The 98,711-nt window shown below is 53.0% G+C and carries 79 protein-coding genes and 3 pseudogenes (1 of these 82 only partly in view); 41 read left to right on the top strand and 41 right to left on the bottom strand.

Annotated elements, in window-relative coordinates; translation table 11 throughout:
* The 19 genes from traF to HEQ34_RS06085 all read right to left on the bottom strand — a co-directional run.
* Window positions 1–482: the 5' portion of a conjugal transfer protein TraF gene (gene traF, locus HEQ34_RS05995; RefSeq protein ID WP_296198725.1), read on the bottom strand. Its footprint begins 352 nt before the window's first position; 482 of the gene's 834 nt are visible here — the first part of the coding sequence; the start codon lies at window positions 480–482; the stop codon falls past the left edge of the window.
* 2 nt (window positions 483–484) lie between these two features.
* Window positions 485–964: a hypothetical protein gene (locus HEQ34_RS06000; protein ID WP_296198727.1), complete on the bottom strand. Its 480-nt coding sequence runs from the start codon at window positions 962–964 to the stop codon at window positions 485–487.
* 2 nt (window positions 965–966) lie between these two features.
* Window positions 967–1,428 carry a hypothetical protein gene (locus HEQ34_RS06005; RefSeq protein ID WP_296198729.1) on the bottom strand — a complete coding sequence of 154 codons (462 nt, stop codon included), beginning with the start codon at window positions 1,426–1,428 and terminating at the stop codon, window positions 967–969.
* Window positions 1,425–4,517 carry a conjugal transfer protein TraN gene (traN, locus tag HEQ34_RS06010; protein WP_296198731.1) on the bottom strand — a complete coding sequence of 1,031 codons (3,093 nt, stop codon included), beginning with the start codon at window positions 4,515–4,517 and terminating at the stop codon, window positions 1,425–1,427. Before traN ends, HEQ34_RS06005 begins: the two co-directional genes overlap by 4 nt.
* A complete protein-coding gene (gene trbC, locus HEQ34_RS06015; RefSeq protein WP_296198733.1) occupies window positions 4,514–5,260 on the bottom strand; it encodes a type-F conjugative transfer system pilin assembly protein TrbC in 747 nt (248 codons plus the stop codon). Before trbC ends, traN begins: the two co-directional genes overlap by 4 nt.
* Window positions 5,261–5,273: 13 nt before the next feature.
* A complete protein-coding gene (gene traU, locus HEQ34_RS06020; protein WP_296198875.1) occupies window positions 5,274–6,251 on the bottom strand; it encodes a conjugal transfer pilus assembly protein TraU in 978 nt (325 codons plus the stop codon).
* Between the two features lie 89 nt (window positions 6,252–6,340).
* The gene (gene traW / locus HEQ34_RS06025; RefSeq protein WP_296198735.1) at window positions 6,341–6,970 is read right to left on the bottom strand and encodes a type-F conjugative transfer system protein TraW; all 630 of its coding nucleotides are present in this window, start codon (window positions 6,968–6,970) and stop codon (window positions 6,341–6,343) included.
* Entirely contained in the window at window positions 6,970–7,482 is a 513-nt protein-coding gene (locus tag HEQ34_RS06030) for a S26 family signal peptidase (RefSeq protein ID WP_296198738.1), read from the bottom strand. Before HEQ34_RS06030 ends, traW begins: the two co-directional genes overlap by 1 nt.
* Before the next feature lie 55 nt (window positions 7,483–7,537).
* Entirely contained in the window at window positions 7,538–8,140 is a 603-nt protein-coding gene (locus HEQ34_RS06035; RefSeq protein ID WP_296198740.1) for a TrbI F-type domain-containing protein, read from the bottom strand.
* Window positions 8,137–8,490, bottom strand: coding sequence for a hypothetical protein (locus HEQ34_RS06040; RefSeq protein WP_296198742.1), 354 nt, complete (start codon window positions 8,488–8,490; stop codon window positions 8,137–8,139). Before HEQ34_RS06040 ends, HEQ34_RS06035 begins: the two co-directional genes overlap by 4 nt.
* Window positions 8,487–11,063, bottom strand: a complete 2,577-nt coding sequence (gene traC / locus HEQ34_RS06045; protein WP_296198745.1) for a type IV secretion system protein TraC — start codon at window positions 11,061–11,063, stop codon at window positions 8,487–8,489. The genes HEQ34_RS06040 and traC overlap by 4 nt, the downstream gene beginning before the upstream one ends.
* Window positions 11,060–11,575: a hypothetical protein gene (locus HEQ34_RS06050; RefSeq protein ID WP_296198747.1), complete on the bottom strand. Its 516-nt coding sequence runs from the start codon at window positions 11,573–11,575 to the stop codon at window positions 11,060–11,062. The genes traC and HEQ34_RS06050 overlap by 4 nt, the downstream gene beginning before the upstream one ends.
* 149 nt (window positions 11,576–11,724) lie before the next feature.
* Window positions 11,725–12,546, bottom strand: coding sequence for a DsbC family protein (locus HEQ34_RS06055; RefSeq protein ID WP_296198751.1), 822 nt, complete (start codon window positions 12,544–12,546; stop codon window positions 11,725–11,727).
* Between the two features lie 11 nt (window positions 12,547–12,557).
* Window positions 12,558–13,907: a TrbI/VirB10 family protein gene (locus tag HEQ34_RS06060; RefSeq protein ID WP_296198753.1), complete on the bottom strand. Its 1,350-nt coding sequence runs from the start codon at window positions 13,905–13,907 to the stop codon at window positions 12,558–12,560.
* The gene (locus HEQ34_RS06065; RefSeq protein WP_296198755.1) at window positions 13,907–14,140 is read right to left on the bottom strand and encodes a hypothetical protein; all 234 of its coding nucleotides are present in this window, start codon (window positions 14,138–14,140) and stop codon (window positions 13,907–13,909) included. The genes HEQ34_RS06060 and HEQ34_RS06065 overlap by 1 nt, the downstream gene beginning before the upstream one ends.
* Window positions 14,137–14,991, bottom strand: coding sequence for a type-F conjugative transfer system secretin TraK (locus HEQ34_RS06070; protein ID WP_296198757.1), 855 nt, complete (start codon window positions 14,989–14,991; stop codon window positions 14,137–14,139). Before HEQ34_RS06070 ends, HEQ34_RS06065 begins: the two co-directional genes overlap by 4 nt.
* Window positions 14,957–15,547, bottom strand: coding sequence for a type IV conjugative transfer system protein TraE (locus HEQ34_RS06075; RefSeq protein WP_296198759.1), 591 nt, complete (start codon window positions 15,545–15,547; stop codon window positions 14,957–14,959). The genes HEQ34_RS06070 and HEQ34_RS06075 overlap by 35 nt, the downstream gene beginning before the upstream one ends.
* 4 nt (window positions 15,548–15,551) lie before the next feature.
* Complete coding sequence (gene traL, locus HEQ34_RS06080) at window positions 15,552–15,854, bottom strand: type IV conjugative transfer system protein TraL (RefSeq protein ID WP_296198877.1); 303 nt, start codon at window positions 15,852–15,854, stop codon at window positions 15,552–15,554.
* 31 nt (window positions 15,855–15,885) lie between these two features.
* Entirely contained in the window at window positions 15,886–16,206 is a 321-nt protein-coding gene (locus tag HEQ34_RS06085; RefSeq protein ID WP_296198761.1) for a TrbC/VirB2 family protein, read from the bottom strand.
* An 824-nt stretch (window positions 16,207–17,030) separates the two neighbouring features.
* Between HEQ34_RS06085 and HEQ34_RS06090 the strand changes: the two genes are divergently transcribed.
* The 4 genes from HEQ34_RS06090 to HEQ34_RS06105 all read left to right on the top strand — a co-directional run bounded on the left by HEQ34_RS06090 (window position 17,031) and on the right by HEQ34_RS06105 (window position 20,936).
* Window positions 17,031–17,483 carry a helix-turn-helix transcriptional regulator gene (locus tag HEQ34_RS06090; protein ID WP_296198763.1) on the top strand — a complete coding sequence of 151 codons (453 nt, stop codon included), beginning with the start codon at window positions 17,031–17,033 and terminating at the stop codon, window positions 17,481–17,483.
* Window positions 17,484–17,632: 149 nt separating this feature from the next.
* Entirely contained in the window at window positions 17,633–18,280 is a 648-nt protein-coding gene (locus HEQ34_RS06095) for a lytic transglycosylase domain-containing protein (protein WP_296198766.1), read from the top strand.
* A gap of 215 nt (window positions 18,281–18,495) precedes the next feature.
* Window positions 18,496–19,863 carry a M24 family metallopeptidase gene (locus HEQ34_RS06100; protein WP_296198768.1) on the top strand — a complete coding sequence of 456 codons (1,368 nt, stop codon included), beginning with the start codon at window positions 18,496–18,498 and terminating at the stop codon, window positions 19,861–19,863.
* 251 nt (window positions 19,864–20,114) lie between these two features.
* The gene (locus HEQ34_RS06105; protein WP_296196494.1) at window positions 20,115–20,936 is read left to right on the top strand and encodes an IS5 family transposase; all 822 of its coding nucleotides are present in this window, start codon (window positions 20,115–20,117) and stop codon (window positions 20,934–20,936) included.
* A gap of 376 nt (window positions 20,937–21,312) precedes the next feature.
* On the opposite strand, the gene HEQ34_RS06110 is transcribed toward HEQ34_RS06105, so the two are convergent.
* Both HEQ34_RS06110 and HEQ34_RS06115 read right to left on the bottom strand, forming a co-directional pair.
* Window positions 21,313–21,618 (bottom strand): hypothetical protein, encoded by a 306-nt coding sequence (locus tag HEQ34_RS06110; RefSeq protein ID WP_296198770.1) that lies wholly within the window; start codon window positions 21,616–21,618, stop codon window positions 21,313–21,315.
* Entirely contained in the window at window positions 21,615–22,802 is a 1,188-nt protein-coding gene (locus HEQ34_RS06115) for an ATP-binding protein (RefSeq protein WP_296198772.1), read from the bottom strand. The genes HEQ34_RS06110 and HEQ34_RS06115 overlap by 4 nt, the downstream gene beginning before the upstream one ends.
* A gap of 550 nt (window positions 22,803–23,352) precedes the next feature.
* On the opposite strand from HEQ34_RS06115, the gene HEQ34_RS06120 reads away from it, so the two are divergent.
* Both HEQ34_RS06120 and HEQ34_RS06125 read left to right on the top strand, forming a co-directional pair.
* On the top strand, window positions 23,353–25,974 hold the full coding sequence (locus HEQ34_RS06120; RefSeq protein ID WP_296198774.1) for a TonB-dependent receptor: 2,622 nt from the start codon (window positions 23,353–23,355) through the stop codon (window positions 25,972–25,974).
* 70 nt (window positions 25,975–26,044) lie between these two features.
* Window positions 26,045–27,568 carry an alkaline phosphatase D family protein gene (locus HEQ34_RS06125; protein WP_296198776.1) on the top strand — a complete coding sequence of 508 codons (1,524 nt, stop codon included), beginning with the start codon at window positions 26,045–26,047 and terminating at the stop codon, window positions 27,566–27,568.
* A 656-nt stretch (window positions 27,569–28,224) separates the two neighbouring features.
* On the opposite strand, the gene HEQ34_RS06130 is transcribed toward HEQ34_RS06125, so the two are convergent.
* Window positions 28,225–28,779: a hypothetical protein gene (locus HEQ34_RS06130; RefSeq protein WP_296196491.1), complete on the bottom strand. Its 555-nt coding sequence runs from the start codon at window positions 28,777–28,779 to the stop codon at window positions 28,225–28,227.
* Window positions 28,780–29,077: 298 nt separating this feature from the next.
* Here HEQ34_RS06130 and HEQ34_RS06135 point away from each other — a divergent pair, with 298 nt between their 5' ends.
* The 3 genes from HEQ34_RS06135 to HEQ34_RS06145 all read left to right on the top strand — a co-directional run bounded on the left by HEQ34_RS06135 (window position 29,078) and on the right by HEQ34_RS06145 (window position 32,719).
* Window positions 29,078–30,271, top strand: a complete 1,194-nt coding sequence (locus HEQ34_RS06135; protein ID WP_296198778.1) for an AAA family ATPase — start codon at window positions 29,078–29,080, stop codon at window positions 30,269–30,271.
* Window positions 30,272–30,348: 77 nt separating this feature from the next.
* The gene (locus HEQ34_RS06140; RefSeq protein ID WP_296198780.1) at window positions 30,349–31,428 is read left to right on the top strand and encodes a ParB/RepB/Spo0J family partition protein; all 1,080 of its coding nucleotides are present in this window, start codon (window positions 30,349–30,351) and stop codon (window positions 31,426–31,428) included.
* Window positions 31,429–31,495: 67 nt separating this feature from the next.
* Window positions 31,496–32,719, top strand: coding sequence for a replication initiator protein A (locus HEQ34_RS06145; RefSeq protein ID WP_296198782.1), 1,224 nt, complete (start codon window positions 31,496–31,498; stop codon window positions 32,717–32,719).
* Window positions 32,720–33,188: 469 nt separating this feature from the next.
* On the opposite strand, the gene HEQ34_RS06150 is transcribed toward HEQ34_RS06145, so the two are convergent.
* Window positions 33,189–33,455: a WGR domain-containing protein gene (locus HEQ34_RS06150; RefSeq protein ID WP_296198784.1), complete on the bottom strand. Its 267-nt coding sequence runs from the start codon at window positions 33,453–33,455 to the stop codon at window positions 33,189–33,191.
* 517 nt (window positions 33,456–33,972) lie between these two features.
* On the opposite strand from HEQ34_RS06150, the gene HEQ34_RS06155 reads away from it, so the two are divergent.
* The 8 genes from HEQ34_RS06155 to HEQ34_RS06190 all read left to right on the top strand — a co-directional run bounded on the left by HEQ34_RS06155 (window position 33,973) and on the right by HEQ34_RS06190 (window position 45,091).
* On the top strand, window positions 33,973–38,145 hold the full coding sequence (locus HEQ34_RS06155) for a strawberry notch family protein (protein ID WP_296198785.1): 4,173 nt from the start codon (window positions 33,973–33,975) through the stop codon (window positions 38,143–38,145).
* A 116-nt stretch (window positions 38,146–38,261) separates the two neighbouring features.
* Window positions 38,262–40,265 carry a ParB/RepB/Spo0J family partition protein gene (locus HEQ34_RS06160; RefSeq protein WP_296198787.1) on the top strand — a complete coding sequence of 668 codons (2,004 nt, stop codon included), beginning with the start codon at window positions 38,262–38,264 and terminating at the stop codon, window positions 40,263–40,265.
* A gap of 81 nt (window positions 40,266–40,346) precedes the next feature.
* Complete coding sequence (locus HEQ34_RS06165) at window positions 40,347–40,592, top strand: hypothetical protein (protein WP_296198788.1); 246 nt, start codon at window positions 40,347–40,349, stop codon at window positions 40,590–40,592.
* Window positions 40,593–40,752: 160 nt separating this feature from the next.
* Window positions 40,753–41,667: a zincin-like metallopeptidase domain-containing protein gene (locus HEQ34_RS06170; protein WP_296198789.1), complete on the top strand. Its 915-nt coding sequence runs from the start codon at window positions 40,753–40,755 to the stop codon at window positions 41,665–41,667.
* 402 nt (window positions 41,668–42,069) lie between these two features.
* Complete coding sequence (locus HEQ34_RS06175; protein WP_296198791.1) at window positions 42,070–42,327, top strand: hypothetical protein; 258 nt, start codon at window positions 42,070–42,072, stop codon at window positions 42,325–42,327.
* Window positions 42,324–42,527, top strand: a complete 204-nt coding sequence (locus HEQ34_RS06180) for a hypothetical protein (RefSeq protein ID WP_296198793.1) — start codon at window positions 42,324–42,326, stop codon at window positions 42,525–42,527. Before HEQ34_RS06175 ends, HEQ34_RS06180 begins: the two co-directional genes overlap by 4 nt.
* A gap of 681 nt (window positions 42,528–43,208) precedes the next feature.
* Window positions 43,209–44,861, top strand: coding sequence for a hypothetical protein (locus HEQ34_RS06185; RefSeq protein WP_296198794.1), 1,653 nt, complete (start codon window positions 43,209–43,211; stop codon window positions 44,859–44,861).
* A gap of 41 nt (window positions 44,862–44,902) precedes the next feature.
* On the top strand, window positions 44,903–45,091 hold the full coding sequence (locus HEQ34_RS06190) for a hypothetical protein (protein WP_296198797.1): 189 nt from the start codon (window positions 44,903–44,905) through the stop codon (window positions 45,089–45,091).
* Here HEQ34_RS06190 and HEQ34_RS06195 read toward each other — a convergent pair.
* On the bottom strand, window positions 45,080–45,541 hold the full coding sequence (locus HEQ34_RS06195; protein ID WP_296198799.1) for a hypothetical protein: 462 nt from the start codon (window positions 45,539–45,541) through the stop codon (window positions 45,080–45,082). The genes HEQ34_RS06190 and HEQ34_RS06195 overlap by 12 nt on opposite strands.
* Before the next feature lie 213 nt (window positions 45,542–45,754).
* On the opposite strand from HEQ34_RS06195, the gene HEQ34_RS06200 reads away from it, so the two are divergent.
* The 5 genes from HEQ34_RS06200 (at window position 45,755) to HEQ34_RS06220 (ending at window position 48,854) form a co-directional block, all read left to right on the top strand.
* Complete coding sequence (locus tag HEQ34_RS06200) at window positions 45,755–46,147, top strand: DUF3768 domain-containing protein (RefSeq protein ID WP_296198801.1); 393 nt, start codon at window positions 45,755–45,757, stop codon at window positions 46,145–46,147.
* A gap of 242 nt (window positions 46,148–46,389) precedes the next feature.
* Window positions 46,390–47,445 (top strand): hypothetical protein, encoded by a 1,056-nt coding sequence (locus HEQ34_RS06205; RefSeq protein ID WP_296198803.1) that lies wholly within the window; start codon window positions 46,390–46,392, stop codon window positions 47,443–47,445.
* Window positions 47,446–47,522: 77 nt separating this feature from the next.
* Window positions 47,523–47,780 (top strand): type II toxin-antitoxin system Phd/YefM family antitoxin, encoded by a 258-nt coding sequence (locus HEQ34_RS06210; RefSeq protein WP_296198805.1) that lies wholly within the window; start codon window positions 47,523–47,525, stop codon window positions 47,778–47,780.
* Window positions 47,781–47,784: 4 nt separating this feature from the next.
* On the top strand, window positions 47,785–48,210 hold the full coding sequence (locus HEQ34_RS06215; protein WP_296198808.1) for a type II toxin-antitoxin system PemK/MazF family toxin: 426 nt from the start codon (window positions 47,785–47,787) through the stop codon (window positions 48,208–48,210).
* 392 nt (window positions 48,211–48,602) lie between these two features.
* Entirely contained in the window at window positions 48,603–48,854 is a 252-nt protein-coding gene (locus HEQ34_RS06220) for a hypothetical protein (RefSeq protein ID WP_296198810.1), read from the top strand.
* Between the two features lie 115 nt (window positions 48,855–48,969).
* Here the strand turns inward: HEQ34_RS06220 and HEQ34_RS06225 are convergent, their stop codons facing one another.
* Together HEQ34_RS06225 and HEQ34_RS06230 are read right to left on the bottom strand one after the other, a co-directional pair.
* Window positions 48,970–50,226, bottom strand: a complete 1,257-nt coding sequence (locus HEQ34_RS06225) for an IS701 family transposase (protein ID WP_296195891.1) — start codon at window positions 50,224–50,226, stop codon at window positions 48,970–48,972.
* Window positions 50,187–50,573, bottom strand: coding sequence for a hypothetical protein (locus tag HEQ34_RS06230; RefSeq protein WP_296198812.1), 387 nt, complete (start codon window positions 50,571–50,573; stop codon window positions 50,187–50,189). Before HEQ34_RS06230 ends, HEQ34_RS06225 begins: the two co-directional genes overlap by 40 nt.
* A 204-nt stretch (window positions 50,574–50,777) precedes the next feature.
* Here HEQ34_RS06230 and HEQ34_RS06235 point away from each other — a divergent pair, with 204 nt between their 5' ends.
* The 7 genes from HEQ34_RS06235 (at window position 50,778) to HEQ34_RS06265 (ending at window position 54,220) form a co-directional block, all read left to right on the top strand.
* Window positions 50,778–50,951 carry a hypothetical protein gene (locus HEQ34_RS06235; protein ID WP_296198814.1) on the top strand — a complete coding sequence of 58 codons (174 nt, stop codon included), beginning with the start codon at window positions 50,778–50,780 and terminating at the stop codon, window positions 50,949–50,951.
* A gap of 58 nt (window positions 50,952–51,009) precedes the next feature.
* Window positions 51,010–51,534 carry a helix-turn-helix transcriptional regulator gene (locus tag HEQ34_RS06240; RefSeq protein WP_296198816.1) on the top strand — a complete coding sequence of 175 codons (525 nt, stop codon included), beginning with the start codon at window positions 51,010–51,012 and terminating at the stop codon, window positions 51,532–51,534.
* Window positions 51,535–51,597: 63 nt separating this feature from the next.
* Window positions 51,598–51,933, top strand: a complete 336-nt coding sequence (locus HEQ34_RS06245; protein WP_296198818.1) for a hypothetical protein — start codon at window positions 51,598–51,600, stop codon at window positions 51,931–51,933.
* Between the two features lie 44 nt (window positions 51,934–51,977).
* Window positions 51,978–52,415, top strand: a complete 438-nt coding sequence (locus HEQ34_RS06250) for a hypothetical protein (protein ID WP_296198820.1) — start codon at window positions 51,978–51,980, stop codon at window positions 52,413–52,415.
* Window positions 52,403–52,987, top strand: a complete 585-nt coding sequence (locus HEQ34_RS06255; protein ID WP_296198822.1) for a JAB domain-containing protein — start codon at window positions 52,403–52,405, stop codon at window positions 52,985–52,987. The genes HEQ34_RS06250 and HEQ34_RS06255 overlap by 13 nt, the downstream gene beginning before the upstream one ends.
* Window positions 52,987–53,442, top strand: coding sequence for a hypothetical protein (locus HEQ34_RS06260; RefSeq protein WP_296198825.1), 456 nt, complete (start codon window positions 52,987–52,989; stop codon window positions 53,440–53,442). Before HEQ34_RS06255 ends, HEQ34_RS06260 begins: the two co-directional genes overlap by 1 nt.
* A gap of 187 nt (window positions 53,443–53,629) precedes the next feature.
* Window positions 53,630–54,220: a hypothetical protein gene (locus HEQ34_RS06265; RefSeq protein ID WP_296198827.1), complete on the top strand. Its 591-nt coding sequence runs from the start codon at window positions 53,630–53,632 to the stop codon at window positions 54,218–54,220.
* Window positions 54,221–54,340: 120 nt separating this feature from the next.
* Here the strand turns inward: HEQ34_RS06265 and HEQ34_RS06270 are convergent, their stop codons facing one another.
* From HEQ34_RS06270 to HEQ34_RS06285, 4 genes are read right to left on the bottom strand one after another with little or no spacing between them, the layout of a single operon-like run.
* On the bottom strand, window positions 54,341–54,871 hold the full coding sequence (locus HEQ34_RS06270) for a DUF4269 domain-containing protein (protein WP_296198829.1): 531 nt from the start codon (window positions 54,869–54,871) through the stop codon (window positions 54,341–54,343).
* Window positions 54,872–54,900: 29 nt separating this feature from the next.
* Complete coding sequence (locus HEQ34_RS06275; RefSeq protein ID WP_296198831.1) at window positions 54,901–56,193, bottom strand: DegT/DnrJ/EryC1/StrS aminotransferase family protein; 1,293 nt, start codon at window positions 56,191–56,193, stop codon at window positions 54,901–54,903.
* Window positions 56,190–57,113 carry an NAD(P)-dependent oxidoreductase gene (locus tag HEQ34_RS06280; protein WP_296198833.1) on the bottom strand — a complete coding sequence of 308 codons (924 nt, stop codon included), beginning with the start codon at window positions 57,111–57,113 and terminating at the stop codon, window positions 56,190–56,192. The genes HEQ34_RS06275 and HEQ34_RS06280 overlap by 4 nt, the downstream gene beginning before the upstream one ends.
* Entirely contained in the window at window positions 57,110–58,075 is a 966-nt protein-coding gene (locus tag HEQ34_RS06285; RefSeq protein WP_366934844.1) for an endonuclease/exonuclease/phosphatase family protein, read from the bottom strand. Before HEQ34_RS06285 ends, HEQ34_RS06280 begins: the two co-directional genes overlap by 4 nt.
* A gap of 460 nt (window positions 58,076–58,535) precedes the next feature.
* On the opposite strand from HEQ34_RS06285, the pseudogene HEQ34_RS06290 reads away from it, so the two are divergent.
* From HEQ34_RS06290 to HEQ34_RS06305, 4 genes and pseudogenes are all read left to right on the top strand, one after another.
* Window positions 58,536–58,634, top strand: a pseudogene (locus HEQ34_RS06290) (transposase); the annotation flags it as partial.
* A 903-nt stretch (window positions 58,635–59,537) separates the two neighbouring features.
* Entirely contained in the window at window positions 59,538–60,011 is a 474-nt protein-coding gene (locus tag HEQ34_RS06295) for a DUF736 family protein (protein ID WP_296198835.1), read from the top strand.
* Between the two features lie 106 nt (window positions 60,012–60,117).
* Window positions 60,118–61,113, top strand: a complete 996-nt coding sequence (locus HEQ34_RS06300) for an SLOG family protein (RefSeq protein WP_296198837.1) — start codon at window positions 60,118–60,120, stop codon at window positions 61,111–61,113.
* 303 nt (window positions 61,114–61,416) lie between these two features.
* Window positions 61,417–61,707: an addiction module antidote protein gene (locus HEQ34_RS06305; protein WP_296198839.1), complete on the top strand. Its 291-nt coding sequence runs from the start codon at window positions 61,417–61,419 to the stop codon at window positions 61,705–61,707.
* 61 nt (window positions 61,708–61,768) lie between these two features.
* Here HEQ34_RS06305 and HEQ34_RS06310 read toward each other — a convergent pair whose 3' ends face one another.
* Window positions 61,769–63,007, bottom strand: coding sequence for a DUF1173 family protein (locus HEQ34_RS06310; protein WP_296198841.1), 1,239 nt, complete (start codon window positions 63,005–63,007; stop codon window positions 61,769–61,771).
* Between the two features lie 130 nt (window positions 63,008–63,137).
* Window positions 63,138–63,392: a hypothetical protein gene (locus tag HEQ34_RS06315; RefSeq protein WP_296198843.1), complete on the bottom strand. Its 255-nt coding sequence runs from the start codon at window positions 63,390–63,392 to the stop codon at window positions 63,138–63,140.
* Between the two features lie 625 nt (window positions 63,393–64,017).
* Here HEQ34_RS06315 and HEQ34_RS06320 point away from each other — a divergent pair.
* Genes HEQ34_RS06320 through mobF form a run of 4 tightly spaced genes read left to right on the top strand, consistent with a single transcriptional unit; the run spans window position 64,018 to window position 70,121 of the window.
* A complete protein-coding gene (locus HEQ34_RS06320; RefSeq protein ID WP_296198845.1) occupies window positions 64,018–64,275 on the top strand; it encodes a hypothetical protein in 258 nt (85 codons plus the stop codon).
* The gene (locus HEQ34_RS06325; RefSeq protein ID WP_296198847.1) at window positions 64,265–66,628 is read left to right on the top strand and encodes a type IV secretion system DNA-binding domain-containing protein; all 2,364 of its coding nucleotides are present in this window, start codon (window positions 64,265–64,267) and stop codon (window positions 66,626–66,628) included. The genes HEQ34_RS06320 and HEQ34_RS06325 overlap by 11 nt, the downstream gene beginning before the upstream one ends.
* Window positions 66,625–66,840 carry a hypothetical protein gene (locus HEQ34_RS06330; RefSeq protein ID WP_296198850.1) on the top strand — a complete coding sequence of 72 codons (216 nt, stop codon included), beginning with the start codon at window positions 66,625–66,627 and terminating at the stop codon, window positions 66,838–66,840. Before HEQ34_RS06325 ends, HEQ34_RS06330 begins: the two co-directional genes overlap by 4 nt.
* Window positions 66,837–70,121, top strand: a complete 3,285-nt coding sequence (gene mobF / locus HEQ34_RS06335; protein ID WP_296198852.1) for a MobF family relaxase — start codon at window positions 66,837–66,839, stop codon at window positions 70,119–70,121. The genes HEQ34_RS06330 and mobF overlap by 4 nt, the downstream gene beginning before the upstream one ends.
* Window positions 70,122–70,221: 100 nt before the next feature.
* Here the strand turns inward: mobF and HEQ34_RS06340 are convergent, their stop codons facing one another.
* A complete protein-coding gene (locus HEQ34_RS06340) occupies window positions 70,222–70,986 on the bottom strand; it encodes a hypothetical protein (protein WP_296198854.1) in 765 nt (254 codons plus the stop codon).
* A 585-nt stretch (window positions 70,987–71,571) separates the two neighbouring features.
* On the opposite strand from HEQ34_RS06340, the gene HEQ34_RS06345 reads away from it, so the two are divergent.
* Window positions 71,572–72,249, top strand: coding sequence for a TonB-dependent receptor (locus HEQ34_RS06345; protein ID WP_296198856.1), 678 nt, complete (start codon window positions 71,572–71,574; stop codon window positions 72,247–72,249).
* A gap of 336 nt (window positions 72,250–72,585) precedes the next feature.
* Here HEQ34_RS06345 and HEQ34_RS06350 read toward each other — a convergent pair whose 3' ends face one another.
* The 6 genes from HEQ34_RS06350 to HEQ34_RS06375 all read right to left on the bottom strand — a co-directional run bounded on the left by HEQ34_RS06350 (window position 72,586) and on the right by HEQ34_RS06375 (window position 90,052).
* A complete protein-coding gene (locus HEQ34_RS06350; protein WP_296198858.1) occupies window positions 72,586–73,620 on the bottom strand; it encodes an IS110 family transposase in 1,035 nt (344 codons plus the stop codon).
* A 160-nt stretch (window positions 73,621–73,780) separates the two neighbouring features.
* Complete coding sequence (locus HEQ34_RS06355) at window positions 73,781–74,272, bottom strand: Imm26 family immunity protein (RefSeq protein ID WP_296198860.1); 492 nt, start codon at window positions 74,270–74,272, stop codon at window positions 73,781–73,783.
* Window positions 74,273–74,286: 14 nt separating this feature from the next.
* On the bottom strand, window positions 74,287–77,205 hold the full coding sequence (locus tag HEQ34_RS06360) for a LysM peptidoglycan-binding domain-containing protein (protein WP_296198862.1): 2,919 nt from the start codon (window positions 77,203–77,205) through the stop codon (window positions 74,287–74,289).
* Window positions 77,206–77,295: 90 nt separating this feature from the next.
* Complete coding sequence (locus tag HEQ34_RS06365; RefSeq protein ID WP_296198864.1) at window positions 77,296–77,481, bottom strand: hypothetical protein; 186 nt, start codon at window positions 77,479–77,481, stop codon at window positions 77,296–77,298.
* Window positions 77,482–77,660: 179 nt separating this feature from the next.
* A complete protein-coding gene (locus HEQ34_RS06370) occupies window positions 77,661–78,203 on the bottom strand; it encodes a hypothetical protein (RefSeq protein WP_296198867.1) in 543 nt (180 codons plus the stop codon).
* The gene (locus HEQ34_RS06375; RefSeq protein ID WP_296198869.1) at window positions 78,200–90,052 is read right to left on the bottom strand and encodes a putative toxin; all 11,853 of its coding nucleotides are present in this window, start codon (window positions 90,050–90,052) and stop codon (window positions 78,200–78,202) included. The genes HEQ34_RS06370 and HEQ34_RS06375 overlap by 4 nt, the downstream gene beginning before the upstream one ends.
* Before the next feature lie 227 nt (window positions 90,053–90,279).
* Between HEQ34_RS06375 and HEQ34_RS06380 the strand changes: the two genes are divergently transcribed.
* Together HEQ34_RS06380 and HEQ34_RS06385 are read left to right on the top strand one after the other, a co-directional pair.
* Window positions 90,280–91,245 (top strand): IS481 family transposase, encoded by a 966-nt coding sequence (locus HEQ34_RS06380; RefSeq protein WP_296198873.1) that lies wholly within the window; start codon window positions 90,280–90,282, stop codon window positions 91,243–91,245.
* 123 nt (window positions 91,246–91,368) lie between these two features.
* Window positions 91,369–91,560, top strand: a pseudogene (locus HEQ34_RS06385) (transposase); the annotation flags it as partial.
* A gap of 31 nt (window positions 91,561–91,591) precedes the next feature.
* Here the strand turns inward: HEQ34_RS06385 and HEQ34_RS06390 are convergent.
* Both HEQ34_RS06390 and HEQ34_RS06395 read right to left on the bottom strand, forming a co-directional pair.
* Window positions 91,592–91,891: pseudogene (locus tag HEQ34_RS06390) on the bottom strand (transposase); the annotation flags it as partial.
* A gap of 166 nt (window positions 91,892–92,057) precedes the next feature.
* Window positions 92,058–93,314 (bottom strand): IS701 family transposase, encoded by a 1,257-nt coding sequence (locus HEQ34_RS06395; protein WP_296195891.1) that lies wholly within the window; start codon window positions 93,312–93,314, stop codon window positions 92,058–92,060.
* A gap of 322 nt (window positions 93,315–93,636) precedes the next feature.
* On the opposite strand from HEQ34_RS06395, the gene HEQ34_RS06400 reads away from it, so the two are divergent.
* On the top strand, window positions 93,637–98,711 hold a 5,075-nt coding region (locus tag HEQ34_RS06400; RefSeq protein ID WP_296198871.1), incomplete at its 3' end, for a hypothetical protein.

Genomic DNA, 98,711 nt, shown 5'->3' on the forward strand with positions numbered 1-98,711 from the left:
TCATGCTCAATCTTGCGATTATCGGTCCAAGCCCGCTTTGCCAGTGTCGTGACCGGACGCTGCAAAGTATAATCGAGATCAGGGTTTTGCCAAACGGAGCGCTGCCAAACATCGGAAAACATCGATGCGCGATCGAGTTGCTCACGCTGAAACCTGATATATGCAGTTACATTCTGCTCGGAAGGCTCCAATATGGCCTTTGCTTTCAATTCATCCAGCTGTTTAGAAATTGCAGCCATCCGCGTTGCTGCAGACATTGCCAGAGGCTGAGTTTGCGATTTTTCTTGTGACTGCTTCTTTGGGCGTTCACAATAAAACCAAGTTCCAAGCTTGCGTTGCTTGCAATAAAACTCGTCCCCTTGAACGTCCTGACTGCCGACAGTTTCAGCGGCTTGTTCTTGTGCGCGACCCTGCGCAACTGCGGACTGGTTGCATATTGCCGCCAACAACAAAGCAATTTTCAAGACTAAACGTTGCCCCATATTCAGTTCCTTATGCTTGGTAAAATGGGAACGATGATTTCGGGAGCGTCGACAGGCGGCAACACCAACGAGCCTGCTTGCGGAGCTAGCGCTGCCCCAACCCCCATATCCGTCCCTGTAAATCTATAAATTCCGGCCATCATCAGCGGGCGCTCAACGGTTGCTAAAACTTCGCTTCCAAGCAGCGTTGTCCAACTATACTTCATGCCGTCATCGTCTTCGCTCAGCTGTATCCAGCTTTTGCTTTCTGTTGCAAAAATCAAATTAAGAAGTTCGTCCGTTGAAATCCCCGGCGTGAACCATGCGTAAAACGAGGGCAGAAGCTCTTCAAAAGCGACGGGTTGGTCAGCTTGGCTCCGAACGAGCAAGGCCCATTCAAATATCGTGACTTGCGGCCGACCAGAATGAACACAAAGCACCGCGTCGATCCGTGCATCGAGCTGCGCCGCTGTTTCCGGGCCAACAGGTTTGTCCTTTGGCATGCTTATTTTGGTCCAACTGGTAGAAAGCCAGCTGAGCCAGAAGACCCGGCTTCGTCGGCGCGCCAAGCGCCATAGGCATTCCAACCGTCGGCGCGGCTTACTGGCCGTTCCAGACTGGCAATCACGCCACGTCCTTGTGCTGTTGCCAATGCAGCCTGCGATGTCGGATCAAATTCAAGCCAGTTGCGCGCGATCAAACAATCCATCGTCCTCATCACTTCTGCTAGTGACAATGGCGGCGCAAACCAGTCCGATGCCGCTTGCATTACGGCTTGAACCGACACCGGATTACAAGACTTACAGCGCAGCAATATAGCCCACTGCTTAACTGTGATTTCAGGTGTTCCCGATTGTTCGTTCATCGGCGAATTTACCCTCAGATCATGGCCGCCCATATCGTTAATCTGACTGCCGCCGATGTCATGACTGCCAAGTGCACTACTGCAAACATCGTCCTTCATCATGAACCTCCCGGCGCATTTGTCTGATAATATTGTTGGATTTTAGTCTGAATATCCGAAGCCATTTGCGCTTCATTCGGCAATTTTGCGGCTTCGAGGAATTCCGAATAAATTTCGGAAAAATCCATCGTGCTAAGGTCAAGTCTCGAAAACTCGTCCACCGTAAAACCTTTGCACTGCTCTGTCTTTGGCTTGTCCCACGGCTTGTTGATTTGAGGCCGTCCTTGCTCCTGCAAAATTCGAGTGAGCTTCGATTCAAAGCAGCAATAGGCTTTGCGCTTTGTCTTGCACACGCCAAGTAAGCTCGACGAGCAGTAGCTCCCGATATTGACACACAGACCAAGCCTGTCCTTCACATCAAGTTGCTTTTCTGCGCTAGAGCACGCAAAAATCGTCAGAAACTGGGTTGCTATTCCCGCAAGAGCCGCCCCTCCAGTGCCAAGAAATGCGCCTGCGGCGATTGCAGAACTACCCGAAAAAAGCCCTGAAACCCTGCCAGCGCAGCAATTGATCACACCAAACAGGGGCTTATGGCATGTCTCTCGCGTCCCCTTGAACAAGCCCATAGCGTCGGGATCGAATTCCTTCTGCACCTGATCAATTGCACCCATTGCGACAAGCGCATCTTTGAACTCATTCGATGCTTCGCGTTCAATCGTTTCACAGCTTCCATTTGTGCAATACAAATCACCCGAACACACATATTCCTTATTTTGCTGTGCAGCCTCACCGGGTATCGGACAATTAAAGGTCTTTTCGGTGACCTTACATGCACCGCTCGGCTGTTCATCTAGGCACGTGTCCTTCACCCATTGGCATTGTGCATTCTGTTCCAAATCAGCGCATTCTGAAGAGCCTAAGGTTTCGCCGTAACATTTACCATCCTGTAAGGTCGTTCCGTCAGGACATACCATCGTCACGGTTGCAGCTTGCACCAAAACCTTGCGGCAGGTGGTGCCATCTAATTCGAAGCCTTGCGGGCAACTGTACACAGCAGATGCTTGGACCGACATTGAGCAAACTGTGCCAGATAATGAAAAACCCAAAGGACATGCGTAGCTTGGCGTTGCGGGCTGCGCCTCAATGGCCGAGCAACTATTGCCGGAAAGAGAAAAACCGGCAGGGCATGAATACACAGGCACTGCGGCCGACGACTGCGTTTGCGAACACGTCGAACCGCTCAGCGTGTAATTTGCAGGGCAGCTATACGCTAAATTGGCCGAAATCACATTTTCGCGCGAACAGCTAGATCCTGACAGCACAAATCCAGTTGGGCATGAAAAACTAACAGCGGCATTTTGCGTCTGTTGCTGGGTGCAGGTTGTTCCAGACAAGGCAAAACCTGAAGGACAATTATAACTTACCGATGCTGGATTGCTGTTTGAAACTTCGCAAGTGGTGCCAGACAATGTGCCCCCACTTGGACACGAGTAAGAAACATCCGCATCTTGCTTTTTTACAACGGAGCAAAGCTCCCCGTTCAATAAATACCCGTTAGGACAGCTATAATTGACGTCAGCATCCGTCACACTTGTTACATTACAAATTAGACCTGCCAGAACCTCACCCGCATTGCAGGAATATGTAACGATTGCCGTTTGCGTTGCCGTGCTTTGACACGTGACACCCGTCAGAGCATATCCGGTTGCACAAGAATATGTTCTTGCGGGTACATAAAAACATTGCAATCTGCCTCGCGCATTAGCCGATCTATCAAAGACCATTCCATTAACATTTGCTGGGCAAAACGCTGTTGACGAAATCATTGAACAATAGCCTGAGATCAGGGTCAAACCATTGCAGGATTGAGTTGAATTTGCCGCTTGAGTTTCAGTTGAACCACATTCCACGCCGTTAAAGATATAGCCTAGATTGCAGGAATAATTTGCCGTGGCAGTTCGCGAAATGACCTCTTGGCATCTAGAACCCACATTGGTCTTATTCGGAGGACAACTATAATTAACACTGGCCAATTGCGACATGGAAACCTCGCAGCTGCTACCTGATTGCGTCCAGCCAGAAGGGCAGGAATAGCTTGGCGTCGCTGCATAGCCGGTATTTTGAACGCAATTCGTTCCCGAAAGTACGAAGCCTGAAGCACAGGAATAACTGGGTGTAGCAGCTTGGCTCACAGTATTTATGCAAGTGGTTCCGCTTAGCGACGTACCGGAAGGGCAGGAGTAAATAGGTGTCGCAGACGTTGTTGTTGTTTGTGAGCAACTGCTGCCGGACAAGGTATATCCCGAAGAGCAGCTATAATTTGGCGTGGCCGATTGGGTAATGGTCTGCTGACAATTCGTGCCAACCAGAATGAATCCTGTAGCGCAGCTGTAGCTCGCAACGGTAGCCGATTCTGTAATCGCCCGGCTGCAAGTCGTCTGCGCCAAAGTAAAACCTGAAGGGCAACTATAACTCGAAATCGAAGCTGCCTGCGACGACCGGCAATTGGTGCCATCAAGCATCGAACCTGACGGACAAGAATAACTCACATCGGCCGATTGGGTCCCGACCCTTCGGCAAGACGTACCATCCAGATCCCAACCCGCAGGACAAGAATATGATTCAACCTGTGCCTCTTCCGAAACGGTCACACCCACATCACAGGTAGCTTCATAGCGCGCCTGCGTTTGTGAAACGGTTACCTCTTCGCACGTTCCAGAAGTGCTCGTTACGCCACTACCCAACTGGTCTACAACGGCATTTTCGTTAATAAGATCGGCTCTTGCCCGAATGTCATCCAAACTCGCTGGATCAATACGTGCCCGGTTGGCATCACCAGCCATCATTGTCTGCCACGTATCGTTGCCTACCGCACTGCCGGCGGCCGCATTCAGATCGCTATCATTCTTGTCAAACAAATCGGACAATTCTGACGGGGCATTTTGATACCCTGGTATAGTTTCAGCCGTCACCTGCTGTTCTGCAATGTTACTCGCTTGCTCTTTAGCTTGCGTCGCAAAATTTTTGCCATCTTGCTTTGCTGCTTGAGCATCAGCAGTCGCAGTTTGCGCCATACTTGGAGGCGCTACAAAACACAGGAGAATGAATGTCAGCGGCGCAAGCGCTGACATCCAAGAGGAGCGCGCCGTCATAGCCGACGTCTCTTTGCTTTTAACGAAGAAAGCGCCTGCCCTGCTATCGCAGCGCCTGGGCCATTGCCTTGCGCAATCGTCTCCAAGGCGAAGCCCAGCGTAACATTGCCGGTCATGACATCAAAAGGAGGCACTTCGGTCGTGCAATTAAAGCCGTCGCAAAGATCGAAACTCGATGTCACTACGACAATCGCGGGAACCGATTTTATGTCAAAAGCTCTGAACAATCGGGGGTCAATTCCGATGTTCCCATAGTCATCTTTATTATCGACGACCTTCATAATTCCTTGTTGGAACGCCTTCATCGAATTACCGGGAAAGCCTCTGAATACCACGGTGCCGCCCGCCGCAGCAGTATCTCGAATTAAAGCCTTCAAACTTTGTTCTGGCATCGACAGCGAGGCAAAAACAACCAATTGCGGCGCTTCTTGTAGATATGCACTTCCAGAGGTCGCGGTTTTGACAATCTCGTCAAAGTTGATCGCCCCGCCCGACTGTCCTTGCATCAGTTCGGCAGCATTTTCCAAATTGGATTGTCCACCAAGAACGGTAGCTTGCGCCTCTTTGCGCATCATCTCACCGCGCTTTGCTACTTCGTTTGCCAGCGCCTGGGCATCGGCGGCCTGTTCATCTCCAAGCTTCAAGACAGCCTGGATATCAAGGCCGTCAACAGTTTGTGCGTAAGCTATGCCTGCCCCTGCGAGCAGGAGCGCAATCGAGCCAAGAACAAGTTGCTTCTTCATCCCCCTGCCCTTCCTACAACACACAGCAATTGCGTTTGCGCCAAACCAAATAGCCCATGTCCTCTCCGATAATCGGATAAGTTCGACCTGAACCCGGCTTCATGTCGGAAGATCCAATAGGCGGACACGCCCATCGGCCTTTGACCATCGGCGATGGAACAGTCGCCTGAAAGCGATATTGCTGCTTACGCAATATCGGCATTAGATATTTGCCACAGAGCCCCTTGCTCCCCATCGTTCCCCACGCAATTCCTTGTCTGTGGAGCTTGTAGGTGAAACGCGACAGTGCAAGCCGCGACGACTGGACCGGACCCACATGTTCAGCAATATTGCCGTTCATCGGGTACATTGAACCAAGACAACCAGCGCACCAAAATAATGGATCAAGCGGCAATTTAGTGGTCGCAGCACCGCAATCAGCAGCACAAGCAACCTGTGCAATCGGATTAGCAAAAAGAGCCACCTCGGGATTGATAAGCGCAGTAAGAACATCATCCTGCCAAAGGGGATCAATCTCGGTGACATACGCGATATCGAATGATGACTGCTCAAGGCAGGCCATGTCAGTGAGAAGCTCCATCCAATATAAAAGAGGATAGACATACCAATGGACGTGCCATTTAGCTCCCTGCCCCGTCCCATCGACACTTCGGGCGGCCTTTCCGTAACCAATATTGAACCCGGGAGAAATTTTCTTGCCGCCAAGGCTTGAAAAGCACCAAGGCTTGGTGGTCACATCTGCCAAGCGAACCGGCTCCCAAAAGCCCATCGCGACACCGATACGAGGGACCGGCGACCCGCATGCACAAATTGGTGAATCAGGGTTTTTCGGATCTGGCCGATCACTAGGAATGATTTTGAGCCCACCGACCGACAATGGGAAAAGGCAAGACCAGCAGACATCGGTAATCGGATTAACAAACCGGCCAGTGCATTTGCCGGGCACATTGCCCGCACCGCTTGTTTGCGCAGAAGCACTTGGCGTAACCATAAAAGCAAACAGCAACAGGAATAGACAGCCTATCAAAAACCTTGTGCGCTGTTGAGCTAATTGCGATCTTGAAAAAATATAGGCCATGTTCACTGCCTCCCGATTGCAACGGGAAATTCAGAAACGCGCATCACCTCACCAGCTTGCTCGACAACGGCAGGAACAGCCCTAATGCCGAATCGATCAGTCAAATAACCGCCCTGATCAAAATACACGCGTCGTTGATATTTGGTCATCGCATCAAGCGGAGCGCCCTTCACAAAAATCAATTTTGAATTGCTGTCTTTGTATTTTGCAATTGCCCAATCAATTTGGTCACGGTCATCGCCGTCGATGAATACAAGGGCTTGACGAACGCGCACAAAGCTAAGCGGATTAACCCTCTGGCCTTTGCGGGCTATGACATTGCCCTTGGTGTCCAAAATATCATGTTGGACAGCAACAGTCGGATCATATACCCAACTTCTGCGCTTCACGGCCAGACCAACGCCCCATACCGGCTCAGGACGGCGCACCTTAGCTTCGGTCCGGCGCGCCAATTCAGCGTTCATCTTTTCGATGCCACCATTCGATTCTAGCGTCTTAAGTTTTTGCTCGATCGAACGAAGCAAATCGGTTTCTGCGATCGGAAATACCGCGCCCCGTTGCCCATAGTCCTTTGCCATCGAAGGCACCGCACACAAGATGAGTGAGACGATCATGACACGCAGGATATTCATCACAGTATCAACTTATCGGCGACACCAACGAGCTGGCGCTTACACACAAAACCGATGTCGCCATAGCGACTGTCAAATCCATCAGGATGACGCGAGCCCATGTAAAAACAATCATTGGGAATGACGCCTGTAGGCCCGGGCCGCAAAACCTCGCCGACGGATGAACGCGGTTTGATGAATGCTACTTGCACTTCACCTCGCGCTACCGAACGAGGGTTCGTCCTCTTGTTATCGCTCGGCCCAAAGCGCACAAACACGCGCGCGCCGCGATGAACAATTTCGTCGCCGGGCACACCGTAGACAATCTTGCCAAATGCGCTTGGAACCTTACCAAAATGCTTTTCAACAATCGGACCTCGAGGCGGTACAAAAAAAGCTACATCACCACGTTTGGGAATTTTGCCTGTTTCAACAATGTATGCCCAATTAGGTAGTGAAGGTGACCTGTTGATCAAAAACAGATGCGAGCGCGCATAAATGTCTAATGCAAACCACGCACCAATGGCTGCCAAGCCACCCAGCATCCAAATGCCGCGTCGCGCTAGAGTACCAGGCTTGGATTTTGCATTATCGAGCGTATACGCCACCTCTGGCCTCCAAATATGCTGGCTCTCGTGTGCCAACACCCGTTTCCAAAGGCGGCACAACAGCGCGCGGCTGCATTTGAGCTGAACCAGGAGAGATTTGGCCAACATTTACACTTGCGCTGAGACGCGGAGGAGGATTGTCCAATATATACTGGCCAACCTCTGCACGCACTTGCGGCGTGATATCGGGCGCAGAACCCGAAACCACAGCTTCGCCAACAATAAGTGTTTCGCCCAAGGCGGCTCGCTTACGAAGCACCATTTCAAGCCCCGCAAGATAATGGCGCGTATCGGCTTCAACCTGTTCTGGGCTTCCGCCGCTTCTTGCCTGCGCAGAGACAAAATCATTTGCCATAGCTGCAAGATTGACCGCAACAACACGGCGGCCTTCCAACGCCATGACCTGCTTGCTTATCCAAACACTCCACAAAACAGCGATAATCAAAACTGCGCCCGCGATTATTTGACGCCAACTAAAACCGGCAAAGCCGTCACTTTTCTTCGCACGATATGCGACCGGCTCGGCCTTGTTAACTGAAGTAATTTGGGCAGCGGCCTGATTGATAGGAGCATCAATATTCATAGCGTATCTCCCGGGCGCACACAGAAACAACCCCTCAACGTCTGTATGAAATATGGACCCCGGATAAGGCAAACCAACATAAAGACCGTGATAAAAGAGCGCATGAAGTCCAATTGAAAGGCGACGCGAGCGGCGCTCCCCGCCGCCAGATAATGATCAGCCAAATTGTCGATTTCGGTAAAGAAGCCTAAAAAGCTGGCATTGGCGAGCATCGCAAAAAGTATGAAGAAGATGCCCAATGCTATCGACAAATTGACAAGACACCACACCACTGCCGCGACGGTGAAATACATCAGGCTCGCAACCGCGGCCCTGAAACCGGCATGCTCTTGGACGGCCATTTTGCTCATTCGGCTGCCTCCTGATACTGCTCTTGGGTCACGCTCCATTTTGAAGTGTCATTTGGATAGGCTACCCGCTCAATGGCCTGAGCCATCGGCAAACCCTGGGCAACCAAGGCATCGACATCCGCAAAAACCTGAGGGCTCGATGAATAAACAGTTGCAGAATATGGATCGAGTACAAGCCGACCCCGAGCCAACATGTCCGGCCCCTTGATAAGCAGATCTGAATACTCAACGCCGTTACGCTTAAGCGACCGCATCATCGTTTCGACACCTTCATTCATGTCGAACCGGTCAAGTTTCTTAAAATCCGAAATGGTTTCTGACTTTTGCTGCAAGATAATGAACCAGTCGCTGTTTTCGAGCGCTGCAATTGACCCTTCTGACTTATAATAATCGTTTAAGGACTGCGTTGCGGTAATAAGCGAAGCGCCGTATTTCCGGCAGGTACGCGCATAGGTTTCCACAAAATCGGCCATTGAGCCTCCTTTGAGCAACTGCCAAGCTTCGTCGAGCAGCAGCGCTTTACGCGTCGAACGATCTTTACGCATCGCCTGGCTCGACAAGAACATGATAGCTGTCAACACAACCGACCGGAGCTCTTCGCGTGCGGATAAATCCGATAACTCAAAGACCGTCAGCGCAGCCCCAATCTTTAGTGTCGACTGTCCGACAAAAAACTGGCCATACGTGCCAGTGGCGGAAAATGGACGCATTGCAATCGATAGTGCTTCAGCCTGAGGATGCGCGACATCACCCAATCGCTGGATGACACCATCAATGGACCCATTGGTGCCATTCTCTTCCCATTCGTCATTGACCGCACCATCAATCAGCCCACGTTCAGTATCATCGAGACGGTCAAGATGGCGGCCCATTTGGCCAATGATTGATTTAAGCATCGCAATACAATCTAACTTATAGTCAGCATCACGCGCAGCTTCATTGGCATCAATCATTGAAAACGGATTCAGACAAAATCCCGAACTCATGGTAAACTCGACAAAATCGCCGCCCTGCAATTTGCAACTATGCTCAAAGCTGCGGCCATCATCGATCACGATCACCTTGGCACCGGCACCAACAAACGCAGTCGTGATTTCCTGAAGCGCAACCGACTTGCCCGAGCCAGATTTACCAAACACAGCAACATTATGGTTGCCGGCTGTGTTTTCGAACGGTGACCAGAAAAAAGGCTGTCCGCGAACGCCAAGCAACAATAAATGCGGAATACTGCCGCCATTATACTCACCTTGAAGCGGAGCAATATTGGCAACGGTCGTCGTGAGCATGGTCCGCATGCGCTTAAGACGATCAAAGTCACGCGCGAGACCATTAGCCATCGTCAACGGTATAACCGATAATAGCCCAGGCATCTGCAGAAAGCGTTCGTCTTGCAATTCCCACCCGCAAGCTTTGTAAACCGCCTTCAAACTTCGCTCATTGGCATCGGCCGTGCCCATTTGGGAATAACTGACAACACCGTAAAAAACACGGACCAGCTTTTGGCCCTGCCTCAGTTGCTCCTGCACAAATTCCCACTCACGTGACTGATCTCGCACTTGGGGCATAAGCCGCGCTGATTTTGAATCTGCTAAGCTCGTCGTCCGCATAAACTTGAATGCAGCTCTTGAAGTAGCGGCTTGTTCATCGGGATATTCAATTGCAAGGACGGTTGCCACAGGACAAGGCATACGCAGCTTATCAACATAAGGATCGCCGATCAGACGCGCCGTGTCCCAAGGAGCCCAGCGCGGCGGTAGGTTGCGAATTGCATAGCACCGCACGTCAAAGCGGTCAGGCACAACATCACCAATGTCAGGCGTACCATCTTCCAACGACCCAATTGCCCGGAAGCGTTCCGTACGCAATAATATCCGCTCCGGTGCGACCACAATTTCCATATCACGCCGCACAGCTTGATCAGCAATTGGATCGAAGCGGTTATAGTCAACCACATCTTCACCCGAGAACGTTGTCGGTGATGTAAGATCATCAATGAGCTTTAGAAGTCCAACAGGCTCAAGCGACGCTGATTGCACCTCAATAGAGCGCAGCATTGACATCATCGATTCCCGCAAAGCAACGAGCTCCTCGTCTGCAACATTTTTGCCTTCAGGAACGCCAAGCGAGACAAAAACACGGTGATGTCTTAAATGAAATGGTGCGTCTTTTGATAAACTGCCCCACACACCTGCTTCAAGGTGAGCGTCCCTATGCCTCGCGATCGCTTCATAGATTCCGCCGGCACGACGACGCGGCAAAAACCACTTGCCCATTGCTTCTGTGATCCGCGGACTCATCCACTGCAAAATCTGGATGGCAGTCCCATCAGGAATGCCTTCAGACAAAAATTGCGCGATAATTTCACTTGTTCGCGTATCACCGCCAACCAAGGGAGATATTTCCAAGATCCATCCGCGAGATGCGCTATTGTAATAAATACCCGATTTTGGATCAAAACTTCGATAAGGTAACCATGCGGCCAGCATCGGAATAGCTGTTGAGGGAGGTGTTACATCAACCTTCTTGGGGCCGCCAAGCAGGTCAGCGATCAGCTTATTAAGAAAGCCGGTCATCGCTGATCATCCAGCGGCGCTTCCGGGAAAGACGGTGCTGCCACATTGGGCGATGCAACCGAGATACCAGAATTAGCGGCTTGACCAGTTGACGTATTTGTCGCTGCACGCGCCACACTCTGATTGTCATCTTGAGAAACGAATGTCGAAGCATCAGAAGACGTTTTTAGTCTCCGCTCAACGTCAGCGCGTATGCGCTCAACAGGCCCATCTCCAAGCTTTGTCTCACTCCCATCGGCGACCGATGTTTTGACATTGGGCATTGCATCAAGCGCCGGCGCGCCCGATGCAAGTTCGACGATCGAAAGACGTGACTTGACGGCTTGTTCATTTGCCGATGCCGACACTGACATCTGCGGCACCACGTCCAATTCAGCATACACAACAGCCTGATCGCGCCACCTGCCGAACCTATCTTGCCTTGCCGGCAATATAATCTTCAGGGCCGAAGCAGAATGCATGCCCGCTGCGGGCGCGGCAAAAGCAGCATTTGATTCAGACTGAATATCCATGCTGGCAACAGCTTGATCATCGATTGCACTTGTTGGTGAACATATTCCATCAGGAGCGTTACACACAAAATTGCCTTTAACATTCCCACCGATTGCCGCGCAGCCTGCAAGCAGCGGAGTTATCGCAAATATCAAAAAAGATGCTCGCATCACGAGCCTCCCTTCAACCAATTTTCGAGAAACTCTTTGGGTCTGTACCCAACCAGAACAGTGCCATCCTTGCGGACGATGATAGGCGTCCCGCTAAAACCGTGGGCACGTGCAAATTGCTCATTGGCGTCCAGGCCCGAAGTATCGCAACTCGAAGTGGGCAAGGGATCGTTCCGATAGGCCGCTAAAACCGCCTTTGCCTTATCCTTTGCACAATAGACCTTGTTGGAAATATCGCGCGTTCCAAGCGTCGATATTGGCCGCTCAATCACCTTCACATTCATTGTCTCAAGTGCCGCAGCCAAAGATCTGCAATAGCCACAACGAAAATCGGTGAATATCGTGACAGGCTCGCCTTGGGGCTTACCCCAAATAATTGCTCCGGTTTTGCCAAGTTGAGACAAATCGATTTTACGCTGTGTGCCCGCAGATTCCACGCCTCCTGCGTTTCTCGCGGCTTGCGCAATGCCTGAAATTTCTTGACTTTCATCCCCGCCAGCACCCGCAGCACCGCCCAAAAGCATAGAAGGATTAATTTCGAGCAATTTTGCCGCAGTCATGTCCTGACGCGTTTCCATGTCATAAACACGGCCGACAAACAGATAGCGCGCCTTGCCGTCAACGTAGAACAAATTGTTGCCGGCAACGACCTCGCACAGGCCGTCGAGCTTATTGCAATCAATCGCTGACACCGCTGTTTTGGGCAGGCGTGTTTTCAAAGCCTCAGTCACACGGGCTGCATCTAACGGAGCACTTGCATAAACAGTAGATGCTAAAAGCGCGATCGCGACCGTTATTGCACCAATCAGCTTCAACTTCATCACCTGCTCCTTCAATTGCGGATGAACACACCTTCGAGGAATACAATTTCGACCTCGATGCCTGTCGGCATCTCAATGACTGGCTGATATTGTTCGGCACGCTCGATCAGATATTGCGACAACATGTCGCCAGCTTGCGCCACACCCTCACCAAGGCCGCCTTGCGCTATCTCTCCGGCTGACAATTTTTGCCTCTCGCCATTTACAACTGTCGTATTTCCCGAAAGGATACCTTGGGTGTTTGCGCCAAAGCCGCGACCGACGCCCCCTACGAGCCCAGCCATAAACGCCTGCATCGTCAAACTACCTTCCCGGCTGACAACGCGGCCACGCACACCAGTTTTACCACCAAACGCGATAAAACCTTTGACTTCGCTTTCTGCAAACCGACCGCCTGGTTGTGGACAGGTCATTTTAGCGAGGCGCACATAGACTTTTTCGGACGACAGATCGCCCCTTGCCGCACCATTGACCAAGCATCCCTCGATCCGTGTCGTCAAAACTTTGCCATTCAGCGTCACAGAACGTGCAGGTCCGGTTATACGAAGCACTACAGGCAAAGGATCTGACTGGGATTGTACACTGGATGCGGCATCAACGCCTACAATGACCCTCGCACGGGCGTAGCTGTTTGCAGGCAAATAGCTCGGGCTATCGGTCACAACCATGTTTCCGCGCTCAGGCGCCTGTGACTGAGCGGTGACAAGCAAACCTGCAGCAGCTGTAGTCGAGGCAAAATTAATGACCTTCAGCTCTCCGCGCGACAACACCGGCAGCGGGACATCTCCTGCCTGCGGTGCATAGCCTGCCGGACCTTGCGGTCCATATAATGCTCTTGGTCCAGCTCCATTGCTGGCAGCATTGGCTTGGACCGATGCCAGCTGCTGTTTCAGCTGTTGATTTTCACTTTCGTAAGCCGACACAACGCGCGAACCGTCCGAGGCCATATTTTGGTTTTCAGAGCGGAGCGCATCAATCTCGCTTTGCAGATCATCAAACTGCCTACCTTGACCTCGCAGTGCCCGAATTTGATTGTCCTGCGCGGTCAGCCTATTCTCCGACATCGCGAGCCACTCTTTTTCAGACAGGTTTTTCGATGCCAAGTCATCGGTTGAGACCTGAATACTCTGCCCACTCTGTTTGGCTGCAATGTCGACCTCATTCCCGCCATCGGCACCTGTAAAAAACAGCCAATAAGCCGCGGCAATTACCAGCACCGAGCCGCCTGCAAGTAATAACATCCGCTGACGCCTTTCAACGCCGTCATTGACGGTAAGATCAACACCTTCGGGCACAGCCGGCTTTGCTGGATCGACGCTTCTATCCCTGCGCTTCTTGAACAAACTGCCCAATCCAGCCATTATCTGGTCTCCGTAGCTGACTGATGATTTAGAGTTTTGGTGACCGAGCCGCCCATACGGTGCCGCACATGCGCTTCACGCAATATCGCATCCCGCTCAGCTTCAAATTTGCGCAATTTCTGCCTGTCGGGTTCACGTGCCATAATATTCTGAGGCGCTGCGGCCTCAAGGATCATCACGCCAATCATTGAAAGGCTAAGTAATGCGGCCATAAAATGTGCAATTCCAATCATGGCGACATCCTTTGCGAACGCGTAACAACATATGCCGTTGTAACTTGCCCTCCCGCCAGACTTGAGTTTGCTATTGCCACCGCAAGCGCGCCAGGTGGCGCAACATCGCTTTCGGAAAGAACGACCGGTTCTTTTGTCATATTCTCGATACGAATGGCTCGGCCAACCATTTCCAGACCTTCATATTCTGCGAGCAACTGGACCGAAAGATTGCCTACCTTGACAGGAACCAATGGCGATTTGCGCATCCTGTACCCAGGAACAACCCTTTGCGATGCCATTGCTTGCACCAGCCTTACCGCTGTCTCGTCGCCATCAGGAGCCACTTCATCGCCCTCCAACTGTGCAACATCAGATTTTATTTCGGCGGTCGGATTGGACAGAAATATTTGCTGTGCTTCAATCGCTTCAACGCGGCACGCAAATTTATACACATAGCCCTTTTTGCTAGTGCCAAAAAACGACAGGGTTTTGGGGCGAAAGCCATCGGGAACCGAAATATAAATGTCGCCGCGTGTAGGCTCATTCACCACCGAAAAATCATCAAGCGCATTGCTTGGCTGAATTTTTGATACACTCGCAAATTCGTCGCCAAGCAGACTTACGCGCGTCAAATCTTTTTTCGACGCAATGCACTCCACACGGCTATTATCCTCGACCATCACAGTTTGATCAGCCCAGGCAGGTGAAGCAGCCACAAATAGCAATGCCGACAAAAGCGTAAAACCTGCGCATTGCTCTCCAACACGCCCTGTGCGGGACAACAAAACTACACCGACTACAAAAGTTGCGAGCATTGCGATCTCCATCATCTTGTCATCCAGCTTGCGCTGAAGACAAGGAAGCGCCATGAGCATTGTTCTCAACGACAGCGCCAAAGCCGGTGAGCCGCAGCTCGATCCCAGTGTATGTCCAGTCAAAGCGGAATGTTCGTTTAACCGCTCCCACCTCGGACCGGCCAACAAGCGTATGCAAAGTGCCTGACACTTCAGACGTCAACGCTTCGGGATCGACCTTCATCCGTTCAAGCGTGAAATATTGAGAAACACTTGACCCGCGCTGATCGGCAACGATCTTGAGCAAGTCACCCTTGATCTTGCCATGCGCCGAGGGGTGCACAATCTTGAGCACCTCCTCAAGCCAGTAATCAACACTCTGCGGTGTTCGATTGAACATCAACAACGCGCTATCGCGCGTTACGAGTTCCAAATATTCTTTTGTTACGCCTGATGTCGAAAGAATAATCTGACGACTTAAAACTGGCTGCAATACAACCTCGCGGTCACGCGCCGATGCAGAGATAAGCGCAAATATGGCGACGATGCCAAAACCAACGCTGGCCAAGACAAGCATGTTGCGCTGTTTTAATACCCTTTGGGCTTGCGCCTGACTGAATCCAATTTCCATGATTTTATCCCGCCATCACACGAAGGTGGGAAGGAGGAACGGTTCTGACCCCTGTTACTTTTGAAGGAAGATACCAAAAAGCTGCATGTATCAGCCAAGAACTAGCGCGCCCCGCTTTTGCCTTACGAAGAACCCACCAACCCAAAATGCCAAATACAATTCCCCAAACGATAAGCTGCGTCAAAATCCCGATAAAAAACGGTCCAGCCATCACGACAAACTCGTCGATGGTCCAAAACCCAATTCTTTCGGGCTCGTCGAGCCTTCCTGGAATAACATAACGATCCAAAACCGTCCCTCCCTCCATGTCTGCGAGCAAGCCCGCCTACATTTCAAAATCAAATGATTGCGGTTATTGAAGATGTGACGATTGGAACGCCGGTGCCAACCGCAATCCCAACGCCCACAGGAAGAGCAATCTGACCCATCGCAAAGCGGCCAGAGGCCATGGCGGCAATACCAAGCGCCAAGGAAATCAACGTGATGATCTTACCACCTGACCCTTGGAGAAAACCGCTAAACTTGGTGAAAGCGGTATCGAAAGTAGTATCCGCACCTGCAAAAGCAGGGCCTGCAGCGATGATTGCCAAAGCAAAAACAAAAACTGCAATTAAAAGCATGTGCCGTTGCACCATGCCCGGTTTTATAGAAAGTTGCATATCGACCTCTCAGCTTATTGTCCAAAGCATCTTCAATGATGCCACGTTCAACAATCGAGAATCTGCAACCCGCGTCAATGACGAGAGACATAAAATTATATCATTTGCAGCAAACAAATCAGAATAGTTCGCAAACGGTCAGCTATCTGTTATTTTTGGCCATTCCACTTGCCAACTTGGCGATTTACCTTTCCATTATGAACATTCGGTTTGCCATGTTGGCAGTTTCACTGGCCTGTTTTACCATTTCACTTGCCACTTGAGTAAAATCCATGCCTAAGTTGTCGCGCTTAAAAATGTTCAATCACCGGATCTAACACGTGGATAACAATAGCGAAATAAACAACTCTTACATAGTGCACCGGTTCAAACTGAGCATCAACTCTTGGGCTGCTTTATGCCTTGCCCTGCATATCGTTTCTTTCAAAACGCACCGCGTACACACTGTGGCAACGATGATAAGCTATATCTTGTCTCACCCTCGCAAACCCTTGGATTTCTAACAATTCGCACATGTTGAACAATATGCTGATGCCTCATCTGTCTTAGGCTCTATACCTATCGCTATTAGAGTTGACATCACTACCAACGATAAGATCAGAGACGTGCGAAATAGGCTGAGATGCGAAGGGCAACGTCCCGTTTCAACGGCACAAATTCTCCGACTAATATTCCATGCCGCCACAGATCTATGATGTAAAAACCAGCGACGTTTCACGATATTTTATTTGACAGAAATGGACCCGGCCTGTCGTGTAGGGCCGAGATGACTTTTTTGCATTATAAAGATTGTATAGCTGTTCTATATAATGAGAGGGCATAACATGCGGAAAAATTGTGATTCAATTGACCCCCTTTATATTGAATTGTATAAAACTGAGATAGCAGATCAAAAAGTTTCACGTCGAACGATCGCCAAAGAATCCAAACTAAGCCATACGACAATAAGCAATTTTTTAGACGGCGTGACGTCACCTACATACAACACACTGATCGCAATAGGCGACGCTCTCAAAGTCCGGCGCATCGATGCATTCTTAGCCGTCGAAATTCTAAAAGATATAACATCGTATAATCAGCCCGGGATGGAGGTCCTTAGTTCACTGTTATACCCTCTTGGATTGTCGCTTGCCGGCAATGGCAGCCCAATCGTTGAAAATTTCAAAGACCGGGACCTTGCGGCATTTAATGCGCGCATGATCGCAAGCGCTGTCGAAAGCGTTGCAAGCCGCGAACGCGCATTAAACAGCTTTCGTGATAAAAGAGAATATACGTGAAAAGGATTGCGGCCTTCGCAGCCTTCGCATTTACCTTTGCCACCCCGGCGTTATACGCAAAAGAGACAACACAGCATCGCGCCGTGACCGTTCTCAAATTTAGTGACGCACCAACAAACGAGTTGCCTTCAACCTTACAGCAATTTCCTATGTCCGATATCCGCGCCGCGATGACCGCCGACTTTACAACAATAGGTGCGCCCTCCTCTTCCCCTGCACTGCATAATTGGACACAAAAGCCAGCAACCTCCGAGACATTCTTGCGCATACCAACATGGATGAAAACCGGCCTGGCGTCGGCAACAGTTTCGGCCCGCTTAATCCCGCCTTCCATTGGTAGCCCATGCAATACGCGCCCATACCAACCTTCAAACATCCTCAAGCCCATGGCTGAAGACCGGCGCCGAATTCTCTATCCTCTGGTCCAACAAACCGCATGCGCGCATGGTCTGCCTGTTGCTTTAATGGACGCCATGCTGATGCAAGAAAGCGGCTATAACCCATATGCGATCAGTCCAAAAGGCGCATTGGGGTTGGGACAGCTCATGCCAAATACAGCCAAAATGCTTGGCGTAAATCCACACCATCTTGGCGAAAATCTAAACGGCGCGGCGAGATATCTGCGCAGCCAATTAAACGAGTTCGGTCGCTACGATCTTGCACTTGCGGCGTATAACAGCGGCCCGGGCCGTGTCCGCAAAGTGGGCCGCATTCCCTACATCCGGGAAACGCAAGACTATGTTCGCATCATCCTCAGTAACTGGCGGCAACTCGAACAGAGCAACGGAGCGCCATGATATATGCAGGAGTATTGGATTAGTACGCAACCAGCGCGGTTTAGACCATTCCCGTGCGTTTACTCGATGAATGGATCGATGTGGAAATAACCACTGCGTTAAAGGAATGTCCGCCGAATTACTCATGCTGTAAGCGATAGCCGATAGCCGTTAAGGCTAGCATTTGATGCTTGCGCCGCGACCGGGTAGCGTCGATACAATTGTCTGTGGAGGGCATGATGGCAACGAATATCGTATTTGCAGCGGCGCTGTTTGCGGCACTTACTGCGGTACCTGGCACCGCTGCATCAGCGCCCGTCGCGATGAGCAAGGCTGACGAACGGTCGCCCGCGCTGCCCCCGATACTTAACGCTCGCGAAAGAGCGATTACCGAAAACCGCATACTAGCCGAACGGCTTGATACGATCATCCCTGCGATCATGCGCGAACAGGGCATCGATTTATGGCTGCTGGTGGCCCGCGAATATTTTGAAGAGCCGGTGGTGGCGTCGATGCTTGATGCCGAAAATATGCACGCACGCCGGCGTACAATTCTGATCTTCCACGACCCTGGTGACGGAAAACCGATCGAGCGTCTTACCGTCAGCCGGTATGGGCTTGGCGGCTTGTTCGCGCCTGCTTGGGATCCCGGTAAACAGCCTGATCAGTGGCGGTCGGTCGCAGACATCATAACGAAGCGTAATCCTGCAAAAATTGCGATCAACACCTCCGATCTCTATCAGTTCGCCGACGGTATGACGCTCAGTCAGTATGAGAAGTTCGTTGCCGCTTTGCCTGCTCCTTTGCATTCGCGGATCGTCAGCGGCGAAGCGCTCGCAATCCGTTGGCTTGAAACCCGCACGCCTGCCGAAATGGAAATCTACCCCGCAATAATGCGCACGGCCCATATGGTGATTGACCAAGCGTTTTCGCGGTCAGTTATCACCCCCGGCGTGACGACCGCGGAGCAGGTGCAGTGGTGGTATCGCGACCGGCTGCTTCAGCTGGGCCTCGATCCGTGGTTTCACCCGTCCGTTGCGATCCAGCGCGAAGGGGCGAAGGGTATGCTTGAAGGCGACGAAGTGATCCAGCCTGGCGATCTGTTATGGACAGATTTTGGCATCACTTACCTTCGGCTTAATACCGATACGCAGCATCTTGCTTATGTATTGAAGCCGAGCGAGAGTAAGGCGCCTGCAGGGCTCAGCCGGGGGCTAGCGAACAGCAACCATGTGCAGGATATGCTCACCCGCCATTTCGCGGTTGGGCGCAGCGGGAACGAGGTGTTGGCGCTTACTCGGGCGGAAGCGGTGGCGGCGGGGCTTGATCCATCGATTTACACGCACCCGATTGGCTTGCATGGTCACGGTGCAGGTCCCTCCATAGGATTTTGGGACAATCAGAATGCTGATCCACGCGGCAGCGGGTTAATTGCCGCTAATACTGCTTGGTCCATTGAGTTGACAACTTACGCCGCAGTGCCCGAATGGAACGGTCAGCGCGTAGATTTCCGGACCGAAGAGAATGCATTCTTCAATGGGACTAACGTGCACTTCATCGACGGACGCCAAACAGAAATCACCTTAATCCCCTCAGGGCAGTAAGTCCGCATCATCGTTCCGGCATCAAAGAATGCTGGTCGTCGCAAGCCTTATCTCTGGGCATAAAGCAGGAAAGACCCAAACGGCAATGAGCTTTATTTTCCTAGCATTACTATACTTGCGGCGTCTGCATTAAGCGCAGTAATGCCTAAGTGTCTGACCCGAAATTAAGTTGAGTAGTGTCAGCGAGTTAGCTTGACGCTTTTCCACATCATTGATTCAGCGGTTTTGCAACAACCCGAAGGATTTCAACGATGTGGACCGACACCACTCGCGCGCATCATGCACGCAACGGATTGGCTTTGCCAAGTGATTTAACTGATGAGGAGTGGGCGGTTCTGGAACCGTTTTTTCCGCTGCCGTCCTTTGTCGGCCGTCCGCGCAAATGGCCGATGCGGCGGATAGTAGAAGCGATGCTGTATCTGCTACGCGGTGGCCTGCCATGGCGGATGCTGCCGCCGGGCTTTCCACCTTCCTCGACGGTGCAGCGTTGGTTTTACGCTTGGCGCGATGATGGCACATGGCAACGGATCAACCATTATCTGATCCAGGATGCCCGGGTGGCGCAGGGTAGCGAGGCTTCACCCAGCGCCGGAGTGATTGACAGCCAGTCTGTCAAAACGACGGAAAGCGGCGGCATACGCGGCTATGACGCGGGCAAGAAAGTTAAGGGGCGCAAGCGCCATATCATCACCGATACGAACGGCTTTCTGGTACACGCCATTATTCACAGCGCCGATATACAGGACCGCGACGGCGCGCCGATCGTGCTCTCCGACATCCGTTATAGCTTCCCTTGGCTGCGCCATGTCTTTGCCGATGGCGGCTATGCCGGTGACAAGCTCAAAACCGCGCTGACCAAGATCGGCGACTGGACCATCGAAATCATAAAGCGTTCTGACCGGGCAAATGGCTTTGTTGTTCTACCGCGCCGCTGGGTCGTCGAGCGAACGTTCGCATGGCTAAACCGCAACCGGCGCCTTGCCAAAGACTTCGAGCGCAGCATCGCTTCCGCAACGGCATGGCTGTTCATGGCCTCCGTCCAGTTCCTCGCTAGACGAATCGCAAAACTATGATATTAAACACGATAATTATGAGTCAGACTCTAAAAACGGACAGTCCGCTCCCGACCCAAACGCGGCCCTTCATTAACAGGTGTATTCTTCTCGCGGCCATTCCGGCCAAAGGAGAAGTGTTATGGGTATTTCTAATCTCGATCCTGGTGCGCATGAGCGTAGACCTTGGAATGCTGGAAGTTTGGTTGGTGCCAAGCGGCCACTTAAACCACGCGACGTATGAGCAATTCGTTTCTTTCTGGATGAATATCGACGACGCTCTCACATTGGCTGAACGAACGGAAATATGAATGTCTGGTCCCTCGTAAATTTCGGGAGGCCAGTTTCGCCAGCAAATCGCGTGGCTGAAACTGGGCCGTATCCTGACAGGCAGTTTTCAGTGCCAAATATTCTTACGACGGGGAATAGAGGCAACTTCGTCGAGGCCATCGATCATTAGGCGCTGGCCCCCGAAATCGCTGCCGTCCGGTTGCCGCAGCAAGCTGGTGGCGCGGATGAATTGGAGGCCGTCCGCTTTGCCGAGCTCTTCCATCAACCAAGTTTTACCGATACCTGGGTCGCCAAGAATGACGACTGGCTCCGAAAATCGCGAGACTATCTCTTGATCACGCACTGTCTTATTTTTTAGCACGGTATCGACCCAGCTGAGGGTACGCGGAATGTAGTCTCGCCCCTCGGTCATGCCTGCACTGCCGCGCTGATTTCGTCCATTGCCACGGTCAGTGGCATCGCCTCCACACCGCCGCGCATCGGGAAACGCTCGCTTCCCTTGTAAACGAGCAATCGGCGCTCTGCTCCCAAATCGTCGGCCGCGTTGTGAAAGCCCCGGTCAATGGTTGGTGCACTGGAAAGTTTGATTTCAATTGCCCAGCATTTTCCTGGCGCAAATTCAAGCACCAGGTCGGCTTCAGCTCCGCCGCTGGAACGGTAGAAATATGGTTTGGCCCTGCCAAGTGACGCGCCGACCAAATTTTCGATGACAAAGCCTTCCCAGCTTTTTCCAGCAACGGAGTGGCGGCGAATATCGTCGGTATTTCGAAGGTCCAGTAGTGCGTGCAGTAGCCCGCTGTCGCGCACAAATGGCCGGGGTGATTTGACAAGCCGTTTGCCGCTGTTAACGGACCACGGTCGTAAGACGCGAATTAGTAGCAGTTTTTCCAGCATGTCGAGATACCGCGTCACCGTATGGCCGCTGACGCCTAAGGATCGTGCGTATCGTTCCGCGTTGAAGAGTTCACCTTGGTCATTGGCAAGCATTCGCCAGAACCTATCAATCTGCTCGCTGTCCACATTGAAACCGAATTGGGGAAGGTCGCGCTCAAGATATGTCTGTATAAAATCGCGGCGCCATTGCAGGCTTTCCTCCCCATCATCGCGAACATAGCTCGGGGGAAAACCGCCCTGCAGCCACAGTCGGTCAAGCGACGCTTCATCCTCGCGGTCCACTTCGCGCGCATTCAGCGGTCCCAACTCAAGGTAGCTAATTCGACCAGCAAGGCTTTCCGACGACTGCCGCAGGAGGTCCATTGAAGCCGACCCAAGAATCAGAAACTTCCCACCTGCACCACCCATTCGCCGACGTTCGTCGATCTGTCCGCGCAGCACGCGGAATATCTCAGGGGCGCGCTGAATTTCGTCCAAAACGATTAGATGTTGGGCATGGGCAGCGAAATAGGCATCAGGGTCATCTAGCAGCCGACGGTCTGCCGGGCGTTCGAGGTCAAGATATTTTGCCCTATCCCCAGCGGTATCAGCGATTTGACGAGCAAGTGTGGTTTTGCCAACCTGACGCGGCCCAAGCATCGCCACGCTATCAAACTGCCCAAGCCGTTTAACCAGCAACGGAAAGATTTCACGACTCAACATTCGTGTAAAATAGACAAAAGAGTTCCGATTTGCAAGGATATGAATTGATTTTAACTTAGCATCACCCGCGCGCGCTGGACGTACCAAATCAAGCGACTAATGTCCGCTTACCGCAACCTTGCTTGCAATGGCGGACGGTCAAAACACGACAACATCCCAGACATTCATGACGGCTAAGCCACACCCCAAAAGCGGACATTTGTCTAAGTAATCGGAACGGGCGGGAGTGGGCCGAGAGCAGACGGTCTGCTTTTGTGCATGGATCGATCATTAGCTGCTGTTTAGGTCGGTCAGAGCGCTCGGCTGCTCCCGCTAAGTTAGCGGATCTCGCAGAGCCTTGGTGTCGGAGCAAAAAGCAGTCGTTCTTTTATTCGCCAACCATGGTTCTTATGCAAAAGATATTTGGACTGAGGTGCATGGCACAAATTGGCCTGAGATGAATACGCGTCACAATTTCGTAACCTCATGGTCTTCATGGCGTTTCTGCAACGACATTAGTAGGTCACACATCATAATTAGAACGCCTCCCACACATCTGGGAGAATACAAAATGCGGAATATTTCTTTGACCAAGCGGCAGGCCCGCTTGCTTTCGGGCTGTGCGACCATGTCGATTTTGGCGGCGGCGACTCCGGTGTTTGCGCAGAATGCTGAGACACGGGAAGATGATGCTACGATCATCGTCACTGGCTCCGAACTGCAAAGCATTGCCGAGGTGCAAAAGCGCCGCGATGCGACGGTTATTGTCGATAGCATTTCGCAGGATGAAATTGGCGCTTTACCTGATCTAACCATCGCGGAAAGCATGCGGCGGATCACTGGCGTGAACACGATTTACAATGATGACATTGGGCAGTTCGCGTCGATTCGGGGGGTGCATCCCGATTTTGTGCCCGTGACCGCCAATGGTCTTTCCATCGCCACCACGGGCGATTTGGGGGAAGGCACGCGGATGATTAATTTACAAGTCATCCCCGGTGTGTCGGTGCGCACAATTTTGGCCTATAAAACACCGACGCCTGACCTAGATGCGGGTGCGCTTGGCGGTTTGATCGATTTGGTTCCGTTAAGCGCGTTTGATGAGGGCGTGCAGACGCTGATCGCAACCGCAGGCATCAGCTATACGTCCTATATGGATGTGCCCGACGACAACAGTTGGGGCGATCCAAAGGATTCGCCGATTGGCAAATCGTTCAACGCGATGTGGACCGGCCGTTTTGGCGCGAATGACGAATTCGGCTTCGTGCTTAGCGGGATTTATGAAGACCGTCCGCGTACGCAGTCAAACGACGCCATCACCAACCGGCTCTATTACACATCAACGGGCGCTACGACGACACCAGAAGCAGCCAACTGGAACGGTTTCGCCGCGCCCAACTCGCTACTTAATCACAATTATACGAACCTGTTTCAAAAATACGGCGGCACTGCGCGGTTGGAATATCGGCCATCGGACAATTTCAGCACCGGCCTCTATGGCTATGCGTTTATTTCCGATGAGCAGGAAACACGCAACACCAACCGGTTGTTTCAACTTGACCAACCGCAAGGGCTGACCGAACTTACCGGATCGATGCGTGTGCGTTCGGTGGATACGCAATGGCGGTATAACACTTTTGAGCGCGATCAGGCAGGTCTCCAATCGCAGGCCGATATCAAGCCGTCGCTGCGCAGCACTTTGTCGATCAAGGCAGGCTATTCTTATGCACGCTTCCTGACCGACCGTCCATTTGTGACCTTCGTCTATCGTCCCAACACGCGCGTCAATTATGATCTGGGCAATGATGCACAGCGTTGGACTGTTGCAGATTATGCGCCGTATCTGAACGCAGCCAATTATCTGTTAGGCGAAACATACCGCGACAGCCGCGCGGCGAAGGAAGATTTGTTTGAGGCGCGCGTCGATTATGCGTTCAACTCTGCGCCGACCGATCGCGGCTTTGGCTTTAGCCTTGGCGCGAATGCCCGCCGCATCGATTTGGAACGGGACATCGAAAGCACCAATTATGTCACAGGCACGTTGCGGCTGACTGGGCTCGCCACACAACAAGAGTTCAACTACATCGGCTATCCGTATCCATCGTTGTGGATTGATGGCAATAAATTTTGGACCGAAACCGTCAACAGCGTGGCGGTCAATACTGCCCAATCGGCCAGCCTGTCGCGTATTGACGACTATCGTTATGTGGAGGATGTCTTCGCCGGATATGCCAAAGTAAGCTATATTTCGGACAGCATGAATTTGATGGCCGGCTTCCGGTTGGACCATGTGAAGGCCGATGCCACCAATGCGCAAATCATCTCCGGCGTGTTGCAACCCAATCTGGTCACTAACCCATCGGATTATACCAAATTGCTACCTTATAGTTTGGCCGTGTTTAATGTGACCCCCGCTTTTCGGATTAAGGCTGCCGCAAGCCAGACTTTGGGCCGTCCCAACCCGCAGGATATCGCCACTGTGGAAAGTCGGGATCCGGTCGAGTTCACAATCTCGCGCGGCAATCCAGACATTCGCCCGCGGGTTTCGACCAATCTCGACCTTGGCCTTGAATATTTTTTCAATAACGGCAAAGGGTTGATCACCCTGACAGGTTTTTACAAGGATATTAAAGATGATATCCTGACGGTCAGCAGTGAAGTGACCATTGACGATAATGTTTGGACGGCAACGCAGCCGATTAATGGCGAAAAGACGAAATTCTACGGCGTCGAATTCGGCTTCGTCAACGCCAGCTTTGGCGAAGTATCGCCTGTTTTAAGCCGCGTCGGCGCGTCTGCCAACCTGATTTATGTTGAGGGCGAGACGGCATTCTTCTTCAACGGCGAACGCCGCGTACGCGACAAAATGCTGTGGCAGTCAAAATTCTCGGCCAATGCGGCACTGTTCTATGACTTGGGTGGTGGGTCCGAGGTGCGGGTCGCAATGAACCATAAATCGGATTATGTCGAAAGCTTCGCCGCCAGCCCATGGCTGGATATCGGGATTGAGCCGTTCACCACCGTCGATTTGACGATGAAATACGCGATCACCCCGCAATTGCAGGTCCGCCTTGAGGGGCGCAATTTGTTCAATGCCAACCGTTACCGCACCACGGGACCCAATCTGGAATATTACCGTGCGGGCCTCGAAATCGGCAACACATGGTTCCTTCGACTGAGTTACCGCATGTGAAGGGGGCGGATTTTGCAAAACGTGCGGTATTTTGAAGGGTAAAGGCATGCGACTAGATCGGCGACAATGGATGACTGGGGCGATTGGCTTTGCGGCATTCGCCAGCGCGCCCGCCTTTGCGCAGACATTGCGAAACTATCCGTTCACCCTTGGTGTGGCGTCGGGTGATCCATTTCCCGATGGGTTTGTGCTGTGGACGCGGCTCGCGACGCGTCCGATGGAACCGGGCCACGGCATGCCGCAGGCGATTTTCACGGTGAAATATCAAGTCGCCACGGATGAGCGCTTCACGCACATCGTTCAGCAAGGCGAGGCAATGGCCACGCCCGAAATGGGCCATGCGGTGCATGTCGAAATCAACGGATTGCTGCCTGCCCGCCCCTATTTTTATCGTTTCCTGGTCGACGGTCACGCAAGCCGCACGGGCATGGTCCGCACCGCGCCGCTGGCGGGCAAAGATGTCGCCGCTTTACGCATTGGCGTTGCCGGGTGCCAGAATTACGAGCATGGCTATTTCACCGCGTATAAATATATGGCGGCGGAAAATTTGGATGCGATTTTCCATTACGGCGATTATATTTATGAAGGACGACAGGGGCGCAAAACTGACATCCCGACTATCCGCGACCATATCGGCCCTGAGCCAGAGACCTTGGCGCAATACCGGATGCGGCACACGCAATATCGGCTTGATCCCGATTTGCAGGCAGCGCACGCCGCCTGCGCGTTTCTAATGACCTATGACGATCATGAGGTGGATAACAATTGGGCCGGAAAAATCGACGAAAACGGTACAGATCCAGAGAAGTTCGTCCTCCGGCGCTTTGCCGCAATGCAGGCGTGGTATGAAAATATGCCTGTCCGCGCCGCCCAGTTGCCGCAGGCGGATGGCATTCAAATGTTCCGTCGGTTGGACTATGGCAGCCTTCTGCGCATCCATTTGATGGATACCCGCCAATATCGCGACGATCAGTTCTGTACCAGCGAGGCAAAGGAGCATTGCCGCAAGGAAGGGTTGGACAGCGGGCTTTTGCTTGGCAATCGGCAACATCAATGGCTGCATGATGGGCTCGACAACCGTTTTGGCTGGAACCTGATTGCGCAACAGGTCGTGGTAATGCCGTATAACGGGCGCACCAACGGTGCGGGCGAGAATGAAATCGCCGCCGATAGCTGGATGGGCTATCCCGAAAGCCGCCGCCGCTTGGTCAGCGCGATTCAGGCCAAGCAGATCAGCAACGCTGTAATTGCCACGGGCGATGTCCACCAAAACATCGTCGGTTACCTCCCCGCAAACGATCAGGAGCCCGACCGCAACCAGGTCGCGACCGAATTTGTCTGCACCTCAATCTCGTCACTTGGTGATGGCCGCGACATAAAGGTGCGCGGGGCCGATTTCCGAAAGATCATCGCGGGCAACCCCAATGTCTTGTTCGCCAATGGGCAGCGCGGCTATCAGGTGTTCTCCATCAGCCCAACCGAATGGCGCACCGACATTATGAAGGTCGATAAGGTCAGCGACCAAACCGGCAAACTCAGCCGCCTCGCCGGTTTCACGATGGAGCGCGGATCGCCGTTGGCCATCCCGTCGTAATTGCGGACCGCTTGGTTAAGCGCGGGACTAATGACTGCGCAAATAGTCTGCCTTTGCTGATGCAACGGTATTCGTGGCCTTTGATCGGACCTCGATACCAGGCGTTGTTTCGCAGTATCGCCCAATGGAATTGTCCGACGTAGTTGGCGCCATAACACGATTTAGGTGAACGCGACCGTCGGCTACGACATTAAAAATGCGGCCGATGTTTCCACCGACCGCCATCTTTCCGGACTTTCAACAGAACGGACATATCAACATAGCTAAATCAACGTCCGCTTACAGGCGTGCAGATTAGCGCTTAATTTGACCGCAACTGGGCGCGAAGCTGTCGCGACCTCAGCTGGACCAAACGGCTGCTTTTGGCTTCGGCCACCTGAAAGCTGACGGTCTGCTCTCCACCCATAATCGGTCTTTTTTGAGCGCTCTAAGGATGCCCTTGAGCGGACCGGCAGTTTTGAAGGGTCCGTCACAAAAAGCCACCGGTCCGGATACGGCAAGATTGCGGACATTCCCGGTCGCGCTAATACCCAACTTTGCGAAGTATGAGCGCCACACAATGGCTCTTAGCGTCTCTTTCACAAACCACATGGGCGGCGACGTAGTAGAGCCGAAATTTACATGGCCCTTTTCACTAAAGGAAAAGTGGGGCTTGACTAGTCGCGTCGCAGCAGGGGGCGATCGATCAGTACTGCGAGGAGCAGGGCCGGCCCGTTATGCGCTTCCCATGCGTGGTTGGTGCCGCGCTGGATGACAACCTGGCCGGGCTTTATCCGCGTTTCGCTGCCTTCGAGGATTAGCGATACCTCCCCCTGCAACAGACAGATGATGTCGAGCGAGTGGGTCTCGTGCATCCCCGAATGGCGCGTCTGGTCGATAATGTGCCCCTCACCGCCAACCGTGGCAAAGGCTGCGCGGGTGGCGGCGTCCAGCGCGGGTTTGGACACACCGGGCGGGGTCGGTTGCATGACGAACCAGCGGACCTGAACATTGCCGGGGCGCGGGCCGAGGACCGCAGTGCTATTCCCGCGGTCGCTGTGGTCCTTTGGGTCGAGCGGGCCGGAAGCGATGTCTTCCCATATCTCGAACAGCCCGCCGACATCCGGATCACCAGCGCTGGCGGAAGGGCCGCCGTCGAGGATGATGACCGACTGCCCATCGTCATCGTCTCCGGTGATGATGCGGCGCATCACGGCTTTGAAATCGGTCATGGCTTCTCTCGCTGTTATCGTGGCTCATGCTTACACCACGTAAGTAATTTTTGTGTAGACACTTTACTAGCACTTAATATCAGCGAGAAAGGTTAGTTAGGGCGTTGTCTTGTGAATGTCCGCTATCAGCTACTAATCAGCTGTATGAAGTAATCTTAGGACGCCTGCGAGCCGTGGGGCCGGATAGCTCGCACGTGCTCGGATTGTTTTGAACGGTTTTTATTACCGAGTTGCCTTTTTGAACAATCTTTGGCATTGTTGTGTCGAAACAGCTTCAAAAGGTTGATTGGTGATTGAAATGGGTTCAGAAGTAACGCGGATTGCAGAGCTGGCAGAGGCTGGCGAGCGGATGATCGAGCGGTTGCGCAAGAAAGCCTTTCTGCCTGAGGATCGCAAGGGGCTGGCCGTGCGTTACGGCATTGCCGAAGCGGCCCAATTACTTGGTTGCTCCACAAATCGTATCCGTATGGCCGAAGAGGATGGTCGCCTTCCCCCTGCCCCGGCCACGGAAAACGGGCGTCGACCAGGGTATTCGATCGAATATTTGCTCAATATGCGAAAGGTTCTGGGAGCTTCTCCCGCCCGCAGGGACCTTGACCCACCTGCAATCATTGCGGTTCAAAATTTCAAGGGAGGAGTAGGCAAGTCAACCGTTACCACCCATCTCGCCCATTATCTCGCCGTGCAAGGATTTCGAATACTTGTAGTGGACTGCGACAGCCAAGCCACAACGACGACGCTTTTCGGGTTCAATCCACACTTCAACATAACCCGCGAACAGACGCTATACCCGTATCTGTCGATCGAACCGACCGAAATGGACCTGTTCTACGCGGTGCAAAAAACGCCTTGGCCTAATGTAGACATCATTCCGTCCAATCTTGAGCTTTTTGACGTCGAATATGAGCTGGCGGCCGCCGGTGCCGACGGCGGCTCGGTTCTGGCTAGCCGTTTTCGAAAGTTGAAGCAGGGGCTGCAGGATCTGGCGCAGAACTATGACATTGTATTGCTCGATCCACCCCCTGCCCTTGGAACAATAAGCTTGGCCGTTATGCAGGCAGCAAATGCCCTTTTGGTTCCTTTGGCTGCGACCACTCCTGACTTTTGTTCGACAGTACAGTTTCTTTCGATGATGGAACAGGTGACTGCACAGCTCACAAATGCCGGAATTGCCGTCGAATATGATTTTATCCGACTTATTTGCTCCAAATTTGATGCCAATGACCCTAGCCATGCCATGGTGCGCCAGATCATGGAACAGGCCTTCGGCCCTTCCCTATTGCCAATACCTATCCTCGAAAGCGCAGAAATCAGCCATGCCGCCTTGCGTATGATGACGATTTACGAGCTTGAGCGACCGATCGGAACGCCCAAAACGCACAAAAGATGCCGCACCAATCTCGATGAAGCCATGGGCCAGATAGAGGCTCTCGTCCGTCGCAGCTGGGGAATCGCGGCCCCTGCTCGTGAGGAGGATGTTGTAAATGCCTGATGGTGTCAGAATGGTCGAAATCATAATGTTCATGATATGTTCGACGACATTTCAGGAACATGCCTTGGAGCTGAGCTATGGCGCGTAAGCAAAGTGATTATCTGGCCGATATACTCGGCGATGAATACATCAGTGGATCTGAACAGGTGCCTGAGCGCCCTGACGCCTCCCCTGCCCCTTCACCACCTGTCAACGCCTCAACTGGCTCCCAAAGAGCAGGAATGAGCCTTTTGGGACGTGAATCCGCCTTGACGCGCGTTGCATCTGGTGAGGTCAAACAGGTAACCCAACTGCTTCTTGATCCGGCTCGCGTCCGCATCTGGTCAGGCAACGCCCGCGTACAAAACCGGCTGACTGAAGACAATTGCCAAGATCTTATCGATTCCATCCTTTCCGAAGGCGGACAAAAAGTTCCGGCGGTCGTCCGGAGGGTTTTGGCCGATCAGAATTTTGACTATGAGGTCATTGCCGGAACCCGGCGCCATTTTGCAATCAGCTGGCTCAGGAGCCACAGCTACCCCGACATGAAATTGTTGGCTCACGTTGCCGACATAGACGATGAAGCCGCCTTCCGGCTTGCCGATATCGAGAACCGTGCGCGCAAGGACGTCTCCGACATCGAGCGGGCGCGCAACTATGCGCAGGCCATAGCAGACCATTATGGCGGCAAGCAGCGCCGGATGGCAGAAAGGCTGCATCTGACAGAAAGCTGGCTTTCGAAAATGCTGGCCGTAGCTCGGATACCCGATGCAATTATCGATGCCTTTGCATCACCCGCGGACATTCAACTCAAACCGGCATATCCTTTGGCTAAGTGGATCGCGGAGGACGGTCATGCAACAGTTGCTGCAGAGCGAGCGAAAATGCTGGCAGCAGAACAAGACAAACGTCGTACACACGGCAACCCGTCTCTGCGCGCTCCGGATGTCATCCGTCAAATCATGTATGGCCTCGACAGCGAGGCTACCCCACCCCCTGCCCTTCCGTCCATCCAAGCCGCCAACGGCCGACCCATGTTGAGCGTTGCATCGCGCAATCGGCAAGGTATCACATTACGATTGCACGCCGGATCAGGCGCAAACCATAACGAATTGGCTGCAGCTCTCAAAACCATCCTCAATGCTCTTGAACAGGACGGGAAGGCTTTGCCGTTATGATTCAAAAGCCATGCGGCCCGCCTTCGCCCGCGCCTAATTTGAAAACTTTCCCCGGGGAAAGTTTTTCGTGAGCAAAGGCCAGCGACAGTCAATAAGCGAGCAGTTTGATCTGTTTCTGCCTTATCTGGCGGACTTGCCGTTGCGCGATCAGCGCGAAATGATGGAGAGGCCCTTTTTCAGTCTTGCCAAGACCAAAAGGGTCAAGCCGATTGACTATACATCTCCCGATGGAAAGCTTTGGGTCAATGTATCCCCCAATCCAACTTACGGCATGGCAACAATCTGGGATGCAGACATTTTGATATATTGTGCGTCGATGCTTGCCGATATGGCGCGACGTGGAGCCAACGATGTTCCTCGCAAGCTACACATCATGCCCTATGATTTGTTGCGCGCCATTGGCCGTCCTACAACAGGCCGCGCTTATGAGCTCATGGGCCAAGCTTTGGATCGATTAGTTGCTACGACCGTAAAAACAAATATCCGTGCCGAAAACCGACGAGAGGCTACATTTAGCTGGTTAGATGGCTGGACCCAACTGGTAGACGAAAAGACTGAACGCTCCAGAGGCATGACCCTTGAGTTGAGCAACTGGTTTTACGAAGGTGTCCTTATGAACGGGGGCGTGTTGGCTATCGATCGGGCCTATTTTAATTTGACCGGCGGTCGCGAACGTTGGCTTTACAAGGTCGCCCGAAAGCATGCTGGCGGGGCAGGGGGTGACGGTTTTTCCATTGCGATGCCCACGCTGTTCGAGAAGAGCGGCGCCGAGGGGCCTTATCGCCGTTTCAAGTTCGAAATAATCAAGATTGCCGAACGCAACACCCTGCCAGGGTATAATCTGTCAATCGAAGTTTCGAAGAGCGGTACAAAAGAACCTCTGCTGCGGATGGTGCGCTGTGACAGCAAGGCAACCAACGAGGCAGGGCAGGGCGTTTCGGTTTCTCATTCTAAAAAACTTTCCCCAGGGAAAGTTTTGCAAAGCAACCCACCCGACAAGCAGCCAAAAGCTCCCAACTCGCCTCATTCCAATGCCATCTTCGACGCCGGCGCACTTGTCCGCACAGCCGTGGCAGGCCTGGCAGATGCATCGACACGCGGATACATGACCGACGACACCCTAGCTGTGTTACGCCAAGAATGCCCCGGATGGGACCTCTACACCCTCCATGCCGACTTCGAGACATGGGTGAACGCAGATCCATCGAGGCTACCAGCTAATTGGCAGCGAGCCTTTATCGGCTATGTTCGCAAGTGGCATGAAAAGCATCGCCACCAGTTGCGCAGCTGAGCGTATCTTCCTATTCCCGTAGAATTCCATTTTCTTCCAACAACGGCAGCAAACCACAAAGGCGTTCCTAAAGTGTCGTGCCTAGAACAAGAATGATGTATTATCTTTTGTCCTCACTCTACTTTGCCCATCAATTGAACCTCTTTTGAATCGCACATGCGCAAACTGATTCAAAACAGGCGGGATTTGGAGAGAGTAACTTGACCCTTCGACACAATGGGAACGACTATCACCGAGTGATAGACATATCGGGAACGGTTAAACGACCTTTCGGGAACAAAGGCACCGACCTATCAGGAACGGATCAACGCACTTTCGGGAACAAGCCCCGAGCCGTAACTGGCGCATTAGCTGGACTTTAAGGCATTTGCTGCGCGCTTAACCTTCTAAAATATCTTATAAACCCTCTAACCCTATAGATATTCTATTTGAATTAAGGACGATATCATTCCTTAAGGCTCAGTCAAAGTCAGACGCTGTGTTTCAAGGCGACTTGGGCTCCATTAACGAGGACATAATCAACCCCAATGCGGTTACGCGCACTTTTGCGGCGCGCAAGGTTATGGCCTACAAAACGTGAAGCATCATCGAATTGATCGAAACTAAGTATGCGACCTTGCCCGCTTGCGCCAATCCGCCCCCAATGCAGTGCGACTATCCAATGACCGAACAGATCGCGTTGCACCTCAAGTTGATATTCGCGAGCAACATTGCGCTCCAGATTGATTGCGCGCAAATGCAGTCGGCAGGGCAGGGGGGGTTGGAATTGGGAGAGGGCCATTTGCTAATATTAGCGCTGGGCACGGACCAAGTCTTATGGATATTTTGAATCTATCAACCATATTTGATTCAGCGAGTCGAACTACTCACTAGGCGACTTCCTTTTGGGCTTGCCGACAGGCTCAACATTTCACTCACACGCATATAAAATTAAATACTCAAACATCAATGTTATCAGATACTTGACTGCGTATCTACGTCGGTAACGTTACAAACACTTAATATACGTAATAAAACAGCACCACGTGGCTGCCTTGGGCTCAAGCCAGCCTAGCCAAGCCATATCCGGCGCTACCTGCAGCGTAAAAGGGCTATCAGATGGGGTAAGACGGATAACCCATATAAGCCTTAATCGCGCAGATCACCCCCATCCTATTAAGATTTTCAGCGCCTAACAGCGCATTTCCTCTCGCACCAAAAGGGAAGGGGGAGAGGAGATTGGGAGAATTTCGTAGCATCGAAAGGGTCCCATTATGTCAATCACTACAACAGTCCAGTCATCTGAAAAAGCTGCACGCATTCATGCTGCGGCCAAACAGATCATCCAACTATTTCCCGGCACGATCAGCCGCGCCAATCTCGACGCAGCAATGTACAACGCTTTTGGTTCGACCAGCGCGCAAGGAGAATGGAGCCAGCGTGAATCCTTCGAAATGCTCGAACATGCCCTGACATTGTTTCTTATAGCTCAGCCCGATTGCTCCGATGAACAAATCCATTCGATTGTCTCGTCACTTCCCACCCACACGGTACGCAGCGAAACGCAGATAGACTATCAGCAATTCTCAACACCAGCCCCGCTTGCCCGTTTGATGCAATTAGCCGCTGCTATCACCAACGAAGATATCATACTTGAACCTAGTGCTGGCACAGGCCTGTTGCTTGCACAAATTGCTGGCAAAGGCGCAACACTTGCTATCAATGAATTTGAAACGCTGCGCGCCGAATTACTTAAACTTGCATATCCACAGTTCAACGTCACAACATTCGATGGCCAATACATCAACGCAATGTGCAAAATACGCCCAAGCGTCATCTTGATGAACCCGCCATTCAGCAGAAATGGCGACAAACATCACGACCCGCTCACTGCAGGCCGCCACATCGATGCCGCGCTAAACACACTCCTGCCAGGGGGCCGACTGGTCGCTATCATGCCGCCATATTTTCATGAATTTGGTCGCACTGATGTGTACACGCGGATTACCAAAACCTACACGGTACAAGCCAACTGCCCAATTGAAGACGGGTTTTCCAAACAAGGAACGGACACCGCCACCCGGCTTGTCGTCATCGACAAGATAGCCACCGAGCAAACAGCAGCTTGTATTTCAAATCTGGCAGACATCCCATCCAAACTGCCCGCACGCACAGCAATCGATGCCGCAAAACCAAAGCCTCAAAGGCTATTTTCAGCATTCAAAACAGCAGCCAAAATTACACCGGCACCAATGAAGCACACCGCCAGCATAGAGGTTGGCGCCATTACCTATTCAAAGCTGACAGAGCCAAACTACTCAGCGGACCAAGCCGGAATTTATCTCAACTACCAGCCAACGCGGATAGCAATCGACAGGGCAGGGCGGCATCCGACACAATTGGTTGAATCGATAGCAATGGGATCAATTGCTGCACCAATCCCAAACTATGTCCCACAGTTGCCCGAACAAATCGTCACCAAGCGCGTTTTAAGCGCTGCTCAGCTCGAAACGCTCATTTATGCAGGTGAAGCCCACAATCACTTCCTACCGGGCTCCTACACGCTCTCGGACGACAAGGCTAACCTGATATCAAGTCCACACGGCGAGACATATCGTCAAGGATATTTCATCGGCGATGGAACAGGCGCAGGCAAGGGCAGGGAAGTTGCCGCTATCATCATGGACCAATGGGTCCGCGGCAGCCGCAAACATATCTGGATCAGCGAGAACAACACTTTGCTCGAAGACGCACAGCGCGATTGGACAGCACTTGGCGGTTTAACACCCGACATTCAGCCTCTCGCCAACTGGAAGCCGCACGAAGTCATTCAAATGCGCCAAGGCATATTATTTTTGTCTTACCCAGGCCTGCGCTCCAAAACGGGAGAACGACCCCGCCTCGAACAAATACTCGAATTTGCCGGACCGGATTTCGATGGGGTTCTTATCTTCGATGAATCTCACGCCATGGGCAATGCTGCCGGCAAGAAAAACGAATTTCGCGAACAGTCCGCCTCACAGCAAGGCATTGCAGGCGTTCGGCTACAGAACCAGCTTCCAAAGGCACGCATAGTCTATTCGTCGGCCACAGGCGCATCAAATATCGAAAATCTCAGCTATACGCTTCGACTGGGCCTATGGGGCGAGGGGACGGCATTTGGTAACCGCGAACAATTCATCAACGAAATATCAACAGGCGGGATTGCTGCCCTTGAACTGATTGCGCGCGAACTCAAAGGACTTGGCCTTTATTGCGCCAGGTCACTTAGCTACGCCGGGGTCGAATATGATATTCTCGAACAAAATCTCACGCCCGAACAAATAACCAACTTCAATATCTATGCCGACGCTTGGGCAATCATTCACCAAAACCTGAAAATTGCGCTTGAAGCAGCCAATATTATTGATCCATCTAACGGCCAAACCCTTAACGGACAGGCGCTTGGCTCGGCGCGGTCGCGGTTTGAAAGCACAAAACAACGGTTTTTTGCAGCTTTGCTGCTGTCAATGAAATTACCAGCGTTAATTCCTGCCATACAGTCCGCACTCGATGATGAGATGAGCTGCGTCATCCAACTGGTTACCACCGCCGAAGCAACGCTTGATCGCAGGCTTGCAGCCCTCTCAGACGAAGATCGGGCTGATCTGATGATCGACTTATCGCCGCTTGAGCATATGATGGACTATCTCCAAAACGCCTTTCCAGTGCGCCAAATGATTGTTCGGCGCGATGAAACGGGTGATAAATATTCCGAACCGATGTCCGATGCAGACGGAAATCCGGTTTTCAATCCAGAAGCCCTCGACTTACGTGACCGTTGTATCGAAAATCTGTGCGCAATGCCGCCCATCGCAACCGCGCTCGACGCTCTCATCAACCATTTTGGATCCGAACATGTCGCGGAAATAACAGGGCGCACGCGCCGGCTCATCACACTCGAAAATGGCGAACAGAAGCTGGAAACACGCTCGGCGCGTACAAATATCGTCGAAACCGACCACTTCATGCAAGGCCGCAAGCGCATATTGGCATTTTCTGACGCTGGCGGCACTGGGCGGTCTTATCATGCCAGCCTCACACATCCCAATCAACAGCGCCGCGTCCACTTCCTGCTCGAGCCAGGCTGGCGCGCTGACAAGGCAATCCAAGGACTCGGGCGAACAAACCGAACAAATCAGGCATCCGCCCCGATATTTCGTCCGGTCACGACCGATTGTCGCGGAGAACGGCGCTTCATTTCGACCATTGCACGGCGGCTCGATTCACTTGGTGCCATCACGCGCGGACAGAGACAAGCCGGAGGACAAAACATGTTCAATCCAGCTGACAATCTTGAGAGCGATTTTGCCAAAGAGGCCCTCAAAAAATGGTATAATCTTCTGTTCAACGGCAAATTGCAAAGCATCACACTCAATCAATTTGAAGATATCAGCGGCCTAAAACTAACCGACGAAGGTGCACTGAAGGACGAATTACCGCCAATCCAGCGCTTCTTAAACCGCCTTTTGGCTATGCGCATTGAATTGCAAAATACGATTTTCGATGAATTCATGGGTCTGATCGAATCCCGGATCGAAGAAGCTCGCAAAGCGGGCACGCTCGACCTTGGCGTCGAAACGATCCGCGCCGACCGCCTCGAAATTATCGAAGATACGCTGCTGCGCACCGACCCAAAAACAGGTGCCACCTCAAATCTTCTCTCGATTTCTGCCGAATGGAAAAGTGAGTTTATCCCGCTCGAAGACGCCGAAAACTACATTGCTAAGCATCCTAGTGTAAGAATCTTACAAAATGACAGATCAAAACGCGTTGCAATTTTGCGTCCGAGCCACATTTTCACAACCGATGATGGCGCAAGTCACCGTTACTACCGGCTCGTTACCCCTGGCGGGGACGAACGCATCAGCGATCAAACCCTTGCTGAAAGCTACTGGCGTGATACCCCTATCGGGGCATTCCGCGAAGGTTGGAAAGCGCAGGCTGCCGAGCTTGCAAACACAGTTAACCGCGACATAATCTATGTCGCGACCGGCCAGATTCTGCCAATCTGGAACCATCTTGATAAAAACCACGTCACCGTTCGGCGTATCGTAACCGCAGACGGAAGATCAATCTTAGGCCGCGTTGTACCAAAGCATTCGCTTGATGCCCTCTACACCGCAACCGGCGTGGATAAAGCAGCCAAGCTCACGCCTGCCGAAATCGCAAAGCATGTCATGGATGGCAACAGATACACGCTGCCGATCGCGATCAAACTTCAGCTCAAACGCAGCCGCGTCAACACCGAATTCCGACTTGAAATCCTAGAATTACCGCCAGCGCGGCTCGAAGAATTCAAGGCAATGGGCTGTTTCACAGAGATCATCCAGTGGAACACCCGGCTTTTCATTCCCAAAAGCCGCGAGATCGAAATTCTCACGCACATACTCTCCCGCACATTTTGAAAATTCATCGGCGCGTGCGCCGATCCCCCAATAAAATCTGAAAAGAGGGAAGGGGGAAGAGGAGAATTGCGTCCGGAAAAGGTTCGGGAGCATCATCTATACCAAGGAATACACCCATGAGCATCATCACAGTCAAACTAAACAAGCTTCGGATTGCTGAGACAAACGTCCGCAAGGCGTATACCAATATCGAACCGCTCGCAGCTTCAATAGCAGCCCACGGCCTCTTGCAAAAAATGCGCGTCGCACCGTCCAAGAAGAAAGGCTTTTACGACGTGTTCGCAGGTGGCCGCAGGCTCCGCGCGTTTCAGTATAATGTCGAACAAGGCCTCACAAAGACCGATATTGAAATTGACGTCGAACTCGACGAGTCCGATGAAAACACGCAGCGCGAAAAATCGACCGCCGAAAACACGCAACGCGTCGCCATGACCGCGGCTGACGAGGTCCGCGCTTTCAAGGAATTCATGGGCGACAGAACCGATGCCCAGGCAATCGCTGATGTTGCCAAACGCTTTGGATGCACCGAAAATCTTGTCTCCCGGCGTCTTCGCCTAGCAAATCTTGCCGATCCCATCTTCAATGCTCTTGCCGAGGGCAAAATCACGCTCGATGTTGCCGCTGCCTATGCCGCGACTGATGACCAGGCAAAGCAGCTCACCGTATGGGATCAAGCCGCGGGTCTTTATACCAACGCATCCACCATCAAGCGGCAAATCCAGGACGGATCTATCCCGTCGACCAGCCCTGTTGCCATCCTCGTGGGTGCGCACGAATATACAGCCGCAGGCGGCCGTATCGAATGCGACCTGTTTGCCAATGAAAATGATGCTGTATGGCTTGACGGCGACATCGCCAACAATCTCGCAATGGCCAAAATGGAAGCGCAAGCGACCATCGTTGCGGCTGAACACAACATCGCTTGGGTGACGCCTATCCTGCAGAGCTACGCTCCGCACGAACAGGTCAGCCAGCTACACCGTTACTATGCTCAGCGCGAACCGCTTAATGATAAAGAACAAGCGAACATTGAACAGCTCCAAACAAAGTTGGCCTCGATCTACGAGGCTGTTGAATCTGGCGATCTTGCTGAAGACGAAGCTCAAGAGCAAATTGGACCGCTTGAAAAAGAATATGAACGCATATGTGCCAAGTCCTTCGTCATCCCCGAAGCGATGAAGCCTCACATCGGCCATTTTCTCCTGCTTACGCGCGAAGGAACCGTTGCCCTTGATGCAACATTATACTCCACCGTCAAATCCATCAGCCTTACCAACGATGAAACAGGCGAAGAGACAGTCGTTCCTATTCAGAAGGGCGCTGGCGATCCGGCAAAATTGTCGGCAAAACTGGTGGAAGAACTTTCCGTTCAACGGCGTGATATTCTGTCGCTTCATGTCGCCAACAACCCGCAAGTTGCGCTCGATATCACTATCTTCCAGCTCGCACTCAAGACTGCCGGGATCTATGATTATCAGATTAAGACCAATTCGGTCATCACAATGCACGGGTCGGTAAACCCATCGCTAACCGCCCGGGTTGAATCGCCCGCAAGCCAGCAGCTTCAGGCAATCCGCAATAGTCTCGACATGAGTTGGTACACCGAGCACAACACTGTAGCGTCATTCGTCGCATTCATGAACTTGCCCGAAGAGACCAAAGCCGCTTGGCTTGCCTTTGCAGTCAGCAGCTCGCTTGTCGCCTCGCTCAACGAAAGGGACAGTTTACACAACTGGCTTGGACAGCATCTCGATATCGACACCGCAGCCTACTGGCGGCCAACCGGAGCCAATTTCTTCGACCGCGTATCAAAAACCGTCACAATGGCTGCACTTGCCGACGTCGGCGGACCCGGCTTTGGCGCCCACTACGCCAATTGCAAAAAAGCTGACCTTGCTGCTGCTGCCGAAAAGATTTTTGCTGGCGACTTCATTGAAAGCCCTGAAATCAAGGCCAAGGCGCTTAGCTGGACACCGGCTGTCATGCAATTTGACAGCGCGGCCAGCGAAGAGCCCCCATTGGTTGAAAACGAAGAATACTCCGACGACAACCAATTCGAAGCCGGCGAGAATATCGAAGCCGAAACAGCTTCTGAACCCGAACCTGCCGAAGAAGTCTAACCCCGCTTCACGGTAGCTGTGCAGGGGCCAGGCCGATGCCCCTGGTCCCTGCATATTCAAAACATCCAACAGAGACGCATTATGCACGCACTTCCTGCGAATATCCAACCCCGCGCCTATTTCACAGGGCAAAACCCTGCACCATACCGGGCCTATGACGACGACGGTGACGTCTATTTCATTTCAGGTCGGCACGGTGCTTGGGCAGCCAGCTGCGCCGCCGATCCGGCAAAGCCCAATTTATACGCAGCAACGCTTCAGCGGCTGTCGATGGAACTTGCACGCACGCACTATCCGCGACCGCGCCAATTGCAGCTGAATATCTAGGATCAAAGCCGCAAACCCACCAACCTCAATAATTCCACCGGCCATCACAGATTGCCCGAAAAACACAACGCAGCAGCGCCTTCGGCCCAATTCACTGCGCCTGACAAAAGGGGAGCGGGGAAGGGGTGTTGACGCTTTTTTTCGCCAAAGGAGAAATAACATGCCCAGCAATCAGTCAGACCGCTGCGACATTTATCAAAAGACCACGAATCACATCATCAAGGCCATTGAAAAAGGCGCAGGCGACTTTCAGATGCCCTGGCACCACAGCGGCAACGCGATCACGCGGCCCCTCAACATTGCCAGCAAGAAGCGCTATCGCGGCGGGAATGTCATTATGCTTTGGGCAACCGCCGACGCAATGAACTATTCAACAGGCATTTGGGGAACATACCGGCAGTGGCAAGCCCTCGGCGCACATGTCCGCAAAGGCCAATCTGGAACTTATCTGATTTTCTGGAAACGAACCGAAGCAGCTGAAACCGGGGTGAACAATCCGCTTGGTGATGCGGACGAGGCAACCCGCAGCCGGATGTTTGCCCGCGGCTTTACCGTATTCAATCAGGATCAGGTTGAAGGCTACGAGCCGCCCGAAGCAGGCGAACCCGTTCTTGAAGACGCCATGCGTATACCCGATGCACAAATGTTCTTCGATAACCTTCAGATCGCTATGCGATACGAAGGCGATCAAGCTTGCTACATCCCGTCGGCTGACATGATTAAAATGCCGGAATTTGCCCGCTTCAAATCCAGCGACGCCTTCTATTCAACGCTGTTTCACGAAGCTGGACACGCAACAGGCGCAAAGACGCGGCTGAATCGCACCTTTGGCAAGCATTTTGGTGACGAACTCTACTCCAGAGAGGAACTGACTGCAGAACTCACCGCCGCTTACATCATGGCCGATCTTGGTCTCGCCTGTATTCCGCGTCCCGATCATGCCGCCTATATCCAGTCATGGCTCACAACGCTGCGCGACGATCCAAAAGCACTGCTAACAGCAGCAAGCAAGGCACAGGCGGCCGCTGACTGGATGCACGAGGCGCAAGAGCGCGCGCTCAAGATTGCCGCCTGACGATGCTCAAAGTCACAGTTTTGAAGAGGCGTGATGCACGACAGCTGCCGAGAATGGCGATTAAGGCAGACTGGCACCATCAGGAGATTTTGAAATGGAATGTTTAACAGTACAGCTTGTTCCTTTGTCTGTTTTTCGGAAAGATGGGACTCCGGTTCTAACAGCGGATTTAACCAAATATCCCGGGAAAAAATCAGATTTGAAAGATGCGGTGCGATATCTGCAGCAAGCCGCCGCCGCGCCGATTTTGTTGCAGCAGCTTATAGCCGCGCAAGCTGAATGCCTGGCATGGCGCGCAGGCCTCAATCGTCGCACAAATTTATCCAAAACGAAAGTTGGTGCAACCTATGCGGATCAATCGCGCATTGCGGCAGCCATAGCTCAGGCAAAGACGGTGCAATCATGAGCGCAAATTTAACAGTCGAAAAACGCATTTATTGGCAAGTCTTTTGGCGCGGCTATTCAGTGCATTCCGCAGCGCTTTTTCATCACAAAAGCGTTGCGACGCGACTGCACGACTTCATTCTCAACGAATTGCAACAGCTATCCGTCGGTGATCATCGTCCGCTTTTAGATCAGTTTGCCTATAAACGGGTGACCAGCTTTATTAACCAACTTCTGTTGGACGATGAAGCCGCAGGCCGCGCGGTGCAATCATGACCGCCGCCGCAACCAAAGAGCAACTGATTGCCGAACGCGACAACGCACTGGACGGCATTGACCGCTTTATTGCGAAGCGCGACCGGCAAATGATAGCCGCCGCCGTCAACGGCCCGCACCGCCGCGCGATGCACGTTGATCAACGCGACTCGGGCCATTTACCCCTTTTCATAGCAGCTAACGAACCGAGAATAACATGAGACCGAGAAAAATCGCTATCGGCGATAGCATTACTTTCAAGGCGGTCACGCGGTCGCACTACAAAATAGCAACCCGAAAAGTCGTCGGGATCGACTGCTTTGGAAACCCGCAAGTGCGCTATCATGGCTGGGACAAGTTTGTGGTTCAATGGCGAGAAGTCAAAGCCGTGGTTAAGGCGGTGCGAAAATGATGGCGCAACTCGACCTGTTCGCCGCCGCGCCTGTCATGCCACAGCCCGCCAGTCCCCAATCGACGTCAACCAGTAAAACCCTTCAAAAGGAACCAATATCATGACCCAATACCCAATGCGCGTCACCGTCTCTCCAGACATGATCCAAAAATCAACCCGGCTGTTTAATGGCACGCCCCAAGACATCATCAACGAACTGTTTCAGAACAGCCGTCGCGCTGGTGCAACTATCATTACAGTTGACGCTGTCATTTCAGGCAATGTCTGCTCGATCAGCATCACAGACAATGGCTGCGGAATAGACCATCCCGGCAAAGTTGTCACGCTTGGCACATCTGCTTGGGGGCAAGATGTTATTACACGTGAAGACCCCGCAGGCATGGGCCTGTTTTCCCTAGCGGGCAAACATGTCGATGTTGAAACCATCACGCACGCAGGCAAAGCGTTCCGCCTCGTGCTTTCACCCGCCGCATGGACAGGCAACGAATTGGTGCCCATTGATTTCAATATTGCTCCCGACTTTCCGCACGGCACACGGCTTCGATTTGATTTCGCGCTCACGACCGACAAATATGGCGTTAAAAATATTGACGTCCTGCAATCTATTGTTACCCAAGCAGCTCACTACCTGCCCGTACAGGTAGAATTCAACGGCATCCTGTGCGAGCAAGCCGATTTTCTAGCCGACGCACTCCACATCGAAGAAACTCTAGGCCTACGGATTGGCATATTTGAAAACAAATATTGCCGTTACAACCCTTACTATCCGGCTATCAACTTCTTCGGGTTGACGCTCAATTACAATAATTTGCCAACACTGGAGGAAGTCGGAATACTACGTTCGCTTAGCTGCAGAATCGACATCATCGACTGCCCGGCGCTGAAGCTTGTTTTACCAGCACGTAAAGAGTTGCTGATGAACGCGTTCATTCCCGAAATGGAGACCGCCTGCAAACGTGCATTGTTCACCGTCATCGCAAAACAGGATCACCATACATTATCATTCGACGATTACTCCAAAGCCTTGACACTCGGCATCGACCTTTCAGAAGCACGCGCCACGTTGAAGAATTGGACACCTTCAATTTGCGATTCAGACGCTGGCAGTTTCACCGACTATAACGTGCGCGCCGATCTTGCGGCAGCCGAGGCATCTTATCTCATAGCTCAATCTTTTTCCGTGCCCAGTGAACAAACACTTCACCGCGCGCTTGATCTTAACAAACCCTTCGCATTCACGCTTGTCGAGACACAAGATCAGTTTGTCGGATATAGCTGGTACGACGCGATACCCGTTCTTGGCGAAATGAGTATAACCGCGATTTACGACAAAAAACTGATTGACGGAGATAGCGCATATGAGCGCGCCAAAAATCCTGATACATGCCGGCCAGACCAAATTAATCTCACGCTCACCATTCACCATATAATCGGTGAAGCCGACAAAGAAGCGATCACGCTCCACACAGACTTATGGCTGCTGGACGATACTGAATGTTATTCCGACCCTGCGGACATGCCGGTGCTCGTGCGCAAAAACACCGATCTCACAATAGGCTCCCTCGAATCCTATATGACCGACGCCTATTTTTCCGTTTTCAACGATGTCGACGCCGACAGCAGCTATACCCAGCAATCAAACTGGGAACACGCATGCCAACCTGCCGCTATCGCGCTTCTTTTCAGCCGCGAAGAAGCAAAAATGGTCGAAATCAAGGCAGCGGTGGAACGCGCGATCGGCGGCCTTGTTTCCAATAGCGCTTCGCTAGCCATCCATTTCTGCGACGGCGAAGCCAAAATTGATATGACACCACCGGGCCCCGATACCTCCGCACCAAACAAGGCCGACAACAACAACTCGGAAGAACCGCTTTGCAAAATGCTGACTATTTCGACCGCGCATCTTTCCCAGGAAACTTGCAATCATGCATTACCGCAGCTTTGTCGGACATTGCCCGTTTGGGTCAAGGGCGAATATGGATGGTTTATGTATGCACATCTCGAGCAACTCGAACTCGGCGGTGATATTCCGACCGATCTTCAAAATGTCCTGCAATATGCGCGCGCGCGGGGTTGCGATTATATTATGCTGGATAAAGACTGGCCAATCTCCAGCGATCTTGCGTTATTCGATTGGGAATGAAGCCTGTATCATCCCGAAAATCACCTTAAAGGCCGCACCCGATGACACATCTTGCCACCTTCGAAAACGCGTACCGGGTTGCCAACCAACTTGCCGACAATAACGGCCGCAATTACGCCATCGTGCGCAAAGGTGATTGGCACCAGGTCTGTGAATATCCTTGTCCAGAGGCCATTACGATCATTCGATCAAACGATGATCCGGCAATATTGATCAATTTAGCTGTCTGACAGCATATCAAACGCCGACACGTCGAAGTCGGACGTAAAAACACCGATCGGTCCACGTGGGCCATCACAAGCATATGGTGCATCGTCGGTGACGACACTCAAACCATTGTTGCTCATCTCAATCGCCACCTTCAGCCGTGCATCGAGTTGCTCGACCAACCAGCCAAGATCGCTCAGCACCCCAAAATGATTTCGGCCCGCAACCGCGTACCAAAGAGCGCGTTGATAATCATCGCACCGCGCACCAAGGATTTCGGCAAGCTTGATCCGGCCCCGGCGCGTACCGCCGACGATCAGCTGGACAGCATTATGAAGCTCGCGCGCTGCATAAAATGCATCGCCCGGCGGCATACCAATCGACAATGCTGCCAATATCCGGCGTGAAGGCTGCTGCGTAGTATCATCAAATGCGTCTTTCAGACCCAATTCGATGTCAAAAGTATCAGACACAAACTCTTCCAACATATTCATTTCCTTTCTTATCAAGACATTAGAACATTACATGAACATTGCAAGCGAGCAAATGGATCACAATATATTTTTCCGCTGCAACCAACGACCTGAAAGGTCAGCGTCAGCCGCTTTGCGGCAACTCCCATTAAAATACAGAGAGAAGAGGGAGGCTGAGGGAGGATTAAATCTGAAACAGAAAGGATCAACCCCATGGATGCAATACTTCCCAGCCTGGAGGGCTACGATCGCAAAAAATGCGCGGAACTCAACGACAAATTTCGCCAAGAAGGACCCCAACTTAACAAAGACGCAATAATACTAACGCACGCGCTGCGCAGTCACATGACCGAAAACGCAAACGGCTTCACATTTGCACGACGCTGCGACGAATTGAACCGGCTGATTGCAGGATATGACTTCAGCCTCTCGTGGGACAACGATCCCCATGGAGAACGCGACATGGGTTTTCTCGATTTCATGGGCGAGCGCGTGTATTTCAAAATCGATTATTATGACCTTGATCTCAAATATCGGTCAGACAATCCCGCCGATCCCACGATCACATCGCGCGTCATGACCATCATGCTGGCGAGTGACTACTAATGGAACGCTCTGCATCACAGCTCCGGCTTGGCAAACGCATCCAGCCCCTCGTTATCGTTAGATCTCAACGCAGGACACAGCACGCAAGGGAGCGATGCCGCCGCGCCATCATGATAGTGTTCATCAGCGTTGTTTCCGCCGCCGCTGGCATGGCCGCATTGACAATCGCCGTGTTGATTCGGGCTACACCGCCAGTCTGACCAGACCGTCGCATTTCTTTCATCCTATCAAAGGACCGTCTCATGACTGACAACCCATCTTCTCTTCAGCGCGCCCTGATTGATCTTGCGCATACCGGTGATTTCGACTTGCTCACCTTCGAACACCGCAATGTCTTGACCAATGAAATCACCGACCGGTCAAAAAACGCCTATTTCCAAGCTTGGCAACAAGACAGAAGCAGCATCCCGATCAAGACATGCAACCATGTTGCAGATGTCGCACTTTCCAATCTAGAAACGGGCGATGACCCACTGCTTGCGATAACCGATAGCGGCTGCTTTGAGCCCCATACACCCTATTATGAAGCACGCGAAATTGCCCAAGCAATGATCGCCGCTGAGATCCCACCTTATCCCGACACGCCTAGCGTGACCGCCGCCCAGGTTGAATGTCTTCAGGAAACCTTGACCGAAATGCTGTGCGACAAGTTATACGAACAGGACACTTCGTCTGCAAAGGATATATTCTCATCATTCGACCGCGCCGAGATTGTCTTCCTGCTGGCACCGCCAGGACATGCGCTTGATGCAACCATATCATCAACCCGGCCTTGGTTCGATTACCGCGGCCTGACGGTCTGCGACAATCTGGTCCACGCGCTGGCAGCACTCGGTTATACGGTCAGCGCCTACCGCGCGCATAGCGGCAACCGAAACTCGTCATCACCAGAATGGTCGAAATCGCGGCTCAAACGCCCCTCATTTACAAGGCCATCGCAACCGCTGTGCACGCTGGAACAACTCAAGGAGATGATCGAAAATAGCTGTTCACAGCATTTTCTCATCTGCCTTTACGCAATTGTGCCCGTGTCACAGATATTTGGCCTCGACCTGTCGAAGCCCATTACATTTTCGGATGCATCAATTGCCACCTACAATCCGTTTTCCGGAACGTTTCACGATGCTGCCCGCATCCAAAATGTAACCGTACCCCCTAAAATGGGCAGGCTGATTAGCCCCCATCGCTGGTACGCGCCAGAAGACATTTGTGGTCTCGTACAGAGATATTATCACGGCGAACTGTCGCAGCACGGCATCGACGCCGAACGATACAGAGGCGATAGAATAGCCGCGTAAACGAGTTCTGGAAAACAGTCATTGAACATTTTTGCTATTTTAGCTATTATAGCTAAAGACGATAAGGAACGAGAATAATGACCAGCGTTGCCGCTACTGAATTTCAAACCCGGACAGGGCGCTACATGGAAGACGCGGGCAAGTCGCCAGTGTTCATCACAAAGCACAATCGTGCTGTGCGCGTTTTGATTGATATCGACGAGTACGAACGCTTGAAGGCATGCGACAAGCGCCGCGCTTACCATATTCATGAGTTACCCGAAGAATGGCGTACCGCTCTCGACAATGCGGATTTATCTCATATTGATCCCCAGCTCGACACACTAATCGACTAAAACAATGAAAAAGCCAGCACCATCAAGCGGACTTGTAATCCGCTACGATTATCTATGGCGAAATGAAGCGCGCCGCGGCAGCGTTGAAGGCGCGAAGGTTCGGCCTTGTGCAATTGTTGTTGCCGTCATCAATGCCCAAGACGAACAACGCGTTATGATTGCCCCGATTACGCACACCCAACCAGAATCAACAGATGGCATAGAGATACCCTCTGGCATAAAACGCCACCTCAATCTGGATGATAAACAATCATGGATCATAACCACAGAGGTCAATGAGATCGACTGGAATGATCCGGGCATCGTGCCGGCAAGTACGACCCAATGGGAGTATGGCTACCTTCCATCAACGCTTGCACAAGCGATGATTGACGCAATCCGAGATCGCCTGAATGCCAGTAAGCTGAAGGTCACCATGCGCGAGGCTTGAATCAGCCACAGCATCGTCTGGACACCTTTCGGCCCTGTAACCTGCAAGTATACCGCTTTGACGGTTAATACATAGACAATGACGTGGCTTAGTCATCACAGATCGACTTCACCGCGATCTTGATGACCGCTGCCGGGGTCCCATTAAACCAAGACACGCGCACGGCGCTTGCGCTCGCGCACGAGTCTTTCACGGCATAAAAATACCGGAGAAAATATATGCTCAAATTGTCCTACGAAGAGTGGGCCGATCAATATCGCCCAATTCAAAATCCGTATGACAACAACGCCTCACACGATGGCCGAATGTTCGAAACAAACTGGCTTGATCACAAATTCATCAAAAAACACCCGAACGCTGTGATCTGGAGCTAAATTGACGAAGGCGACCTGATGTGGATTGTATCGGGATGCCACTATATAAACCTAATAGGCTATTTCATAACCGAGGTTGAACATGACGAAACTCACATCGAAATAGACCTACTCAGCGCTGCAGACAGGTTTGATAACGCGGTTGATAATGCAACGCATTTGGTCATGCTACAATTCGGATGGCTTGACCTGCCAACTCAAGATGCGCGTAGCGCCCTCATGGCCAAACTGAACGATGCAATCTCGGCGATCATGACAAAATATGACTGACTGACCTGACTGCGATCGTTTAGGTTCTTTTGTCTAGCACTACTTTGGCACTTTCTCATTATTGATGAATTTTCGGCAATGCGGGCATAGTGTTGGCGGCGGTTGGGCGAGAGCGTTAAGGATGGCTTGGCGCACTGCTGGCAGGCTGGGTTGTGGCGGAGGTCCGGAGATTCTTTTTTTCCCCTTTGGCCTGTTTGAGCCGCCGGGATTGGAGGAAGGCGAGCGCGATCATGCACATGAGGCAGTGCCGGTGCAGTCCTTGCCATGACCGCCCTTCGAAGTGATCAAGGCCAAGCTCTTCCTTAAGCTGCTGATGGGCCTGTTCACAAACCCATCGTGCCTTGATGGCCCCGGCAAGTTGCTTGATCGGGGTATCGGCAGGCAGGTTCGAGAGATAATATTTGCGTTCGCCGGTCGAACGATGTTCACCGATCACCCAGACCTCCTCACCGGGCAGATGCTGTGCCCCCATATCGTGGATGCGCTGAGTTGGCCCGTCGGCGACGCGCACCCGCACGGCGGCAAATCGAGCGGAAAGCCGTCCTTTGGTTCCCTTGCGCCAGCTGACCGTCCGCCAATTTGCAGCTTCCAGCATGGCTTTTGCCGTCACAGACTTCACGTCCGGGATATGGCGCTCGCGTGGCCTTCCCCTTCCTGATACAGGAAAGATCATGGTGACGTCGGCTGGATAGACCTTCTGTTTGTAAGGGATGCCCACGGCCCATGTTAGCCCACGCTCAGAAAGGCCCTGCCGGAACGGCGCGGACAGACCATATCCGGCATCAGCCAGCACACAGCCGAAGCGGACATCTGCTTGCCGAGCCCGGTCGATCTCTTCAAGGGCAATCTCGGGCTTGGTCCGGTAATCGCGGCGCGCTTCTGGCACTTTGGCGCGGTCAAGCCGTGCCAGATCACTGGTCCATATCTCGGGCAGGAACAGCCGCAAGCCTATCATCACCGGCACCTCCCGCCGCGCCAGTGTCAGCGATACCAGTGTCTGGCAGTTGGACGTCTTGCCCAGCGTCGAAGCATATTGCGGCGCAACCCCCACCGAATGCGTTCCCTTCTTGGGCAAAGACGTGTCATCGATGATCAACCAAGCATCGTCCCCGCCGATTTGCGCGTCCGCTTCTGTCAGTAAAGCTGTCTCCAATGGGGCCGCATCCCAGACGCCGCTCGAAACGAAATGGTGCAACTGGTCGTAGCTCGCACCCCCGCTACGGGCCGCCATGGGCTGAACACTCTTGCGATCCCCGGGCCCGATCAAACCAGCCACATACGATGGACACATCCGCCCCCGCGTCTTGTGCCGAAGCGCCGCAACAAACGGCTCTAGCCAAGCCTCAAGATCATCCCGCCAATCACCAACCATCGCCAGCCTCCATAAGCTAGCTCCCTATGAATCACCGATCGGACAAAAAGGGAATCCCCTAAATTACAAATCTGCCAAAGTAGTGCTAGTGTCACACCCTTCGTTGCGGTTTGGCGGAATCGGCGCGATAGATTTACACTGCTCGTTGAAAGGACGTGGAGTTTTTGAACGACGATTGTGTCGCCGGACTGCAAATTCTTGTCGGTCGCTCTCAACAGTGCCTTAATGTTTTCTCCTCGCACAACGCGAATGATTTTATGACAGCCGGCGCTTTGAAGCGCTTTTTCTTGATCATAGGCATCGTCATCCGCGCCTTTGACAATACCGATTCGTCGTTTAGTCGTCACAACGGGACCTTTATTAGTTTCGCGTCAACCTTCGGTTGAGTGTATTTCACACAGAAATGCCACTCTACAGCTAACACGTGTGATTTTTTGGTCTTCCTACTGGTATCTGCTTAAGTGGACTGCTAAATGACTTGAGGGATGTCAAAACATGATTGCACTATAGGCTTCGAGCAAGTGCATGATAAAATGTGAAAAGAGCCCTTAATGGTTGAAAATAATAGATATGAGACGCTTGCTTTGGGTATGCGCGAGCTTCTTGAGAAATTAGACGAATTAAAGCTGACTACGGTGGCCGTGCATGTCGATCTGGGTTTGAGGAGGCTAGAGGCCATGATTGCCAACGAATCATCGAATACGAACGATTTAAAAAGTAATTGAATCATTGTATTAAATTTTTTATTCTCAGTACCGAGTCACTGCGAAGGGAACGCAGAAAATGGAAGCTGAAGCCATCGAGCGCGCAAACGTCGCCCGTCTCACTGAGAAGCAGCGCCAGTGCATGCACCTGGTCGTGTTGAGAAAGTCTTCAAAGGAAATCGCAAGAGAGCTGCAAATCGCTAAACCAACAGTGGACCAGCGTATTGCGAGCGCACGGCACATCTTGGGAGCAAAAAACCGAGACGAAGCGGCCATTATCTTTGCTCGTGCCACACAAACATATGACCGGATCATATATGATGCAGCACGTATTCCAAGCACGATAGCTTTGCTTGATACATCTCAGCAGGAGGTACGACCGAATATCGGCTTGACGCTTAATGAACCTGCATTGATCCCCTTCAGCGGCGTTCTAGAACATCAAGACTTTGAACGGTCAAGCCTCTCGTGGAGCCCGTCAGTCGATATGGGTACTCTAAATAGGGTAGCCATAATGTTCGGATTAACGGTTGGTATTTTATCCGTTGTTTTGGTCGGCTTATCGGTCGCTCAAAGCTTATCGAGAATGCTAGCAGCTTCATAAGTAAGACGAAACCATTCAAATCAAGCCTGCAACGTGTGTGCGTTTCGGGACAGGAGAAACTGTATGAATATGAACATTGAACTAGCTGCCGCTCGCATATCCCGTCAGGTTCCGTTGACAGAAGGGTCTATCGATGATGCACTTATTCAGGTTTCAACGTTAATAACTCAACTCGTCACGGCAAGAAAACAGACAGGCGTTTCGGCAGCGACGGGTCAATCAACAATTGTAAGACTTGCCAAGGCGCAAAATGCACTAATGACCGCAAGCAGCGATGTGCTTAGAGTGCATAAAGACTTGGCTCAACTTGCAGAGGTGCACGCCGGCTTTGACCTTCATGAGTGTCCAAAGAACGCGATTACCGAAGCCACCGTTACAAGGTTGTCAGTTGCAAGCTAACATCTGACATTGACTTAATTGCCGCCGCGTGATGCTACGGAGAAGTGCGCTTACTTCCTGTTTTATTGCTCCTAGCCATCTGTGCTGGCTATGCACTGTGGAAGGGCGGAAAACCGGAGCGCGCTGCGGCAATTGTCTTGTTGTTAATGGCCGTAAGCGATCCGTTTGTACATGCCCTCACACCGCCGACCTATATTAAACTCGATCCCGGGCATTTCATCATCGATTTGGCTGGATGGTCGGCGCTTTTTGTCATCGCTATTAGAGCACGGACATTATGGCCGCTATGGGTAACTTCTCTTCAAACCATATCGCTAATTTCACACGTAACCCGACTGATGGACTACACCCTTCTTCCAACAGCCTATGCGATCATGCAGGTATCGAGTTCTTATCTGCTGCTCGTAGTTTTGACAGTCGGCACATACAATCACCAGGCTCGTCTTCACATGAACCTCACAGATCAGCCTTGGAGAAACTGATTGCGAATGTTGCTCCTTGTCAGGCGGCCAGTTTTGCTGAGGCTTTAATTGAAGAATTTCGTTCCGTTGGACGTGTTTTTTCAGAAACACCTGAATCGCTGCGTCGGGTCATCGGTCCTTGGCCCCAAGTTATAGAATTAATCGAAGCCGCTCACGTTGCGATGGAAGTGGGGTTACGCGGCGAAGTCCAGTGCATCCCCATTCAGGCCACCGACCAGCGCCTGATCGATTATCTTGTCATGGGGATGGGTTCTCTTTCTGTTGAACAACTTCGCGTTTTGTTTCTGGATGGTGGCAATCGTTTGGTGGGCGATGAAGTGCTGGCTTCAGGTACACTCACAACGTTAACCGCCTATCCACGAAACATTTTTAGGAGAGGATTTGAACTGTCCGCAAGCGCAATCTTGCTCGTGCATAATCACCCGAGCGGGCAGGTGGTACCAAGCAAATGCGACATTGAGTTTACCAAAAAATTAAAGGCACTTGGGTACCAAATGGAGATCGAAGTCAGGGACCATATAATCGTTTCTGGGTCGCGGTGGTTTAGCTTTCTTCGCGGGGGACTAATGTGATGGATGCGGGTACCGATGAATTAAGGGCCGAGTTTGCGCAAATTGAAGCAGCTCTCCGGTCTGTTGAAACCAGAGTGGTCGCGCTTCGTAATGACGCGGCAGTTAGCTTTTTGAATAAAACCACCGCGCTGGAAAATGCGGTAAAATATTATAAGATGCGGAGGGTCAGAAATAAAATTTTTGGCACGTGTGATCTGTTTGCAGACCCAGCATGGGACATTTTGATCGACCTTTTTATCGCAGGTGAGCAAGGGCGACGCATATCAGTATCAAGTGCCTGCATTGCGGCCGCTGTTCCTGCAACAACGGCCTTACGATGGGTAAGCGTTCTTGAGGATAATGGTTACATATCGCGGCAACCAGATCCCAATGATCTGAGACGAATTTTCGTCGCGCTGACACCGGAAGTAACTGAAAAGGTCAGGGAATACTTCGCCGGCGATATCGGTGTTTAGTTGCGGCAGCTCTAAGTTGCTTCTACATTCTGTCAGTTCGCAAATCGTTCTCGCTTCACATGTTAGTACTACTATATGGGGTCTGAGGTACAGAATACGTTCAACTAGAGAAACGGCATACTGCTTAAATCATCGATGACATATGGCAGATTTTTATCTTTGAAGGTAATTTCATCAGGAAAATTGCATGAATTTGGGAACAGCTATAGAAACAATGGAGCTTGCTTCAACGTTGGACGCAAAATTGGAAATCAGCGCGCTTCTGGAGCGCACCATAGTCTCCCTGTCTAATCTAGCATCAAGGCCTGAAGACCCCTCCTTCCAAGCTAATACACGAAGCGTGCTCCACGATTTAGCAGTCAACTTAAGCAAAATTGACGTATGGTTGTCGGATGCGGACGCAGCGCGCTTAGAAGAGCTCGGCGCGAGCGAACTTTTTCCAAGCGATTTATACGATAAAATCATGGACCAGTTTAACGTCCACGTTGCCACCCCGTCGGTCAGCAAAAGTTATGTCCAAGAAATACTGAACACAAGAACCACCATTCTGGCTGCCTTTAGCACAGTGGTTGGAGTAGCTAAAACGCAGAAATGCGATTTGGGCGGCCAAATTAATTTAGATGTTGAAATAGGCTTCCCGGTTCACCCTGCCATAATCCACGACAATGTGACCGGACTACCTAAACAGCTTGATTGGATAAATAGGTTCATGCTGGCTTGGAAAACGCCAACAGAAATCAGACAAAGGCGCAATCAAACAAGCAACAAAGGCAACTAAAGGAGCCAAACCTAACAGAGATTTTTCTTCCAAAAAATGGACCAATTTATCGGGAGCAGGTCAGTTCAGTTCGTCCTGGTATGATTCAGACTGATCGAAAGACGCTCTATTTCGCCCGGATCAGGTCGCTTCCATCTGTGTGGCATAGTCTAAAATCGCGCCATAGGGGTCGCCGACAAGTCCAAGCCGCATGGCAAAGGCAGGTTCCGTTTTGATACCCGATCGCTTCAGCGAACGAATATCTCGCCGAAATTCCTCATCAAATCGCTTCAGAATTTGCCATTCCGCGATCATATGGCGAAATCCGAATTGCTCGTTCAAAGGTTTTTCCACTGCGAAGAATTCAACCAAATATCCCTCGATCCTTACTTTGGCAACCAAAGCTCGACCATCCGAACTGGTAAAATAGAATGAAATGAAGTTTGGATAATCGCAGAATTTCTTGGAAAGCCAAGACTCCATCTTTTTCAAATCTGGTGTTGATGAGATTATATCGATATCGCTATCTTCAATATCAATATCGATTGGAATCGTTCCGGCCACGCAGTAAGTCAGGTCAAAATCAACGCTGCTATCAATATTCAATGATTCCACGATTTTATACGCCTGCTTTTGGCGTTCATTACCATGAGCCAGTTTGCGCCAGTCCAAAAAATCTTTGGTAACTTCGAAAATTAGACTTACGCCGGCAAAGTGTATGCAAGTTCGCTGACTTTACGAAACGCGGCCGCGATATCGTGCATCAGCTTTGGATTTTTGCGGGTGTAAGGCTCTATTACAAGCGTTTTGCTACTGTAAACCATACTTCCCCGGAAATCGCTGTCCTTGTATCGACGCAGCCCTCCACCAAACTTGCTGCTATCAAAATGGCCGAAGGTCGCAACATGGTCGTGCGCTTTTCCCTGAAAGATCGGCTCACAATGCAATGGGCGCGTTTCCGATCGCTCAATTTCGACGCCCTCTGCCCTCAAGGCCGCTACATAAGTGTCGATATCCACCGTAGGCAGCGAAGCCTGATCGAACAACGGCTTATAACTGTACCACACGCAGCGATCGGCATAGTCTGGCACCTGTGGCGCGATCACGCCAGGGATTCCAGCGAGTAAGCTTGAGAGGAGTTCAAAATTGCTCCGGCGCCCATCGATATACTCCTCCAGACGCACAAATTGGTTATGCGCAAGCCTGGCTGCAAGAGGATGCATGCGATAGTTCAGGCCCAGACCAGTTCCGCCAAAATCTTTCAGTTCCGACGACGTAACATCTTGAAATGATCGAACCTTGAAATGACCAAACAGTACCGCGCGTTCAAACAGATTCCGATCATTGCAGGTCAGCATCCCTCCCTGACCAGCCGCTACCAGTTTTTTGCCTTGCAGGCTGAAGGCTCCAATATCTCCGATTGTACCAACCCGCTGCCCATCCACTTCTGCCCCATGCGCATGCGAACAATCTTCCACCACCGCGATGCCATGCTTGCGGGCAATTTGCATGATACGCCTCATATCGCATGGAATACCCCACATGTGAGTGAGCACGATCGCGCGGGTGCGAGGGCCGATATGGCGTTCAATATCGTCGGGATCCATGTTCCCCGTAACCGGATCCGAATCAACCAGGACTGGAACCAGATTGAGGGCAAACAGCGGCATGACCGTCGCCAAGAAGGTATAGGTTGGCGCCAAAACCTCATCACCGGGCGAAAGATTCAATGCGAAAAAAGCCGAATGAAGCGCTGCGGTGCCGGAACTGGTAGCGAGCGCATAGCGACACGGCAAATAGTCTCGAAACTGGTCTTCAAGATCCTTCGCATAGCCTTCGCGACCATAATAAGAAAGTTCACCGCGCAGAACCATATCGGCGACATCCTGCGCGTCGGCGGAGGTCATTGGCGGCCACTTCTCCGCGAATTTCTCGGTAATGGTTGGAGCGCCACCATAGAGGGCAAGCCGCGTTCTGTCTTCAATCAACGTCATGACATCTCTCTCATCTTCGAATTGTAGTAGTCGCGAAAATTGTGCTTAGGAACGTAGCCAAGATGCTCTCGTGCCTTGGAAATGTCGAAAATCCGATCAATCGACTCCGGCATGGCCGCATTCATCCGCGCAAGCATCTGGCCAGCACCTGGAAAATAGTTCTCAACGACACTAGGAGCGTGGCGATATAGTCCTGCGCAATCGGATTTCTTGAAGGGACAATGGGCCGCAATATTATAAGCTTCGAACCCAGTTGGCAATCGCGCAAATGCGGCTAGTACATGCGCCTCGGCCACATCTCTGACGTCAACGCCGCGATAAAGCTTCAGCAAATTGTAGTTGAGATCGTCGGCACGGAAAAAGCGCGTCGCCCTCAGCGCGATCACCCCGATTGCGTGCTTTTGGCAGGCTATCTGCAGATGCTCTTCAGACAGCATTTTCGTAAGATCATATATGTCATCCGGGCGGGGATCAAGCTGCTCATCAACCCAGATGGCCTCCCTTTGCTCACGTTTGGAAAGCCCATAGATGGACGTCGAACTAGTAAAAACAATGTGCTTTACGCCATGTTCTATGGAAATTTCAAAAAGATTGTTATCGCTCATTATATTGTTGAACAACAATTCTTCTTTCGACATGTATTTTAAATGATACCCGTGCAACGCCGCAGTATGAATTACGATTTCCGCCCCTTCAACGGCCTGAGTCAGGTCATCCTTGTCGCGTAAATCGGCGACTACATGGCGGTATAACTTGTTGTCCGGTTCGAACTTTGGAGCGAACTTATCCACACCAGTAACCGCCACGCCACGGGCAAGCAGCATCTCGACGATGTGCGTGCCAAGCCAACCACAAGCGCCGGTCACCGTGATGCGCCCCGTGGATTCCACCAATCGCGCGTCGCCCGCTGGTTCTCTCATGTGGCCGCCATGGCGTTGAAGCCAAGCTCACACCAGATTGCATAGTGATCAGAGGCCGCTGCCGAAAACTCGTCTTTGACATCGACGCGCCCAGATCGATCTTTCAGGAAAACCTCCCGAGAAGTCTTGAAAGAGGGAGCAAATAACTGATGGTCAATCCACACGTAATGCAGCTTGCCAAAAGCTTCTTTGATGATCGGATCCTCGTAAGTGCAGGTCCAGAGATCCTCACGACCCTCCACTTCGACCCAGCGATAACCCAAAGCATCGTGTAGAATCGTTTCAGGTTTGTAAATATTTCCCATTAGATTAGAGAGATAACTTCCATCTAGCAAGCGCTCACTGTAATCAAGAGTGGGGTCATCGTTCATGTCACCTTGAATTATGAACGGTATGTATGACTCTGTCTTGAGTAACTGCTCGATACGAATACGCAGCCTATCAGCCTCTGCAACCATCTGTATGCGTTTAGCGAGAGAAATTCGTTCGTACATGAAGAAACTAACCGCCTTCAATATACCCTTGGTTGGACCGTGGACCTGAATGACGCGAAATTGCTGGCCGTATTCTTTTTCCTTGAAGATAACTTCGAGCGGTTGTTTGTCCCACCAGAACTTTTTGGTCAATCCGTTACCATCGGGATCGGCAAGCCAGGTGTCGTAGAAGTTCAGGTCTGGGTCGATTGCAACCGGTTCAACATTGTCTCGATGGGCAAACAGAAGATTTTCGTAGCCCCGCGAATAGGACCGCACGACTTTCAATTTCAATTCAGGAGCAAATTCATCAAAAAATGACTGTAACTGCGACGATTTTCTAGGCCCTTCGCATATTCCAATAATATCTGGATTAATTCTCTTCAAGACCGTTGCTATGGCATTTGCCCGTGGGATAGCGCTTTTTTTTATATTATCACCATCGAACATCGCGGTCATGCTCTCGATGTTATATGTACATATTTTCATAGCACGACTCGCTCATTTTTCTTGTGAATGTCGTCATCGGCGCGAAACGGAAGAGACTGACCGAAACGAGGTGAAAGCGAGAGGTCCAGGCCGCCCTCCCAACGCTCGGATTCACTCATGGATGGAGATATTTCCTGAGCAGCGGCTGGCGCTCCAATAACTAGCGCGATGCCAGCGACGGCAGTCGAATAATCGAGTCTCACATTCTTCTCCCTGTTTGGCACTCGATAGCACACACTGAATTTTAGTATCAAAAGCTGAAGAGAATAGGAATTGGTCTGAGCCCTTAGATTACTCCAGTTTGGACTAGCTTCCGATCCGGTATTGAGCCTAGCCCCTTTTTTGGTCCGACCTTTATGAGAAAGACCGGTTCTTTTTGACCTGATCTCGTCAAATTGGTCCATTTTTTGGGAGAAAAATCTCTGTTAGGTTTGGCATTTGTCAGCCAGGAGATTTTGGCATGAAGAAGAGTAGGTTCAGCGAACAGCAAACAGCGTTCATATTGAAGCAGGCAGAGGACGGGAGGACGGTTGAGGAAGTCTGTCGCAAGGCCGGCATATTCTGCGCATATCTAACCGAACTACCCATGATATGTCTTGCCGCTAAGTAGCCGCATATCATGCTTGTGTAATGATGTTGGCCGGTCGGCTCAATGTCCAGGCTGTGATAGAAAAAACAATTCAGCAGCGCAAAGCAAAGTGCCCGACAAAAATCCTACTCCCAAAATACCAACCTTCGGCAACGCATGAAAAACACGATGTTCTCGAATTTTTGAGATTGATAGTTATGAAATTTGAGGAGAGCTGGGCGAGACCCGGCCTCTGGCCGGGCACGGCTCTAGTCGGCCCAAATGGGCCGACCGGAGCCAGGCTGAAGCCTGTCTCCGCCTTTGCAGGTGACGATCCTCTCGTGAAGCAAGAAAAGTGGCAAGCCCGGCCAGGTCTGGCCGGACTTGCGTGCCGCTAAAACCTGCGTCTTCATCCATCTCTGCGCCACTTCGCTACAGTGACTGCGTTGCATGGGCGCGAGTCAAAGCAATCGCTGCCTCTTGCCTAGCTGCGCTAGAAGAAAACGGCATTTTGGCGTTTGTTTGATTTTGAAAGATGCAAAATGCCGTTTTCTTCAAGCTGCGCTTAGGCTCCAGCGCGACGTCGATTGCTTTGCCAGTCGCTTGCCCATGCGCCTTGACCCTTGCGCGAAGGTGGCTCCGAGACGGATGAAGACGAAGCCCCCTTGTGTTTTTGCAGCACCGATTATGGAAAGCCTACGGCTTTATGTTTATTGTGGGAGCTAAAGCTCCGGTTTGCGCTCAGGTTCACCAAGCCAGATGAATTTTTGTCAAGAAATCAATGATATAGACGAAATAAAAGTGGGGCTCTATATATAAGACATCAAGTCGCTAACCGGCTTGATACTTAAAAAATCCGGCAATTTTGCCGATATTAGATGAAGGATTAAGAATATGTCGAATATGCAACAGCTTGGTATCGTTCGCCGCAACGCCAATAACGGAACAGTCATGGGCCGTTTTGTAAGTCTGGAAATATCACTTGTGGTAGCCTTGCGCGCGGTAAGTTCCGACAATCCCGATGCACCCAAATATGAAGTTCATGGCCTCAATAAAAGCGCGAATGAATGGGTGCAAATCGGCGCGGTATGGGAAAAGTTCAGCAACTCCGATGGCTCGGCTTTCTTGCAAGGCAGCATTAAAGACCGCTCTTTTGGTCAAATCCAGTTGCTTGGCTTCCCACGCCAAAACAACGAAACTGGCGAAGATGAAATCGTTTTCGGTATTCCAGCCAATCGCCGCCGGAGCAATGCGCCAATGGACGCAGCAGACGATGGACTAGGCAACAGCACCGAAGGCGAAGCAGCAGCTAGCCCAAAAGGCCGCAAGGCAAAGACAGAGCAGGAAGTTGAAGCACCCGCACTGTAAAAGGAAAGGGGGAGGGCCAAAAGCCTTCCCCCAATCCAGTTTCGGCAAAAGCAGTCTAACCCTGCAAAGGCCGCGATAGTCGCCAATCAGACGAAGGATTAGAACGATGACCAGCAACCAACCCAAGCGCATTAGCAGCTTAGCCGAGATAATGGAACTATACGCCGAGCAAACCGACGTTCGCGGCGATTATGCATCCGCATTCGCCGAAGATATCGCGCGCGCCCAATTATCGGTATACGAACCAGAAACGAACGACGAGCTCCCCGATCCACGCACAGCGCAGCTTTGCGTAGAAACCGTCATGCGAGGGATGTTCGACGTCATGGCCGAAACCCGTTTGCAGCCCTTCGCGCAGCGCCTTGCATGGGGCTTTGTGAACAGCTTCCATATGGTAGCTGGACAGATTGAACGCCAAGAAGATGACGCAGCCAAAAAATTAGGCGAAATGGCGCGAGAGTTTGACCCGTCAGAAATCTATGCAACCCAGCTCGAAACACAGCAACGCATAACCCAAACGCTAACAGAAGCCCGCCAAGCGCTGGAATGTATGCGCGACCATGCAGCCGAAGTCTATCGCGTTGAAGCCGGACAGCCTTGGAGCAGCACCAAAGGTTCGCGCGTATCATCAGCCTTGAGCGCTTCGCACATCGAAGCCCGCGACTTTCTTGCATCCAGAGCGCAGCAACGCCGCGAGCAATTGGCCCCCACTGGCCCCGTCGTCGTTATAACAGGCGCAAGCGTTTGGGATGACTACCGCGCAGTCTATGCAGCGCTTGACCAAGCAAAAGCATTTAGCCCATCCATGATTTTGGCAACAACCGCACAGCGCACAGGCGTTGACGCAATTGCAGCCGCATGGGCAGCAGCAAATGACGTCAAACTCATCGCGTTCAAATTGAACATGGCCCACGGACGCGCCGCAGGATTTAAGCGCAACATCGCGCTTGTAAAACTGGCACCCGTTCAAGCCATCATCTGCAAAGGCTCACACATACAGGTCGACTTGGCAGAAAAAATGCGGACCGCCGGAATTGCCGTCACAATCATCCGGCCAGAAATGGACCAGAGCCAACACACAGGAGAAACCAAAGCCGCATGAACCCGATTTATAGGCGGAGCGGCTAGCCGCCCCGCCTATATAATCATGTCCGCATGGTAACGACTGTTGACATTGCTCGACAAATTGTCATCGGAAGAATTGAGCGCGCCGCATTTGGAAATGTTGGAAAATTTCGGGATTTAGGGCAGGGGCTGGCCGAGATAAAAATAATTATGGCCCAGGTTATCGACTGTATTTTGTGCGCCGCGCAGATGAACTCATCATTCTGTTATGTGGCGGCGACAAGTCGTCGCAAAATAGAGATATTACGCTCGCGCAGAGACTGGCGAAGGAGATAAATTTATGATCGATCCAAGCACATTAGAAATTTTTGACGCTGCAAAATTGCTCGAAAACGAAGAAGATATCGCTGACTATCTCACCGACATGCTCGCCGATGGCAACGCAGCCTTAACGCAACATGCACTAGGCGTTGCTGTGCGCGCCGCTGGAATGATGAAGGTTTGCGATAAAACCGGATTAACACGCCAAGGCATCAACAAAGCCACACGGCCAACAAGCAAACCCAGTTTTCAAACGGTGGTGGCAATTGCCCAAGGCTTAGGCTTGCAACTCCAATTTGTTCAGCGATAAAGCAAACAAAGGCCAGCGAAAAGTTTACGTGAAGCGCCATGCCGCTGCACCTGTATCGCGGTCAATGCGCCTTGCCAGACCCAACACCGCTTGGCGTTGCAATCGGCTGTGCAGCCAAGCCTTTGGAAGGCAATTCATCGCCCGTGCGCCACGTCATATGGGACACACCTTGCGTCCGCATCAGATCGGCAAGCGCCTTGTCATACGCAGGGTCAGGCAAGTTCCTTGTTAAATAGACCGCAGTTGCCTCATGCGGCGTGTCGGTAAAGGTCAAGCTTGCAATGGGTTTATTCAGGGCCAAATTGACCCGCATGCCCTTCACAAAGCGCCGACGGGACGCCACAGACTTCATTAAAAGTGCCCGCTCCTCCAAACCTTCATATGGCAACCAATCGCGCGTTACTGGCATTACCGACAATTCATAAAGTTGCGGTAATCCCGACGCACCAATTGAAAAACTGGCGGCCATGACCAAATGCCCGCCATCGTCGTCTGATTGCCATAATGCTTCTTCGACCGCGAACCGTTTGTGAAAGCGCCGCGCCATGTCCTCGTCGATCAAAAACGGCCATTCCGGTAAATGCTTGATCAGCATCTTTTCACCGAAACGCGCTTTTTCTATCGACTTCACTTCGCCGACCATAATCATGATAGCATCGCGCGACGCATCGGCGACCGAAAGTTCGCCATGGCGACGGCGCGAAATCGCTTCCTTGTCATCAAGCTTAAAAGTCTCAGGGACAAACAAATATTGACCAAGCGATTCGCCGCGCACCTTGCACGATAGCGCAGCGCTCACCAGCTCGCGCCGCACAACAAACCAGTTGCGCTTACCCTGCATCGCCGGATGCCAATGCGTCAGCTGCGCCCTGTCCCAAAGATAATGCAAAAAACCGCGAATAGATAACTTCTGCCCCGTTGATCGCACATCAGGCTTGTCATTTGTAAACGAAGCCGGAGCACTACGCGCAGGACCACGCGAAAGCGCAAATCCAAACTTCAATAAAGTCTCGCCTGTCACATCATCATCAACAACCGCTTGGCCGCGAACCTGTCCGATACCGGTGAGAAAATCAGGTGCCTCATAATGGTCGCAATAATACGCATGGAGCGCGCCAGTTCCGGGCCAGCGTGCCAAAATATACGCGCCCTGCCTGTTAGCAATATATAGATCAAGATCGCGATCACGGCGGCATAAACAGCGCACCTTGCTCTTGATAGAATAAGCGCGCTCAACCATCGCTTCAAAACCGGTATCGCCGGGCGACATTTCGCGGTCTATGACAAAATAACGCTGCATGATGTTGATCCCCGTCAATGCCTAAATTGAATCAAAAAGCTGCCTATTTTGCAAGCAAACGATCATGCAAGCCTTGTCCAATCAAGGATGGAATATCGTTAGCCCCAACGAGACCATTTAAGGCTCCATTCTATCGCAGTTTTTGCGCAATTGCAGCACCGCCCAGCGTTTCGATTGCCTTTGCAATTGCTTTTGCATCACCTATTTCCATCTTGCCGATCTTAACCTTTTGGAGTGCAGCCAGCAGCACCGTGCGGCCAGCATCAAGCGTTGCTTGTTTTGCGCGCTTTTCAGCCTCATTGAGTTTGGCTAATTCAGCCTTGAGCGTCTTACGTCGTGCATCGATTGCAGCCAGATCATCATTGTCTTTTTTTATGCGCGCCATGTCAAAATTCCTTGCAGTTCATGATATTAAGTCTTTGGCAGATGTAACCACGATAATGTGATTTACCAACCGATAATATGGTATCCTTAGAACCGCCAAAAACTTTCTGTCTTACCTATCCGATCCGGGACATTGAATAGATGGAATGCATGATGTTTGCCTCAAGCCCAAGCGGGCAGGGGTTGCCCAGATAATTGGCAACTGACGCCCAGTTAAGAAACCGGAACAAGGACCAACAAGGACAGCGTTCAGGGGATATACTCTTTGAAAAGAGTGCACACGGTATGCGCTAGCGCGGGGTGTCGAGAAAGTCAAAAACCCGCAGAAATGCGAAACAAATGGAGAGGTGCTTATGTGCGCATTATGAGGTGTAAAAAAACACAATAGGGTCATTTTCGCCAGAACGAGGTGCTTATGAGCATACACCTGCAGAAACCTCGACAAAAATTAGCATGTCGAGAGCAAGAAGCAGGTGCGTATCTGAACTCTCTAGATAGCAACAATTGCGGAGTATTGACAAATCTGACGCCAATCGGTAACCAAAAGTTGCCTTACGAAGTATCCACCACCCTTGATTATTGGGGGTGATTACATGGTTAGCGAGTTACGACGGCAATCAGTTGTCTTGGACAGACCCACATGGGACCGCCTTCGGGTAGCCGCTGATGATGCCGGTATCACAAAATCTGAATTAGTACGTTCCGCCGTAGAGCATTATCTGGCTTTTAGATCTGGGCAGTCGTGGAACCCAAACCGGATCGCCGAATTGGTCGAATACTCGCAAATGGCAGTAGACCAGATGCTGCTCAAATTGGCTCCTGAAACACGTGACGAAATCATTGAAGCTGTTGATATACGCATGGAGCAATATCATGGCGGATAGAGGGCCGCGTCCGCTCCACCCGCAAGCCTGGTCTAGCCACGGAGAAGCAAACCGTAATTCAGGAAACTTCACGAGGGGCTCGCAACTTTTAGGACACCAGTTTTCAATGTGGTGGCGAGGGGTGCGCCTACCAGTGGTGATCTGGGCGGGGTTGCTCTTGTTATTCTTCACGATCAGAATGTCCATGACACTTGGCCAATATGAATGGCAAATGATCGGCCAAAGGCTGCTGGCAACTTTGTGGCTGTATCTTGATATTTCCGAAATGAAGCGCGTGGATATTACGTTACGCGATGGCAGCGTATTTCAAACCTATATGGGATATGTACCGTTCATTGCCGACGTACAGACAGCTTGGGCAAAGCTTATAAACGCCTTCCTTGGATCACTCATATTTTCAACGACAATAACAGCTCTATTTGTATACTGGTATGTGCCATGGGCGCGCAAGCGCGGCGAAAGTATCCTAGCCGATCACCATGAGCGCGGCGTCGAACTGGTTGAATATCACGCTTTGCGCAGGTTGATTGTACGCCACAACAGAAAAAAATTGCACGAGCGGGCAGAAGAAATGTTTCCCGATCACAGCGCTGCCGAAGTGGCCGATTTGCCATTTGCAACCCGAAAGCAGGCAGGGCTTGCACCACCTTACATGATAGCAACCCTGCCCTTTACATATGGTACAGAGCAAAGCCACGTCATGGCGGTCGGCACGACAGGCTCGGGAAAAACGACGGTACTTAGATCATTGGTGGCACAAGCAATCGAACGCGGGGATAACATTGTTCTTTTCGATCTAACTGGCCATTATGTTGAAGCTTTTTATAGGCAAGACCGCGACTATATTTTGAACCTCAATGACCAAAGATGTGAAAGCTGGTCGGTGTTTAATGACTGCGAGACACAAAGCGAATTTGTGGCAGCCGCGACTGCACTTATTCCCACAGAGTATGGGTCGGACGGCGGTTTTTGGGAACGCGCAGCACGAACGCTATTTGTTGAAATGTGCGTTAAACTAAAGTCGCTTGGGTTGACCAGTAACAAGGCCCTTTCAGATGAACTTTTGAAGGCCAGCCTCAAGCATATCTATTCCCGTTTGAGAGGAACCGTTGCCGATCCTTTGACGTCGCCGGACGCTGCAAAGATGGCGCAATCCATTCGCGCCGTCCTTAACGCGCACGGAGATCATTTGCGGTTTTTACCGGATGGTGGTGCGCCATTCTCCATAAAGAAATGGATCAAACTCGAGGAAGAAACGCCTTCGATATTGTTCATCACCGCGAGCTATTCCGATCTTGATATGGCAAAACCGCTGCTTACGATGTGGATGAATATTGCGATCAATACATTGATGACTTTAAAGCATACACGCGTGCTTCGTACGTGGTATATATTTGACGAATTGGCAGCGCTGCATAAGCTGCCAGCGTTGGAACGCGGTCTTCAAACCGCACGTAGTTTTGGCGGCGCCTTTGTGCTTGGTCTGCATAACTTTGCAGGGCTAAGAGTGCCCTATGGCGATGACGGAGCCTCCAACATCATCAGCCTGACCAATACAAAGTTATTCCTACGCGTAGCCCACACAGAAACGGCAGAGGAGTGTTCGCGTCTCATTGGAACACGCAAGGTGAGATTCATGGACGAAAGCTACTCCTACGGGGCCCATCAAACGCGCGATGCTTCAACGATCAGCCCCACAACAAAGGAGGAAGCTTTGGTGATTGCTGATGACCTTACAAGCCTTCCAAACCTGACGGGTTATATTCGGTTTCCGGGAAAATTTCCGTCGGCAATGGTAACAATACCTTACGTCAACTACGAGGTGGTCGCTCAAGGATTTATTCCAAACGAACCACCACCATTGTTGCTTTTAGACAAGGACGATGGAGATGATGACAGTGGCGGGCAGGGCGAGGGTGGAGGTCCTGATATCGCAGAACTGCATCCAGAAAGCGATATGCCACCGGAAGAAGCACCTCGGGATAATGCTGTCCATTTAGGCAGTAGAAAGGACATAGACCCGAAAACCGAAAATCCTATTAAACGGGTCACATTGCCCACACCCATCAGTACCCGAAATGCCCCGCGGCGCGGCAGATTGAGTATGCCAAAGAAGCCGGTCCAGTCGACGGAAGGCGATGTAAAACTAAATGTCAGGGAAAGTCAAAAAGGCAAACTAAACACCGTCGCGCCCTTTGCGAAACAGGGTCCTAGGCCCCGTGCCGCGCAGGTTGAGGAGAGTGTTTCAGGTAATATTGCCAAACGTGAAGTGCAGCAAGATTTCTACGACGATTCCACAAAAGCTTCGCGAATAGCAAGTCGCGACGGCGACGAATTGGATCATGATATATGAGCAAACCGGAGCAGCTTGACGATGAAACGTCACATGTCCCGCGTATCGCGCATGAGCGGGCTGAATTTGTCGGAACGCAGCTTCACCGGCAATGCACCAATCTGGTTGGCACGTCTGCACCCAGCGCCGATAATCTGATATGGGCTGACCTCGTTCAGTTTGTATTGCGCGCTGCGCGCGCGGCAGAGCAGAATGGCGGGACAGAGCAATGAGTGTGTCGATTGGCGCGGTGCACTCAGCCAGCGGAGCAGCTGCATATTTTGCGGCCGACAATTATTACAGCGCTGAACAAGCCGAAGGCACATCGCAATGGGCAGGACAAGGCGCAAACGAAGCAGGGCTTGCAGGGGCTGTCGATACAGTTGTCTTTGAGAAAATTCTCAACGGTGTTCTTCCCGACGGCACGCAAGTTGGCGATCCCGAGAAACGTGACCACGGCCGTGATTTTACCTTCTCGATGCCCAAATCTTTATCGTTGTTGGCATTGGTATCAGGCGACAAGCGCATCTTGGAAGCGCATGTCGAGGCCGTGCGCGAAACGATGCAATGGGCAGAGAAGAATTTGGCAGAAGCCCGCATCAAGGTGGACGGCAAGGATGTCGCGGTCAGAACAGGTAATCTTACATACGCGCTGTTTCAGCATGATACGAGCCGCAAAACCGATCCGCAAAGTCACATTCATGCCGTGATTGCCAATCTGACTCGGCTGCCAGAAGATTACCGACAGGCCGATAAGATTGACCCAAACACAGGCGAGGTCACCCGCGATGATGGTTGGCGTGCTTGGCACAACGGGGCGATGTATAAAGCCAGCACGACTCTCACATCGATTGCTAACGCCAATTTGAGGGCGCGCGTCGAACAGCTCGGGTATAAAGCTGAATTGGTGGCTGGCGGCAAACATGGTGCGTTTGAAGTTATAGGGCCAGATGGGGAACGCATTGCAAAGACCGCGCTCGATGGATTTTCCAAACGTGGCCAGGATATCAAGGCTAAGGCGCAAGAACTTGGCGTGCACAGCCCGCAAGGCCGGCGGGAAATAACAAAACGCACCCGCGATGCCAAGATAGATGCTGGTGACCGCGACGCTCTGCAAAGCAAATGGCGCGAGGAAGCAAAAGAGCTTGGCTATAATGGCGATAGCATATTCAAGGCCGCCAGCCTTGCTTGCGAAAAAGGAACGACCGAGCGCGGCGTTATTGCTGTGGGCGCGGCCGTTCGCGATACTATCCAAAATATCGGTGAACATTTACGCCGCGGCGATGACCCTCTGATCGACCAAGGATTATCGCGACTAACGCGGACACCTAATGTCGTTCGCACCCAATATGCGACCGCTAGTGCGGTTCGTATATTGAGTGAGCGCGAAGCAGCGTTCAAAACATCGGATGTTATAAAAACAGCGGTCGACTTAGGGCTTAAGGGCGTCACACATGCCAGCGTTGAAAAGCGCATGGAGCAGCTCGCCGAAAAAGGTCAGCTCGTCGTCGGCCAGTCGCAGCGCCACGATCGCGCCGTTGACTTTGTAACCACAAAAGACGCCATCGAGCAGGAAAGACGCATCCTGAAGGCAATGGATACAGGCATGGGGCAAGGCAGACCATTGATGCCAGCCAATGAAGCTGCGCGCGCGCTACAGGCGCTCGCTGGCGACAAGCAGCTTAATCCCGAACAATTGGCGGCAGCCATTCAGATTGTGTCGTCCACCGACAGGATTGTGCAAATCCAAGGCAGGGCAGGGTCAGGTAAATCGACATTGTTGCAACCCGTTGCCAAAGCAGAAGCTATTGATGCCGCAGCGCGCCTTTTGGGCCAGGATGGGCATAAAACCTTAATTCTAACAGGTGAGGTTAAAGGCGATGCCACGGCCCTGGCGTTTCAAAACAAGATGGTCGGCGACTTAAAAGCCGATACCGGGCTTGAAGCAATGACAGTAGATAGCTTCATTTATCGCAACACAAAATTCTTGGACGGGAACGCATCACCTCAAAGCTTTGCTGCGCGTAAATCGGAACTTCAGGGCAGATATTTGATCCTTGACGAAGGATCCATGAATTCCAACGAACAGATGGATAGGCTTACTTCGCTTGCAAATCTGATGGAGGTTGGCCGTCTTGCCATTATCAGTGATCGAAAGCAGTTAAGCGCGATTTCTGCAGGTAAACCCGCTGCGATGATGCAGGCCCGCAGCATCCAAGATTCCCTTCCGGTCTCCGAAGTGAACATAAATATGCGGCAGACAAACCATGATATGCAACTTGTCGCCAATCTGGCTGACGCGGGCAATATAAGGGGCGCGTTGGACGTTTTGGGCGACCGTGTCATAGAGAGCAATGACCGAACCGGCGATGCAGCGCGCGCATGGCTTAAATTAAGTCCGCAGGAGCGCGGCAAAACTATATTATTGCCTTCGGGGCGTCAGGGCAGGGCAGAAGCCAACGCGCTTATCCAGGCGGGCTTAAAAGCCGAAGGAAGCATATTTGGAGAGGGGCGCAACTTCAACGTCCGCGAAAGTGTTCAGTTGGCGCATGAAGAACTGCGTTATGCCCAAAACTGGCGCGAAGCTGAATTTTTGGAAGTTGGATCAAAATACAACTCTCTTGGGCTGCAGCCGGGAGATTACCGCATCGAACGCGTCTATGACAATGGCCGTATCGGCCTCAGCGACATCAAGGGACGAAAATTGCGGATAGATCCGCTGCGCATTGACCCAAACAAAAGCAGTGAAGCACTCAAACTTGCCAATGAAAAAGCCATAAAGGTGCATGAAGGCGAGACCATAAGATGGACCGCAAGCGACAAAAAAGCAGGCCGTGATATGCTCAATGCGTCCATTGCCCATGTTGAGCGCGTCGGGAAAGACGGGATTACCGTTCGGCTTGGCAATGGCGAGATACGCGAGCTTGTCAATGGTGACCTTATGCTTAAACGCATGGATCTGGCCTACGCGATCAACACCCATATGGCACAAGGTATAACCAGTGACACGGTGTTTTCGGTCATGGGGTCAACCGAAACGACCCTATCCAATGCACGCTCTTTTCTGGTCAATCACACACGACAACGAAGTGATGTTAGGCTGTTCACCGATGACAAAGCCAAGCTGATCAAACAGCTTGAAAGCAATAGAGGCGACAAAACTTCAGCGGTTGAAACCATCGGCGAGCTTGCGGTTGAAAAAATACTAAACTCCAAGAAAAATGGCTCAGACCACAAAAGCGATGCAGCAAAGGACCGTGGCGACGACAGGATCTATCTCAATGATCTTCCTGACTTAAAGGCAAAGAGCGGCACAGCAAACCTCAATGACGCTGCAGATTTGAGCGGAACACAGGCAACAAACGAAAAGGAAGTTGCGGGTCGTGACCTCGGTTTACCAAGAGGGAACGAAACATCCGGGCCCAAAAAGAACGCATCAGAAAAGGGACCAAGTAGCTCCCCAATATCCCAAGAAGAGCGCCAACTTGATCGTTCAAAAGGACTAGAGCTATGATAAAAAGAGACAAGCTCTCCTTTGCAGTGATATCTACGGCAGACAGTTGCCGTGGTTGAAATAAAAACTGGCCTAACTGTACGATCAGCGCCGCTTTTCCCTAGAGGCTCTGCGCGATGCGTTGCAGCGTATCGCCCTGGTTTACGCGATAGCTGCCGCCTGCTGCGCCCTGATAGTAGCTGTTGATAGGGTCGTAATTCTGCGCAAAGTCGGCGTATGCGCCGCCGTACACCTGTTGGTTGCGGAACGTGCCGGGGCTGTTCGGGCTGACCACGCGGCGGTCGCCGACCGAAGCGTCGTAGCTCAAATCCGACGTGCCGTTATTGCCGGTATAACCCATTTGGCGACCGCTAAAGCGATACCATATTTCGTGCGGGTTGCCGGTCTGGCCGCTGATATAGCCGCTTTCGTCGCGGCGGATGATCTGGCCGATCTCGTCCAGAGTAAAGCTGACGCTGCGCGGCTTGCCGTCGGCGATGTAAGCGCTGGTCATCTGGCCGAGCGCGTTGAGATAGAACGTCGTGTTGTACGTCGTCGACTGGTTGATATTGGGCTTGTACTGGATCGACGTTTGAACCGCGCCATCCCACCACTGATAGCCGTTCACCGTGCGGCTGGTGGTGGAGTTGGCGTTGTTGACCGTACTGGTCGATTGCACCCAGGCAACGCTGCCCAGCATATATTGGCCGCTGTTATAGTCGGTGAAGTAATAAGACGTGTTCGACGTATAGGTCTTGTTGTCGTTCTTCTTGGTCGACGTGCTGTCGTAATAGAGCTGACCCTTGGTGTTGTAATAAGCCGTGCGGCTGAAGATCACTGTGTAGCCGTTATAATCATAATCGGACTGCGACGTGGCCCGTCCCATCAGGTCGTAACCGAACGACGATTTCAGCGTGCCAGTGCCCGGGGCGGCAGGGACATTATTTGCGCCCGCGCTTTCGCTTACTGCAGCGCCATAGCTTTGCTGGGTCTGGTACAGGCGGCCCGCGCCATCATAGAGATAGATTTCGCGCAGCTCGTTATAGCTGCCTTCATAATAATAACCCCAGTCATAGTCGTAATAACCGGCCTGATATTGCGTCGTCGCGACGCCAACGCGGTAGTTGATTGCAGGCCCCCTTCGACAAGCTCAGGACAGGCTTGCCGCTATTTGGGCGGATAGCGATGTCAGTGCGTTGCTGACAGGTGAAATACTACATTGCAAGCAATTCTAAATTTAGTGCACTGTCACCGCAATTGCTTTTGTGGCGCTTAAGTTTACAAAATTATACGGCAAACGCGGTATTTGTGTAAACTTACGTCAACATTGCGAAGTTGGCTCACCGGGTCCGAAAGCACGGGCGGAGATCAACATGTTCAAAGAGCCGGTCGTGCAACAGATGCCGGACCAATTCATAGAATCCCAAAGCAAATCCTACATTGCAAGGGGTAATTCGACGAGAATAATTAAGTGCACTGTCACGGTAATTCCACGCTGAATGAGCTTTACCGCCCCTTTACTGTGTTCCCCGTCGCCACCCGCGCCAACGCCGCATTAGACGTTGAAAAACTGCGCGGTGTTGAGGCGGGCTTTGACCTGCGTCCGGCCAATGGCATCTCCTTTGGCGCGACATTGTTTTACAACCGCCTGAACGATGCCATTGCCAATATCACCATCGGTCCCAATCTGCGTCAGCGCGGCAATGTTGATGCGGTCGTGGCCAAGGGGGTTGAGCTGTCGGGCGAAGCCGTTTTTGGCGACGTCGCGCTTTCGGGCTCCTACGCATATAGCGATAGCAAAGTACGCGCCTCTGGCAGCGCGTCCGCACTCAACGGCCTGTCCCCGGCGCAAAGCCCGCGCCATGCCGCCAACGCAAATGTGCGTTGGACGCCAAATGCAGGCGCAATATTCTCTGCAACCGCCCGCTATATCGGCGCGCAGTTTGAGGATGATCTGGAAAGCAACATCTTGTCCTCCGCGTTGACATTCGATGGCTTTGCACAAGTCCCGATAACGCGTCAGATCGCCTTGACGGCCCGTGTCGAGAATATTTTCAACGAGGCGGTCGTAACCCGCAAGGTCGACAGTTCCATCGACCTTGGAACACCGCGCATCTTGTGGATTGGACTGAAGTTTACGACGGAGTAAGCCGCGCCTGAATTCCGAATTCCGACGACAGTGCACCTAATTCCGGCTTAGAACTGTAATTCCCAGCTTGCAATAATTTAGTGCACTGTCATGTCTGGACGGCGCACTGCGATCAAGGGGTAATTGTTGAGATGTAGCACGTTGCGGGTGCGGTCATGTCTTCGGCCTTTTGGTGTGATGGTTGATCACTGGCCCTGATGTTTGTCCGCTTATGCTGTTGGCCCCTATCACCGTATCGCGCTTGCTGGCGCAGACAGTATCCCGGGCTTGGCAGCTATGTCCGTATGTGTTGCATCATGTCCAGTTCACCCGTGATCCCGTTTGCGCGTCTTTGCTTTAGGCGGCGCGATAGCTTGTGTCTTGGCGCATCAGCGCAAAGGCCATGCGGGCAAGTTTGTTAGCCGTGGCAACCGCAACCAGCTTGAACGGCTTGGTCTCCAGCAGCTTCCTTGCCCAGGCCCGCAACGGATCATTATGCCGTGCCTGATGGACCAAGACGGCATGCGCGCCCACGACAAGCAGTTTACGTAAATAGCCATTACCCATTTTGGTGATCCGCCCAAGCCGCTCTTTGCCGCCCGATGAGTGTTGCCTTGGCACAAGGCCAAGGAAAGCGGCGAACTCGCGCGGTCCGCTAAAGCCCGATGGATCGCCAATGGTTGCGACCAATGCCGAAGCGGTGACCGGCCCGATGCCGGGGATGGTCATCAACCGGCTGGCAACCGGATCTGCCTTGGCTTGTGCCGCAACTGCGGTATCGATGTCCCTGATGGCCTCATCCAGATGGTTGATCTGCATGACCAATGGCATCAGGCTCTGCTGGACCATATCACAAATATCAGGATGCCCTTCATGGATCAGCGCGCCCAGACTGCGCATGTTGCGCGCCCCTTGCGCCGCAATGATACCAACCTCTGCCATATGCCCGCGCAAGCCATTGAACAACTGCGTGCGTTGCGCAACGAGCATCTCGCGAACCTTGTGCTGCATGAGCATGGCCTGATTGTCGATGCTGCGCACGGCGACAAAGCGCAGACCCGGACGGAACAGCGCCTCGTAGATCGCAGCAGCATCATTACGGTCGTTCTTCTGCCGCTTCACAAACGGCTTCACATAAGCAGGAGGGATTAGCTTCACATCATGGCCCAAAGCCAACAACGCACGCCCCCAATGATGCGCAGAACCGCACGCCTCCAAACCAACAAGGCAAGGGCCAAGGGCGGCAAAAAAGGGCAGCAGCTCTTTCCTGCGCAGCGCCTTGGCAACAACAACCTTACCCGCAGCGTCACAGCCGTGAACCTGAAAAATATGCTTTGCTAAATCAACCGCAACCGTGGTGACAGTCGATAGATCAGATGGTAACTTGCTCATGTGGATGGCTCGGGTGGTGGATATTTGACAATCACACCCTGAAGGTTCGGAAAGCCCGAATCAACTCAACAGTGCGCCGTCCACAACATCACCGTAATTCCAACATCACCGTAATTCGAGTTTTTATCTTGCCTTAACGGGGTTTTGGAGACTTAGGCGCTCATAGCAGCTTCGACGACGCGGCAGCATAATCCGAATGGAACTTATCATAGTGGGGATTCCATTCGCATACGCCAAAATACCCTTGGACGGCCTCCTCTATCACTGCTGGCGAAGACACACTGCGGTTTCTCAGCATTTCTGCTTCGGACGATGACGCAGGCCGACTAACAGTGCGGTCTCTTGACTCAATATAGACCACACCTGCCTGTCTGACTTTGAACGCGGGCTGTGGGAAGCTGGCCAGATTTCCCTGCACATTCCCGACAATCGGCCAATCACCATGAAAGATTTTCGCATCCAGCGTTAGTGCCAACAAAACCGGTTCCTGATCGATAACGCTGTGCGGGTCCACGTTGTGCGTTTCGATCTTTTGCCCGAAGATCGCCACATAAAGCTCATCGTTCCACGCGCTCACAAGCTGCCCAACAGCCCAAGTCTTGCCGTCGAGAGGAACAAGGAACACGTCACCGACTTTTACCTGAATGCCCATTTGATCGTTTGCTCCTATTTTGGCTCAGGCAGCCCGAATGTCGGGCGACGAGCCGCGCCGACTGGGTCACGCAGGTTGGACACTGCTGATGACCTGCGAACAGCAACGCCGCTCGTCAGTCCCTGAATGTAAGTATGTTCGGCTATGTCGAGTGAACGACCGGGGTTAGCGCGGTCGATGATCTCAAATTCAAACTTTGAATTCGGAAACGTTCGAGCGTGCTCTGCTTGGCGCGCAAAGAAACGGGCATCATTTATGGCTTGCCCGCCATAGGGGGCAAGCTTTCCAGTTATGTCGGTGCGAAGATAGACGATGCCGTTAGGGACTGCGCTCTCTGCGGCAACAACGCTGGTGCTATTGCCCACCGACCTTAAGCCGCTGCCGACAAAGCGGGCGCCATATTTGGCCAGTGGGCCGATGAGTGGGCTTGCCGCCGCTAAGTAGTTATCAAACGTATGTTCGCCGTTCACGCCGATGCGATAGGCACCGGTTCCAAACGCCAAGGGCTGCACCCCGGCCATTGCAACGTCCCAGACCGCGCGGTCGGCTATGGCGTCAAGCTTGTTGATATAGACCTGCTCATCTGCAAATCCCTTCATGACCCAGTCGTGATCATAAGGGTCATAAATTTCACCCGAAGCGATCCCGGCGGTGCGGTATGCCATATAGGTTGACAAACGGCTATCATGCTCTGATTGCCATGGAGTAAAATTAACGGCGGTAGTCGGAACGCCTTCCAGATTTGGATTATCTCTAAGGCCGTTTGGCGAAAGCATCTTTACCGTTATGTCCTTTCCAGTCCCGGACTTTGGTAACGTTAAAATTTGGGCTTGCAAGTACTGGCTATGCAAGTCCTTAATTATGCGGTTTTTAACATTATAGCCGGTGACGCTCGTAGCCAGTGCTGAACTATAAAGGCTCATGTCTTCAGTATGATATACTGTGCCTGTGACAACAATTTCGTCCGCCGCCAATATGTCCTGCGTGATCGGATCGAAGCTCCCCAGCTTCGCCAATTGCGCCAGTGGGTCTTCGGTCACCTGCGCTGCTGGCATGTCCAGCAACGAAGACAACTCTTTGCCAGCCAAGCCCCCCACGGCCTGCCCGATGATATCGGGCAGCGCGGCGATGAGGTTTTTGCCAAAGCTTTCGCCATTGATCGCGCTTCGGGTCGCGGCGTTGGCTATGCCGCTGGCGGCAGAGGTGGCCATTCGGTAGCCAAAGCTGCCAGCAGACGCGCTGACCCCGAACAGCCCGCCCGGACTTGTGAGGGCGCGCCCGACCGCGCCGCCAATGCCAGCGCCAATGCCTGCCGCTGCAACGCCAGCCCAGCTAAATTTGTCCTGTAGGCCGGTCGCGACCCCCACGCCTTGGGTAAGTGCGCTGCCAACGGCACCACGAAGGGCGTCGCCGACAAACTGGCTTCCGATGTTGCCAAACGCACCATTGGTACCGAACAAGCCTTTAGGTCCGAGACCGCCCCCAATGGCTCCACCGATCGCGGCCAAAGCGACGCCTTTGAAGCTAAATTTGTCCTGAATGCCTGTTGCAACGCCAACCGCTTGGCTGGCTATGGAACCCGCTGCCCCGGCAACAGCCCCCGCGCCCACAGCCGCCCATGCGCTTAAAGCTGTTCCACCAAGAGCGCCATAGGTTAATGCCGTCACCGCAATCGCGATCACCGCCAACAATATCTGCCCAAACACGCCACATTTTGGCTTCTTGGGCGGTTGCGGTGTTGACGGCGAGAGGTCGCCTATGGCTTCGCCTGCATTATAGGGTTTGAACGTGCCGGCGTTGTTTTTGGCGTTTAGGACTCCAGTTGGCAGGACGAGGGTCTGGCCTTCGACCAACGCGGCGGCAGCAGACAGGCCGTTGGCCTCGGCGATCTTGTACCAAAGCGAGCTATCGCCGTAGAGGCTTTGCGCGATGCCTTGCAGGCTGTCGCCCTGGTTTACGCGATAACTGCCGCCTGCTGCGCCCTGATAGTAACTGTTGATGGGATCGTAATTCTGGGCGAAGTCGGCGTATGCGCCGCCGTACACTTGGCTGTTGCGGAACGTGCCAGGGCTGTTCGGGCCGACCACGCGGCGGTCGCCGACCGAAGCGTCGTAGCTCAAATCCGACGTGCCGTTATTGCCGGTATAACCCATTTGGCGACCGCTAAAGCGATACCATATTTCGTGCGGGTTGCCGGTCTGGCCGCTGATATAGCCGCTTTCGTCGCGGCGGATGATCTGGCCGATTTCGTCCAGAGTAAAGCTGACGCTGCGCGGCTTGCCGTCGGCGATGTAAGCGCTGGTCATCTGGCCGAGCGCGTTGAGATAGAACGTCGTGTTGTACGTCGTCGACTGGTTGATATTGGGCTTGTACTGGATCGACGTTTGAACCGCGCCATCCCACCACTGATAGCCGTTCACCGTGCGGCTGGTGGTGGAGTTGGCGTTGTTGACCGTACTGGTCGATTGCACCCAGGCAACGCTGCCCAGCATATATTGGCCGCTGTTATAGTCGGTGAAGTAATAAGACGTGTTCGACGTATAGGTCTTGTTGTCGTTCTTCTTGGTCGACGTGCTGTCGTAATAGAGCTGACCCTTGGTGTTGTAATAAGCCGTGCGGCTGAAGATCACTGTGTAGCCGTTATAATCATAATCGGACTGCGACGTGGCCCGTCCCATCAGGTCGTAACCGAACGACGATTTCAGCGTGCCAGTGCCCGGGGCGGCAGGGACATTATTTGCGCCCGCGCTTTCGCTTACTGCAGCGCCATAGCTTTGCTGGGTCTGGTACAGGCGGCCCGCGCCATCATAGAGATAGATTTCGCGCAGCTCGTTATAGCTGCCTTCATAATAATAACCCCAGTCATAGTCGTAATAACCGGCCTGATATTGCGTCGTCGCGACGCCAACGCGCTGTCCGGCAGCGTCGTACATGATGTCTTGCCCGCTGGCTGTGCCATAAGGGCTGCCAGCACCTCGTAGATCGCAGCAGCAGCATTACGGTCGTTCTTCTGCCGCTTCACATCATGGCCCAAAGCCAACAACGCAAGGGCCAAGGGCGGCAAAGAAGGCCAGCAGTTCTTTCCTGTGCAGCGCCTTGGCAACAACAACCTTACCCGCAGCGTCACAGCAGTGAACCTGAAAAACATGCTTTACTAAATCAACCGCAACCGTGGTGACAGTCGATAGATCAGATGGTAACTTGCTCATGTGGATGGCTCGGGTGGTGGATCTTTGACAATCACACCCTGAAGGTTCGGAAAACCCGAATCAACTCAACAGTGCGCCGCCCACAACATCACCGTAATTCACCGTAATTCCAACCCCCGCATGAGCAAAGCGAGCGTGCCCATTAATCAGGGCAAGGGGTGGGTTTCCTCCGATGTATTTCAGGCCTTTGCCGCAGTCTTCAAAGCCCGGTTCAAACGGTCGGCAACGTCCTTGTTGTCCTCCGTCGCCAAGACTGCCTTGATGCCATCGCGGTTTGTGCGATCCGCCACCACGGTAAGGGTATTGGCCAGCGCCCAGCGCAACTGTTTCCCCAAGCCTTCCTCGCGCAACGTCTCGACGATTGCGCCGCCTGCAAGCCCGCGCGCCTCCCGCACCGCCAGCGCACGGGCAATGCCTTCGCGCACGTCATCACTATAAGGGCGCTGCAGGTGATCGATCAGCACCGGGATCGCATCGGGGTAGCTCTGCGCCGTGTTCACAAAATCCCAGACCCATTTGACCGGGTAGCCCAAGACGTGAAGCTCTTCCCGTAACGGAGTTTCCTCCGCGAGGTAACGCTCCTCCTTGGCCTGCATCTCGGCTGCGCGGGCATCGCGCTGCGCTACCCATTCGGGGCAACTTTCCAAAAGCGCCGCCCACTCATCCGCAGGCATGTCGCCCCGAGATGCCGATATCTCCTCTAGTTGCTTGAGCGTGATCATTGGCCCGGCAACTCCCTTCTAATAATGACGTCACCCCGTAGCTCGGCAGCTCGCAGATTGGGGCTGATCGTTGTTCCAACTCCAGGCGGACCAGCTCTCACCCAAAGCTCAAAGGTTTTGCCACCTGACCTCGCCAAATCTGCATAGTCCTTCAACTGGCTGGTCCACCCCTGCCTCCCGACATTCTTGACCTCACGGATTGTGGTCGGTGTGATCTCGTCAGGGAAGCGCATACGCCCGTTGATCTCGACACCAACCTTCGGCCCCGTGATACCCGCCGCAGCCTCGCCCTCGCGGCCAAGCCGCCTGGCCCGAACCGTCGCGCTCTCTGCGGCAACAACGACAGATCCTCTAACCCCTAATCCTAATGCGTATCGGATGTCGCGTGTCAGATCAAGAGCGCGGCGAGCGCCAAATGCAAGTCCTCCCAAGAAGATTGCGCCAGAGGCGGCATAGGCCGCTTCAGCCGGGTCGATGCCCGCTCCACGTAATCTTCCAGCAGCCCAACTTGCAATTCTTCCAGCTGCTCGTTCAATTTGATTTCCTAGCGGGCTTGCCATGATGATCTTACCCGCAGCGTAAGACGCCGGTCCAGCGGCGAAGCTTATTGCTTCAAGCGCAAACTCGGCAAACGGCACTTCTTCTCGAATTTTGCGATCTACATACTCAACCGCTCGACCTGTGCCAGATAGAAATCCGGCTGCCCACCGCAAGAAGTTAGGAGCCGTGCCAAGGGAACGAGATCGCTCTCCCCAAACAATTATTTCTGTTGGAGGCGGCGGTATGTACGCGATCGCTTCGTTTGCCACTTGAGCGGCACGCTCGCCTGCGACACGACGTACAATTCTTGCACTCGCGCCACGAACTTCCGTATCTCCGCTTTGGTTCAAACTTCCGCCAGCGACAGTCAGTATGTCGGCCTGAAATTCCGGCTCTATCAACGCCGACGTGACGACATCAGATGAGATGCCACTGTTCTCTGCCGACAAAGCTATCCGATCGACCACCAGCGCTCCCTGATTGATCAGTTCGCTGTCGTCAGTTCGGTTCCAAGAAGTAACGGTGTTTAGCGCCCACTCGCTAGGCACCACCGGGGACTGTTCAACCTGCCGCTCGGGAATACTCAATCCATTAAGCAGAATGTCACCTATCGCTTGCCCAAGAATATCGGGAAGAGCTGCCCTTATATTGTCACCAAAGCTGGTTCCATCTATCGCCGATCGAGTTGCTGCATTTGCGATTAAGCGCGCAGCATTAGTCGCCAAATTTGCGACATGGTTTCCGACGCTATTGTCGGCACTAAGTGATGTTGCCCCAAATAGCTCTCCTGCACCATACCCCACAGCGGCGCCTACTCCGGCTGCAGCTACACCAGCCCAGCTAAATTTGTCCTGCAGTCCGGTAGCAACACCAATGCCTTGGGTGACCGCACTAGATAAAACAGCGCGAGTTACGGTGCTGGCGAAGCCCGAACCGCCAATAAAGCTCCCCACTTTGCTCAGCGAACCTAACTTGCCCACGTCGCCAAGACGCCCAAGTTCCTTCAAGCCGCCGCCAACTGCGCCCCCAATGGCTGCGAGACCTACGGCCTTCCAACTAAATTTATCCTGAATGCCTGTTGCAACGCCTGCGGCTTGACTGACAATGCTGCCTGTCGCCGCTGATGCCGCGCCGCCAAGGACAGGACCCAAGGCTGCTGTGGCCGCCCCTGCTGTAATTGCCGTCACCGCAATCGCGATAACCGCCAACAATATCTGCCCAAACACGCCACATTTTGGCTTCTTTGGCGGTTGCGGTGTTGACGGCGAGAGGTCGCCTATGGCTTCGCCTGCATTATAGGGTTTGAACGTGCCGGCGTTGTTTTTGGCGTTTAGGACTCCAGTTGGCAGGACGAGGGTCTGGCCTTCGACCAACGCGGCGGCAGCAGACAGGCCGTTGGCCTCGGCGATCTTGTACCAAAGCGAGCTATCGCCGTAGAGGCTTTGCGCGATGCCTTGCAGGCTGTCGCCCTGGTTTACGCGATAACTGCCGCCTGCTGCGCCCTGATAGTAACTGTTGATGGGATCGTAATTCTGGGCGAAGTCGGCGTATGCGCCGCCGTACACTTGGCTGTTGCGGAACGTGCCAGGGCTGTTCGGGCCGACCACGCGGCGGTCGCCGACCGAAGCGTCGTAGCTCAAATCCGACGTGCCGTTATTGCCGGTATAACCCATTTGGCGACCGCTAAAGCGATACCATATTTCGTGCGGGTTGCCGGTCTGGCCGCTGATATAGCCGCTTTCGTCGCGGCGGATGATCTGGCCGATTTCGTCCAGAGTAAAGCTGACGCTGCGCGGCTTGCCGTCGGCGATGTAAGCGCTGGTCATCTGGCCGAGCGCGTTGAGATAGAACGTCGTGTTGTACGTCGTCGACTGGTTGATATTGGGCTTGTACTGGATCGACGTTTGAACCGCGCCATCCCACCACTGATAGCCGTTCACCGTGCGGCTGGTGGTGGAGTTGGCGTTGTTGACCGTACTGGTCGATTGCACCCAGGCAACGCTGCCCAGCATATATTGGCCGCTGTTATAGTCGGTGAAGTAATAAGACGTGTTCGACGTATAGGTCTTGTTGTCGTTCTTCTTGGTCGACGTGCTGTCGTAATAGAGCTGACCCTTGGTGTTGTAATAAGCCGTGCGGCTGAAGATCACTGTGTAGCCGTTATAATCATAATCGGACTGCGACGTGGCCCGTCCCATCAGGTCGTAACCGAACGACGATTTCAGCGTGCCAGTGCCCGGGGCGGCAGGGACATTATTTGCGCCCGCGCTTTCGCTTACTGCAGCGCCATAGCTTTGCTGGGTCTGGTACAGGCGGCCCGCGCCATCATAGAGATAGATTTCGCGCAGCTCGTTATAGCTGCCTTCATAATAATAACCCCAGTCATAGTCGTAATAACCGGCCTGATATTGCGTCGTCGCGACGCCAACGCGTTGTCCGGCAGCGTCGTACATGATGTCTTGCCCGCTGGCTGTGCCATAAGGGCTGCCAGCACCTCGTACGATCATGCCGTTTTGCAGCGTGCCTTGATTGGTGACGACGCGGTTCATGCTGTCATAGCGGAACCAGTAATCGCGGGTGGTTGCGGTAGACGCAGCCCCGGTGGCGCTGAGACTGTAATAGTTCGCCAATGTCCGGCGGACATTACCGCTGGCGTCATAGCTGGTGGTGGTGCTCGAGGCAGGCGCGGTGGCATTGCCTGCCTCTGCCCATGTTTTCATCCGGCCCAGCGCGTCATAGGTTGCGCTCTGGTTCTTGATGACCTGGGTATAGGTGTAATAGGATTCCGGCACCCATTCCTGCCATGTAGAACCATAATAACCATAATAACCATATGGATCGCCATATGTCTCATAATAGCCCGGCGTATAAACCCCGCTCTCACGATACATATATTCGGTCAGGCGGCTGCCGGTGACATCATAGCTATAGGTCGCAACGTCGCGTGACCAGTTGGTATTTGCCTGACCTGCATTGGCGTTACCGATAGTCACCGATGCCTGCAGCCCGCTGTTGAACCAACCGAAGCTGACCAGCATGCCGTTGGTGCTGGTCGATGCCATGCGGCCCGAGACGTCATAGGTATAATCGGTGGTGCGCCCGCCCAGATCGCGCTTCCATGTCACGCGGCCGAACAGGTCGGTCTTGTCCTGCGCATACAGGCCGTTGGCCATATAGGTGGTTTTCAGCCAGCCGCCGAATGTGCCGATGCCGCTGGTGGCGATACCGCCGTCCCAGCCATAACTGGTCGTCGTGACATCGCCGCCAAAGCTGCGTTGCGATATGACGCGGCCCTGAATATCGTAATCGGTGGTCTCGACCTCGTACGCGCCGAGATAATTGTTCCAGTGCTTTATCTGCTGCCCCAGAATGTCGTACGTAAAATAATCGACCAAGCCGATGCCGTTGGTGGTGCTCGCGACGCGGCCCATGCGATCGTAGGTCCGGCTCGACTGGCGGCCGATCTCATCGATCATCACGCGCGCGTCGCCGTGGATGTCGTACCGCGTCTGTTTGACGCCGCCATCGGCGTGGGTTTCCGCAGTGACTTGGGCCTGGCTGCCGCCATAACCTGTGCCGGTGAGCAGTGTGAGGCGCGTCAGGTTGCCGGTGTTGGCGTTCTTGGTTTGCCCCGAATAGCTGCCATTGGCATCGCGCGTAGCAACCAGGCGGCCCGAGACGTCATAATAATAATCCTCTGCCGGGCGCACCGTCTGGGCAACGCCGTTCTCGCCGACGATTTCAACCGCCGGACTTTCGCTGCGGATCATCCGGCCCATCGTATTATAGGTATAGTTGATCGTGGCGCCCGCCGCATTGGTCTCGCTCGCGACTTCGCCGAACGCGGTATAGGTGCGCGTGGTTGTCAGATTCTGTAGTGTGCCACCAGCGCTGAACCGGCGACCTTCCTCAAACACGGTGGTCGCCATGTTGCGTTTGTCATATACGGTATAAGTGGCATTGACGCTGGCCGAACCAACAGCCGCGAGCGCGCCGTCGAAATTGCTACCAAGATTACTGCCCGCACTGCTAATTGCAACGGTCTGGTTGCCGTTCTTGTCGTACCCGAAATGCTTCCAGATGCCGTCACCCGACGTCGTGCTGGTCATGCGCCCGGCAAGATCATATACGTTTTGCTGCTGCAACAACCCGCCGACATATGTGCCGATGACATCGCCGAACGCATTGTAGGACATGGTCGTGATAGGTCCAGCATCGGCCCACCCGACGCCTCCAGTAAAAATTATCTGTTTGGAAGAGATGGCTCGTCCCAGCAAGTCGTAGCTGGTGTTTACCCCATCATGTTGATTACCACCGCTACCATCCGATCTAAAGCGCGTATAATATTCATGGGTTTGCCTACCGGCCGCATCGTACCAGTAATGCCTGACGTTACCTTCAGCATCAATCAGGTAGCGCAACTTATCACCATCGTAGATATAGCGTGTAGCGCGTTCGGCACTATCGCCCGATCCGCGTGCGCGTGTGCGCGAAAGATTGTTCACGCCATTATAATAATAATCGACCGTCGGCGTGACCCAGGCTCCGCTCTGGTCGGTATAGGCCTTGCGCGATTCGACGGTGAGCCGTCCCGCTGCATCATAATTATAATCAACAAAGTCGCCTGTCGATTCGGATTTGCGAATAACCTGGCCAAGGCCGTTATAACTATAGAAAATAGCCGCATTGACGGTGGTGTGCGCACCTGCACCATTGTGAACCAAAACATTGTACCGTAATTCGGATGTTCGATTACCGGCCAAGTCATAGCCGAAATCAGTATGGCGATCGCTTGCGGACGTTACAACGCCAGGCACAATGCCTACCTGCGGCGTTCCTGCCCTGTTGGCATAACGCCCTTCCCACGTAACATTTCCATCGGCGTTATACGCCCAGGCGGTCAGGTAATTTTCAGCATCGACCTGATGCGTCTTGCGGCCCAATGCGTCATAATAGCTGTAGGTTGCGTTGCCATAACCATCTGTCAGCTTCACCACATTGCCGTTGGCATCATATTGATATGTCGTGGTGATCGGGCCAGTGTCGGCAACCCAACTCGAGCCGTTCCAATATCCGCTCTTCGCACCATGCACAGAGCTGGATGTCATGCGATTGAGATTGTCGTAAACGAAAGTCGTGTGCCGGGAATTGCCGCCAGGAACTCCTGGCGCTTCTTCCTCCGAACCGCCGTCTGCCGGCACTCCAACCGCATTTTCGTAAATGCGGATTTCGGTGACGTTGCCATTCTTGTCATACGTATATTTTGTATAAGTCCCGACCGCGCTGATATCGACCGTTTTGCGATTGAGATCATCATAGTAAAATACCGAGCGCCCGCCCGCAGCATTGACTGTGCTGGTGACGTTACCACGCGCATCATAATAGATATATTCGTTCGGCGTCTGGCCAAGGAAGGTCTGGCCGATTGTCTGGATCAGGCGGTTGTTCTTGTCATAGACATATTGCGTCGTCCGCGCCTCGGCGAGGCCATAGGCCTCGATCATCCTGGTGCGGTTGCCGCGAGCGTCATATTCAAATTTGTTAGTGACAGTGCTCGAAACCAGCCCGCCCCCATCATTGTAAGACGCCATCGGAAGCGTTTCGGAAAGCAGCAATCCGCGCCGGTCATAAGTGTAGGTGGCGGTGCCTGTTACACTTCCAGAACCCGCCAAGTAGTTCGCGGATTTCGTTGTCTTGCTCGTCCGGTTGCCATAAACATCATAGGCATAGGTTTCAAAGAACCCAAGCGCATCAGTCGAGCGCGTAACGCGGCCCAATTTGTCATATTGGAAACTAGTGGTCGCGCCTGCACGCGATACGCTCGAAAGGTCGCCGAAGTTGGTGTAGGCCGACGTGGTCGCGACGCCCGAGGCGTCGGTGGTTTGAACCAGACGTCCCAATGTGTCATAATAGCTGTAGGACCAATAGCCACGCGCATCGCGCGCGGCAGTCTGGTTGCCGAACGCGTCATATTGGAAGAGAGACTGACCACCCAGCGCATCTGTCGCCGACAGCATTTGGCCAAGCTTGTCATATGTATAATTGGTGACCCTGCCGTTAGCGTCGGTCATGCTGGTCCGGTTGCCTAATCCGTCGAAGGCATATTGGGTAATAGTCCCCTCGGCGTCGCCATAAGCGTAATATTCCGACGTGACCCGGCCGGCCCCGTCGTATCGGTAAAGCGTCAGAGCTTGATCGGGCGTGCCGTGTGCGGTGTAGACACCGTCGAGGGTGCCATTGGCAAACCGGCTGTAGATTGTTCGGACGCCCTCGGCATCCCAGCTGCTGTAGAGTTCTCCATTGGCGTAGTAGCTATAACTGTTATCGACCCAAGCGCCTGCGCTTTGCGTCAGGCCATCAACGCCGCCGATCGTTGTTGCATCGGTGACGCTGATTCTGTTTGCCCAGATAACGCCACGGACCTTGCGACCGGAGGCGTCATAGTCGAACCGCTGGACATAACCCTCAGCATCGACGCTATATCGCAGATCGCCGGCGGCGGTATAATAGTTGCGCGAAACCCTCACATCCGATGCGTTTGCCGCCGCCCATCCAGCCACATCCCCCAAGGAAGGCAGCGCCGTCGTCGCGCGCAGGGCGCCAAATCGCGTCGTCTTTGTGAGGCGTCCGGCGATATCATAGGTAAAGCCAGTTACCGCTCCGCTCGCGTCGATGCTGTATGCAAGGCGGGTGCCGTCAAAGACATTCCACGACTGCCGATTGCTAGCCGCGCCGATTTGCGGTGCGACCAAGGCTTTGATATTGTCATAGGTAAAATCGGTTATCGTGGAGGCTATCGGCGAAGCAAACTGGACCGTGCCGCGTTGCAGCCCGGTGGCATCATAGGTGATGCCTTCATGATAAATATAGGCGGTAACCTGATAGAGCGCATTGACCGAGTAGCGCAGCAGACCTTGGCCGTCGTAAACAAAACGGGTGCGAATATTTGCGGCAGAACCAGGAGCGACGCTACCCCGCAATGAAGCGAAACTATCGGTCGCAGAGCTTGGCGAACTCGTCGCCTGTGCATAGGCGATCTCTTCGACCTTTTGCCCCGCCTTGTCATAAACGATCTCACTCAGACGGCCCAACGCATTGAGACTTCCGACCAAGCGTCCATCTCGATCGTAAAACATTCGCGACACATTATCTTGTGCGGAGGCGGTTGGTATCAGCAACGCCGTGGGCGGTGTCGTCTTAAAGGCGTCCACCTGCGCCTGAGTCAGCTTGTTGTAAAAACCAGTGGTTTTGATCAGCCGGTTCGACGCGTCATATTCGAGCTTGGTCGCACCGCCCGAGCCGTCGATTGTCTGAATAGCCCGCCCGCCAGAATCGTATACCGTCCATGACCAGATATCAAGATAATGCCCGGCTGGCCTGATCGTCGCAATATCAAGGCTGTTGTTCGGATCTGCGAGCGATGCCAGATGGGACGCAGCTATACCATATATGTATCGCCCTTCTCCGATGACCCTGTTGCTGGCGTCATATTGATATTCGACGATCCAACCATAATGGTTGATCTCGGCCGTTTTCCGACCCGCTTTGTCATAGAGGAAGTAACTGTTTCCTCCGGCAGCATCTGTCGCCTGACGCACACGACCCAATTTGTCATATTTATAGGTCGACGTCGCGGTGTTGTCATAGCTTCCACTTGTGGTCTGGCTGACGAGATCTCCAGCCTTGTTATAGGTGCTGACCGAGGTTTGTCCTGACGCGGTCGTTATCGTTGTGGATGTTGCGGCGTCGTTGAAAAATATCGTGGTTGTGGCACCAAAATTATCGGTGGATGCGACGAGACGGCCCAATCCGTCATAGACATAATTCGACCATGCATTGTCTTCGCGTGCGATGATCTTGCCAACCAACCGGCCGGCCTGATCATGCGTGAAATAGCTATGCCGATAGCCTTCGACCATTGTGTGGCTGCCATCGGCGGCGGCGGTAAAGCGTATTTCCTCCGATTGGTTGCCGCGCGCATCAATATGAAAATATTTCATCTTCGATGAACTGCGGTCGGCAAGGGCATTGCGCCACGCATCGAGCGCGGCTTCGGTCACGGCACCGGACCCGACGGGATATCCATGCTCGGAATATTCGATAACCCACGCCAGCTCACCGCTGCCATGGTACCGATATTCGGTCACATAGCCTTCGGCACTGACCATGTAGCGCAGATGGTTTTCGGAATCATATGCGTAACGGCTGGTATGTGCATTTGCGGCACCGTTCGCGTCGGAGCCGACGATCGTTTCGGTGAGCAGCTCGTCCCGGCTCCCATATGTCCGAGTAACCGAGTTGCCTAATGCATCGCGCGATTGCAGCAAATTGCCGTTCTCGTCATATTTGAAGGTTCTGCGATTCGTTATCTGTTCGCCGATGTAACTTGCCTGCCCATTAGCAGTCACGCCACTGCGCGAAGCTTCCCGGATTTCTGGTTTGTAGAACCAGGTCGAATAGCCCGAATTGACGTCGCCATAATAGTTGAAATATCGAACGCCGATCGTGTTGTTGCCGCTAGACGCAGCCCAACGATAGTTATTGTAGAGTGAGTCTACCTTGGCACCGGTTGTGGTGTCATACACGCCGCCGAGTTGGTCGGGCGGAATAGACGTCGAACCTTGCGGTAGAACATAACCTGTGACCTTGTACCAACGGTCCTGCACGAACCGGTTTCCTTGGTTTCCGGGAGCCGGGTAATAGAAATAGGGGTTGCTATCGATCGCCCCGTTGGTCAGATTTTCGACGGGCAGGTCGCCCCAAAGACCGAAATAGACATAATGTTTGTCGACGCTGGAAAGCTTGAAATAGTAGGTGACTTCATATGCTTTGTTGCGGTCAACAGCCACCTGCGAAGTATGTGTGCCGCCGCCATCTTGACTGGGATTGGTCTGCCCGCTCTGCATTGCGAAGACCGATTGGCCTTTCGGGCCTAGCGTTGCTCCCCAGCGGGCTTCGCCTGAATGCCAGTTGGCCCACCCATTGACGTTGGCCGCTCCACCTAAAAGGTTGATTTCTCGAGCTTCCGGTTTGTAATAATTCAGATAATAGCCCTGGGTTCCTTCATAATAATAGTTGAAGAAACGGATACCTGCGGTCGCGCCGGCTGGTTGACTATCGTTCCAGCGGAAGTTATTCTGCAGCGAAGCAACGCGTTCGCCTGTTCCTACGTCGTACACACCGCCTAGATCGTCCCACGAAACGTTTCCGCTGCTCGACGGCATCACATAGCCGACAACCTTGTACCAGTTCCCGGCTTTGAATCCTGAAGCCGTGCCCGAGTAGGTAGCGACGAAATAGGGGTTGGTGTCGACCGCGCCGGTGGTGGCGCTAACCACCGATGCCGAGCCGTCGATACCGAAATAGATATTGTGGCGGTTGTTCTCGGTCGCCTGTATATAGGTGACAAATTCATAGGCCTTGTTTTTGTCGATGGCGAAAGAATTGGTATAATTACCGCCGCCATCGGCTGCAGCATCGGTCTGGCCGACCTGGATTGCCGCCACGCGCCCGCCATCCGGCCCAACGACCGGAACCCAGCGCGCTTCGTCAGTTGTCCAGCCGGGATTCTGCCAACCAGCAACGGTGGCACCACCGCCGGGTAGGCCATCAGCATTGGCGGGCCAACCGGAAAGATTGATCAAATTAGGCCCGCGCTGCTCACCCGCCCAGCCAGTCAGGTCGAGCAGATTGGGGCTGCGTGTGCCGCTGATCGTTTCGATCAGATCTCCGTTGGCATTGTAGACGAACTCGGTGACGTTGGGCTTTGCACCGGCCACCGCAGGCGTTTCCACAATGCGCGTGAGCAGGTTACGGGCGTTGCGACCATCAGTGACTTTCGTCACTTGTGCTCCGGCGGCAATCAACTGCTGCCCGTCCCGATAACCGGAAGGATGATCAACATAAAAATAGGCAGCGCCGGTCTCGCTTTGTGAATAGGTACGCGTTATCTCGATGCGCGTTGCCTGCGTTGCCGAAAGGCCGATAACTTTCCAGAAACCGCCCCCCCATTGCACCATCTGCCCCGGGCCGGAAACAATTCTGGCTGTACTGAAATCACTGCTCCAGCCAGTGCTGATGCCGTATAACCCCAGCGATTGCTCGGTCGAATGGCCCGCGATCGCTTGAAGGCTGATCGCATATTTTACCGTTTCACCAGCATTGACGAAAAAATAATTTTCGATGCCGGACCAGTTGGCGCCGGGCGACGACGTATATTTGACCGCCGCTTCGCCAATGAGCGAGCCGGCCGGTTCCTTGCTGACGCCTCCACTATTCCAGTTCCAAACCGCGCTATCGACCAGATTGCCACCGGAGTATTCAAGCCGGGTCACTTGTCCGTCGGCGCCGGTGACCGACGTGTAATTAGAGCCGTAGGACAAGCTCGTTGTGCGAGTGTCCCCGGCAGCAACAGTTTGCGCGAGGCTTACAACGCGCCCTGCAGCATCATAGGAAATGGCGAGATTTGACCCATCGGATTGGCTGATCGTCGCGATCTGCTTGGTTGCACCATAATAGCTGTAATTGGTGACGTACGTCTTGCCATCGCCAATCGCATTGTCGGTCGGCGACAGGTCGACCGTCACCTGGCTGAGCCGGTTGTAACCGTCGTAAGCGTAACGGGTGCGTGTCTGGGTGACCGCCGCGCCGGTCGCCAGATTAGTGTATCTCGCTAAAGTCTGGGTAATGTTGTTGCCGGACCAGCTATACTGGATCCACGATCCGTCGGCGGTAGTGATCTTGTCGAGTTTATCACCGATATAGGTGTAGGTGACCGCGTTGTCGTCAGTATCGCGCTGCTCGTAAATGCGCCAGTTATTGGTGCCATAACCGGCATAGAATTCCCGCATCCGGCTCGACCCGTCGGTCCATGTCCACGCGCCGGCATAGGTCAGCGTGTCATGTGCGCCATCGCCATCGCTGGTCACATAGGCGTTACGCGTTACGTTCCAGCCATAGGTGATGACCGAACCATCGGCCGACTGCCGCTTTACCGTGCTGCCGCTCGTGTTGACGATCCCGGTCAGGTCGAACACACGGCGATAGCTGCTTTGCTGCCACTGGTCGCCATTGTCGCCGTCACCCGCGTCGGTAAGGCTGTTATATGTGCGCGATACCCCGATATCGAGGCCGCGCCCGACAAGGAATTCATCTTGCTGAGTGACCAGAAGATTGCCCGAGGCCGCGTTGACCGAGACGCCTTCACCACCGCGTCCCAGTGATGCCCCGCCTAACTGGCCGGCGCCGCCCAGCATGTTTGCCGAACCCCGCGTAAAGCCCGCACCAACGCCCGTAAAAACCGCTACCATGTCCGCTTCCCTAAATTCTGCGGATCGGATTGTGGTCGATCTCGCAGTTATTCGATCTGCAAAACGCAGAATTGGTTTAACAGTTTTTCATCAAGGCGCGACAAAGCGTGGTATATAAGAGATGAAACGATTTTCGCTGCGCAACGCGTTGAAGTGGCCGATCGCGCTAGTTGTTTAGTCCCGGCATTTGATGGTGTATTATTCAGCCATCAATGGAAGGACTCGCTATGGGACAAATTCTACACGGGAGCGCCCGCACGACAGCGGCGGTCCGTCGAGCAATACAACATAGTCAAGAGAGCCTGATTGTGCTTTCGAAGCGTTACAGCATTAACCCCAAGACGGTAGCCAAATGGAAGCGGCGCACGTCTGTCACCGATCATCCTACTGGCCCCAAGGATGCCAAGTCCACCGTCCTGACTATCGAGGAAGAAGCCATCGTCGTCGCCTTTCGTCGGCACACGCTGCTGCCGCTGGATGATTGCCTCTACGCCTTGCAGGCAACGATCCCGAACCTGACGCGCTCATCTCTGCACCGCTGTTTGCAGCGCCACGGGATCAGCCGATTGCCCGAAGTGACGGGAGACAAGGAACCGAAGAAGAAGTTCAAGACATACCCCATTGGCTACTTCCACATCGACATCGCCGAAGTGCGGACTGCCGAAGGCAAGCTGTACTTGTATGTGGGAATCGACCGCACCAGCAAGTTCGTCTTCGTCCAACTCGTCGCCAAGGCAAATAGGATGACAGCCTCAGCCTTCCTGGTCGCCCTGATCAAAGCCGTGCCCTACAAAATCCACACCGTGCTGACCGACAATGGCATCCAGTTCACCTTCCCGCCGCGATACGCCAAGGGCCCGACTGCGACCTGTATGTCGCACATGTTCGATCTGCGCTGCGATGAGAACGGGATCGAGCACCGGCTTACCAAAATCAAGCATCCCTGGACCAATGGCCAGGTCGAACGGATGAACCGGACAATCAAGGAGGCCACCGTCAAACGCTATCACTATGACAGCCATGCCCAGCTGACTACCCACCTCCAAGACTTCATTGATGCCTACAATTACGGGCGGCGACTGAAAACACTCAAGGGCCTAACACCCTTCGAATACATCTGCAAAATATGGACAAGCGAACCAGAAAGATTTAGCCTAAACCCAACCCATCAAATGCCGGGACTAAACAGCTAGTCTCTCACAATGCCCTGATGCACTTGATGTAGACACTGTGTTGATTGTCGTTGAGAAGTGACCGGGGAGGTTGTTATATCCCGCGTTGCGGGTTTTGGGTCAAGAGGCGGGTTTTTCCTTGTCCGGGCGGAATGCCTGAATGCAAACTGGTTCTTGAGCTTGGCCAACGCACAGGCTAAATGTGAGGCGTGGCGGAGAGACTATAATGAGGTCCGACCGCACAGCTCCCTTGGCAACCAAACCCCAAAAGAGCCGGTCTTTCTCGTAAAGGTCGGACCAAAAAAGGGGCGAGGCTCAACAACGCCGAGGCTCTAATCAAAACTGGATGATAGTTGAGGGTCACGTCACCGGCTGAACAATGGTGCGCCCGGATTATTGTGCTATCGATCATCTGCAAACTCGGGTTGCCACCGCCACTGTTGTTAAACGCTTCGAGCAGCAGCTCCCACAAGCCGGAAAGCGTCCAACGCCGGAATTGGCGGTAAACCGACGACCATTTGCCGAAGTGTTCGTGCAAATCACGCCAAGCAACGCCGGTTCGCGCAATCCAGAAAATCCCATCCATAACAAGGCGATGATCCCTAGGACGACGCCCACTGCGCACACGCACAAATGGCTCAAGGCAAGCCCATTCCTCATCACTCATCAAACCACGGATCACTGAAGCCTCCTCAAAAGCTACCTTGAATCAGATACTACGCCGTTTGGGAATCCCCTTTGTCAACGCGTCCTAGCACTACTTTGGCACTTTCTCATTATTGATGAATTTTCGGCAATGCGGGCATAGTGTTGGCGGCGGTTGGGCGAGAGCGTTAAGGATGGCTTGGCGCACTGCTGGCAGGCTGGGTTGTGGCGGAGGTCCGGAGATTCTTTTTTTCCCCTTTGGCCTGTTTGAGCCGCCGGGATTGGAGGAAGGCGAGCGCGATCATGCACATGAGGCAGTGCCGGTGCAGTCCTTGCCATGACCGCCCTTCGAAGTGATCAAGGCCAAGCTCTTCCTTAAGCTGCTGATGGGCCTGTTCACAAACCCATCGTGCCTTGATGGCCCCGGCAAGTTGCTTGATCGGGGTATCGGCAGGCAGGTTCGAGAGATAATATTTGCGTTCGCCGGTCGAACGATGTTCACCGATCACCCAGACCTCCTCACCGGGCAGATGCTGTGCCCCCATATCGTGGATGCGCTGAGTTGGCCCGTCGGCGACGCGCACCCGCACGGCGGCAAATCGAGCGGAAAGCCGTCCTTTGGTTCCCTTGCGCCAGCTGACCGTCCGCCAATTTGCAGCTTCCAGCATGGCTTTTGCCGTCACAGACTTCACGTCCGGGATATGGCGCTCGCGTGGCCTTCCCCTTCCTGATACAGGAAAGATCATGGTGACGTCGGCTGGATAGACCTTCTGTTTGTAAGGGATGCCCACGGCCCATGTTAGCCCACGCTCAGAAAGGCCCTGCCGGAACGGCGCGGACAGACCATATCCGGCATCAGCCAGCACACAGCCGAAGCGGACATCTGCTTGCCGAGCCCGGTCGATCTCTTCAAGGGCAATCTCGGGCTTGGTCCGGTAATCGCGGCGCGCTTCTGGCACTTTGGCGCGGTCAAGCCGTGCCAGATCACTGGTCCATATCTCGGGCAGGAACAGCCGCAAGCCTATCATCACCGGCACCTCCCGCCGCGCCAGTGTCAGCGATACCAGTGTCTGGCAGTTGGACGTCTTGCCCAGCGTCGAAGCATATTGCGGCGCAACCCCCACCGAATGCGTTCCCTTCTTGGGCAAAGACGTGTCATCGATGATCAACCAAGCATCGTCCCCGCCGATTTGCGCGTCCGCTTCTGTCAGTAAAGCTGTCTCCAATGGGGCCGCATCCCAGACGCCGCTCGAAACGAAATGGTGCAACTGGTCGTAGCTCGCACCCCCGCTACGGGCCGCCATGGGCTGAACACTCTTGCGATCCCCGGGCCCGATCAAACCAGCCACATACGATGGACACATCCGCCCCCGCGTCTTGTGCCGAAGCGCCGCAACAAACGGCTCTAGCCAAGCCTCAAGATCATCCCGCCAATCACCAACCATCGCCAGCCTCCATAAGCTAGCTCCCTATGAATCACCGATCGGACAAAAAGGGAATCCCCTAAATTACAAATCTGCCAAAGTAGTGCTAGGTCCGTGCGCTCCGGGCTTTGGTTTGGCGTTATTTTCAACTCAACGAATTTTGATCATTTGAGGTTAACGAAATCCTGATTGAAGATAAAAAATAACGTATATTTTATAATAATTTAGCGGACAACGTGATATTTTTACTAAACGGCAATCCCGGTTGGCAGGATTGTGTCCGTGTATTCCTTCTTCGCAGAAAAGCGAAGGCGTTGGACGACAATACCGACGGAGACTTGCTATGGTTGCGATTTTAACGGGTAACGGGCTTGGGTTGGAACGCAGTTCTGCAAACGCCCTTGGCGGGCGCGGGCTGATCGGATCGACAGGGCAAGGCAGGGCTGGCGAACATGTGTTCGTCAACGCAACTAACGGCAACCTTATCATCAACAACCGCGATGAGTTTCTGATCGGGCGCGGCCCGGATAGTGCGATCAACCGGACGTATAATTCCCAAGGCCAATTTGCCGATGACAATGGTGATAATTGGGCGAACTTCCATACGCGCGTGGTTGACTATGTTGGTGGCTGGATGGCAGCGGGGAGTTATCTAGACCGTTTGGATTGGGACGGCGGGCGCACAAGATATTTCTTCGATGCGAGTAAAAACCTCTTCGTGTCGAAGGAGGGATCAGGCGCACACGATGTCATAGGGTTCAATGGCAGCTGGTATTGGCAGGACGGCGATAGTGGCATCATAGAGACTTACGGTGCCGCTCAAGATAATCGTATTGTATCGCGTACGGATCGTGATGGGAACAGCATCACCTACAGCTATACCGGCGATAAGGTCAGCCGCATCACGACTGCTGATGGCAACTACACCGATTTCGTCTGGTCGGGAAACAATCTGACCGAATTGCGCACAACTTATACCGATACGCAGACAGGGTTAAACAAGACGCTCACCCGCACCCGCTATGTTTACAGCGGCAATCGCCTTGCGAGCGTGATCAACGATCTGTCGCCTGAAGACAACATCATCACCGACGGCCGGGTTTACACCACAAACTATACCTATGACGGCAATGGCCGGGCTCTGACCATCAGCCAGACCGATGGCACGCTTTTGAGCTTCGCTTATGATGGTCAGGGTCGCGTCATCAGCTCGACCGAGGCCGTCGAAGCCGGAGTCTCGCGCACCACGACCTTCGCCTATGGCGCCGGTTACACCAACGTCACCGATCCGCAGGGCAATGTTACCTCGCTCTATTATAATGGTACCGGGCAGCTGACCCAAGTTGCAGAACCTCCGGCAGTGGCAGGCGGTCCGCAGCGGGTTACCGACTTCGTCTATCATGGAAACGGCGACCTTTCCTATACCTCGACCTATGAGGGCAGCTATTTCGCGCGAACCTATTACCGGTACGATAACAATGGAAATATCTTCGACATTTATACCACGCTGCCTGGTCAAGGCTACACCGTCACCCGCTATTACTACGGCAGCAAGAACGAACTGCTGACATCGACCAGTTACACTGGCATTGATACCGATGGGCATGGCGGCATGGAGCCTTCGGGCGACATGACCACGCGCTATATCTATGATAGCGAAACTCACCTTCGTTTCGTGGCCAGTCCGGAAGGCCGCGTGACTGAATATCGCTATGATGCGGCAGGCAATCGCGTCAGCGAAATCCAGTATCTTGTGCACAATGTGGGAACCGTTGGATTAGCGGAGAGCTTCACCTGGTCCGAGCAGGATTACATTAACTGGCTTGCCACCATCGGCGACAAAAGCACAACATCGCGCACCGATACGACTTATGATTTCCGTGGCAATATCTCGATGGTTACCGGATATGCCCGAACTGACGCGGCGGGAAATGGCATATTGGACGATGGTGCGTCTCGCACGCTTTATATCTATAACCAGTTTGGCAGCTTATTAAGCAAACGGAACATCACCGGTGCCGCTGCTTCGTCGTACACAAATCTGTCCGAATTTTCTTATTATGATGTTTCATCGACCGCAGCGGCTGCCATCAATGGAAAGCCCGCCAACCAGTATATTGTGCAGACAGCCGGTGGCTGGACGGCGGTTTACAACGGCATGGCCGCTGCGACCGAAAACGAGACTATCACTTCGTCATTCACCGTCATGGGGACGGGTACTAACCCGGCGCTCACGCTCGGAATTTATGGCTATGCCTCGGGCTGGGGTACGAATGAAGTTTCGGTTGCGCGGATCGTATCTGGCCCCGGCCAGATCGTTCAGGAAGTAGGCGGCCTGTGGAACGTTACCGGCCTGTCCAATTCGGTCGCGACACGGATCGAAGTCACGCGGATCTATCGCCAATCCGAAGGCGTCGGCGTTTACCTCTATGTCGACCGCCCCAACGGAGCGCGTCTGGGGCAGGGCGTCATCCTCAGCGATCCCGTCGTGTCGCGCGCAGCAACAATTACAGAAACCTATGCCTATGACGGTATGGGCCGCACAATCCGGTACACAGATGCCAAGGGCGTCGGTACCTGGACTAGCTATATCGACAGTCAAAATCGTACGGTCACGACGCTTGCCAGTGGGCTGACGACGACGTCGGTTTACAACCGTGCGGGCGAACTGGTTGCCAGCACCGAGGCGCGGGGCGGAGTGGCAAGTGTCAATCTGGCACCGGCACTGGGATCGTGGGCTACCTTTGCGCTTTCATCGACTGAAGCCGGGCTGGTCGGCGGTGCCCCGGCTAGGTTGTTTACCTTGCAAGCACCTCAAGCAGGAGATAGTCAACACCTGCGGACGTCCGTCTTCAGTGCCTCGGCCGGGGAAACGATGACCGCATCCGTTTCGCTTCGCGCCACTACATCAATTAGCTCCGCAGGGTTGGGAATACTGGGGCACCTGACCGGTTGGGGTAGTGCAAATATTTCGTCCGCCCGTGTTGTTTCCGGACCTGGCACTATTTCGCAATATACCGGTGGAGTTTGGGAAGTAATCGGTCTGTCTACCTCAGAAGACACCCGGATCGAGATCATCCGCACCTTTACTCAAAGCGAAAACGGGGATTTCCGGATATATCCCGGTAGCCCCGGCAGCCCAGGATCCCGCGCCGTCGGCAATAGTCTCTTAGCCAGTGATCCCTCGGTTATCAGCAGCCGCTATGATACGAGTCTCAATGGCGGGTCTTTCGTTGCCAATAATTTTAATCTGGTTCAAGTCAGCACCTGGGGTTTGTCCGCTCCGGTATCGACGACTTTGTTGGGCTCGCCTGCCAATTTATATACGTTGCAAGCGCCGCCGGTTGGCGACGCCCAGGGTATGCAGCTTTCGACCTACGCGGCTAATGTGGGCGATACATTTACCCAAACGGTCGTGTTGCAAGGAACAAATAGTAGTTCGTCTGCAAGCCTTGGCTTTTTGGGTTATGTTGATGGCTGGTCCGGGAATGGTGACGGATGGTGGGCATATGGTACTGACTATTCAGGCGCTGCACGAATTCTGTCTGGCCCCGGCGCAATTGTTCAAAGTCCTTACGGATATTGGATAGTCACAGGCCTATCCTCTTCGATACCCACGCGGGTCGAAGTCAGCCGTACGTTCACAAAAACGGAAATTGGCGATTTCCGGGTGTATCCGGACGGCCCGGAAGGCGCGCGGGTGGGTGCCCAGTTTATTGTTGGATCGCCGTCATTGTCCCGCACGCCGGGTGATATCACGTCTTTCAAGCATGACTCGCTAGGGCGATTGAAGATCAAGGTCGATTCCCTCGGTTTTAAAACTTACTATCTCTACGACAAGCGTGGACGGAAAACCGCGGAAGTCGGTGCGAATGGCGAATTGGTGGAATATCGTTATGACGCTGCGAACCGTGTCGTTGCCACAATACGCTATTATTATGCGCCAGCTGCGGCCCGTCTGGCGACGCTTGCCGACCCGAATAATACGCTAACTATCGACAATCTGCGGACCAGCGCGGATTCGGGCGTCTGGTTATGGAATGTTTACGACAAAGCGGGGCGGTTGGTCGAAGAAATCACCGGTGATGGCCGCGTGACGACCTTTGCCTATGATGGTGCAAACAAGCTTATCCAGACGCGCAAATATGTAAATTTGGTATCGGTCGGCGCGTTCATGACAATTGCGCCCCAATCGGTTGTTCTGCCCCCCGCGCACGGTGGCGATGCTGTCACGCGGCTGTTCTATGACAAGGACGGCCTCGCCATCGGCGCTTTGAATGCCGAGGGCTATTTGACCGAGTCGGTATATGGCAAGGCCGGACAGCGAATAGAAGAAATCGTTTATGCTCAGCAGACAAGCTCTTCTTATTGGGCGAACGGAACGTTGGATCAGCTGCGCTCCACCGCCGCCCCCGTGTCTGGTGCAAACCGCAAGACGCGCTATGTCTATGATGCGCGCGGACTGCAAAGTTATGCGGTAAACGCGCAAGGCATTGTGACCAAATTTGGTTATGATGCGGCAGGTCGTGTCACAGAGACGCGCATATTTGCTACGCCAATTTCGACCTCGAACTATAGTCATGCCAATGTAACGGCGTTGGTCAATTCGGTCGCAAATAGCGCAATCGACCGGTTGGCAATCACCACTTACGACAGCCGCGGGCAGGTTGCATCGACAACCGATGCCACTGGATTGGTTACGACCTTTACATATGACGCCTCAGGCAATGTGATCAAGGCGGTTGTAGGGAGCGGCGGATCCGCGCGGGTAACGCGGAACTGGTACACGCAAAAAGGCGAGCTTCGCTTTACTGTGGACGCCGAAGGCTATGTCACCGAATATGTTTACGACGCGCTTGGGCAACTGCTGAACACCACGCGCTACGACAGCGCCACCAATGTCGCCGATGGCGCGTCGGCGTGGGCTGTGGCGTCGGCCATTTCTGGCGATTATGCAGCCAGTCGCTATCAACGCACGCGTGCCACCTATGACGCGTTCGGAAAGGTTCTCGAGACCTATGACGCCGACAATATCCGGACCAATGTTTGGTATCGGGGTAATGGCGAAGCTAGCTATGTTTCGGTCGCCAACGGCACGGTCGACCAAAGCGATGCTGAATATTTCGGTTACAATCATTCTGGCCAGGTGACCTGGAAAGGCGAGGCATGGGGTGAAACCGCCGGACGAGGCGATGAACAGCGCGCCACCAGCTATGGTTATGACGGTCTGGGCAATCTCACCTCGGTCGTCGACCCCCGCGGCGTAACGACCACCTATTCTTACGACAAGTTGGGCCGCGTCACTTCGGTCACCGACGCGGCGGGTGGTGTTACCCTTTATCAATATGACGCGTTCGGCAACCAGACTGCCGCGCGCGATGCGCGTGGCTATTGGTCCTACAGCTATTATGACACATT

It is taken from the genome of Sphingorhabdus sp., assembly GCF_023910635.1.
In the GTDB taxonomy this organism is placed as follows: Bacteria; Pseudomonadota; Alphaproteobacteria; order Sphingomonadales; family Sphingomonadaceae; genus Sphingorhabdus_B.

Bases quoted from the DNA above. Each gene is read 5' to 3' on its own strand.
- HEQ34_RS06000 (WP_296198727.1), bottom strand. From the start codon at position 964: ATGCCAAAGGACAAACCTGTTGGCCCGGAAACAGCGGCGCAGCTCGAT.
- HEQ34_RS06005 (WP_296198729.1), bottom strand. From the start codon at position 1,428: ATGATGAAGGACGATGTTTGCAGTAGTGCACTTGGCAGTCATGACATC.
- traN (WP_296198731.1), bottom strand. From the start codon at position 4,517: ATGACGGCGCGCTCCTCTTGGATGTCAGCGCTTGCGCCGCTGACATTC.
- trbC (WP_296198733.1), bottom strand. From the start codon at position 5,260: ATGAAGAAGCAACTTGTTCTTGGCTCGATTGCGCTCCTGCTCGCAGGG.
- traU (WP_296198875.1), bottom strand. From the start codon at position 6,251: ATGGTTACGCCAAGTGCTTCTGCGCAAACAAGCGGTGCGGGCAATGTG.
- traW (WP_296198735.1), bottom strand. From the start codon at position 6,970: ATGAATATCCTGCGTGTCATGATCGTCTCACTCATCTTGTGTGCGGTG.
- HEQ34_RS06035 (WP_296198740.1), bottom strand. From the start codon at position 8,140: ATGAATATTGATGCTCCTATCAATCAGGCCGCTGCCCAAATTACTTCA.
- HEQ34_RS06040 (WP_296198742.1), bottom strand. From the start codon at position 8,490: ATGAGCAAAATGGCCGTCCAAGAGCATGCCGGTTTCAGGGCCGCGGTT.
- traC (WP_296198745.1), bottom strand. From the start codon at position 11,063: ATGACCGGCTTTCTTAATAAGCTGATCGCTGACCTGCTTGGCGGCCCC.
- HEQ34_RS06050 (WP_296198747.1), bottom strand. From the start codon at position 11,575: ATGGATATTCAGTCTGAATCAAATGCTGCTTTTGCCGCGCCCGCAGCG.
- HEQ34_RS06055 (WP_296198751.1), bottom strand. From the start codon at position 12,546: ATGAAGTTGAAGCTGATTGGTGCAATAACGGTCGCGATCGCGCTTTTA.
- HEQ34_RS06060 (WP_296198753.1), bottom strand. From the start codon at position 13,907: ATGGCTGGATTGGGCAGTTTGTTCAAGAAGCGCAGGGATAGAAGCGTC.
- HEQ34_RS06065 (WP_296198755.1), bottom strand. From the start codon at position 14,140: ATGATTGGAATTGCACATTTTATGGCCGCATTACTTAGCCTTTCAATG.
- HEQ34_RS06070 (WP_296198757.1), bottom strand. From the start codon at position 14,991: ATGGCGCTTCCTTGTCTTCAGCGCAAGCTGGATGACAAGATGATGGAG.
- HEQ34_RS06075 (WP_296198759.1), bottom strand. From the start codon at position 15,547: ATGGAAATTGGATTCAGTCAGGCGCAAGCCCAAAGGGTATTAAAACAG.
- traL (WP_296198877.1), bottom strand. From the start codon at position 15,854: ATGGAGGGAGGGACGGTTTTGGATCGTTATGTTATTCCAGGAAGGCTC.
- HEQ34_RS06085 (WP_296198761.1), bottom strand. From the start codon at position 16,206: ATGCAACTTTCTATAAAACCGGGCATGGTGCAACGGCACATGCTTTTA.
- HEQ34_RS06090 (WP_296198763.1), top strand. From the start codon at position 17,031: ATGCGGAAAAATTGTGATTCAATTGACCCCCTTTATATTGAATTGTAT.
- HEQ34_RS06095 (WP_296198766.1), top strand. From the start codon at position 17,633: ATGTCCGATATCCGCGCCGCGATGACCGCCGACTTTACAACAATAGGT.
- HEQ34_RS06100 (WP_296198768.1), top strand. From the start codon at position 18,496: ATGATGGCAACGAATATCGTATTTGCAGCGGCGCTGTTTGCGGCACTT.
- HEQ34_RS06105 (WP_296196494.1), top strand. From the start codon at position 20,115: ATGTGGACCGACACCACTCGCGCGCATCATGCACGCAACGGATTGGCT.
- HEQ34_RS06110 (WP_296198770.1), bottom strand. From the start codon at position 21,618: ATGACCGAGGGGCGAGACTACATTCCGCGTACCCTCAGCTGGGTCGAT.
- HEQ34_RS06115 (WP_296198772.1), bottom strand. From the start codon at position 22,802: ATGTTGAGTCGTGAAATCTTTCCGTTGCTGGTTAAACGGCTTGGGCAG.
- HEQ34_RS06120 (WP_296198774.1), top strand. From the start codon at position 23,353: ATGCGGAATATTTCTTTGACCAAGCGGCAGGCCCGCTTGCTTTCGGGC.
- HEQ34_RS06125 (WP_296198776.1), top strand. From the start codon at position 26,045: ATGACTGGGGCGATTGGCTTTGCGGCATTCGCCAGCGCGCCCGCCTTT.
- HEQ34_RS06130 (WP_296196491.1), bottom strand. From the start codon at position 28,779: ATGACCGATTTCAAAGCCGTGATGCGCCGCATCATCACCGGAGACGAT.
- HEQ34_RS06135 (WP_296198778.1), top strand. From the start codon at position 29,078: ATGGGTTCAGAAGTAACGCGGATTGCAGAGCTGGCAGAGGCTGGCGAG.
- HEQ34_RS06140 (WP_296198780.1), top strand. From the start codon at position 30,349: ATGGCGCGTAAGCAAAGTGATTATCTGGCCGATATACTCGGCGATGAA.
- HEQ34_RS06155 (WP_296198785.1), top strand. From the start codon at position 33,973: ATGTCAATCACTACAACAGTCCAGTCATCTGAAAAAGCTGCACGCATT.
- HEQ34_RS06160 (WP_296198787.1), top strand. From the start codon at position 38,262: ATGAGCATCATCACAGTCAAACTAAACAAGCTTCGGATTGCTGAGACA.
- HEQ34_RS06165 (WP_296198788.1), top strand. From the start codon at position 40,347: ATGCACGCACTTCCTGCGAATATCCAACCCCGCGCCTATTTCACAGGG.
- HEQ34_RS06170 (WP_296198789.1), top strand. From the start codon at position 40,753: ATGCCCAGCAATCAGTCAGACCGCTGCGACATTTATCAAAAGACCACG.
- HEQ34_RS06175 (WP_296198791.1), top strand. From the start codon at position 42,070: ATGAGCGCAAATTTAACAGTCGAAAAACGCATTTATTGGCAAGTCTTT.
- HEQ34_RS06180 (WP_296198793.1), top strand. From the start codon at position 42,324: ATGACCGCCGCCGCAACCAAAGAGCAACTGATTGCCGAACGCGACAAC.
- HEQ34_RS06190 (WP_296198797.1), top strand. From the start codon at position 44,903: ATGACACATCTTGCCACCTTCGAAAACGCGTACCGGGTTGCCAACCAA.
- HEQ34_RS06200 (WP_296198801.1), top strand. From the start codon at position 45,755: ATGGATGCAATACTTCCCAGCCTGGAGGGCTACGATCGCAAAAAATGC.
- HEQ34_RS06205 (WP_296198803.1), top strand. From the start codon at position 46,390: ATGACTGACAACCCATCTTCTCTTCAGCGCGCCCTGATTGATCTTGCG.
- HEQ34_RS06210 (WP_296198805.1), top strand. From the start codon at position 47,523: ATGACCAGCGTTGCCGCTACTGAATTTCAAACCCGGACAGGGCGCTAC.
- HEQ34_RS06215 (WP_296198808.1), top strand. From the start codon at position 47,785: ATGAAAAAGCCAGCACCATCAAGCGGACTTGTAATCCGCTACGATTAT.
- HEQ34_RS06220 (WP_296198810.1), top strand. From the start codon at position 48,603: ATGTGGATTGTATCGGGATGCCACTATATAAACCTAATAGGCTATTTC.
- HEQ34_RS06225 (WP_296195891.1), bottom strand. From the start codon at position 50,226: ATGGTTGGTGATTGGCGGGATGATCTTGAGGCTTGGCTAGAGCCGTTT.
- HEQ34_RS06235 (WP_296198814.1), top strand. From the start codon at position 50,778: ATGGTTGAAAATAATAGATATGAGACGCTTGCTTTGGGTATGCGCGAG.
- HEQ34_RS06240 (WP_296198816.1), top strand. From the start codon at position 51,010: ATGGAAGCTGAAGCCATCGAGCGCGCAAACGTCGCCCGTCTCACTGAG.
- HEQ34_RS06245 (WP_296198818.1), top strand. From the start codon at position 51,598: ATGAATATGAACATTGAACTAGCTGCCGCTCGCATATCCCGTCAGGTT.
- HEQ34_RS06260 (WP_296198825.1), top strand. From the start codon at position 52,987: ATGGATGCGGGTACCGATGAATTAAGGGCCGAGTTTGCGCAAATTGAA.
- HEQ34_RS06265 (WP_296198827.1), top strand. From the start codon at position 53,630: ATGAATTTGGGAACAGCTATAGAAACAATGGAGCTTGCTTCAACGTTG.
- HEQ34_RS06275 (WP_296198831.1), bottom strand. From the start codon at position 56,193: ATGACGTTGATTGAAGACAGAACGCGGCTTGCCCTCTATGGTGGCGCT.
- HEQ34_RS06280 (WP_296198833.1), bottom strand. From the start codon at position 57,113: ATGAGAGAACCAGCGGGCGACGCGCGATTGGTGGAATCCACGGGGCGC.
- HEQ34_RS06285 (WP_366934844.1), bottom strand. From the start codon at position 58,075: ATGAAAATATGTACATATAACATCGAGAGCATGACCGCGATGTTCGAT.
- HEQ34_RS06295 (WP_296198835.1), top strand. From the start codon at position 59,538: ATGTCGAATATGCAACAGCTTGGTATCGTTCGCCGCAACGCCAATAAC.
- HEQ34_RS06300 (WP_296198837.1), top strand. From the start codon at position 60,118: ATGACCAGCAACCAACCCAAGCGCATTAGCAGCTTAGCCGAGATAATG.
- HEQ34_RS06305 (WP_296198839.1), top strand. From the start codon at position 61,417: ATGATCGATCCAAGCACATTAGAAATTTTTGACGCTGCAAAATTGCTC.
- HEQ34_RS06310 (WP_296198841.1), bottom strand. From the start codon at position 63,007: ATGCAGCGTTATTTTGTCATAGACCGCGAAATGTCGCCCGGCGATACC.
- HEQ34_RS06315 (WP_296198843.1), bottom strand. From the start codon at position 63,392: ATGGCGCGCATAAAAAAAGACAATGATGATCTGGCTGCAATCGATGCA.
- HEQ34_RS06325 (WP_296198847.1), top strand. From the start codon at position 64,265: ATGGCGGATAGAGGGCCGCGTCCGCTCCACCCGCAAGCCTGGTCTAGC.
- HEQ34_RS06330 (WP_296198850.1), top strand. From the start codon at position 66,625: ATGAGCAAACCGGAGCAGCTTGACGATGAAACGTCACATGTCCCGCGT.
- mobF (WP_296198852.1), top strand. From the start codon at position 66,837: ATGAGTGTGTCGATTGGCGCGGTGCACTCAGCCAGCGGAGCAGCTGCA.
- HEQ34_RS06340 (WP_296198854.1), bottom strand. From the start codon at position 70,986: ATGGGACGGGCCACGTCGCAGTCCGATTATGATTATAACGGCTACACA.
- HEQ34_RS06350 (WP_296198858.1), bottom strand. From the start codon at position 73,620: ATGAGCAAGTTACCATCTGATCTATCGACTGTCACCACGGTTGCGGTT.
- HEQ34_RS06355 (WP_296198860.1), bottom strand. From the start codon at position 74,272: ATGGGCATTCAGGTAAAAGTCGGTGACGTGTTCCTTGTTCCTCTCGAC.
- HEQ34_RS06360 (WP_296198862.1), bottom strand. From the start codon at position 77,205: ATGTACGACGCTGCCGGACAGCGCGTTGGCGTCGCGACGACGCAATAT.
- HEQ34_RS06365 (WP_296198864.1), bottom strand. From the start codon at position 77,481: ATGAGCAAGTTACCATCTGATCTATCGACTGTCACCACGGTTGCGGTT.
- HEQ34_RS06370 (WP_296198867.1), bottom strand. From the start codon at position 78,203: ATGATCACGCTCAAGCAACTAGAGGAGATATCGGCATCTCGGGGCGAC.
- HEQ34_RS06375 (WP_296198869.1), bottom strand. From the start codon at position 90,052: ATGGTAGCGGTTTTTACGGGCGTTGGTGCGGGCTTTACGCGGGGTTCG.
- HEQ34_RS06380 (WP_296198873.1), top strand. From the start codon at position 90,280: ATGGGACAAATTCTACACGGGAGCGCCCGCACGACAGCGGCGGTCCGT.
- HEQ34_RS06395 (WP_296195891.1), bottom strand. From the start codon at position 93,314: ATGGTTGGTGATTGGCGGGATGATCTTGAGGCTTGGCTAGAGCCGTTT.